At 62.9% G+C, this 111431-nt stretch carries 116 protein-coding genes, 1 tRNA gene and 3 pseudogenes (1 of these 120 running past the window's edge); 54 read left to right on the plus strand and 66 right to left on the minus strand.

The genetic code is table 11. The features are described from left to right. The first annotated feature begins 30 nt into the window (after window positions 1-30). The gene (locus M3P36_RS03105) at window positions 31-390 is read left to right on the plus strand and encodes a hypothetical protein (RefSeq protein ID WP_249700635.1); all 360 of its coding nucleotides are present in this window, start codon (window positions 31-33) and stop codon (window positions 388-390) included. A 3-nt stretch (window positions 391-393) separates the two neighbouring features. Beyond that, window positions 394-1695: a PepSY-associated TM helix domain-containing protein gene (locus tag M3P36_RS03110; RefSeq protein WP_249700637.1), complete on the plus strand. Its 1302-nt coding sequence runs from the start codon at window positions 394-396 to the stop codon at window positions 1693-1695. 61 nt (window positions 1696-1756) lie between these two features. Here the strand turns inward: M3P36_RS03110 and M3P36_RS03115 are convergent, their stop codons facing one another. Beyond that, on the minus strand, window positions 1757-2869 hold the full coding sequence (locus M3P36_RS03115; protein WP_249700639.1) for a 5-methyltetrahydropteroyltriglutamate--homocysteine S-methyltransferase: 1113 nt from the start codon (window positions 2867-2869) through the stop codon (window positions 1757-1759). 264 nt (window positions 2870-3133) lie between these two features. Here M3P36_RS03115 and M3P36_RS03120 point away from each other — a divergent pair, with 264 nt between their 5' ends. The 8 genes from M3P36_RS03120 to M3P36_RS03155 all read left to right on the plus strand — a co-directional run bounded on the left by M3P36_RS03120 (window position 3134) and on the right by M3P36_RS03155 (window position 12030). Beyond that, window positions 3134-5254 (plus strand): PQQ-dependent dehydrogenase, methanol/ethanol family, encoded by a 2121-nt coding sequence (locus tag M3P36_RS03120; RefSeq protein ID WP_249700641.1) that lies wholly within the window; start codon window positions 3134-3136, stop codon window positions 5252-5254. Between the two features lie 103 nt (window positions 5255-5357). Next, entirely contained in the window at window positions 5358-6872 is a 1515-nt protein-coding gene (locus tag M3P36_RS03125) for an aldehyde dehydrogenase family protein (protein ID WP_249700644.1), read from the plus strand. Between the two features lie 94 nt (window positions 6873-6966). Next, entirely contained in the window at window positions 6967-7839 is an 873-nt protein-coding gene (locus tag M3P36_RS03130; RefSeq protein WP_283773309.1) for an amidohydrolase family protein, read from the plus strand. Between the two features lie 64 nt (window positions 7840-7903). Further along, entirely contained in the window at window positions 7904-8422 is a 519-nt protein-coding gene (locus M3P36_RS03135; RefSeq protein WP_249700646.1) for a protein tyrosine phosphatase family protein, read from the plus strand. Further along, entirely contained in the window at window positions 8419-9165 is a 747-nt protein-coding gene (locus M3P36_RS03140; protein ID WP_249700649.1) for an SDR family NAD(P)-dependent oxidoreductase, read from the plus strand. Before M3P36_RS03135 ends, M3P36_RS03140 begins: the two co-directional genes overlap by 4 nt. Window positions 9166-9167: 2 nt before the next feature. After that, complete coding sequence (locus tag M3P36_RS03145; RefSeq protein ID WP_249700651.1) at window positions 9168-9953, plus strand: glutathione S-transferase family protein; 786 nt, start codon at window positions 9168-9170, stop codon at window positions 9951-9953. A 13-nt stretch (window positions 9954-9966) separates the two neighbouring features. Then, complete coding sequence (locus tag M3P36_RS03150; RefSeq protein WP_249700652.1) at window positions 9967-10971, plus strand: zinc-dependent alcohol dehydrogenase family protein; 1005 nt, start codon at window positions 9967-9969, stop codon at window positions 10969-10971. A gap of 159 nt (window positions 10972-11130) precedes the next feature. Next, window positions 11131-12030 (plus strand): TauD/TfdA dioxygenase family protein, encoded by a 900-nt coding sequence (locus M3P36_RS03155; RefSeq protein WP_249700654.1) that lies wholly within the window; start codon window positions 11131-11133, stop codon window positions 12028-12030. A 33-nt stretch (window positions 12031-12063) separates the two neighbouring features. Here M3P36_RS03155 and M3P36_RS03160 read toward each other — a convergent pair whose 3' ends face one another. Next, window positions 12064-14031 carry an alkyl/aryl-sulfatase gene (locus tag M3P36_RS03160; protein ID WP_249700656.1) on the minus strand — a complete coding sequence of 656 codons (1968 nt, stop codon included), beginning with the start codon at window positions 14029-14031 and terminating at the stop codon, window positions 12064-12066. Between the two features lie 11 nt (window positions 14032-14042). Continuing rightward, window positions 14043-14444: a VOC family protein gene (locus tag M3P36_RS03165; protein ID WP_249700658.1), complete on the minus strand. Its 402-nt coding sequence runs from the start codon at window positions 14442-14444 to the stop codon at window positions 14043-14045. 136 nt (window positions 14445-14580) lie between these two features. Here M3P36_RS03165 and ligM point away from each other — a divergent pair, with 136 nt between their 5' ends. The 3 genes from ligM to M3P36_RS03180 all read left to right on the plus strand — a co-directional run bounded on the left by ligM (window position 14581) and on the right by M3P36_RS03180 (window position 17737). Continuing rightward, window positions 14581-15984, plus strand: a complete 1404-nt coding sequence (gene ligM, locus M3P36_RS03170) for a vanillate/3-O-methylgallate O-demethylase (protein ID WP_249700660.1) — start codon at window positions 14581-14583, stop codon at window positions 15982-15984. 204 nt (window positions 15985-16188) lie between these two features. Then, window positions 16189-16872 (plus strand): alpha/beta hydrolase, encoded by a 684-nt coding sequence (locus M3P36_RS03175; RefSeq protein WP_249700662.1) that lies wholly within the window; start codon window positions 16189-16191, stop codon window positions 16870-16872. Between the two features lie 61 nt (window positions 16873-16933). Next, window positions 16934-17737, plus strand: a complete 804-nt coding sequence (locus tag M3P36_RS03180) for a hypothetical protein (protein WP_249700664.1) — start codon at window positions 16934-16936, stop codon at window positions 17735-17737. A 223-nt stretch (window positions 17738-17960) separates the two neighbouring features. On the opposite strand, the gene M3P36_RS03185 is transcribed toward M3P36_RS03180, so the two are convergent. Next, the gene (locus M3P36_RS03185; RefSeq protein ID WP_249700666.1) at window positions 17961-18968 is read right to left on the minus strand and encodes an NAD(P)H-dependent flavin oxidoreductase; all 1008 of its coding nucleotides are present in this window, start codon (window positions 18966-18968) and stop codon (window positions 17961-17963) included. A gap of 264 nt (window positions 18969-19232) precedes the next feature. On the opposite strand from M3P36_RS03185, the gene M3P36_RS03190 reads away from it, so the two are divergent. Next, complete coding sequence (locus tag M3P36_RS03190) at window positions 19233-19883, plus strand: hypothetical protein (RefSeq protein WP_249700668.1); 651 nt, start codon at window positions 19233-19235, stop codon at window positions 19881-19883. Window positions 19884-19890: 7 nt separating this feature from the next. On the opposite strand, the gene M3P36_RS03195 is transcribed toward M3P36_RS03190, so the two are convergent. Further along, entirely contained in the window at window positions 19891-21156 is a 1266-nt protein-coding gene (locus tag M3P36_RS03195) for an aspartate kinase (protein ID WP_502798351.1), read from the minus strand. A gap of 52 nt (window positions 21157-21208) precedes the next feature. Here M3P36_RS03195 and ubiG point away from each other — a divergent pair, with 52 nt between their 5' ends. Both ubiG and M3P36_RS03205 read left to right on the plus strand, forming a co-directional pair. Then, the gene (gene ubiG / locus M3P36_RS03200; RefSeq protein ID WP_249700670.1) at window positions 21209-21946 is read left to right on the plus strand and encodes a bifunctional 2-polyprenyl-6-hydroxyphenol methylase/3-demethylubiquinol 3-O-methyltransferase UbiG; all 738 of its coding nucleotides are present in this window, start codon (window positions 21209-21211) and stop codon (window positions 21944-21946) included. Window positions 21947-21970: 24 nt separating this feature from the next. Continuing rightward, window positions 21971-22849 carry a bestrophin family protein gene (locus M3P36_RS03205; protein WP_249700672.1) on the plus strand — a complete coding sequence of 293 codons (879 nt, stop codon included), beginning with the start codon at window positions 21971-21973 and terminating at the stop codon, window positions 22847-22849. Here the strand turns inward: M3P36_RS03205 and M3P36_RS03210 are convergent. From M3P36_RS03210 to M3P36_RS03250, 9 genes are all read right to left on the minus strand, one after another. Then, window positions 22834-23838, minus strand: a complete 1005-nt coding sequence (locus M3P36_RS03210; protein ID WP_249700674.1) for a glycerophosphodiester phosphodiesterase — start codon at window positions 23836-23838, stop codon at window positions 22834-22836. The genes M3P36_RS03205 and M3P36_RS03210 overlap by 16 nt on opposite strands. Window positions 23839-23900: 62 nt before the next feature. Continuing rightward, window positions 23901-24245, minus strand: coding sequence for an arsenate reductase (locus M3P36_RS03215; protein ID WP_249700677.1), 345 nt, complete (start codon window positions 24243-24245; stop codon window positions 23901-23903). Next, window positions 24242-24556: an antibiotic biosynthesis monooxygenase family protein gene (locus M3P36_RS03220; RefSeq protein ID WP_249700679.1), complete on the minus strand. Its 315-nt coding sequence runs from the start codon at window positions 24554-24556 to the stop codon at window positions 24242-24244. Before M3P36_RS03220 ends, M3P36_RS03215 begins: the two co-directional genes overlap by 4 nt. 1 nt (window position 24557) lies before the next feature. After that, window positions 24558-25028: a crossover junction endodeoxyribonuclease RuvC gene (ruvC, locus tag M3P36_RS03225; RefSeq protein ID WP_249700681.1), complete on the minus strand. Its 471-nt coding sequence runs from the start codon at window positions 25026-25028 to the stop codon at window positions 24558-24560. Continuing rightward, the gene (locus M3P36_RS03230) at window positions 25028-25378 is read right to left on the minus strand and encodes a DUF3147 family protein (protein ID WP_249700682.1); all 351 of its coding nucleotides are present in this window, start codon (window positions 25376-25378) and stop codon (window positions 25028-25030) included. Before M3P36_RS03230 ends, ruvC begins: the two co-directional genes overlap by 1 nt. After that, window positions 25378-26121, minus strand: coding sequence for a YebC/PmpR family DNA-binding transcriptional regulator (locus M3P36_RS03235; protein ID WP_249700685.1), 744 nt, complete (start codon window positions 26119-26121; stop codon window positions 25378-25380). Before M3P36_RS03235 ends, M3P36_RS03230 begins: the two co-directional genes overlap by 1 nt. Window positions 26122-26240: 119 nt before the next feature. After that, window positions 26241-27113 carry an SDR family oxidoreductase gene (locus M3P36_RS03240; protein ID WP_249700687.1) on the minus strand — a complete coding sequence of 291 codons (873 nt, stop codon included), beginning with the start codon at window positions 27111-27113 and terminating at the stop codon, window positions 26241-26243. 95 nt (window positions 27114-27208) lie between these two features. Beyond that, window positions 27209-27445, minus strand: a complete 237-nt coding sequence (locus tag M3P36_RS03245) for a DUF2312 domain-containing protein (RefSeq protein ID WP_249700689.1) — start codon at window positions 27443-27445, stop codon at window positions 27209-27211. 107 nt (window positions 27446-27552) lie between these two features. Next, window positions 27553-27867: a DUF1244 domain-containing protein gene (locus M3P36_RS03250; RefSeq protein WP_249700692.1), complete on the minus strand. Its 315-nt coding sequence runs from the start codon at window positions 27865-27867 to the stop codon at window positions 27553-27555. Window positions 27868-27914: 47 nt separating this feature from the next. Between M3P36_RS03250 and pyk the strand changes: the two genes are divergently transcribed. Continuing rightward, complete coding sequence (gene pyk, locus M3P36_RS03255) at window positions 27915-29393, plus strand: pyruvate kinase (RefSeq protein WP_249700694.1); 1479 nt, start codon at window positions 27915-27917, stop codon at window positions 29391-29393. 21 nt (window positions 29394-29414) lie between these two features. Here the strand turns inward: pyk and M3P36_RS03260 are convergent, their stop codons facing one another. Next, window positions 29415-30212, minus strand: coding sequence for an SDR family NAD(P)-dependent oxidoreductase (locus M3P36_RS03260; RefSeq protein WP_249700697.1), 798 nt, complete (start codon window positions 30210-30212; stop codon window positions 29415-29417). Window positions 30213-30334: 122 nt separating this feature from the next. Here M3P36_RS03260 and M3P36_RS15125 point away from each other — a divergent pair, with 122 nt between their 5' ends. From M3P36_RS15125 to egtB, 3 genes are read left to right on the plus strand one after another with little or no spacing between them, the layout of a single operon-like run. Beyond that, window positions 30335-30469 (plus strand): hypothetical protein, encoded by a 135-nt coding sequence (locus M3P36_RS15125; RefSeq protein ID WP_283773310.1) that lies wholly within the window; start codon window positions 30335-30337, stop codon window positions 30467-30469. 25 nt (window positions 30470-30494) lie between these two features. Next, the gene (egtD, locus tag M3P36_RS03265) at window positions 30495-31448 is read left to right on the plus strand and encodes an L-histidine N(alpha)-methyltransferase (protein WP_249700700.1); all 954 of its coding nucleotides are present in this window, start codon (window positions 30495-30497) and stop codon (window positions 31446-31448) included. Continuing rightward, entirely contained in the window at window positions 31445-32647 is a 1203-nt protein-coding gene (gene egtB / locus M3P36_RS03270; protein WP_249700703.1) for an ergothioneine biosynthesis protein EgtB, read from the plus strand. Before egtD ends, egtB begins: the two co-directional genes overlap by 4 nt. On the opposite strand, the gene M3P36_RS03275 is transcribed toward egtB, so the two are convergent. Further along, entirely contained in the window at window positions 32639-33328 is a 690-nt protein-coding gene (locus tag M3P36_RS03275; RefSeq protein ID WP_249700705.1) for an aspartate/glutamate racemase family protein, read from the minus strand. The genes egtB and M3P36_RS03275 overlap by 9 nt on opposite strands. Window positions 33329-33643: 315 nt before the next feature. Here M3P36_RS03275 and M3P36_RS03280 point away from each other — a divergent pair, with 315 nt between their 5' ends. From M3P36_RS03280 to M3P36_RS03300, 5 genes are all read left to right on the plus strand, one after another. After that, window positions 33644-34912 carry a tyrosine-type recombinase/integrase gene (locus M3P36_RS03280; protein WP_249700707.1) on the plus strand — a complete coding sequence of 423 codons (1269 nt, stop codon included), beginning with the start codon at window positions 33644-33646 and terminating at the stop codon, window positions 34910-34912. Window positions 34913-34997: 85 nt separating this feature from the next. Then, window positions 34998-35312 carry a type II toxin-antitoxin system MqsR family toxin gene (locus tag M3P36_RS03285; protein ID WP_249700709.1) on the plus strand — a complete coding sequence of 105 codons (315 nt, stop codon included), beginning with the start codon at window positions 34998-35000 and terminating at the stop codon, window positions 35310-35312. 2 nt (window positions 35313-35314) lie between these two features. Beyond that, complete coding sequence (locus M3P36_RS03290) at window positions 35315-35797, plus strand: type II TA system antitoxin MqsA family protein (RefSeq protein WP_249700711.1); 483 nt, start codon at window positions 35315-35317, stop codon at window positions 35795-35797. A 119-nt stretch (window positions 35798-35916) separates the two neighbouring features. Next, entirely contained in the window at window positions 35917-36912 is a 996-nt protein-coding gene (locus M3P36_RS03295; protein ID WP_249700713.1) for an AAA family ATPase, read from the plus strand. 5 nt (window positions 36913-36917) lie between these two features. Continuing rightward, window positions 36918-39419, plus strand: coding sequence for a S8 family peptidase (locus M3P36_RS03300; RefSeq protein ID WP_249700715.1), 2502 nt, complete (start codon window positions 36918-36920; stop codon window positions 39417-39419). A 181-nt stretch (window positions 39420-39600) separates the two neighbouring features. On the opposite strand, the gene M3P36_RS03305 is transcribed toward M3P36_RS03300, so the two are convergent. Then, window positions 39601-39900: a DUF736 domain-containing protein gene (locus M3P36_RS03305; protein WP_249700717.1), complete on the minus strand. Its 300-nt coding sequence runs from the start codon at window positions 39898-39900 to the stop codon at window positions 39601-39603. A 596-nt stretch (window positions 39901-40496) separates the two neighbouring features. After that, window positions 40497-41666, minus strand: coding sequence for an aminotransferase class V-fold PLP-dependent enzyme (locus tag M3P36_RS03310; protein WP_249700719.1), 1170 nt, complete (start codon window positions 41664-41666; stop codon window positions 40497-40499). A gap of 42 nt (window positions 41667-41708) precedes the next feature. On the opposite strand from M3P36_RS03310, the gene dndB reads away from it, so the two are divergent. The 6 genes from dndB (at window position 41709) to M3P36_RS03340 (ending at window position 48732) form a co-directional block, all read left to right on the plus strand. Then, entirely contained in the window at window positions 41709-42809 is a 1101-nt protein-coding gene (gene dndB / locus M3P36_RS03315; RefSeq protein WP_283773312.1) for a DNA sulfur modification protein DndB, read from the plus strand. Beyond that, window positions 42802-44271, plus strand: coding sequence for a DNA phosphorothioation system sulfurtransferase DndC (gene dndC / locus M3P36_RS03320; RefSeq protein ID WP_249700721.1), 1470 nt, complete (start codon window positions 42802-42804; stop codon window positions 44269-44271). Before dndB ends, dndC begins: the two co-directional genes overlap by 8 nt. Beyond that, window positions 44268-46274: a DNA sulfur modification protein DndD gene (dndD, locus tag M3P36_RS03325; protein WP_249700723.1), complete on the plus strand. Its 2007-nt coding sequence runs from the start codon at window positions 44268-44270 to the stop codon at window positions 46272-46274. The genes dndC and dndD overlap by 4 nt, the downstream gene beginning before the upstream one ends. Next, on the plus strand, window positions 46264-46650 hold the full coding sequence (dndE, locus tag M3P36_RS03330) for a DNA sulfur modification protein DndE (protein ID WP_249700725.1): 387 nt from the start codon (window positions 46264-46266) through the stop codon (window positions 46648-46650). The genes dndD and dndE overlap by 11 nt, the downstream gene beginning before the upstream one ends. 193 nt (window positions 46651-46843) lie before the next feature. Further along, window positions 46844-47374, plus strand: a complete 531-nt coding sequence (locus tag M3P36_RS03335) for a hypothetical protein (protein ID WP_249700727.1) — start codon at window positions 46844-46846, stop codon at window positions 47372-47374. 2 nt (window positions 47375-47376) lie between these two features. Then, entirely contained in the window at window positions 47377-48732 is a 1356-nt protein-coding gene (locus M3P36_RS03340) for a DGQHR domain-containing protein (protein ID WP_249700729.1), read from the plus strand. Between the two features lie 122 nt (window positions 48733-48854). Here the strand turns inward: M3P36_RS03340 and M3P36_RS03345 are convergent, their stop codons facing one another. From M3P36_RS03345 to M3P36_RS03370, 6 genes are read right to left on the minus strand one after another with little or no spacing between them, the layout of a single operon-like run. Next, the gene (locus M3P36_RS03345; protein ID WP_249700731.1) at window positions 48855-49331 is read right to left on the minus strand and encodes a hypothetical protein; all 477 of its coding nucleotides are present in this window, start codon (window positions 49329-49331) and stop codon (window positions 48855-48857) included. A 3-nt stretch (window positions 49332-49334) separates the two neighbouring features. After that, a complete protein-coding gene (locus tag M3P36_RS03350; RefSeq protein ID WP_249700733.1) occupies window positions 49335-51311 on the minus strand; it encodes an AAA family ATPase in 1977 nt (658 codons plus the stop codon). Next, window positions 51301-51498 (minus strand): CxC ATPase DNA modification system associated small protein, encoded by a 198-nt coding sequence (locus tag M3P36_RS03355; RefSeq protein WP_249700735.1) that lies wholly within the window; start codon window positions 51496-51498, stop codon window positions 51301-51303. Before M3P36_RS03355 ends, M3P36_RS03350 begins: the two co-directional genes overlap by 11 nt. Next, complete coding sequence (locus tag M3P36_RS03360) at window positions 51488-53434, minus strand: DEAD/DEAH box helicase family protein (RefSeq protein WP_249700737.1); 1947 nt, start codon at window positions 53432-53434, stop codon at window positions 51488-51490. Before M3P36_RS03360 ends, M3P36_RS03355 begins: the two co-directional genes overlap by 11 nt. Before the next feature lie 19 nt (window positions 53435-53453). Next, window positions 53454-56081, minus strand: coding sequence for a sigma factor-like helix-turn-helix DNA-binding protein (locus tag M3P36_RS15300; RefSeq protein WP_502798352.1), 2628 nt, complete (start codon window positions 56079-56081; stop codon window positions 53454-53456). After that, window positions 56081-57163 (minus strand): GTP pyrophosphokinase, encoded by a 1083-nt coding sequence (locus M3P36_RS03370; protein WP_249700739.1) that lies wholly within the window; start codon window positions 57161-57163, stop codon window positions 56081-56083. Before M3P36_RS03370 ends, M3P36_RS15300 begins: the two co-directional genes overlap by 1 nt. A gap of 551 nt (window positions 57164-57714) precedes the next feature. Between M3P36_RS03370 and M3P36_RS03375 the strand changes: the two genes are divergently transcribed. Next, the gene (locus M3P36_RS03375) at window positions 57715-58611 is read left to right on the plus strand and encodes a LysR family transcriptional regulator (RefSeq protein WP_249700741.1); all 897 of its coding nucleotides are present in this window, start codon (window positions 57715-57717) and stop codon (window positions 58609-58611) included. On the opposite strand, the gene M3P36_RS03380 is transcribed toward M3P36_RS03375, so the two are convergent. The 13 genes and pseudogenes from M3P36_RS03380 to M3P36_RS03440 form a co-directional block, all read right to left on the minus strand. Beyond that, the gene (locus tag M3P36_RS03380; protein WP_249700744.1) at window positions 58599-58826 is read right to left on the minus strand and encodes a DUF2274 domain-containing protein; all 228 of its coding nucleotides are present in this window, start codon (window positions 58824-58826) and stop codon (window positions 58599-58601) included. The genes M3P36_RS03375 and M3P36_RS03380 overlap by 13 nt on opposite strands. Continuing rightward, window positions 58823-59815 (minus strand): annotated as a pseudogene (locus M3P36_RS03385) (TraB/TrbI/VirB10 family type IV secretion system protein); the annotation flags it as partial. The pseudogene M3P36_RS03385 and the gene M3P36_RS03380, both read right to left, overlap by 4 nt. After that, a pseudogene (locus tag M3P36_RS03390) lies at window positions 59814-60197 on the minus strand (DUF2840 domain-containing protein); the annotation flags it as partial. The pseudogenes M3P36_RS03385 and M3P36_RS03390, both read right to left, overlap by 2 nt. Before the next feature lie 247 nt (window positions 60198-60444). Further along, window positions 60445-61311 carry a replication initiator protein A gene (locus M3P36_RS03395; RefSeq protein ID WP_249700745.1) on the minus strand — a complete coding sequence of 289 codons (867 nt, stop codon included), beginning with the start codon at window positions 61309-61311 and terminating at the stop codon, window positions 60445-60447. Continuing rightward, window positions 61311-61562, minus strand: coding sequence for a helix-turn-helix transcriptional regulator (locus M3P36_RS03400; RefSeq protein ID WP_249700747.1), 252 nt, complete (start codon window positions 61560-61562; stop codon window positions 61311-61313). The genes M3P36_RS03395 and M3P36_RS03400 overlap by 1 nt, the downstream gene beginning before the upstream one ends. A gap of 118 nt (window positions 61563-61680) precedes the next feature. After that, window positions 61681-62337 carry a DUF2285 domain-containing protein gene (locus M3P36_RS15130; protein WP_283773314.1) on the minus strand — a complete coding sequence of 219 codons (657 nt, stop codon included), beginning with the start codon at window positions 62335-62337 and terminating at the stop codon, window positions 61681-61683. After that, window positions 62255-62452, minus strand: a complete 198-nt coding sequence (locus M3P36_RS03410; RefSeq protein ID WP_249700749.1) for a transcriptional regulator domain-containing protein — start codon at window positions 62450-62452, stop codon at window positions 62255-62257. Before M3P36_RS03410 ends, M3P36_RS15130 begins: the two co-directional genes overlap by 83 nt. 138 nt (window positions 62453-62590) lie before the next feature. Next, window positions 62591-62854 carry a DNA -binding domain-containing protein gene (locus tag M3P36_RS03415; RefSeq protein ID WP_249700752.1) on the minus strand — a complete coding sequence of 88 codons (264 nt, stop codon included), beginning with the start codon at window positions 62852-62854 and terminating at the stop codon, window positions 62591-62593. Between the two features lie 227 nt (window positions 62855-63081). Then, the gene (locus M3P36_RS03420; RefSeq protein ID WP_249700754.1) at window positions 63082-63300 is read right to left on the minus strand and encodes a helix-turn-helix domain-containing protein; all 219 of its coding nucleotides are present in this window, start codon (window positions 63298-63300) and stop codon (window positions 63082-63084) included. A gap of 93 nt (window positions 63301-63393) precedes the next feature. Then, complete coding sequence (locus M3P36_RS03425) at window positions 63394-63711, minus strand: DUF736 domain-containing protein (protein ID WP_249700757.1); 318 nt, start codon at window positions 63709-63711, stop codon at window positions 63394-63396. A gap of 383 nt (window positions 63712-64094) precedes the next feature. Beyond that, entirely contained in the window at window positions 64095-64574 is a 480-nt protein-coding gene (locus M3P36_RS03430; RefSeq protein ID WP_249700760.1) for a hypothetical protein, read from the minus strand. Window positions 64575-64679: 105 nt separating this feature from the next. Further along, entirely contained in the window at window positions 64680-64844 is a 165-nt protein-coding gene (locus M3P36_RS03435) for a hypothetical protein (RefSeq protein ID WP_249700762.1), read from the minus strand. A 426-nt stretch (window positions 64845-65270) separates the two neighbouring features. Further along, window positions 65271-65345, minus strand: a tRNA-Gly gene (locus M3P36_RS03440). A 217-nt stretch (window positions 65346-65562) separates the two neighbouring features. Between M3P36_RS03440 and M3P36_RS03445 the strand changes: the two genes are divergently transcribed. Both M3P36_RS03445 and M3P36_RS03450 read left to right on the plus strand, forming a co-directional pair. Beyond that, window positions 65563-66477, plus strand: a complete 915-nt coding sequence (locus M3P36_RS03445) for a tetratricopeptide repeat protein (RefSeq protein ID WP_249701641.1) — start codon at window positions 65563-65565, stop codon at window positions 66475-66477. Then, a complete protein-coding gene (locus M3P36_RS03450; protein WP_249700764.1) occupies window positions 66474-67088 on the plus strand; it encodes an LON peptidase substrate-binding domain-containing protein in 615 nt (204 codons plus the stop codon). The genes M3P36_RS03445 and M3P36_RS03450 overlap by 4 nt, the downstream gene beginning before the upstream one ends. 128 nt (window positions 67089-67216) lie before the next feature. Here M3P36_RS03450 and M3P36_RS03455 read toward each other — a convergent pair whose 3' ends face one another. The 4 genes from M3P36_RS03455 to argB form a co-directional block, all read right to left on the minus strand. Further along, the gene (locus M3P36_RS03455) at window positions 67217-67837 is read right to left on the minus strand and encodes a MarC family protein (RefSeq protein WP_249701655.1); all 621 of its coding nucleotides are present in this window, start codon (window positions 67835-67837) and stop codon (window positions 67217-67219) included. Window positions 67838-67857: 20 nt separating this feature from the next. Next, on the minus strand, window positions 67858-68670 hold the full coding sequence (locus tag M3P36_RS03460; RefSeq protein ID WP_249700766.1) for a hypothetical protein: 813 nt from the start codon (window positions 68668-68670) through the stop codon (window positions 67858-67860). 45 nt (window positions 68671-68715) lie between these two features. Then, window positions 68716-69009, minus strand: coding sequence for a YggT family protein (locus M3P36_RS03465; protein WP_249700767.1), 294 nt, complete (start codon window positions 69007-69009; stop codon window positions 68716-68718). Window positions 69010-69108: 99 nt separating this feature from the next. Further along, entirely contained in the window at window positions 69109-70005 is an 897-nt protein-coding gene (gene argB, locus M3P36_RS03470) for an acetylglutamate kinase (RefSeq protein ID WP_249700769.1), read from the minus strand. Window positions 70006-70119: 114 nt separating this feature from the next. Here argB and M3P36_RS03475 point away from each other — a divergent pair, with 114 nt between their 5' ends. The 5 genes from M3P36_RS03475 (at window position 70120) to M3P36_RS03495 (ending at window position 73545) form a co-directional block, all read left to right on the plus strand. Next, complete coding sequence (locus M3P36_RS03475; protein WP_249700771.1) at window positions 70120-70569, plus strand: thermonuclease family protein; 450 nt, start codon at window positions 70120-70122, stop codon at window positions 70567-70569. Window positions 70570-70796: 227 nt separating this feature from the next. Beyond that, window positions 70797-70970: a DUF465 domain-containing protein gene (locus tag M3P36_RS03480; protein ID WP_249700772.1), complete on the plus strand. Its 174-nt coding sequence runs from the start codon at window positions 70797-70799 to the stop codon at window positions 70968-70970. A gap of 144 nt (window positions 70971-71114) precedes the next feature. Continuing rightward, on the plus strand, window positions 71115-72125 hold the full coding sequence (locus M3P36_RS03485; protein ID WP_249701672.1) for a TerC family protein: 1011 nt from the start codon (window positions 71115-71117) through the stop codon (window positions 72123-72125). A 143-nt stretch (window positions 72126-72268) separates the two neighbouring features. Beyond that, complete coding sequence (locus M3P36_RS03490) at window positions 72269-73237, plus strand: sodium-dependent bicarbonate transport family permease (protein WP_249700774.1); 969 nt, start codon at window positions 72269-72271, stop codon at window positions 73235-73237. Beyond that, a complete protein-coding gene (locus tag M3P36_RS03495; RefSeq protein WP_249700776.1) occupies window positions 73234-73545 on the plus strand; it encodes a P-II family nitrogen regulator in 312 nt (103 codons plus the stop codon). Before M3P36_RS03490 ends, M3P36_RS03495 begins: the two co-directional genes overlap by 4 nt. A 56-nt stretch (window positions 73546-73601) precedes the next feature. Here M3P36_RS03495 and ppk2 read toward each other — a convergent pair whose 3' ends face one another. Further along, a complete protein-coding gene (gene ppk2, locus M3P36_RS03500; protein WP_249700778.1) occupies window positions 73602-74393 on the minus strand; it encodes a polyphosphate kinase 2 in 792 nt (263 codons plus the stop codon). A gap of 214 nt (window positions 74394-74607) precedes the next feature. Beyond that, window positions 74608-74880, minus strand: coding sequence for a hypothetical protein (locus M3P36_RS03505; protein WP_249700782.1), 273 nt, complete (start codon window positions 74878-74880; stop codon window positions 74608-74610). A gap of 233 nt (window positions 74881-75113) precedes the next feature. On the opposite strand from M3P36_RS03505, the gene M3P36_RS03510 reads away from it, so the two are divergent. Further along, on the plus strand, window positions 75114-75473 hold the full coding sequence (locus M3P36_RS03510) for an endonuclease domain-containing protein (RefSeq protein ID WP_249700784.1): 360 nt from the start codon (window positions 75114-75116) through the stop codon (window positions 75471-75473). A 188-nt stretch (window positions 75474-75661) separates the two neighbouring features. Here M3P36_RS03510 and M3P36_RS03515 read toward each other — a convergent pair whose 3' ends face one another. The 6 genes from M3P36_RS03515 to M3P36_RS03540 all read right to left on the minus strand — a co-directional run bounded on the left by M3P36_RS03515 (window position 75662) and on the right by M3P36_RS03540 (window position 81971). Then, window positions 75662-76147, minus strand: a complete 486-nt coding sequence (locus M3P36_RS03515; RefSeq protein WP_249700786.1) for a hypothetical protein — start codon at window positions 76145-76147, stop codon at window positions 75662-75664. A gap of 80 nt (window positions 76148-76227) precedes the next feature. Then, window positions 76228-77136 carry a hypothetical protein gene (locus M3P36_RS03520; protein ID WP_249700788.1) on the minus strand — a complete coding sequence of 303 codons (909 nt, stop codon included), beginning with the start codon at window positions 77134-77136 and terminating at the stop codon, window positions 76228-76230. Between the two features lie 5 nt (window positions 77137-77141). After that, window positions 77142-78209 carry a ribonucleotide-diphosphate reductase subunit beta gene (locus M3P36_RS03525; RefSeq protein ID WP_249700790.1) on the minus strand — a complete coding sequence of 356 codons (1068 nt, stop codon included), beginning with the start codon at window positions 78207-78209 and terminating at the stop codon, window positions 77142-77144. 152 nt (window positions 78210-78361) lie between these two features. Next, window positions 78362-78664, minus strand: coding sequence for a hypothetical protein (locus tag M3P36_RS03530; RefSeq protein WP_249700792.1), 303 nt, complete (start codon window positions 78662-78664; stop codon window positions 78362-78364). A gap of 37 nt (window positions 78665-78701) precedes the next feature. After that, complete coding sequence (locus M3P36_RS03535; RefSeq protein ID WP_249700794.1) at window positions 78702-81578, minus strand: CHAT domain-containing tetratricopeptide repeat protein; 2877 nt, start codon at window positions 81576-81578, stop codon at window positions 78702-78704. 90 nt (window positions 81579-81668) lie between these two features. After that, a complete protein-coding gene (locus M3P36_RS03540; RefSeq protein ID WP_249700796.1) occupies window positions 81669-81971 on the minus strand; it encodes a hypothetical protein in 303 nt (100 codons plus the stop codon). A gap of 87 nt (window positions 81972-82058) precedes the next feature. Between M3P36_RS03540 and M3P36_RS03545 the strand changes: the two are divergent. After that, a pseudogene (locus M3P36_RS03545) lies at window positions 82059-82316 on the plus strand (DUF2171 domain-containing protein); the annotation flags it as partial. A 256-nt stretch (window positions 82317-82572) separates the two neighbouring features. On the opposite strand, the gene M3P36_RS03550 reads toward M3P36_RS03545, so the two are convergent. The 3 genes from M3P36_RS03550 to M3P36_RS03560 all read right to left on the minus strand — a co-directional run bounded on the left by M3P36_RS03550 (window position 82573) and on the right by M3P36_RS03560 (window position 85345). Further along, complete coding sequence (locus tag M3P36_RS03550) at window positions 82573-82854, minus strand: hypothetical protein (RefSeq protein ID WP_249700798.1); 282 nt, start codon at window positions 82852-82854, stop codon at window positions 82573-82575. A gap of 75 nt (window positions 82855-82929) precedes the next feature. Then, entirely contained in the window at window positions 82930-83274 is a 345-nt protein-coding gene (locus M3P36_RS03555) for an endonuclease domain-containing protein (protein WP_249700800.1), read from the minus strand. Between the two features lie 106 nt (window positions 83275-83380). After that, the gene (locus M3P36_RS03560) at window positions 83381-85345 is read right to left on the minus strand and encodes a ribonucleoside-diphosphate reductase subunit alpha (protein ID WP_249701683.1); all 1965 of its coding nucleotides are present in this window, start codon (window positions 85343-85345) and stop codon (window positions 83381-83383) included. Between the two features lie 645 nt (window positions 85346-85990). Here M3P36_RS03560 and M3P36_RS03565 point away from each other — a divergent pair. Then, window positions 85991-86212: a hypothetical protein gene (locus M3P36_RS03565; RefSeq protein ID WP_249700802.1), complete on the plus strand. Its 222-nt coding sequence runs from the start codon at window positions 85991-85993 to the stop codon at window positions 86210-86212. Window positions 86213-86263: 51 nt separating this feature from the next. On the opposite strand, the gene M3P36_RS03570 is transcribed toward M3P36_RS03565, so the two are convergent. The 4 genes from M3P36_RS03570 to M3P36_RS03585 form a co-directional block, all read right to left on the minus strand. Continuing rightward, window positions 86264-87196 carry a TraB/GumN family protein gene (locus M3P36_RS03570; RefSeq protein ID WP_249700804.1) on the minus strand — a complete coding sequence of 311 codons (933 nt, stop codon included), beginning with the start codon at window positions 87194-87196 and terminating at the stop codon, window positions 86264-86266. Continuing rightward, window positions 87193-88785 carry an L-aspartate oxidase gene (gene nadB, locus M3P36_RS03575; RefSeq protein WP_249700806.1) on the minus strand — a complete coding sequence of 531 codons (1593 nt, stop codon included), beginning with the start codon at window positions 88783-88785 and terminating at the stop codon, window positions 87193-87195. Before nadB ends, M3P36_RS03570 begins: the two co-directional genes overlap by 4 nt. 84 nt (window positions 88786-88869) lie before the next feature. Beyond that, window positions 88870-89739, minus strand: coding sequence for an acyltransferase family protein (locus M3P36_RS03580; RefSeq protein WP_249700808.1), 870 nt, complete (start codon window positions 89737-89739; stop codon window positions 88870-88872). Between the two features lie 36 nt (window positions 89740-89775). Further along, window positions 89776-90762 carry an ABC transporter ATP-binding protein gene (locus tag M3P36_RS03585; protein ID WP_249700810.1) on the minus strand — a complete coding sequence of 329 codons (987 nt, stop codon included), beginning with the start codon at window positions 90760-90762 and terminating at the stop codon, window positions 89776-89778. 91 nt (window positions 90763-90853) lie between these two features. Here M3P36_RS03585 and M3P36_RS03590 point away from each other — a divergent pair, with 91 nt between their 5' ends. The 5 genes from M3P36_RS03590 to M3P36_RS03610 all read left to right on the plus strand — a co-directional run bounded on the left by M3P36_RS03590 (window position 90854) and on the right by M3P36_RS03610 (window position 93387). Then, window positions 90854-91102 (plus strand): zinc-finger domain-containing protein, encoded by a 249-nt coding sequence (locus M3P36_RS03590; protein WP_249700812.1) that lies wholly within the window; start codon window positions 90854-90856, stop codon window positions 91100-91102. Between the two features lie 74 nt (window positions 91103-91176). Beyond that, on the plus strand, window positions 91177-91584 hold the full coding sequence (locus M3P36_RS03595; RefSeq protein WP_249700813.1) for a hypothetical protein: 408 nt from the start codon (window positions 91177-91179) through the stop codon (window positions 91582-91584). Between the two features lie 249 nt (window positions 91585-91833). Then, window positions 91834-92262, plus strand: coding sequence for a hypothetical protein (locus M3P36_RS03600; protein ID WP_249700815.1), 429 nt, complete (start codon window positions 91834-91836; stop codon window positions 92260-92262). Further along, window positions 92262-92885 (plus strand): hypothetical protein, encoded by a 624-nt coding sequence (locus tag M3P36_RS03605; RefSeq protein WP_249700818.1) that lies wholly within the window; start codon window positions 92262-92264, stop codon window positions 92883-92885. The genes M3P36_RS03600 and M3P36_RS03605 overlap by 1 nt, the downstream gene beginning before the upstream one ends. A gap of 10 nt (window positions 92886-92895) precedes the next feature. Beyond that, the gene (locus tag M3P36_RS03610; protein WP_249700820.1) at window positions 92896-93387 is read left to right on the plus strand and encodes an asparaginase domain-containing protein; all 492 of its coding nucleotides are present in this window, start codon (window positions 92896-92898) and stop codon (window positions 93385-93387) included. A 30-nt stretch (window positions 93388-93417) separates the two neighbouring features. Here M3P36_RS03610 and M3P36_RS03615 read toward each other — a convergent pair whose 3' ends face one another. From M3P36_RS03615 to guaA, 3 genes are all read right to left on the minus strand, one after another. Then, window positions 93418-94458, minus strand: coding sequence for a PAS domain-containing protein (locus tag M3P36_RS03615; protein ID WP_349630538.1), 1041 nt, complete (start codon window positions 94456-94458; stop codon window positions 93418-93420). Then, the gene (locus M3P36_RS03620; RefSeq protein ID WP_249700825.1) at window positions 94455-94808 is read right to left on the minus strand and encodes a response regulator; all 354 of its coding nucleotides are present in this window, start codon (window positions 94806-94808) and stop codon (window positions 94455-94457) included. Before M3P36_RS03620 ends, M3P36_RS03615 begins: the two co-directional genes overlap by 4 nt. Before the next feature lie 88 nt (window positions 94809-94896). Continuing rightward, on the minus strand, window positions 94897-96471 hold the full coding sequence (guaA, locus tag M3P36_RS03625; protein WP_249700827.1) for a glutamine-hydrolyzing GMP synthase: 1575 nt from the start codon (window positions 96469-96471) through the stop codon (window positions 94897-94899). Between the two features lie 218 nt (window positions 96472-96689). Here guaA and M3P36_RS03630 point away from each other — a divergent pair, with 218 nt between their 5' ends. The 4 genes from M3P36_RS03630 (at window position 96690) to M3P36_RS15235 (ending at window position 100715) form a co-directional block, all read left to right on the plus strand. Further along, window positions 96690-96992, plus strand: a complete 303-nt coding sequence (locus M3P36_RS03630) for a hypothetical protein (RefSeq protein WP_249700828.1) — start codon at window positions 96690-96692, stop codon at window positions 96990-96992. Window positions 96993-97096: 104 nt separating this feature from the next. After that, a complete protein-coding gene (locus M3P36_RS03635; protein WP_249700830.1) occupies window positions 97097-97291 on the plus strand; it encodes a hypothetical protein in 195 nt (64 codons plus the stop codon). Window positions 97292-97550: 259 nt separating this feature from the next. Further along, on the plus strand, window positions 97551-100133 hold the full coding sequence (gene gyrB / locus M3P36_RS03640; RefSeq protein ID WP_502798354.1) for a DNA topoisomerase (ATP-hydrolyzing) subunit B: 2583 nt from the start codon (window positions 97551-97553) through the stop codon (window positions 100131-100133). After that, window positions 100134-100715 (plus strand): HEAT repeat domain-containing protein, encoded by a 582-nt coding sequence (locus M3P36_RS15235; RefSeq protein ID WP_249700832.1) that lies wholly within the window; start codon window positions 100134-100136, stop codon window positions 100713-100715. A gap of 27 nt (window positions 100716-100742) precedes the next feature. On the opposite strand, the gene M3P36_RS03650 is transcribed toward M3P36_RS15235, so the two are convergent. The 3 genes from M3P36_RS03650 to M3P36_RS03660 are packed head-to-tail and all read right to left on the minus strand — an operon-like array spanning window position 100743 to window position 103431. Continuing rightward, window positions 100743-101366 carry a lysophospholipid acyltransferase family protein gene (locus M3P36_RS03650; protein WP_249700834.1) on the minus strand — a complete coding sequence of 208 codons (624 nt, stop codon included), beginning with the start codon at window positions 101364-101366 and terminating at the stop codon, window positions 100743-100745. Beyond that, on the minus strand, window positions 101363-102412 hold the full coding sequence (locus tag M3P36_RS03655) for an alpha/beta hydrolase (RefSeq protein ID WP_249700836.1): 1050 nt from the start codon (window positions 102410-102412) through the stop codon (window positions 101363-101365). Before M3P36_RS03655 ends, M3P36_RS03650 begins: the two co-directional genes overlap by 4 nt. Window positions 102413-102417: 5 nt before the next feature. Then, window positions 102418-103431, minus strand: a complete 1014-nt coding sequence (locus M3P36_RS03660) for an alpha/beta hydrolase (RefSeq protein WP_249700838.1) — start codon at window positions 103429-103431, stop codon at window positions 102418-102420. A gap of 185 nt (window positions 103432-103616) precedes the next feature. Here M3P36_RS03660 and M3P36_RS03665 point away from each other — a divergent pair, with 185 nt between their 5' ends. Next, window positions 103617-105140: a sensor histidine kinase gene (locus tag M3P36_RS03665; RefSeq protein WP_249700841.1), complete on the plus strand. Its 1524-nt coding sequence runs from the start codon at window positions 103617-103619 to the stop codon at window positions 105138-105140. A 6-nt stretch (window positions 105141-105146) separates the two neighbouring features. Here the strand turns inward: M3P36_RS03665 and M3P36_RS03670 are convergent, their stop codons facing one another. After that, the gene (locus M3P36_RS03670; RefSeq protein WP_249700843.1) at window positions 105147-106208 is read right to left on the minus strand and encodes a class I SAM-dependent methyltransferase; all 1062 of its coding nucleotides are present in this window, start codon (window positions 106206-106208) and stop codon (window positions 105147-105149) included. 10 nt (window positions 106209-106218) lie between these two features. Continuing rightward, window positions 106219-107079, minus strand: a complete 861-nt coding sequence (gene lgt / locus M3P36_RS03675) for a prolipoprotein diacylglyceryl transferase (RefSeq protein ID WP_249700845.1) — start codon at window positions 107077-107079, stop codon at window positions 106219-106221. A 101-nt stretch (window positions 107080-107180) separates the two neighbouring features. On the opposite strand from lgt, the gene M3P36_RS03680 reads away from it, so the two are divergent. Beyond that, window positions 107181-109949 carry a [protein-PII] uridylyltransferase gene (locus tag M3P36_RS03680; protein WP_502798355.1) on the plus strand — a complete coding sequence of 923 codons (2769 nt, stop codon included), beginning with the start codon at window positions 107181-107183 and terminating at the stop codon, window positions 109947-109949. A gap of 73 nt (window positions 109950-110022) precedes the next feature. Beyond that, entirely contained in the window at window positions 110023-110481 is a 459-nt protein-coding gene (locus tag M3P36_RS03685) for a PRC-barrel domain containing protein (protein ID WP_249700847.1), read from the plus strand. A gap of 15 nt (window positions 110482-110496) precedes the next feature. On the opposite strand, the gene M3P36_RS03690 is transcribed toward M3P36_RS03685, so the two are convergent. Continuing rightward, the gene (locus M3P36_RS03690; RefSeq protein WP_249700849.1) at window positions 110497-110811 is read right to left on the minus strand and encodes a PilZ domain-containing protein; all 315 of its coding nucleotides are present in this window, start codon (window positions 110809-110811) and stop codon (window positions 110497-110499) included. A gap of 59 nt (window positions 110812-110870) precedes the next feature. Further along, window positions 110871-111431, minus strand: the 3' portion of a protein-coding gene (locus M3P36_RS03695; RefSeq protein ID WP_249700851.1) for a YggS family pyridoxal phosphate-dependent enzyme. Its footprint extends 114 nt past the window's final position; only the last 561 of its 675 coding nucleotides appear in the window; its start codon lies beyond the right edge, outside the window; its stop codon occupies window positions 110871-110873.

The raw sequence follows: 111431 nt of genomic DNA on the forward strand, positions 1-111431 counted from the left end.
CCGGCAGCGTCGGATGTGTAAAAGAGACGGGTGAGGGCCCAGCCCCCCGCCCCCTCGCCCGCCAGCAACCGGGCCGCCGCGCCGGTGCGTCAGGCCGGGATCGCGCCGCCGGGCGAGCCGCTGCACCTGGGGCGCCGAGCCCTCACCTTCCTCATCGTGGTGCCGTTGGCGCTCGCCTCGTCGATCGCCTTTGCCGTGGGCCTGCGCGCGGCCATGGTCATCGTCGGCGCGGGCGCGGCCAATGCCAATGCCCTGGCGCTGTTCGCCGTGCCGCTGGCCTGGGGCATTCTCGCCTCTGTCGTGCTGATGCGCGAGCGCCGCAGCGCGCAGCTCGCCACCCTGTCACTCTATGCGCTGGCCATCGTGGTCGGCCTCGTTCCGGGAACCTGAGCCATGAACTGGTCAATCGCCAAGAGCACGGTGAAAACGGCCCTGTCGGCCCACGCGGCGATGGGCCTGCTCGCATCGGCGCTGCTCTACCTCGTCTGCCTGTCGGGCACCGTGCTGGTGCTCTATGACGAATGGCAGCGGCTGGAACAGCCCGCCGCGCCCGAGATGGCGAGCTTTGCGCCCGGCTCCGTCCAACGCGCAATGGAAGAGGTGCTGGCGCTGGAGGCCGATGGCCCGACCACCACCCACCTTTATGTCCATATGCCGACCGCGCAGCTGCCGCGCGCCACGGTCACCACCGATACCTCGGCCCACCACGCCAATGCCGACGGCTCGCTGGTCATGCCCGAGGAGAACGGCTGGTCCGAATTCCTCTATGACCTGCACTATACGCTGAACCTGCCGACGCTGGTGGGGATCACCATTGTCGGCGCGCTGGGGGCGATCATGCTGGCGCTGGCCTTTACCGGCGTGCTCGCCATGCCGCGCCTGTTTCGCGATGCCTTCCGCCTCAACGCCCGCAGTTCAGGCGGCATCGCGATGGCCGACTGGCACAACCGGCTGAGCGTGTGGACCCTGCCCTTCACGCTCGCCATCGCCATAACCGGCGCGGTGATCGGGCTGGCCACGGTGACAGCCTATGCCATTGCCGAGGTCAGCTATGATGGCGATGTGGAAGCCGTCTATGCCACAATTTTCGGAGCCGAGGCTGAAGGCGATCCTGCGCCCGCCCCGCTGCCAGATGTGGCCGCCGCACTCGGCTATATGGCCGCCGAACATCCGGACGTTGCGGTCACCTATGCCATCGTGCACGATCCGCTGACCGCCGGGCAGCACGTGCAGATCGTGGGCGAGCATCACCGGCGGCTGATCTTCGGCGAATACTATGCCTTCGATGCGGCGGGCAATTTCCACGGTACGGCGGGCATGGCCGATGGGGCATTAGGGCAACAGGCGGCAGCGTCGGTCTATAACCTCCACTTCGGCAACTATGGCGGGCTCCCGGTGAAGCTGGCCTATATCCTGTTCGGCCTGGCCCTGACGGCGGTCTGCGCCACGGGAACCTATATCTGGCTGGGCAAGCGGCGGCGGCGCGGCATGGCCGAACCGCGCCTCACTGCTGCCTGGCACGGCGTGGTCTGGGGCACGCCCGCCGCCCTGGTGGCGACGCTGGCGGCGCGCTTCGTGCTGGGCAATGAAGCCCCGTTCACCGCGATCTTCTGGATATTGCTGGCGCTGGCAGTCGTGCTGCCGGTCCTGCGCCTGACCTTCGGGCAGCCACACCAACCTCCCGTGACTGCCTGATAGCGAAAGGGCGGCCCTCCCCGGGGCCGCCCTTTCTTTTCGTTCAAGCGGGAAGGTCGGGTTAGCCCCAGACTTCTTCCGCCACCTCGATGCACAGGCGGATCTTGTCGGCCTGCTGCTGGGTGGAGATGTCGTTGCCGTGGACCGTGCTGGCAAAGCCGCATTGCGGCGACAGGGCGAGCTGGTCGATGTCGGCAAACTTGCTCGCCTCGTCGATCCGACGCTTGATATCGTCCTTCGTTTCAAGGTCGCCCAGCTTGGTGGTGACAAGGCCCAGGACCACGGTCTTGCCCTTGGGCAGGAAGCGCAGCGGGGCAAAGTCGCCCGAGCGGGGATCGTCGTATTCCAGGAAGAATGCGTCGATATCGAGTTCGTTGAACATGATCTCGGCCACCGGCTCGTATCCGCCTTCTGCCGCCCAGGAGGAGCGGAAGTTGCCGCGGCACAGGTGGATCGCCTTGATCATGTCGGCGGGGGCCGATGCAAAGCTGTCGTTGATCAGCTTGGCATACTGGCGCGTGGTAGCATCGGGATCCATGCCGCGCTTGGCCGCATCTGCGCGCTGTTCGTCATCGCACAGATAGGCAAGGTTGGTATCGTCCATCTGGATATAGCGGCACCCGGCCTGCGCCAGGCTATCCACTTCGGCGCGATAGGCCGCAGCCACGTCGGCATAGAACTCGTCCATCGTGGCGTAGATATCCTCGGGGATACCCGACCGCCCGGCGCGGAAGTGCAGCATGGAGGGGCTGGGGATCGCCACCTTGGCAGTGCTTCCCTCTCTCACCTTGCTGGCAAGGTACTGGTAATCGGCCAGCTGGATCGGCTTTTCGTGCGCAATCTTGCCGGTGACGACCATGACCGGCGGGGCAAAGGACACATCCTTGCCCGCATCGTTCTTGAACGCCTTCTTCAGTCCGCCCCGCTCTTCCACGCCGGAAAGCTGGAGGAGGAAGTCGGTATGGAAGAAATAACGGCGGAATTCCCCGTCGGTAATGGCCTTGAGGCCGAGCGATTCCTGCCACCCAACCAGTTCGGCAATCGCCGCGTCTTCGACCTTGCGCAGGTCGGCATAGGAAATGTTGTCTGCGGCACGATGCTGGCGGGCTTCGATAACCTCGCGCGGACGCAGGAATGAGCCGACATGGTCGGCGCGGCTTGGCAGTTTGGTCATTGCAAATTGTCCTGTCATAGCAAAGATTTAGCTAGACCAGGGTCATGACGCGGGCTCGCGCTCGACTGGACGTGTCCACATATGCGAAATCACGAGCCCAGCGCAACAGCAATTGTTGCGCCTGCGAACAGGCGCCTTCCACCACACCTATCCGCACCGGGACCAAAATGCCGCTTGATTGCGCGGCGCGCAGCTTTGTATGCACCGCTTACAAACAAGGACAAACCGCAACAATTGCGGGATCTCGGGGGAGCGAGAAACGACATGACCATCCGCAAGGCACTTCTGGCAGCGGCAGCCACGCTGCTGCTCGCATCGTGCAACAGCAGCGACGAAGGCGGGATCGACGCCGAGGCGCTGGTCAATGCCGCCGCCGACTCTGCCAACTGGATCACCTATGGTCGCGACTATGCCGAACAGCGATACAGCCCGCTCGACCAGGTGAATGCCGAAACCGTGGGCGACCTCGGCCTTGCCTGGTATGCCGACATGGACACGGCACGCGGTCAGGAAGCGACCCCGCTGGTGATCGACGGCAAGCTCTATGTCACCACGGCCTGGTCCAAGGTGAAGGCCTATAACGCCGCCACTGGTGAGCCGTTGTGGGAATACGACCCCGAAGTGCCGGGCGAGACCGCGGTGAACGCCTGCTGCGACGTGGTCAACCGCGGCCTCGCCGCCTGGGGTGACAAGCTCTATCTCGGCACGCTCGATGGCCGCCTGATCGCGCTCGACCGCGAAAGCGGCGCGGTGGAATGGTCGACCGTCACCGTGGACCAGACCAAGCCCTATACCATCACCGGTGCCCCGCGCGTGATCGACGGGCGCGTGCTGATCGGCAATGGCGGCGCGGAATACGGCGTGCGCGGCTATGTCAGCGCCTATGACGCCGAGGATGGCGAGATGCTGTGGCGGTTCTACACCGTCCCCGGCGGGCCGGACGAGGCCGAGGTGGAGCAGCAGTACCTCGCCAATGCGCGCGATACGTGGAACGGCGAATGGTGGAACCTGGGCGGTGGCGGCACGGTGTGGGATGCCATGGCCTATGATGCCGAGCTGGACCTGCTCTATATCGGCGTGGGCAACGGATCCCCGTGGAACCAGGCCTATCGCAGCCCCGGCGGCGGCGACAACCTGTACCTGTCCTCCATCGTCGCGCTGCGGCCCGAAACCGGCGAATATGTCTGGCATTACCAGACCACGCCCGGCGAAACCTGGGATTTCACCGCCACCCAGCACATCATGCTGGCCGACCTCGAAATCGAGGGCGCGCAGCGCAAGGTGCTGATGCAGGCACCCAAGAACGGCTTCTTCTATGTGATCGACCGGGCGACCGGCGAACTCATCAGCGCCAACAACTACACGCCGGTCAACTGGGCCACCGGCATCGACATGGCCACCGGCCGCCCGATCGAGGTGCCCGAGGCACGTTATGACCAGACCGGCCTGCCGTTCGTCTCCACGCCCGGTGCGGGCGGGGGCCACAACTGGCACCCGATGGCGTTCCATCCGGTCGAGGGGCTGGTCTATATCCCGGTGATCGAGGCCGGCTTCCCCTATTTCCCCGAAGCCAACTGGCTGCCCGACATGAACCGCGGCTTCAATGTCGGCATCGACCAGTCGGCAGGCGCCATGCCGCCGCTGGAAGCGGTGCGCGCAGGCGCGGCAGCGGGTACCACAGGCTCGCTGGTGGCGTGGGATCCGGTGACGCAGACCGAGCGCTGGCGGGTGCAGTACCCCGGCCCGTGGAACGGCGGCCTGCTGGCAACCGGCGGAGGCCTGGTGTTCCAGGGCACGGCTGGCGGCATGTTCAAGGCCTATGGCGCCAACGATGGCCGCGAACTGTGGTCCTTCGCCGCGCAGACCGGCGTGGTCGCGCCCGCCATCACCTATACGGTCGATGGCGAACAATACGTCGCCGTGCTGGCCGGTTGGGGCGGCATCTGGGCGCTGGCCCCCGGCGGCGTGCTGAACGAGACGTCGGGCGCCGTGCCCAACATCAGCCGCCTCTTGGTATTCAAGCTGGGCGCCACGGGAGCGCTTCCGCCCGCCCCGCCGCTGGTCCGCCGCCCGATCGATCCGCCGCCGTTCACCGGCGATCCGACCGCGCTGGTCCAGGCGACCTATGACTATGCCCGCTATTGCGGAGCCTGCCACGGCGATGCCGCCATCGGCTCCACCGTGCTGCCGGACCTGCGGCGCAGCGCCGTTCTCGACAATGCCGAGACCTGGCAGATGATCGTCCACGATGGCGCGCTGGCATCGAACGGCATGGTCGGGTTCTCGCAGTCGCTCAGCAAGGAGCGGATCGAGGGCCTGCGTCAATATGCCATCTTCCGCGCCAACCAGGACAAGGAACTGGGCGGGATAGGCTACCAGCAATAGTAACGACCGTTATCTTGAAGGACCTGCAAATGGCCGCCATAACCTGCTAGGCTGCCTGCAAGGGCTAGAGAATCGCATCTGCAGAATTTGGGAGAAAGAGGCTATGAACGAACACACCACCATCGATCGCACACAGCTGGAATATTCCGCCGCGGTCAAAAGCGCCCTGGCGCGCAAGCCGCAGCTTTTCATCAATGGCGAATGGGTCGATTCGTCCGGCGGCGCCACGATTGACGTGGAAGACCCGTCGAACGGCAAGGTTATCTCCAGCTTCGTGGAAGCGACCGACAAGGACGTGGACCGCGCCGTGGCCGCTGCCCGCACCGCCTTCGACGATGGCCGCTGGCGCAACATGCCGCCGATCGCGCGCGAACGGATCATGCACAAGATCGCCGAGCTGATCCTCGCCAATGCCGATGAGCTGGCCGAGCTGGAAGCCATCGACGTGGGCAAGCCCAAGGGCATGGCCAATGCGGTGGACGTGCCCGGTTCGGCTGCGCACTTCAGCTACATGGCCGGCTGGGCCGGCAAGATCGGCGGCGAGACGCTGCCCCCCTATGCCATGCCCGGCGGCATGATGTTCGCCTATACCGTGAAAGAGCCGGTCGGCGTCTGCGCGCAGATCGTGCCGTGGAATTTCCCGCTGCTGATGGCCTGCCTCAAGATCGCTCCGGCGCTGGCCGCAGGCTGCACCACGGTGCTGAAGCCAGCCGAACAGACCAGCCTGACCGCGCTACGCCTGGCCGACCTGATCCACGAAGCCGGCGTTCCTGCCGGCGTGGTCAACATCATCACCGGCTATGGCCACACCGCGGGTGACCGCATGGTCAAGCACCCCGATGTGGACAAGGTGGCCTTCACCGGCTCGACCGAAATCGGCAAGCTGATCAACCGCAACGCCACCGAACATCTCAAGAAGGTAACGCTGGAACTGGGCGGCAAGAGCCCCGTGGTGGTGATGCCCGATGTCGATGTGGCCGAAACCGCGCCGGGCGTGGCGGGTGCGATCTTCTTCAACTCGGGTCAGGTCTGCGTAGCCGGTTCGCGCCTCTATGCCCACAAGTCGGTGTTCGACAAGGTGATCGAAGGCATGGCCGCCACGGCCGATTTCTGGGCCCCGCGCGCCAGCCTCGATCCCGCAGGCCACATGGGCCCGCTGGTGTCGAAGGAACAGCATGACCGCGTGATGGGCTATATCGACGCGGGCAAGCGCGATGGCGCCACCGTGCTGATGGGCGGCGATACCCCCACCAGCGACGGCGGCTACTACGTCAACCCCACGATCCTCACCGACGTGAACCCGCAGATGAGCGTTGTGCGCGAGGAAATCTTCGGACCCGTAGTCGTCGCCCAGCGGTTCGAGGACCTGAACGACGTGGTCAAGGAAGCCAACGACACCCCCTATGGCCTCGCCGCCGGTGTCTGGACCAAGGACGCCAGCGCCGCCGTGCGCATCGCGGGCCAGCTCAAGGCCGGCACCGTGTGGGTCAACTGCCACGCCATGATCGATCCCGCCCTGCCCTTCGGCGGCTACAAGGAAAGCGGCCTCGGACACGAGCAGGGACGTTTGGGCCTTGAGGCTTACCTTGAGACCAAGTCGGTGCTGATGAAGCTTTGATTCCCGGCTGACGAATGACGAGGCCCGCCTGCGGTATTGCCGCGGCGGGCCTTTTCGTATTCAGTCACCGCGCAACCTAACGAGCAGGAAACCCATGCCCATCGACCTCACCAAAATCCGCGCCATCGACGTCCATGTCCACGCGGAAGTCTCGTGCCACGATCCCGAGGATCCGGTGATGGGCAAGTTCTTCGATGCGGCCAGCGCCTATTTCAAGGCCCCGCGCGAGCGGCCCAAGATGCCCGAGATCATCGAGCTCTATCGCGAGAGCCAGATCGCCTTCGTCATGTTCACTGTCGACTGCGAAAGCGCCATGGGCGCCAAGCGGGTGTCGAACTACGAGGTGGCGGAACTCGCCAACAAGAACGACGATATCTGCATCCCCTTTGCCTCGATCGATCCGCACAAGGGCAAGATGGGCGCGCGTGAGGCGATCGACCTGATCGAGAACCACGGCGTGAAGGGCTTCAAGTTCCACGGCATCGCGCAGGGCTGCCACCCGGCGGACCCGATGGGCTATCCGATCTATGAAGTGATCAACGAATACAAGCTGCCCGCCATCTTCCACACCGGCCACAGCGGCATGGGCACCGGCATGCGCGGCGGCGGCGGGATGCGGCTGAAGTATGGCCAGCCGATCCTGGTGGACGATGTGGCGGTGGACTTCCCCGACATGAAGATCATCCTCGCCCACCCGTCCTGGCCGTGGGTGGACGAGAGCCTGTCGATGGCGCTCCACAAGACCAATGTGTTCATCGACCTCAGCGGCTGGAGCCCCAAGTACTTCCCCAAGCAGGTGATCCAGCACGCCAACACCCAGCTCAAACACAAGATGCTGTTCGGCACCGATTTCCCGCTGATCCACCCCGACAAGTGGATCGCTGCGGCCAAGGAAGTCGGCTTCCGCGACGAGGTGATGCCCGGCATCATGAAGGATAACGCGGCCAAGGTGCTGGGGCTGGTTTAAGAGCGCGCAGAACCCTTGACCATAAACCTAACTCCGTTCGCATCGAGCGAAGTCGAGATGCCGCGTGGAGGGTCTCGACTACGCTCGACCCGAACGGGGGAGGTGTAGACTGACCGACCCCGCCGACATCCGCAACTTCCAGCGCCTGTCCCCCCGCATCACCACATCGGGCCGCCTTGAATCTGGCGACCCGGCGCGGCTGGCGGTGGCGGGCGCGGCCCGCGTGATCAACCTCGCCATGGCCGACCATCCCGAGGCCCTGCCCGATGCGGCAACAGAAATGGCGGCAGCTGGGCTGGAATACACCCACATCCCGGTGCCGTTCGACGCACCGACAGAGGCACACTACCGCGCGTTCGTGGCCGCGCTGGAGGTGGACGACCAGCCCGTCCACGTCCACTGCATCATGAACTGGCGCGTTTCGGCCATGATGTGCCGCTATCACATCGAACGCGGGATGACCGAAAGCGAGGCCCGTGCACTGATGCACCTTGTATGGAATCCCGATAGCAGCGACTATCCGGGCGCAGGCTCATGGGCCAAATTCGTCAGGCCAGAATTCGTCAGGGGAGAGGCGACTTGAATTTCAACGGCAAGCACATCGTGGTCACCGGCGCATCTGCCGGGATCGGGCTCGTTGCAGCGCGGATGCTGGCAGAGCGCGGCGCGCGCGTTTCCCTGATCGCGCGGCGGCAGGAGCTGCTCGACGAAGTTACGGCGGACATCGGCGCCAATGCCGCCGGATTTTCCGCCGACGTGGGCGACAAGGTGCAGCTTGAAGCGGCCATCGATGCCGCCACGGCCCATTTCGGCCCGGTCGAGGCGCTGTTCGCCAATGCCGGCCTGACCGGCGGGTTCACCCCCTTCACCGCTTTCGATCCGGCGGTGTTCGAGGAGACGATCCGCGTCAACCTCACCAGCGTATTCTGGGCCGCGCAGAAGGTGCTGCCGGCCATGATCGAAGCGCAGAAGGGCGCTATCCTCATCACCGGGTCGATGGCCAGCAAGCGCGGCATGGCGATGAACCCGGCCTATGTCGCATCCAAGCACGGCGTGCTCGGCCTGTCTCGCGCGATCGCGGTGGAGATGGCCCCGCACAACATCCGCTGCAACTGCGTGATCCCCGGCTTCATCCTGACCGAGGCTCTTGACCGTATTCCCGAAGAGCAGAAAGGCCGTATTGCTGCCCGCGTGCCGCAACGGCGCATGGGCACCTGCGAGGAACTGGCCGAAGTCGCCGCCTTCCTGCTGTCCGACGCCGCCAGCCACGTGACCGGGCAGGACTGGTCGGTCGATGGCGGCACGCTCGAAACGCTGGAGGTCTAGCAGTGGCCTTGATCTATTACCACGCCGAACCCCTGGCGAATTCGCTCAAGTCGATGATCCCGCTGAAGGAAAAGGGGCTCGACTTCGAGAGTCGCTATGTCGACCTGCACAAGTTCGAGCAGCATTCCGACTGGTTCACCGCCATCAATCCCGAAGGCCAGGTGCCGGTGCTGGACCATGGCGGGGTCATCGTCACCCATACCACGGTGATCAACGAATACCTCGAAGACGCCTTCCCCGATGCCAACCCGGCCGATGGCCCGCTGCGCCCGCGCGACCCGGCGGCGGCGGCGCGGATGCGCTACTGGAACAAGTTCGTTGACGAACAGGTGATGAACCACGTGTCGATGCACGGCTGGCACCGGTTGATCCGGGTCATCACCCGTTCGATCGAGGACGACCGGTTCGAGGAACTGATGAGCCATATCCCGCTGCCCGACCAGCAGAAGAAGTGGCGCACCGCGCGCAGCGGCTTTTCCGAAGGCGACCTTGCCAACGCGCTCGCCAAGATCGAATATGCGCTCGACAAGGTGGAGCGGCAGCTGTGCGAAACGCCCTACCTGGCGGGGCAGGCCTATGGCCTGGCCGACATCAATTTCTATTCGCACTGCGGGCTGATGGTGGACCGGATGTTCCCCGACCTGCAGGTGAACGACCGCTTTCCGGCGATGGTCCGGTGGCGCGACGCGATTTCCGACCGTCCCGCCGTGGCGGCGGCCCTGAAGAGCGAGGACCGCTCCCAGCCGGGCTTGCGCACATGGAGCGGTGACGGCCGCGAACATTCCTGAAGGAGAGAAAATAATGCGCGCATGGATGCTGCCTGCCGGGTCGGAAGGCTTCGACCAGCTCTACATGGAAGACCTGCCCGATCCGGTCGCAGGCCCGGGCGAGGTGCTGATTGCGCCACGCGCCTGGTCGATCAACTACCGCGATTTCGCCGTGGCGGCGGGCAAGTATTTCGGCGGGGCGCTGAAGGCTCCGGCCATCCCGCTAAGCGACGGAGCGGGAGAGGTGCTGACCGTGGGCGAAGGCGTGACCGAGTTCAAGCCGGGCGACCGGGTCCAGGGTTCGTTCTTCCTCGACTGGGCCAGCGGCCCGCAGGTGATGGGCCGCGCGCTGGGCGATGGCTTTGCGCCGGGCATGCTGGCCGAAAAGGTCGTGCTGCCCGCCAGCGGCGTGGTGAAAATGGCCGACAGCCTCGATTTCGCCCAAGCCGCCTGCATGCCCTGCGCCGGGGTCACCGCGTGGAACGCGCTGTTCGAAGGTGGACGGCCGATCAAGGAAGGCAGCCGGGTGCTGGTGCTGGGCAGCGGCGGGGTCTCGATGATCGCGCTCGGGCTGGCCAGGGCCGCAGGTGCCGAGGTTATCGCCACCAGTTCGAGCGACGAGAAGCTCACCCGCATCAAGGGCATGGGCGCGGCGCATCTCGTCAATTACAAGGAAGTGCCCGACTGGGGCGCGCACGTGGCGAAGGAGTTCGGCGGGGCGCACAAGGTGGTCGAAGTCGGCGGCGTAGGCACCCTGCCCCAGTCGATGGCGGCGCTCGCCTCCGAAGGCGAGATCGCGCTGATCGGCGTGCTGACCGATGGCGACCCGCCCCACCCGCGCGCCCTGATGATGACCGGTGGTTCGATCCGCGGGATCTTCGTGGGCAGCGTGGAGATGGCAGACAAGCTCAACGCCTTTGTCGATGCCCACAAGATCGAAGTTCCCATCGGCGGGCGCTTCACTTTCGACAACGCGCCTGCCGCCTATGCCCATGCATGGGGGCCTGACAGCTTCGGCAAGACAGTGATAGAGCTTTGATTGAAAACCCCTTCCTCTTCAGAGGAGGGGCAGCGAGACTTGCACTCGCGCAAGCGGGTGCTAGTCGCAGCGGGGTGGTGCGGCGGCACGCGCGGCGCTTGCGGCCACCACCCCCAACCCCCTCCTCTGAAGAGGAGGGGGCAACAAGGAGAGAGAGCCATGTGGCAGGTCCGCGTCGCGCCGTGCGGCGATTTCGATAACCATCCGTTCCAGTCGAACCATTTTGGCGTGGAGCCGCTGGCGGCCGCCATGGGGGCCGAGATCACCGGTGTGCGCCTGACAGAGCTGTCGGATGAAGGCATCGAGAGCCTCAAGCACGCACTGTGGAAGCACAAGATGGTCTATCTGGTGGACCAGAACCTGACCCACGCCGAACACGCCGCCTTCTCGCGCCGCCTCGGCCCCTTCGCCATCGATGCCTATACCCAGGGCACGCCGGAGGAGCGCGACGTCCATCCGATCATCAAGGAAGCCGACGAGGTAACGCCCAGCCTGTTCGGCGGCGGCTGGCATACCGACAGCCCGTTCCTGGAGGAACCGCCCTCCATCACCACCCTCCGCCAGATCGAAGGCCCGCCCTATGGCGGCGACACCACCTGGACCAACACGGCGCTTGCCTTCAAGCACCTGTCCCCCACCTTCCAGGCCATGCTGCGCCCGCTGAAAGTATGGATGAGCGCGCGCAACAACTTCGCCACCCAGGAATTCCTGCGCGGCGCAGCGATCAGTTTCGGCGATGTGACCAAGCAGGAACAGGGCCTGAAAGGCAGCGTCCACCCCTTCGTCCGCAAGCATCCGGTGACCGGTGAGGAGGCGCTGTATATCTGCGATACCTACGCCGCCGGTATCGATGGCATGACCACGCATGAGGCCAAGCCGCTGATCGATTTCCTGGTCCAGCACACCACCCAGCACGCCTTCACCTGCCGCCTGCGGTGGAAGCCGGGCATGTTCTGCATGTGGGACAATGCCGCGACCATGCACCTTGGCCCGAACGACTACGACGGGTTCCGGCGCGAGATGTACCGGACCACGATTGCGGGCGGGGTGCCGCGGTAACCGGCGCGAACTTCGCCTTACCGGTAGCGGTTCCTATGGCGCGACAATCTCGAAATCAGGGGTGAACTGCTCGAACAGGGTGAAGAACCGCGCAGCTTCTGCCGGATCGCCAGAAACTGCGGCGCGCGCCTCTGCCAGGACATCGCCCAGATCGGTGCGCCGCGTGATCAGCGCGTCGAAGGTGGCGCGATCCAGCGCCAGCGCCAGCGCCGGACCTCTATCCGGGCTTTCCATCCGGGCATATTGCAACAGCCCGCGCGCGACAGTCACCGCATAGCGTTCATCAAGATCGGTGAAATGCAGCGCGATGGCGATGTCCACGTCCCGGGCTCGTTCGGGGGACAGCGCGATCCCGCTGTAATCGAGCAGCATCGGCGCTGTCATGCTGGCAAGATAGTCGGCACTGCGCGCGCCCGGCGGGATCGGCACAACCCCGCCGCGCAATTCCCGCGCAGCAGTAAGATAAACGTTGCGCCACGTGGCCGAGCTTTGCTGGTAGCCAAGCTGCGTCAGCGTCTGCGCCTGCAATTCGCGGGCGGCGGCATTGGCGGGATCGGCAAACACCAGCTTGTCGAGCACTTCGGCGACCCAGCGATATTCACCCGCCCCGAAATCCTCCCGCGCCCGCGCCAGCACTGCATCGGCTCCGCCCATGTAGGCGATCGTGCGCGCTGCGCTGTCTGCCGAAGGCAGCGGGTCGAGATGGGCCGGGTTCCCGTTGTACCAGCCGAGGTAGTATTGGTAGGTCGCCTGCCCCGCCGAGCCGAAAGTGCCGTAGTGATCCTGTACCGAAAAGGTCCCCGCGAGGCCGGCGGGGCGCTCCATCGCGTCGCCGATTTCGTCGATCGTCACGCCCTGGTTGGCCAGGTGCAGGCTGCGATCGTGCACCGCCTTGTACAGTTCCCGCTGACTGACAAGGTGATCCAGGGCATCACGGTTGCCCCAGCTGGGCCAGTGATGCTGACCGATCAGCACATCGGTCCGATCGCCGAAGTTGGCGATCATCGCATCGATCGTGTGCCACCACAGCGCCGCATCGCGCGCCTTCGCGCCGCGCGGCGTAAGCACGTTGTGCATGGTGTGCACCGCCACTTCCGCGACATTGAGGATGCGCTGCTGTGGAAGGTAGAATACGAACTCGCTTGGCGCTTCGGTGCCGTTGGCAGCTAGAAACACGAATTCGACCCCGTCGATGGTGCGATTGGCGATCGGGCCGCCCACTTCCTCGGTCGGGGCGATAAAGCTTTGCGTACCGTTGGACACGCCCGGCCCAAGGCCCGCGCCAACCGAGCCGAACGGCCCCGGCGCCAGCATAAGGCCCGAATAATAGATCGTCCGGCGCAGCATGGCATTGCCCGCCGTCAGGTTCTCGCTGATCGCTTCTACGAGGAAATTGGCCGGCGCAATGACCGCCACTTCGCCCGCCGCCACCTGCTCGGGCGTGATCACGCCGCGAACTCCGCCAAAATGATCGAGGTGGCTGTGGGTATAGATCACCGCGGTCACGGGGCGGCGCGGGCGGTGGGTGAAGTAAAACTCCAGCGCGGCGCGCGCCACTTCCACCGTGGTTAGCGGATCTACGACGATGACGCCCCGCTCGCCCTCGATGATGGTCATGTTGGCAAGGTCGAAGCCGCGGACCTGGTATACTCCCTCGCCCACTTCGAACAGGCCGCTGATGGCGTTCAACTGCTGCTGTCGCCACAACAGGGGATGCACCGTTGGCGGCACGGGACTGGCCCGGAGCGCCTCTTCATCTGCAAAGCGCCAGACCGTTCGGCCATCTGCCGCGCGGATTTCGGCATCGGGAAAAACAGCAATGCGGCCCCGCAGCGCAGCGATGAAATCGCGTTCGTCCGACCAGTCAAAGCCCGCTTGTGCCTGGGCAAGCGCAGCCCGCGTGGACGGGGTTGCGTCGTCCTGCGCGATAGCCGCACCAGATGGGCAGGTGACCAGCGCGAACCCGGCCGCAAGCTCGAATATCCTTGATCGCATCGCCATGTCCCGATCACTCACTCCCCGAAGAAGTTCAGTTCCAGCAGCACGTTGTTCGGGTCCGCCGTGAAAATCTGCCGCAGCCCGATCGCCGCCACGAAGTTCTCCTGGTAATCGCTCCCCCGCGCATCGAGCCGGGCTTTCAGTTCCTCGTAGCCCGAAACCCGCAGCGCCACGTGGTGCAGGGCGCCGGTGAGGTCGCCCGGGGTAATCTCGCGGTCATAGGCGCGGACGCAATCGAGCGAGTTGATGTGGACGATGGCGCGGCCGGCATTATCGAACATCCACTGCGCGGTTTTGGGCGTCAGCGGCGGCGGGCCATCGCGCCTTTCCAGGCCCAGCAGCTCGGCATAGAAGCGCGCCGTGCCATCCAGATCGTCGGTGATGATGTTGACATGGTCGAGGGCTTCGACTTTCATTGCACACTCCCCAGCGCTTTTTCCCCGGTTGCGCCCCGTCAAGGCGCCTTACGGCTTGCACCTCTAGCGCAATATTGTATGTGCCGCATACTATTTCGCATACGTGATTCCTTCACAAACATGGAGAGGTGAGGCAATGGCTGAAAATCTTGAACAGATCCTGGCTGGCACGACCGATATCGTCGGCAAGCTGCGCAATTCGCAGATCGGTGCCTATGTGTACCCGGTCGTCGCCCCGGAATTCTCGAACTGGCGTTCGGAGCAGTGGGCCTGGCAGCACAGCGCAGTGCTGTTCGACCAGTCGCACCACATGTTCGACCTGTACATCAAGGGCCCGGACGCACTCAAGCTGCTGACCGACACCATGATCAACAGCCCCAAGGGCTGGCAGAAGAACAAGGCCAAGCAGTACGTCCCGACCACGCCCTATGGCCACGTGATCGGCGATGGCATCATCTTCTGGCTGGAAGAGGAAGAGTTCGTTTACGTGGGCCGCGCGCCTGCCGCCAACTGGCTCCGCTTCCAGGCCGAAAAGGGCAAGTACAACGTTGATATCATCAACGATCCCCGCTCGCCCGCCCGCCCGATGGGCAAGCCGGTCAACCGCATCTCGTGGCGCTTCCAGATCCAGGGCCCGCGCGCCTGGGACGTGATCGAGAAGCTGAACGGTGCTCCGCTCGACAAGCTGAAGTTCTTCAACATGAGCGAGATGCAGATCGGCAACAAGACCGTGCGCACCCTGCGCCACGGCATGGCCGGCTCGCCGGGTCTCGAAATCTGGGGCCCCTATGAAGAGCAGGACTACATCCGTGACGAGATCCTGAAGGCTGGCGAAGAATTCGGCCTGATCGCCGTCGGTTCGCGCGCCTATCCGTCGAACACCCTGGAATCCGGCTGGATCCCCAGCCCGCTGCCGCCCGTTTACACCGGCGACGAGCTGAAGGACTACCGCGAATGGCTGGGTGCCGACAGCTACGAAGCAACCGGCGCCATCGGCGGTTCGTTCGTGGGTGACTCCATCGAGGACTACTACCTCAACCCGTGGGAGCTGGGCTACGGCCCGTTCGTCAAGTTCGACCACGACTTCATCGGCGCCGACGCGCTGAAGAAGATCGATCCGGAAACCCAGCGCAAGAAGGTTACGCTGGAATGGAACGCGGACGACATGAAGAAGATTGTCGGCTCGATGTTCAACCCGGAAGGCGAGCAGTACAAGTTCTTCGACCTGCCGCTGGCGAACTATGCCAACAGCAACTACGACAAGGTCGTGGACGCTGACGGCCGCACCGTGGGCCTGTCGCTGTTCACCGGCTACTCTTACAACGAGAAGAAGGGCCTCTCGCTCGGCACTGTCGATCACGAGATCCCGCTGGGCACCGACCTCCACGTTGTGTGGGGCGAGGAAAATGGCGGCACGTCGAAGACCACGGTCGAGCCGCACAAGCAGCTCAACGTGCGCGTGCGCGTCTCGCCGGTGCCGTACTCGGCCATGGCTGGCGACACCTACGCCGCCGGCTGGCGCTCGGGCCGCCAGGGCTGAGCCATCCGCTCAAACTGACAAACGGGGGCGGTGCTGCAAAGCGCCGCCCCTTTTGTTTGTAATCCTCCCCGAAACGGGGAGGGGGACCGCGCGCAGCGGGGTGGAGGGGCGCACAGCGTTGCGCCCCAACCACCACCTTTCAGGTGGTGCCCCTCCCCATCCTGGGGAGGATCGGCTAGCACCGGCACCCAACGGAGGATTTGCATGACCGACTACGTTCTCGTCCACGGCGCATGGGGCGGACACCAGACCTGGAGCGAGGTGCCGCAGCGACTGGAGGCGGCGGGACACCGGGTGCTGGTGGCGACACTACCGGGCCTGGGCGTGCGGCAGGCGGAACTGCATCCCGGCATTACCCTGACAGACCATATCGACGCGGTGGCCGACCAGATCGCGCAAGCCGGCTTCGACCGCTTCGTCCTGGCGGGGCATTCATACGGCGGCATGGTCATCACCGGCCTTGCCGCGCGGCTGGGCCAGCGGATCGACGGTATCGCCTATGTCGATGCCTTCATGCCCGAAGATGGCGAGAGCCTGTGGCACATCACCGGCGAGTTCGAGCACCAGTGGTACATGGAAGCGCAAAAGCACACCCCCGGCCTGATCCGCCCGCTGTTCACGCCGGACGACTGGCAGCCGGTGCCAAACATGGTCGGCTATCACCCGCTGCTGACCCTGGTGGAGGCGGTCAAGCTGACCGGCCACGAAACCACGATCCCGAAGAAGGCCTATATCTTCGCCACCGGATACGACCGCACGCCCTTCCCCCGCTTTGCCGCAAAGGCGAAAGCGGCCGGTTGGGACTATCACGAAGCGGCGACCGACCACTACGTGATGCACAAGGACCCGGATTTGACGACGCGGGTGCTGCTGGGGCTGGCGGGGTAGTGAGAGAATAATCTCTGCCGCGCCCTTTCATCCTTCGTGATGGGATGGCAAGATGCCTCCTATGGACGAGAACAGCGCGACAATTCGCTTGCACACACTCAAGTTCAAAAAGTCCGATCTTGAACGCGCGCCAAAAAAAGATCGCCTATTCTTTTTAATGGCAGGAAGCCTTCAAAATGACTTGCAGGTTCTGTCGAAGTTGCTGGCTATTGTAATAGCTAGTTGCCCACCCGACGCGCACAAAATCGAGAAGCAGGCCGATAGCGCAATGGCTATGCTGATCCAGCGATTGCTTGCGGGGCGGTTGTATGAGGGCTGGAACCTGATGAAGGGGTTCGCGGGACGAATGAAAGAAGCCTACGAACCGGATCTAAGTGAGGATGCGAGAGATGCCCTTAAATCGCTTAGAGGCTATTTCGGCTCGAAGAAGAGTCATCTCGCGCAAGTGCGGAACAAGGTAGGTTTTCACGCCGATGCAGAGCTTGCTGAAGTGGCCTTCGGACGGCTGAGTGATGTTGAAGACTTAGGTAGCTACATATGTCGGACTCTCGGTAACACAATTCACATCACGCCCGAATTGATGTACTATGAGGCGATCTGTGAAATTACAGGAGAGCCCGATTTCGTGAAAGGAATGAATATCCTTTGGAGTGAAACGCAAAGCCAAGTTTCTCACCTCAATTCTCTTATGAATGGATTCACGGTGGTTTTTGCCGAACGTTATTTGCCTGATGCGCTGGCTGCGTTGGCGACAGAATACGATGACGTGCCAGCGCTTCCATTAGAACGCTTACAGCTCCGGTATTTTAGCGATCTCTCGAATTATGGTTCGTCCGATACGTCTGAGAGTGTAGCGCTTTCCTGATACTCCAAGACGGCAAAGGGCAAGGAAGAGCCATGATAAAGTGCCCTTTCCTACAGGCCACCAACCCGCCACACCACCAGCCGCTCTTTCACATCGCCGGTCTGTCGCGCAATTTCTCCCGGGCAGGTGTCACTTTGTCACCACACCTACAACCATCTGAAATTGTGACATAAACATCCGAAAACAAAGGTGACACCCTGTCACTTGTGTCACCTTTGCTGTGTCATCCGGCCAGTGCCGCTTCGCATTCGGCCATCAGGGTGGCGATGATTTCGGCGGCGGGTTCCTCGGTCTTGACCATGCCGACCGATTGCCCGGCCATCACGCTGCCGTTCTCCACGTCGCCGTCGATCACCGCCTTGCGCAGGGCGCCTGCCCAGAAGCGTTCGATCCTCAGTTGCGCCTCGCCCATGTCGATGGAGCCCTGGTCGAGCAGCAGGGCCACTTCGCGCTGCTTGGCGGCGAATTCCTCGGTGCCCTTGTTCTCCAGCGCGCGCACGGGGATCACCGGCAGGCGGGGATCGATCTGCACGCTGGCGACGGCGTTGCGGGCGCTGGCGCGGAAGAACATCTTCTTGAAGAGGGGGTGGGCGATGCTTTCGGTGGCGCAGGCGAACCGCGTGCCGAGCTGCACGCCGCAAGCGCCCATCTTGAGGTAGCTGGCGATCATGGCGCCCGTGCCGATGCCGCCTGCCACGAAGACCAGGTTTTCGGCGGCCAGCTCGGGCAGGATTTCCTGGGCGAGCACGCTGGTGGAAACGGGGCCGATATGGCCGCCCGCCTCGCTGCCCTCGATCACCAGGGCGTCCGCGCCGCTCCGCAGCAGCTTCTTGCCCAGCGCCAGGGTGGGGGCAAAGCAGATGACCTTCGCGCCGGTCGCCTTGATGGCCTCGACGCTGCCCTTAGGCGGCAGGCCGCCCGCCAGCACCACATGGCCCACCTTGTGCCGGGTGCAGACATCGATCAGTTCGAACAGGTCGGGGTGCATGGTGATGAGGTTCACGCCGAACGGCTTGTCGGTCAGCGCGCGGGTGGCGGCGATCTCGCTGTCGAGGAGGTCCGGCGTCATCGCCCCGCAGGCGATCACGCCGAAGCCGCCGCCATTACTGATCGCGGCCACGAGGTTGCGCTCCGACACCCAGCTCATTGCGCCGCACAGGATCGCGGTCTCGGTGCCGAGGAAGTGTGCCCCGCGCTGCATCAGGGCGGAAGTATGGGGATAGGTCGTCATGTGCCAGCCGTGGTTGCGGCGCACTGCGCCATAAGGAGAGGGGCGTTTAGGCGCGAATGGCGGACCGGACAAGCGGGGCCGGTAGACCGGCGCTTTGGTTCGCGATGCCATACAATTGCTGTCAAGCCCGGCGGTCAGGTGCTTCATTCAGTTGCCATGCAGCGTCGCGCTGCATAAATTGCCAATGCCTCATCGCAGGGCCGCCGGACCGCATCGTGCCCTCCCCCTGCCCGCGACCGGCATGACATCGAACAGGGGGTTCACATGAAGCACATTCGTTTGGCAGCCGCGCTGGCCGGCCTTTCCTGCGTCCTGGTGGCGGCACCGGCTGCGGCGCAGTCCAGTTCGTTCCGGGTGGAAGCGAACGACACCCACACGGTGGACATCACCATCTGCAACCCCGAAGTCTATGTCGAAGTGCGCGGCGACGGGGATACCGACCTCGATTTCTCGGTCACCGATCCGCGCGGCAACATTGTCCATTCGGACTATGACCTGACCGACATCACCTTCTTCACGCTCTATCGCCAGGCCTCGTCGGGCTGCGAGGACTACCCGATGGAAGTGATGAACCTCGGCGACGTGTGGAACCGGTTCGAAGTGACGCTGACAACGATGCGCAGCGATGCCGCCTCCCCGCGCGCCTCGGCCGATGGCAACAACCGCAACGTGTCGTTCGCCAACCAGGGCAAGGAAACGATCTTCTACATCTACTGGCGGAACATCGCCGCCAGCGGGTGGAGCGCCGACCAGCTGGGGTCGAGCATCCTGTCCGCCGGTGACAGCTGGCAGACCACGGTGGACGACGGATCGGGCGCCTGCCGGTTCGACTTCCGCGCGGTGACCGCCGGGGGCCGCGAGATGGTGGTGAACGATTTCAACGTCTGCACCAGCTACACGATCACCTTCAGGTAAGCCCCCCTCAGGCAGCGTCGGCCGCGTCCAGCCCGTAGGAGCTGTGCAGCACGCGCACGGCCAGTTCGGTCTCGTCCTCGTCGATCAGCACGCTGATCTTGATTTCGCTGGTCGAGATCGCCTGGACGTTGATCCCGCGGTCGGCCAGGGCCTTGAACATGGTAGCGGCGACGCCCGCATGGCTGCGCATGCCCACGCCGACGACCGAGATCTTGGCCACCTTGTCGTCGCTGATCAGGCGGAAGTAGCCGATGGCTTCCTTGCGCTGTTCGAGCAGGGCCTGGGTGCGCAGCAGGTCGGCCTTTGGCACAGTGAACGTGACATCGGTCTCGCCCTTGTCCTTGGCGATGTTCTGGATGATCATGTCCACGTTGATCGATGCGGCCGCCAGCGGCCCGAAGATCGAGGCGACCGCGCCCGGCCGGTCGGCCACGCGGGTGAGGGTGATCTTGGCCTCGTTCTTGTCGGCGGCGATCCCGGTGATCAGTTGGCGTTCCATATCGAGTCCTTCTACCTCTTCATCCGAGACAATCATCGTGCCCGGCAGGCTGTCCGCGCCCGGCGCATCCTCGTCCACGAAAGAGGACAAGACTTGCACGCGGACCTTTTCCTTCATCGCCAGGCTGACCGAGCGGGTCTGCAGCACTTTCGATCCCACCGAAGCGAGTTCGAGCATTTCCTCGTAGGTCACATGGCGCAGCTTGCGGGCCTTGGCCACGATGCGCGGATCGGTGGTATAGACCCCGTCCACGTCGGTATAGATGTCGCAGCGGTCAGCCTTCAGCGCGGCGGCCACAGCCACGGCGGAAGTATCGGACCCGCCGCGCCCCAGCGTGGTCACGCGGCCATGCGGCGAAACGCCCTGGAAGCCGGGGATCACCGCGATCTGGCCACCCTGCATGGCAGCGATCAGCGCGGGCGCGTCGATATTCTCGATCCGGGCAGAAGCATGGGTATCGTCGGTCTGGATCGGCACCTGCCAGCCCAGCCAGCTCCGCGCCTTGCAGCCCATCGCCTGCAGCGTCAGCGCCAGCAGGCCGCTGGTCACCTGCTCGCCCGATGCCACGACCACGTCGTATTCGGCGGGATCGTACAGCGGGTTGGCCTCGCGGCAGAAGGTCACCAGGCGGTCGGTCTCGCCCGCCATGGCCGAAACGACCACGGCGACCTCGTCACCCCGGGCCGCCTGGGCGCGCACGATATTGGCGACGCGGCGGATCCGCTCGGTCCCCGCCATCGAGGTGCCGCCGAATTTCATTACGATACGGGCCAAGGAACATTCCCCTGCTCTGGCTTCAAACGTTGCGCGCTGTTAGGAGCGAGGCATGAGCGATGCAAGCAGTTCAAGTGAAACCATCCGCCCGGCAGAGGCCGCCCATTTCGGCGCGCTGGCTGCAGACTGGTGGGACCCGGCGGGATCGTCGGCCATGTTGCACAAGCTGAACCCCGTGCGGCTGGCCTTCCTGCGCGAGGCGGTGGACCGGCACTGGGGCGGCGATCCGCGTTCGGTCAGGCCGCTGGCGGGCAAGACCGCGCTCGATGTGGGGTGCGGCGCGGGCCTGCTGTGCGAACCGCTGGCGCGGCTGGGGGCGGACGTGACCGGCGTCGATGCGGCGGAAGAGAACGTCGCAGCGGCCACGGTCCACGCCACCGGCGCGGGCCTGCCTGTCACCTATTACCACGGCGAGCTGGCATCGCTCGGTCTCGGCCAGTTCGACCTGGTCACCTCGATGGAAGTGATCGAGCACGTGGCCGACAAGGCCGTTTTCATCGCCCAGCTTGCCGCCCACCTGAAACCCGGCGGACTGCTGGTGCTGTCCACCCCCAACCGAACCGTGCGCAGCCGCACGCTGCTGGTCGGCGCGGCGGAATTGCTCGGCGCGGTGCCCAAGGGCACGCACCACTGGAGCGACTTTGCCACGCCCGAGGAGCTGAGCGAACTGCTGGCGGGCGCGGGTCTCGTGATGGGCGAACCGCGCGGGATTGCCTGGTTGCCGTCAAAGGGCCTCCACCTGTCCGACGATCTGGCGCTGAACTACATCGTCACTGCCGTGGCCGCCTGAGGCTGGCCGCGTGAGGGGCAGGCCATGATCGTCCGCGATACGCCCGGTGCGTTTGACCTGATCTTCGCGGTGCGCGGATCGATCGTGCCGCGCATCGCCCTGCGGCTGGTGGTGCTGATGCTGGTGGCGACAGCGATGGTCTGGCTGCACGATGCTTACGATCTGGTGCCCGACGTGGGCGGCCTCGGCTTCACCGTGTTCGGTATCGCCCTGTCGCTGTTCCTGGGGTTCCGCAACAACGCCGCCTATGACCGCTGGTGGGAGGCGCGCAAGCTGTGGGGCGGGCTCCTGGCCGACATGCGCAGCCTGGCGCGGGAGGCGGATATCTTCGTGGCCGATCCAGCGCGGCGGCACGATCTGCTGCGAGGCGCACTCGCCTTCCTCCATCTCCACCGGGCGAACCTGCGCGGCCTGGCCGATGATGCCACGGCCCGCCAGCTCGGCGGACCGCTGGCCGATGCCCCTCATCCGCCCGATGCCGCGCTCGACCGGCTTGCCACGCTGGTAGCCGAGGGGGAAATCGACGGCTTCGGCCAGCGCGCGCTGGCGGAGCGCCTGTCCTCGATGGCACTGCAACAGGCCGGGTGCGAACGGATCGCCACCACCCCGCTGCCCTATGTCTATTCGCTGCTGATCTACCGCACGACCTGGCTGTTCTGCCTGCTGCTGCCGCTGGCGCTGGTCGGGCCGGCGGGCTGGCTGACGCCGCTGTTCGTCGGCATCGTCGGCTATGTGTTCTTCGGTCTCGCCGAAGTGACCGAGGAGCTGAGCCATCCGTTCGGCCAGACCCCCAACGGCCTGCCATTGGACGCGATTTGCCGCGCCGCCGAAATTGCGCTGGCCCCGCATCTGGGCGAACCTGCGCCCGAACCGCTGGAGCCGAAGGACTATTTCCTCAGCTGAGTGCCCGCCACATCACACAGCAGGTTCTCCATGCCCTGCCGCCACATGGAACTGCGGCCCGGATCATCGGTGAACACGCCATCGATCCCGGCCCGCTCCAAAGCCTGCCAGACGCTCCCCTCGCAACCGATGCCTGGCGGCTCGTCGCCAAGCCGGGCCAGCGGCGGGAGGAACACGTTCTCCTTGCGCAGGGTCCAGCCGTGGACCACCAGCCCTGCCGCATGGGCCGCCTCGACCAGCCCGGTGGATGCGCCCTCGTCGTCCAACAGCAAGCGCAGCTCCGCCCCGATCCCGTCGGCATAGGCGGCAATATCGGCCAGTCCTTGCGGCGTCAGCATGGCCGCATAGGCCATGTCCGGCAGGTCCGCCGGGCCGCCCTGGGCCGACACTAACTGCACCAGCCGCAGGTCGGTCATCGTGTCGAGCCGCTGCAACGGTGCAACCTCGAAGCTCTGGATGAACACCGGGTCGTCTGCGCTGCGGTATCCGGCAGCGTGCAGTTCCTCCACCAGCAAGGCCGCGAGATCGTAGCCGATATCGAGAAAGTAGCCGGGGTGCTTGATCTCAGGGTAAAACCCGATCCGCCGCCCGGTCCCGGCCTCCTTGGCGCGGACCAGCGCGATGATCTCGGCCAGGGTCGGCACCTGCCACAGCCCGTCGAACGCGGTGTTGGCCGGGCGCAGTTCGGGCAATCGCTCGCGGGCGCGCAGGGTGCGCAGTTCGGCGAGGGTGAAGTCCTCGGTGAACCAGCCGGTGAACTCCTGCCCGTCGATCATGCGGGTGGCGGCACGGGCCGCGAATTCAGGGCGTTCGGCCCCATCGGTGGTGCCGGAAATCTCGTTCTCGTGCCGGGCGACCAGCACGCCGTCTTTCGTGGCGACAAGGTCCGGCTCGATGTAGTCCGCCCCTTGGTCGATCGCGCGTTCATAGGCGGCGAGGGTATGCTCGGGCCGTTCGCCACTGGCGCCACGATGTGCGATGATCAGCATGTCGTTCTCCTGCGCAGCTGCAGGGAGAGCAAGGCATAGCGCCAAAAAGACCGTCAGCCACTTCATCCCAGCACCGCTTCCCATTCCGCCTGGTTGAACCCCACCAGCAGGCCGTCCCCATGCTCGACCACCGGCCGCTTGATGAGGCTGGGCTGTTCGACCATCAATACAACCGCATCACTGTCTGCCCGTGCCCTGTCGGCATCGGTCAGCTTGCGGAAAGTGGTCCCGCGCCTGTTGAGCACCACGTCCGCGCCCTTGTCGGCCAGCCATGCGGAAACACGGACAGGATCGGCCCCTTCCTTCTTGTAGTCATGGAAGGTGTATTCCAGCCCGCGCTTATCCAGCCAGTCGCGTGCCTTTTTCACTGTGTCGCAGTTGGGAATGCCATGGAGGTGGATCGTCATGCTTCATCCTGTGCGGTGAAATTGTGAACGCGCGGAGACTCGCAGGCGAACAGAGTATAGCTGGCATACCATGCGGATCGGCCATCAGCCTGTGCCGCGCGATGTTCGGCCTCGCGGCCCCAGGCCCGCGCGCTCGCCTCGTCGGCCCATTCGGACAGGGCGACGACCTCGCCGTCGTCGGAGGTGTAGCTCTTGAATGTCAGGTAGCCGGGCTGTGCGCGAGCCAGTTCCTCCATCCGGTCGGCCTGTTCGCCATAGGCCGCCTGGTCGATCCCGGCACGCTTGCGGTTGCGGAATACGACAAGATACATGTCACTTTCCCCCAAGGTGGGCATCGGCAATCGCCACGGCCAGGGCATCGGCCGCATCTGGCCCGAGGACGACAGCGCCGGGCAGCAGCACCTTCAGCATGGCCTGGACCTGCGCCTTTTCGGCAGCGCCGGTGCCGACCACCGCCTTCTTTACCAGCCGCGCCGCGTGCTCGTTCACTGCCACCCCGGCCGCGCCGCAAGCTGCCAGCACCGCGCCGCGGGCCTGGGCCAGCTTCAGCGTCGATTGCGGATTCTTGTTGAGATAGACCTCTTCCGCCGCCGCCCGGTCCGGCGCATGGGCGGCGATCACTTGCGCAATGCCCGCCTGAAGGGCCGCCAGCCGCTCGGACATCGGGGCCTTGGCGTCGGTCTTTACCTGGCCGTTGGCAATGTGCCTGAGCCGCGAACCTTCTACCCGCACAATGCCCCAGCCAGTACACGACAGCGAGGGATCGAGCCCCAATATCAACATCAGAGCTTGAGGCCGAAACGCGGCCCCACTTGCATCATCAGCAGGTAGAGCCCCACGGTAAGCAGGCATCCCAGGGCCAGGGCGAGCCAGAAATTAACCCCGCTGCGCAGCATCCACGGAATTGCCAGGAACATCGGCAGGCTGGGCAGCACGTACCAGAAGGTCGCTTGCGCATGGACCGCCATGTTTTCGACATCGGGTTTTGCATGCCACAGGAAGATCATGCCAAGCACGCTCACCAGTGGCAAGCTGGCAACCAGCGCGGCCATGGCCGGCAGGCGGCGGCCAAGCTCGGCAATCGCGGCAATCATCAGGCCGGCCAACAAAGCCTTGGCGGCCAGTTGCCACATCAGCCCAGCTTTTCCATCACCTCGTCCGGGATCTCGTAATTGCCCCAGACGGTCTGCACGTCATCATCGTCGTCGAGCATGTCGACCATCTTGAGCAGCGTTCCGGCGTCTTTTTCGTCGAGCGAGACGGTGAGGGTGGGCTTCCAGGCCAGCTTGACCGTCTCTGCCTCGCCCAGCACACCTTCGAGGCCCTTGGCCACTTCGTGCAAGGCTTCCATTTCGGTCCAGATGGTGTGGCCATCATCGGAACTTTCGACATCGTCGGCGCCCGCTTCGATGGCGGCTTCCAGCACCTTTTCCTCGTCACCCGCGCTGGCGGGATATTCGATCAGGCCCTTGCGCTCGAACCCGTGCGAAACCGAGCCCATGGCGCCCATGTTGCCGCCGTTCTTGGCAAAGGCATTGCGCACGTTGGTGGCGGTGCGGTTGCGGTTGTCGGTCAGCGCTTCCACGATGATCGCACTGCCGCCGGGGCCATAGCCCTCGTACCGGACTTCCTCGTAGTCCTCGCCGCCCGCCGCGCTCGCCTTGTCGATCGCGCGTTGGATATTGTCCTTGGGCATCGACTGCGCCTTGGCCGCATTGACCGCCAGCCGCAGGCGCGGGTTCATGTCCGGATCGGGCATGCCCATCTTGGCCGCCACGGTAATTTCGCGGCTAAGCTTGGAAAAGAGGTTCGACCGCTTCTTATCCTGCGCCCCCTTGCGGTGCATGATGTTCTTGAATTTGGAATGGCCTGCCATGGGATGTCCGGTAAACTGCCTGAAATGAAGATGGCCGCGACCTAGCCCAGCCGCGCCGGTTCATCAACATTGGCCCGCATTTTCCGGCACAATCGCCTGAGTGCAATGCCTCCGGCTCTTCACCCGTTGGCCACGATCCCGCCATTGGGGTGCAGCACCTGGCCCGACATGTAGGAGCTGTCTTCACAGGCGAGGAACAGGAATGCGGGCGCGACCTCGTTGGGTTCGCCGGGGCGGCCCATCGGCGTGCCTTCGCCGAAATGTTCCATTTTCTCCGCGCTGGACCCGCCACTCGGATTGAGCGGGGTCCAGATCGGGCCGGGGGCGACGGCGTTCACACGCACGCCATCGCCCACTAGGTTCTCGCTCAGCGAGCGGGTGAAGGCGGTGATCGCGCCCTTGGTCGCGGAATAGTCGAGCAGTTCCTTGCTGCCCTTGTACATGGTCACGCTGGTGCAGTTGATGATCGCCGCGCCCTCTTTCAAATACGGTCGGGCGGCCTGGACCAAGTAGAACATCGAGAAGATGTTGGACTGGAAGGTACGTCGGAGCTGTTCGGATGTGATGTCCTCCACCTCCTTGTCGGGATGTTGCTCGCCCGCGTTGTTGACCAGCACATCAAGCTGGCCAAACCTGTCGATGGTCTGCTGCACCAGCTTGTCGCAGGTGTCCTTGTCACCCAGGTCGCCGCGGAAGATGAAGGCCTCGCTACCCTCCTCCTCGCACAGCTTGCGGGTGTGGTCGGCATCCTCGTACTCGCACAGGTAGGCGATGGCCACCTTCGCCCCTTCGCGCGCAAATAGTACGGCAGTCGCGCGCCCGATCCCGCTGTCGGCCCCGGTCACGATGGCGACCTTCCCCGCAAGCCGCCCCGATCCAGGATAGCGCGGCTGCCATCGGGGCTTGCTGTCCATCCGGTCCTCGACCCCGGGCATTCCGGGTTCTTCGGCGATGGGTTCGATGAATTCGGCTTCGGCGGTGCGGTTTGTCATGGCCAAGATCCTGCAGAATGGGATGTCTGCAGGCTCAACCAGCCCTTGGCCTTGCCAGTTCCGTAGTCAATCGCGGGCGATGAACGCCCCGCCGATCACCCCAGCCCGAGCGCTGCCTTGTAGGTGTCGAGGATCATTTCCATTTCGCTGCGATCATCGGGCTTCATTTTGCGCAGGCGGACGATCTGGCGCATGATCTTGGGATCGTAACCCACCGCCTTGGCCTCGGCATAGACATCGCGGATATCGTCGGCGATGCCCTTTTTCTCTTCCTCAAGGCGTTCGATACGCTCGATCAGCAGGCGCAGGCGGTCGTCGGTGGCATTGGCCATGAAAAGCTCCGGTCAGTATTTGAGAACGTGTTGGCGGGCGCGATAACGGGGCCGACAGATTCGGGCAAAGGGGTGGCTGTGGAAATGTTCGGCGAACGGGCAGCGGCTCAGTGCATACCCTCGTTGCGCGCCATGCTTTCCTCCATCCGCGCCAGTTGTTCGGGCGTGGCTTCAGTCTGGTGGGAAGCTTTCCATGCATCCATCGGCATGCCGTGGATCACCTCGCGCGCCGCCGCCTTGTCGCCTGGGTATCCGGCGTCGCGGATCCAGTCGGCCAGGCAGTTGCGGCAGAAGCCTGCCAGGCCCATCAGCTCGATGTTCTGGGCATCGTGGCGGTGGCGAAGGTGGCGTACCAGTCGGCGGAAGGCGGCAGCGGCAACATCGTCGGGCAGGTTGTCGAGCGGATCGGGGGCATTACTCATTTTCTCGTCCTTGTTTTGTCGCCTGTCTCTGCCATAGGCTCGGCCTCATGACAAAGATCCCGTCTCCCAAATTCAAGCGGCGCGCCCGCAAGGTCAAGATCCTCGCCACGCTGGGACCGGCCAGCAGCGATCCCGAAGTGATGCGCCGCCTGTTCCGTGCCGGCGCCGATGCCTTCCGCTTCAACATGAGCCATGGCGACCACGCCGCGCACGAGGCAAACTTTCGCACCGTTCGCGCGATCGAAAAGGAATTCGGGCGTCCCATCGCGATCCTGTGCGACCTGCAGGGTCCCAAGCTGCGGGTCGGCACCTTTGCCGAAGGCAAGGCGCTGATCGCCCACGGCGCCCGCTTCATTCTCGACAGCGACCCGACGCCGGGCGATGCGACCCGCGTCTGCCTGCCGCACCCGGAACTGTTCGCAGCACTGACCGACGGTCAGCGACTGCTGATCAACGACGGCAAGATCCGCCTGCGGGTAAAACGCCACAGCGCGGACACGATCGAATGCGTGGCCGAAGTCGGCGGGTTGATTTCGGACCGCAAGGGCGTGAACGTGCCCGATGCCGAAATCCCCATTCCCGCCCTGACCGACAAGGACCGCCGCGACCTTGAGTTCGCCATGGAGCACGGGGCCGACTGGATCGGCCTGTCGTTCGTCCAGCGGCCCGAGGACGTGGAGGAAGCCAAGGCGCTGATGCAGGGCCGCGGGTTCCTCTGCGCCAAGATCGAGAAGCCGATGGCGATCAAGCGGCTGGACGAGATCATTGCGGCATCGGACGGCGTGATGGTGGCACGCGGCGACCTTGGCGTGGAGTTGAACCCCGAGGAAGTCCCGCCGCTGCAGAAGCGCATCGTCAACGCCACGCGGCTGACGGGCAAGCCGGTGATCGTGGCAACGCAAATGCTCGAATCGATGATCGAGAGCCCGACCCCGACCCGCGCCGAAGTGTCCGACGTGGCCAACGCGGTATATGACGGGGCCGACGCCGTGATGCTGAGCGCCGAGACCGCCGCCGGAGCCTGGCCCGAAGAAGCAGTCATGATGATGGATTCCATCGCCCGCCAGGTGGAGGCCGACGAAGGCTATACCGCGCGTGTGCGCATGCTGGACACCCCGCCCGATGCCACACCGGCCGATGCGCTGGCCCATGCCTGCATGACCATCGCCGATACGATCACGCTCAACGCCATCTGCGTGTTCACCGACAGCGGCAGTTCGGCCCGCCGCGTGGCGCGCGAGCGGCCCGCCGTGCCGCTGATGGTGCTGACGCCGTCGGTCCAGGTGGCGCGCCGGGTAAGCCTGCTGTGGGGCGCCCATGCGGTGACCACGCGCGATATCGGCAGCTTCGAGGAGATGATCGCCAAGGGCAAGCGCATGGCGCTGCGCCACGGGTTCGGCGGCGCGGGTGCGCGGGTTGCCATGCTGGCAGGCGTGCCGTTCGGCAAGTCGGGGGCGACCAACCTGCTCCACCTCGTGCGCCTGACGGGCGACGAGCTGGATGATCATCCAGCCGGAACCGACTAGATTGTCGGACTGGCAGTCCGCCTAGGCGCGGCAATCTTCCAGCAACTGGTCGAGATCGTCGGGCAACTCGAAATAGCCGCCTGACAGATCATCGTAGCGCCCGCTGGCAAGATCAAGGCAGCGCTGGGCGCACCGATCAAGGTCACCGGAGGCGGCCGGATCGTCGCACCGCTCCTTCAACCGTTCGACCATGCCCCCGAGGTACTTCTGGGCAGCAGGGTCACGCATCGTGTCGCGCGCCAGTTGCGTCGGCACGAAGCCGGGATCGATGACGAAGGCGGCCACGCCGCTGCCCTCCAGCTCCGCCGCCGCTTCGGCAACCAGCCGGTTCTGCGCGATCTTGCCGGTGCAATAGGCCGACAGGTATGGCGCCACGATCCGCGCCGCCTTGGCCGAGACGCAGATCACCCGGCCCCGCCTGCGCGCAACCATGCCCGGCAACAGGCGGTGCATCAGCAGGAACGGCGCGCGGATGTGCACTTCCTGCGCGCGCCACCATTCGGCGGGGTCCACTTCCCACAAAGGCCCAAACGGCCCCGGAACACCTGCGTTGGACACCAACAGGTCCACCGGGCCGAGCAGCTTTTCCACCTGGTCCACCGCCCCAGCAATGGAGGCCGGATCGGTCACGTCGCAGACCACGGGGAATGCTGATCCGCCAGCCGCGCCGATAGCTTCTGCCACTTCCTGCAACTGTCCTGTAGACCGCGAAACCAGAGCTACAGAAGCGCCCTCGCTCGCCAGCTTCTCCGCGATGGCCCGGCCAAAGCCGCGCCCTGCGCCCGTCACCAGCGCCACCTGTCCTGCCAGAATTGCCATGCCAGCTTTCCTCTCTCACCCAGAGGCTAAGCGCGCAGCCCAGCCAAGTCGAGAGCGGAACCAAGCCGCTGCCCGCAGGTTCAATCCCTGCCGATGGCGTTTCAAACTGGGTGGGCGAAGCTATGTCCGGTACGGACTTTAAGGACCTCGACGAGGTGCCGGAAAAGGTGGCACAAACCGCCGCCATGCTGGCATGCAATTCCGCGCACCTCGCCCGGATGCTGAAAGCCGATCAGTATCCCGGCACTTCTGGCTGAACACGACGACAGGGAGGACCACCTCATGACCGAACTCGCCGCCGAAGTCTCGGGTGACTTTGCCGAAGCCGTGCTGGCGGGGCTCGCCCTGCCCCGCAAGGTAATCCCGGCGCGCTACTTCTATGACCAGCGCGGGTCAGAACTGTTCGAGCAGATCACCGGGCTGGCGGAATATTACCCCACGCGGACCGAGCGCTGGCTGCTCCAGCACCATGCCGCCGATCTCGAACGCCTGGCCGGGCGCGGTCGCCCGGTGGTGGAATTCGGCGCCGGTTCTGCCGCCAAGACGCCCCTGCTGCTCGATGCCACCCAGGCGCGCACCTATGTGCCGATCGATATTTCTGGCGATTTCCTGGCCGAGGCGATGGAGGATCTCGCCCGGCTGCGGCCGAACCTTGCCATCATGCCGGTGGCTGGTGACTTCACCCGCCCGCTAGACCTTCCACGCCTCGACGGCCCGCTGACCGGGTTCTTCCCCGGCTCCACCATCGGCAATTTCGACCATGCCTCTGCCGTGGACCTGCTGCGGTCATTCCGCACCACGCTCGGCAAGGATGCCCGGCTGGTGATCGGGATCGACACCCGCAAGAATGCCGGCCTGCTGGAAGCCGCCTATGACGATGCGGAAGGTGTGACCGCGGCATTCAACCTCAACCTCCTCACCCGCATCAACCGCGAGCTGGACGGGACAGTGCCCCTCGATGCCTTCGAGCACCGCGCCGTGTGGCACAGCGGCTTTGGCCGGATCGAGATGCACCTTGTCGCCACCCGCGCAGTCGATTTCACCGTTGCGGGCCGCCGCTTTGCCTTGCGTGAAGGCGAGACGATCCACACCGAGAACAGCTACAAATACACGCCCGAGGAAGCCCGCCTGCTGGCCCGTGCATCGGGGTGGGAGCCGCTGGCCATGTGGACCGATCCCGATGCGCTGTTCGGCCTGCATGTATGGACTGCCGGGTCAGGCGAGGCCCAGCCATGAGCTCGGCTGCCGAACTCCAGCCGGTCGGCGCTCACCCCCTGGCCGCGCAATACCGCGCCGTCCGGCTGGCAACCGAAGCCCTTGCCGCACCGCTTTCGCCCGAAGACTGCCAGGTCCAGTCGATGCCCGATGCCAGCCCGCTGAAATGGCACCTGGCTCACACCACATGGTTCTTCGAAACCTTCCTGCTCCAGCCCATGCTGCCGGATTACGAGCTGTTCGATCCTGCCTTCGCCGTGCTGTTCAATTCCTATTACGTGGGCGTGGGCGAACGGTTCACCCGGGCGCAGCGCGGCATGCTGACGCGGCCCTCGCTCGACCGGGTGCTGGCCTATCGCCGCCATGTCGATGAAGCGATGGACCGGCTGACGGGCGGAACTTCGCCTGATATGTGGCACGACCTGGTCGAACTGGGCATCAACCACGAACAGCAGCACCAGGAACTGATCCTGATGGACCTGCAGCACGCCCTGTCGCTCAATCCGCTGTGCCCCGCCTATCGCAAGTCATCGGGACCGAGCGCCAAGGCCGCTCCCGCGCAGTGGGCGCAGGTTGAGGAAGGCCTCTATCGCATCGGCCACAATGGACAGGGCTTCGCCTTCGACAACGAAGGCCCGCGCCACCGGGTCTGGCTCGACAGCTTCGCCATTGCCGACCGGCTGGTGACGGTGGGCGACTACCTCGAATTCATCGCCGATGGCGGTTACCGCAAGCCCGACCTGTGGCTGTCCGATGGCTGGGCCATGGTCGAGGCCGAGGGCTGGACCGCCCCGCTATACTGGCAGGAGCAAGGTGGCGATTGGTGTGCGTTCTCGCTCGAAGGGCAGCATCCGGTCGATCCTTCCGCGCCGCTGCTCCACGTCAGCTACTATGAGGCCGATGCCTATGCCCGCTGGGCAGGTGCCCGCCTGCCGACCGAAGCGGAATGGGAAGTGGCCGCCAGCAAGGACCTGCTGCACGACGTGGACGACGTGGCCTGGCAATGGACCGCGTCTGCCTATCTCGGCTATCCCGGCTTCGCTCCTGCGCCGGGCGCGGTGGGCGAATACAACGGCAAGTTCATGGTGGGCCAGCATGTGCTGCGCGGCGGATCGCTCGGCACGCCCGCCGGTCACTCGCGGATTACCTACCGCAACTTCTTCCCGCCCCATGCCCGCTGGGCCTTTTCGGGCATCAGGCTGGCGCGCGGTTCAGCCTAGCGCGAAATCGACACAAGCGTGGCACTGCAACTGCAAAGGATCGACCACTTCGATTGGCGAGGTTTCCTGCGCGATCACCAAGGGCAGCTCGGTGCAACCGGCGATTACCGCCTCGCATCCCTGTCCCGCATGGCGGGCAATCAGGTCGGCGAACCAGGGCGCAAAGTCCGGCTCGATCGTGCCATCTGCCAGCTGCGACTGGATTGCTCCGACACGCACCCGGTCGGACTCGTCGGGAGTGACAACCTCGATTCCGGCCGCCCGGATTGGATCGGCGTAATACCCGTGCTCCATCGTGAACCGCGTGCCCAGCAACAGCACCTTGCGATAGCCGCGTGCCACCAGGTGGTCGCGCACAAGCTCGATCGCGTGGAACAGCGGCGGATCGGCGGGCAGCTCGTGGATGATCCCGGCCAGCACGTGGTGCAGCGTGTTGTTGGCGATCATCCAGCAATCGGGCTTGAACGACAGCAGGGTACGGATCTCCGCGAGCAGCAGTGGCGGAATCCGGCCCCAATCGCCCGAGTAGTGACCGCGGATTTCGGCATAGTCGATGGAATAGAGCGCGATCCGGGCCGAGTGCGCCGCGCCCAGCCGCCGCTGCACTTCCTCGTTCAACATGCGATAGGGCAGTACGGTGGAGGGCCAGCTTGTCCCGCCCAGGATGCCGATCAGTTTCATCACCGCAGGCTAGGCAAGGTTGGGGCCACGAACAATCGCGAAAGGTGTCAGGACGCGAAAGTCACTGGGACACGAAAGTCTTGGAAAAACTGGAGCGGGCGAAGGGATTCGAACCCTCGACCCCAACCTTGGCAAGAAGGCCCACTAGCTTTTCCTGAGTACGCCAGACTTGTAATAACTACGATATTACAGTGGTATGGAAGTAGGGTGCCTTTTCCCAAGCACGATAAAGATACCCCAATTTGGCTTGCATCTGCTGACAATATGGTGACAAAGTGATCAAGCAGAGATTTTGTCACCAAATGGGGGAAATTCATGCCCACGGTCAAGCTAAACAAGCGCAGCGTTGACGGGCTGCTCCCTCCCGCCAAGGGGCAAGCCGCGCTTTGGGATACAGAAGTGCGGGGCTTTGGCGTACGCATCCTGCCTTCGGGTACGAAGACCTTTATCTTGCAGTATCGCAATCCAGAGGGCGTGCAGCGCCGGATCAACATCGGCCGGTACGGCGTGTTGACGGTCGATCAGGCCCGCGATCAGGCAAAGCTTTACCTTGCCTCTGTGATCCAGGGTGAAGATCCTGCAGATGAGACGCGTCGGGCGCGAAAAGGTATGACGGTCGCAGAAATGTGCGATTGGTATCTGGCCGAAGCGCGGACGGGTAACATCCTTGGCAGGCTGAACCGGCCAATAAAGCCGTCTTCGCTCGACATGGATGAAAGCCGGATCAAGACTCACATCATTCCGCTTCTCGGCAGGCGCGTTGTAGCGCAGTTGAGCATTGCCGATGTTGAGCAGATGCAATCTGACGTGAAGAACGGGAAGACTGCCAAAGCCAGAACCGGCGGCCGAGGAGGAAGGGCTACGGGTGGCGCTGGTGTCGCGTCTCGATGCCTTGGCACGATCCAGGCCATCATCGGCCATGCCAAACACAAAGGACTTCTGGCCGTCCATCCGACCCAAGGGGCAAAGAAGCTCGCTAGCCAGAAAAAGACTCGGCGTTTGAGTGTCTCCGAGCTCGAGATGCTCGGCAAGGCGCTCGCATTTGCCGAACAAAATCGCGAAAATCCTGTCGCGCTGAGCGTTCTCAAAACCCTCCTGCTAACGGGATACCGGCGAGAGGAGGCTCAAGCAATGCAACGGGTCTGGGTCAATGCCACCGCCGGCTTCGTCAGTTTCCCGGACACTAAAGGTGGTGCGCAAGTGCGTGCCATCGGTCCGACTGCGCTCAAAGTGCTGCAGGATCAGATCGAAATCGTTGGTAATCCCTATGTGTTCCCCTCTGAAACCGGGGCGGGGCCATACACAGCCGTCAGCTCCTGTCTGGACCGCGTTTGCAAACTTGCAGGGATATCAGGGGTGACGCCCCACACCTTGCGGCATACGTTCGGTAGCATCGCTGGCGAATTGGGTTTCTCGGAACTGACGATCCGAGCGATGCTGGGCCACGCATCGCAGAACGTAACGCAAGACTACATCCATATCGATGAGGCGCTAAAGCTTGCCGTACAGCGGACGTCGGATGAAATTGCCCGGCTGCTTGAGCTCGGTGCAGCCAGACTGCAATCAATGCAGCAAGCGGCGTGATCCCCGGTTTGCGAGATCAGGTCATGTCAGGTGGAATTCCTTCCGCATCCTGCTATTGACAATTAACCTTCAAGGTGTATATTGAATGGCGAGAAAGAGAGTGCCGCATCACGAACTTTCCTCTGTTCAGGCGAAGTTTTGTGATGTGGCAAGCTTGGAGATCACGCGGACGGCAACGCGTAGTGCCCAAGCCTTGGGCTACTCGCTCGGAGATGTGGTGGCCGTTGTACAGGCCCTTGAACCCGGGGATTTTGTGAAGTCGGAGACGGCTCACAATCCGGTAAACTCGAAGGTCTGGCACGACAGCTACCGGATCCCGTGCGACGGCCTGTATCTCTATCTGAAGTTTGCCGGCGAGACGCTGATCGATGTCGTTCTGACATCGTTCAAGGAGGTTTGAAGGTGACGCAGACACGGATTCATCCCGAGACCGGCCAGGTCCTCCGCCGCGCCGCCCGTGTGCAAACGGTCAGCGTTGGGTCGATGTCGCGCGAGGTCGAGGTGTCGGGCTGGTATCCTGAAGACGGTGGTGACTCCATTCATTCAGGTGCCGAGCTGCAAGCGCTGGATCGGGCCTATCTTGAGCTGCGCGCCGCATATGCCGCGCGCGTCAAGGCAGTGCGAAAGAAGCTTGGCCTCACCCAGGAAGAGGCTGGCCGGATTATCGGTGGCGGACGGCGCGCGTTCCAGAAGTATGAAAGCGGAGCCACGCCACCCAGCGACGCCGCGGTGGGTCTGATCGAGATTTTGGACCGTCATCCAGAGGAGCTGGAAACCCTCCGCAACCTGCGCAGGCTTGCCTCGCGTGAGGGCGCTGGTGGCCGTCTCACGCCGACCGGCAAGAAGGGGACGGCTACCAAGGGCGTTCGTAGTGTTGCGGCATGAGCCCAGCCAACGTGGTCGGATAGCCACGGGACAACAATCGCGCTTCAAATTTCAGGAAGCATAACGTATCGCTGTTTGCGTCACAGGTTTGCGACGCGAGGGGATGGAAAGTAGAATAGATGTCAAACGCCAAGCAAATACTGGCGATGTTACGCAGTCGCGCGGAAGGCGACGACGCGCAATTCTATTCTATTGCCTTGCAAGTTGCCGCATCGGAAGCCCGTCAAGGGCACCGTGACACCGCGAATGAACTTCGTTCAGCAGTCGATGCCGCCCGCGGCGCGGGCGGGGTCAAGGCATCTATTCCCGTGTCTTTTGCTGCCCCACGCGGCGATCTCGAAGGACTGCTCGACTATCGCGATCCTGTGGTTGATCTTCAAGACGTTGTTCTGAGCGCGTCGGTGTCCGAGCGGCTCAATGGGATGCTCTTGCAGCAGCGCAAACGCGATTGGCTGCGCGAACATGGCAAGGTTCCGTCAAGAAGCCTGCTGTTCGTCGGCCCCCCGGGATCCGGCAAGACCATGACGGCCGAGGCGATCGCAGGTGAGCTGAAGCTTCCGCTCTTTATCATTCGGCTCGAAACACTGATCACCCGTTATATGGGTGAGACCGCAGCAAAACTGCGTCTGGTTTTCGATGAGACCCGGCGTCGGCGCGGGGTCTATTTGTTCGATGAATTCGACGCAGTCGGCGGTCATCGCACCGCGACCAACGACGTCGCTGAAATGCGCCGGGTCCTCAACAGCTTCCTCCAGTTCATGGAAGAGAAGACCTCGACGGACAGCCCGATCCTCGCAGCCACCAATCATCCGGAGCTGCTGGACCGGGCGCTCCTCCGCAGGTTCGACGACGTGCTCGAATTTGAGATGCCGACCGCAGCGCAGATTCGCGCGGTGATCAAGGCCAACCTCAAACCCCTCAAATTTCAGCGCGCAGGATGGGCCGCGATCGAGCAGGCGGCGCGGGGGCTTAGCCAGGCCGAAGTCGCCCGCGCTACGGATGAAGTCGTCAAGACCGCGATCCTCGAGCAGAGGAAGCAGACGACCACCCAGGAGGTCGTCGCCAAGCTCACTGAGCGCCAGGCCATGCGAACGGCGTTTGCGGTGAAGCTCTGAGCCCTGTGAGCGAACACAACCGACCGCACATCGATATCACTCCGCTTGCCCAGCGACGTACCTTCAAGTCGCCGGGCAGCAACGCACGGCAGCGCGCGCTAAACAGAGTTCGTGCGGATCACGGACTCCGCCTCATCGCGGAAATTGGCAATGCCTTTGCGGAGGCTGAGGCCGGACAGCGCGGCCTGCCCGAACAGCCAGCGGACCTTGAGCCTGCTGGCGGCGTTTTCATTGAGGTTGAACTCAATCGGGGCACCGGCGCCACCAACCTTGAACGGCAAAGGGAAGGCACACGGCAAGCGGCCGAAATCGTCGACGAGAACGGCGTGCGCCGCATTGCTCTGTTTGTCCCGGATGACATGCGCGATGCCTTTTCCCAAGTCTTTGAGGACTACACAAACGGGGAACTGAGCGAAAAGGGGTCGCCGCCCAAGAAGACCCGGGTCGAACCGATCGAACACATTCGTGCGGCACGCGTGCAAAGTTTCTGGCGCGATGCTCCCGAGGCATTGCCGGAAGACCCCCAAGCGCAGATGTGGTGGGCGCTCTGGTGCTTCAACGATCGCATCGACAGAGTTCTGGGCAGCGCCGCGGTTTTGGGGCTGCATGTCGGCAACCCCGACACCTTTCTGCGCTTTCCTGAGACGACGGTGATCCCGGCATACGGACGGCGCGCATCAATCGAGATGTTACTGTTCGCAACCGCAGGCATTTCGGAGCTGCGTCGCGCGAGCGACAGCCCGCTGGTGTTTACCCGGGACCTGAAGGACGACGTTCCGGCATTTATCGATGATCTCGCAGAGCGTGTAACCTGGCCCGGCAATGACGCGCCGGCGGTCTGCCTGCTCGACACGGGGGTCAATCGGGCGCATCCCCTGATAGAACCCGCTCTGTCGACAGAAGATCTGATGGCGATCGACACGGCCTGGGGCGGGGACGATCACGAACACGGCGCTGGCCATGGGACCGGCATGGCGGGTCTTGCCTTGCATGGGGATCTTGTCGGTCCGCTCGCGAGCGATCAGCCAATCGAGCTCACCCACCGTCTGGAATCAGTCAAGATTCTGCCCCCTCCCGGTGTGCCGGACAATGATCCCTATTCCTATGGACCGATCACCCAAAGCGCCATTCTGCTCGCGGAGATCAACAACCCGGATCGTGACCGTGTTTTCTGCATGGCGGTCACCAACGAGGGGCGCAGCGGATCAGACGCGACGGCGTGGAGCGCGGCCATCGACCAGGCGGCGGCCGGAGCGGAATCGGACGATGCTGAAAATCCGTCGCCTCGGCGGCTGATACTGCTCTCTGCTGGCAATATTCCCGACAATTCCATTGCCACCGAAATCGCGGATTCTGATGCTTTCCCGGCAGAAGACCCCTCACAGGCGTGGAACGCCCTCACGATCGGCGGATATACGGACAAGACCGGGATCGGCGAGGCAGGCTACGACGGTTGGAGCACGATGGCACCGGTTGGTGCCGCCAGTCCTCACAGCCGGACATCCTACCTCTGGGACACTAGCCAATCTCCGTTCAAACCCGAACTCGTCTTCGAGGCCGGGAACAGGGCGGTCAGCCCGTGCGGTGCAGAAGCGGTAGCGGGACTTGATTCCCTTTCCCTCCTTACGGCCTCCCGCCTGGTCGCCCAGAAGCTGCTGGACGCATTCTGGGCGACAAGTGCCGCAACCGCTCAGGCGGCCCGGATGGCAGCTCAGCTGACTGCGGCCTACCCGCAGTATTGGCCGGAAACGATCCGTGCGCTGATGGTGCATAGTGCCCGTTGGACCGGGCACATGGATCAACTCGTCGCGCAGTGCGCGACAAAGCGAGAAAAGGCCGACTGCCTGAGGCGGTTCGGTTACGGTATCCCCGATCTGGGGCGTGCGATGGCGTCGGCCATCGATGATCTCGCCCTGGTCGCACAAAACACGATACGTCCGTTCCGCATGGAAGGCGGTAGCGTGCGATTCAACGAGTCGCATATCTATCAGCTTCCCTGGCCCCAGGACGTGCTTGAGGCGCTCGACAACACTCGGGTAAGGTTGAAAGTCGCCCTCTCCTATTTCGTGGAACCCAACCCCAGCTTTGCCACCAATCTGGACCCGGCACGCTACCAGTCCTTCGGCCTACGTTTCGATCTCAAGCGCTCACGTGAGACGATTGGGAACTTCAATCGCCGCAACAATGCCGAAGGATACGACAAAGACGCTCCGCGCGCGGTCAATGAAACGAACGACGGCTGGCTATTTGGCGAAAAGCAGATCTCGTCGGGTTCGCTGCATTTCGACATCTGGGAGGGGCCTGCTATCGAACTTGCCGCCCGCAATGCTCTATATGTCCATCCGATCTCGGGATGGTGGCGAGAGCGCAAATCGCTCGGAAGATATGACCAAGAGGCGCGCTACGCGCTTGTGATCAGCCTTGAGACGCCGAGCGTTGAAGTCGACCTTCACACACCAATTTCCGCGTTGGTTCCTGTGCTGGTTGATGTTCCGATCGAGATTTGAAGTGAACAGCAAGGAAGGCTCGCGCCACGGTCATTTAGGCAACGAGATGATATCTCCCATTTCTGCGCGCACCAACGTATCGAACGATTCCCGCCGAGCAAAGCGCTGCTATAAATGCCCAAAAATGGAATTGTGCTGGCCAATTGCGTGGCGCACCGTCAACAGGTGCGCCACTTAGCCGTCACCGGCTCCAGATCAGCGCATAAGTTTCCTCGTCGGCATTCAGCACGAGCGAGGCGAATATCGGCGCTGGGAAGAGCGGGTCATCGATCTTACAGCTGAGATAATCCCGCTCTGTCGCCGATGTCCTTTCCCATGCCGCGCCTATTTCGCCGTCAGCCGAAAAAATCCGATAGTCCGGTGCCTTTTCATGATCTTTGCTGCTGGGACGGATCTCGAGCTGGACCGATAAGGACAGCGTGCAAAGCGTGCCCCGATAGCTGTCCGCATCCTTGGTGAATGTTCCGATGGTCGACATCATCTTACTCCTGAAGTTCGAGCCGCGCCAATCGCGGCCTCGATGACGGGAGAGAGGGACAAGGCGGCGGGTGCCGCACGCGCTAGCGCCGCAGCGGCAAGCGAAGGACCGGACAGACGCAACAATTTGTTTCGCGATGCAAAGCCGGCAGACTGCCGGCGGCGGAAATTGTTGTGACTGGCCGGTTGCGGCCAACCCGGCGAGGCTCAGCCGTCCTAGGCCATTCCGGCAATCGAGAGGTCGCCCTCGCGACGATAGACTTAGGTTAGTGGTGGTAGCCATCGGCTCCACAGATATCGGCGTTCAAGGTCAGACGGTCAGAACTGGTCGAGCCTTTATTGAAGTTGAGGCTTCAAAGTTGTCGAACAAAGGAGGAGCCATGGCCACCCCAATTTCGATGAATCAATGACGAAATTTTGGAAAATCCACAGTGCCATGATCGTTTGAAAATTTGTAAAAACGAGGCTTTTCGTTTCGAACGGAACAGGACGGTCGGCGCGAGTGAATATCGAAGTGATGCCTATATGCCCGAAATGCTGGTTGGGTGCTTTGGCAACTTACTCACCCTTCGGTGTATCGATAACCTGCAGGATGCCATTCTAACACAACGATCTTATCGCGTCCGTGACCATGTCCCAATCAGGTTCTTCGGTCATGTGGCACCAGGAAAAGCGCAATGCGCCATCGATGCGCGCTTCGGGCAGGCCCATCGCCACCAGAACATGGCTCGGCTCATAGCTTGCCGAAGTGCAGGCTGAACCATTCGATAGGGCTACTAAATCCTTGAGGATCAGCATCACAGCTTCCGAATCGAGCCTTGGGAAACTGAGGTTCAAGGTCGACACAAGCCCTTGGTCTAGCGAACCGTTAACTATTGCGCCGAGTGGCTCGAATGCATCTAGAAGGTGCTGGCGGATTTCGCGGCAGCGCGCCGCGCGGGCATCCGCATCCCGCGACGCCGCGGCACACGCCGCGCCAAACGCTGCAATCAATGCGACCGGTAATGTCCCTGGACGGAGCCCTCTCTCTTGCCCTCCGCCGTAGGTCAACGGCGCCAGCGGCACCTTTTTTTGACCACGTCGGACGATCAATGCCCCGATGCCCTTGGGCGCATAAAGCTTGTGACCGGAGACGCTAATCAAATGAATGTTAGGATCAGTAAGCGGGAGCCGTAATTTGCCGAAACTCTGGGCGGCATCGACGTGGAAAAACGTGTTTTTGCCAACCAAGCCAGACGCGATCGCCTGAATCGGCTGGAGTGAACCAGTTTCGTTGTTTGCGTGCATGACCGATACGAGCAATGTGTCGGGTCGCACTGCAGCCAGCAGTGCCTCGGCGCGAATGCATCCGTCAACTCCGGGAGCGATAATGGTTTGTTCAAACCCTGCTCTGACCAACGCATCTATGGGCTCAAGTACTGCCTTGTGCTCGATCGCTGTGGTTACAATATGACGCTTAGCCGTCGCATCGCCGTGCGCGCGAAGCCCAAGAATTGCGAGATTATTGGCTTCGGTCGCACCGCTGGTAAAAATCACTTCATCCGCGCGAGCGGCGGCTAGCGCCGCAACTTGCGCGCGCGCCGTTTGCACGGCGCGTTTCGCCTGAGCGCCAAAGTCATGAGTGCGACTGCCCGCATTCCCATATTCAAGATCGGTGAAGCGCAGCAGCGCCTCCCTCGCCTCAGGATCGATAGGGGCTGACGCCGCGCAGTCAAAATATGATGTCATTTGCCAAACAAAGTATGTTTCCCGTTTGACAAACAATGCCACAAAAGCGAGTATGGGTCTAGAGGGAGCGCACGTCGAAATTTCATGGTAGCAGGATTCGAATACGCCTTTCCAGCGATCCGAGGCGTCCAAGCTAGCCGCGAATTCTACGTGTCGATGTGCCCGCTTCGGCTGTTGCCGAAGCTCTTCCTCTTCAATGAGGACGAAATGATACCCGAGCTGCGCGCTCAGCGCCAGTTGAACAAGGCGCGTCTTCCAGAAATGGCGCGCTATGTGCTAGAAAACCCCGATGATTATGTATTTTCGGCCATCACGGCGTCCGTCGATGCCGACGTGAAGTTCGATCCGCTTGGCGATGATCCAGATTCGCGAAAGATGGGCGTTCTGCGGATCCCGATGTCAGCGCGATTTGTGCTGAACGATGGCCAGCACCGCCGGGCGGCGATTGAGATGGCGATGCGCGAAAATCCGTCAATTGGCGATGAAAGTATCGCAGTTGTTTTCTTCCTCGACCAAGGGCTAGCGCGCTGCCAGCAGATGTTTGCCGACCTCAATCGTTATGCAATCCGGCCAGCGCGGTCGCTCGGTGTGCTTTACGATCATCGCGACGATAAGGCGCTGCTCGCCAAGCTTGTGGTTGCACGTGCGCCGGTGTTCCGCGATGTCGTGGAGATGGAGCGCACAACACTCGCTCCGCGTTCACGTCGGCTGTTCACGTTGAGCGCGATCTATACCGCGACCGCAGCGCTGCTTCAGAATGTTGAGATCGAGGAGCCAGAGGAGCGCGCCAAGCTCGCTGCCGAATTCTGGGAAGTCGTCGGTGCGCAGTTGCCGCAATGGGCGCAGGTTCAGCAGGCCAAGATTACTGCTGGCGATGTGCGCGAGGATTATCTGCACAGTCATGGCGTCGTGCTGCAAGCGCTCGCACGGGTCGGCAATTGCCTAATTCACCACCAACCCAGTGATTGGAAAAATCAGATTAAAAAGATCCGCACAATCGACTGGCGGCGCAATAACGCGGCACTATGGGAAGGCCGCGCAATGATCCTTGGCCGCGTATCGAAGGCACAGCAAAACGTCTTGCTCACCACCAATGCCATTAAGAACCATTTGGGAATTAATCTGAGTGCGGACGAAACCCGCGCCGAGGATGCCCTGCAACGAGGAGACCGCCGCGATGGCTGAACTGCCGCGGCGCAAAAGCGCCTTTGCCGAACTTGGATTCGAAGCGACAATTGAGGCACTGATTGACGAAATCCAGACGATGTACCGCGCCGACGGCATTCCTTGGGTTGTCGGTTATAGTGGCGGCAAGGATAGTTCGGCGGTGCTGCAGCTGATCTGGATGGCGCTGGTCGCGCTCCCGAAGGACGATCTCAGCAAGCCCGTCTTTGCAATTAGCACTGATACGTTGGTTGAAAACCCAATCGTCGCGACTTGGGTTCAAAACTCCCTCGACAAAATGGGCGGCGCGGCCAGGGCAGCGGGCATACCGTTAACTCCGCACCGGCTAACGCCGGAGGTGCGCAATAGCTTTTGGGTTAATCTGATCGGTCGTGGCTACCCTGCTCCCCGGCCGCGCTTTCGCTGGTGCACCGAGCGCCTCAAGATCAATCCGTCGAACAAGTTCATTGGCGATGTCGTGCGCGCCAATGGGGAAGCAATCATTGTGCTTGGCACGCGCAAGGCGGAGAGCGCGGCGCGCAACCATGTGATGACCCGGCTCGAAGGCAAGCAGGTGCGAGCGAAATTGTCTCCCAACACCACTTTGCCCAACGCCTACGTCTATAGTCCAATCGCTGACTGGTCTAACGACGATGTGTGGACGTTCCTTATGCAGCGCCGCAATCCTTGGGGGCATAACAACAAGGATCTGCTCACGCTTTATCAAGGTGCGTCTGCGGATGGGGAATGCCCGTTGGTGATCGATTCTACTACGCCGAGTTGCGGTGACAGCCGTTTTGGCTGCTGGGTCTGCACACTGGTGGACCAAGACCGTTCTATGCAAGCGATGATCCAGAACGACACTGACAAGGAATGGATGCAGCCGCTGCTGGATCTGCGCAACGCACTCGATGTGCCTGACGATCGGCCCCTTCGCGATTTTCGAAGGATGAGCGGGCATGTCCAGTTGTTCAACGACAAACTGGTGCCTGGCCCCTACACGCAATCAGCGCGCCAGAAATGGCTCGAGGACTTGCTTAGTGCGCAGCTTCATGTCCAAATTCATGGTCCGGAGGAAATGGCCGGACTTGAATTGATTACCCTGCCTGAACTCGAAGAAATTCGCCGCATATGGGTGGTCGAAAAACATGAAATCGAAGACAGCCTGCCCATGCTCTACGAGCGAATGATGGGCAAGCCTTACCCCGGCGGACGGCTCGACGATGGCATGAGTTTTAATGCCGAGGATATTGCACTGCTAAAAGAAATCAGCGGCGACACGCTGCATTTCGAGCTCACCAGACAATTGCTCTCCATCGAGCGCAAGCATCGCGTCATGGCGCGGCGCGCTGGAGTGTTCGGCGAGCTCGAACGGGCGTTCGAGCGTGGCTTCTACGAGGACGAGGCCGACGCTACGGATCGAGCAAGAGCGCGACACCAGGCCAAGCAGGATGCGGCCGAGCAGGCGGCAGACATCGCGTGATTATCGACCAACTCATTTTGCATGATTTCGGCCAGTATGGCGGTCGGGTCGTCGTCGATCTGACCCCACCGTCACCCGAGCAGCCGATCATCCTGTTTGGCGGGCTCAATGGTGCAGGCAAGACTACCCTGCTCGACGCTATTCAGCTTTGCCTGTTCGGCCCGCTCGCGCGTTCCTCGCGACGTGAAGGCGTGAGCTATGAGCAATACCTTGATGGCTCCATCCACCGCGGTACCGGCGCGAACAGTGCGACGATCGAGCTGCGCTTCCGCCACATGTCTCATGGCGAGGAGCAACTTTATCATGTAAAGCGCAGTTGGCGGCGGACACCCAAGAGCTGCAAGGACCAACTCGAGGTGGTCCGCAATCATCGCTTTGACGCCATGGCGACCGAGCATTGGGCCGAGCAGGTCGAGGAGTTCTTGCCATCGCGGATCGCGCATCTGTTCCTTTTCGATGGCGAACAGATCGAAGCCTATGCTGACCCACGTAGTTCCAGCGGGCTTATTGAGACAGCAGTCTATAACTTACTTGGCCTTGATCTTGTCGAGAAACTTGGCTCCGACCTATCGGTGATCGAGCGTCGACGCCGGATGGAAGCGCGCCCCCAGGAAGAGCAGGACCAACTCAAGGTGCTTGAGCTGCGGCGCGAGGAGCTACGTGACCGGATCGAGGTGGTCCATGCCGAGCACGCCAAGCGTGAAGCCGAACTTGGCCGCATCGCTAGTCTGAGAACGCGGCTTGAGGAGCGCTTCCGCAAGGAAGGTGGCCACCTCTACGAGCGGCGTGGAGAACTCGAGCGCACGCTTTCGATAGCAGATGCGCAATTCCGCGCGACCGAACGGGCGTTGCGTGATGCGGCCGCGGGTGCTTCGCCGCTGTTACTTGTTCTGCCGCTTCTTCAGAGGACTGCTAAGCAGGTGCGTGCAGAGTCAGCCTCGGCGCAGGCGCTCGCGACCGATAAGTTGCTGTCCCAACGCGATGCCGATATCGTCGAGACAATCGCAAAGCAGAAGCCAAGTTCAGATCTCCTCAAGTCTCTCACCGACTTTTTGCGCGACGATCGCGCCAAGCGCCGCGATTCGGTCGAGATCCCACGACTAGGCGTGAGCGATCTCGGGCGGGAACGGCTCCGCGAACTGACCGACGAAGAGCTCGATGCGGCGCGCGCTATGTTGCCTTCGCTGCTAGACGATCAGCATAGCGCATGGATCGCGCTTGAGGATGCGCGCAACCAGGTCGCAGCGGTACCGACTGCGGAAGCGCTGACTGCATTGTCGGCGGAGCGCGACGAATTGATTGCCCGTGAGGCGGTAATGCAGACTGAGCAAAAGGCCGAAGGCGAACAGCTCGATCGGCTGCGCCGGGATCTCGAGCGCGCGCAAACCGAGATTTCACGGTTCACGGCAGATGACAAAGAGGCGCAGCTCGCGCAGGATGATCGTTCCCGCGTGCTTCTGCACATAAGCAAGGTGCGCGATACGCTCGACAAATTCCGCGATGCGGTCATCCGCCGCCATCTTGTCCGGATTGAAGCGCTGGTTCTCGACAGCTTCCAGCAGCTTCTTCGCAAGAAGACACTGGTCGTCAATTTGCGGATCGACCCGGAAAGCTTCCAGCTCGCGCTGACGGGGCGCGACGGTAATCCGCTGCCGCCTGATCGTTTGTCGGCGGGCGAACGCCAATTGCTAGCGACATCGGTTCTGTGGGGCTTGGCGCGCGCATCAGGTCGACCGCTTCCGATGGTGATCGACACGCCGCTGGGTCGGCTTGATAGTTCCCATCGCCGTCGGCTGGTCACTCACTATTTCCCACTGGCTAGCCACCAAGTCATCCTGCTTTCGACCGACGAGGAGATCTCTGGCGGCTATTACGAGGCGCTCAAGCCATTTGTCGGCCGAGTCTACCACCTTCAGTTCAACGAGGAACGTGGGACTACCAGCGTCGAGCCCGGCTATTTCAGCGAGCCTGGAACTATAAGCGAGTCCGCTTATGTCGGTTAAATCTATCCGTTTTTCACAAACAGCGCGTGAGCAGCTCTCTCGGCTCAAGCGACACACCGGCATCGAGCACATGAATGTGCTGGCGCGCTGGGGCTTGTGTACTTCGCTCGCAGAGACCATTCCTCCACCGGCAGCAAAGATCCCTGCAGACAGCAATCTCGAGATGAGCTGGGAGGTTTTTGGCGGTCGCTATGCCGACATCTTACTCGCGCTGGTAAAACAGCGCTGCTTCGAAGATGGACTGGGAGACGACGACGAGCTGGTTGCGCAACAGCTGCGCCTACATGTCCATCGCGGACTGTCCTATCTCGCTGGCGACCGAAAGCTGCGCAGCATCGCAGATCTCGTTTCACGCGCTGACCGTGTTACGCGTTAACCGGGTCATTTGGAATGGCTCCCTCACTTTTCGAAGCCGCCATGTAGTGAAGTCGGCGATAGCGTTCGGCACCCTAAACGCCATGAATTTGCTTTTGAAGCAGGAAGCCGAATAAAACCTATTCATATTGCGATAAAAATTTGCGCCGCTTAGGAAATGCCATTGTTCCTTTGTGCCGGATTGAGGTGAGCAGTTGTCCAGTAACGCGTTTGATCTCGCTGCGAGTACAGCACTGCCGCGAACGGCGGAAGATTTCTACAGAGAGCACGCATTCGCGGTGTACCTCTGGCCTGACCTCTGGCGTGGGCAGGCTGGGGCCCAACCATTTGCCTGGACCGAAGTCCCGTTTGAGGAAGGGTCGGTAGACGCTGTACCATCCGAGCAAGGCATCTACGCGTTCAAGATCCGTATCAACAACACGATTATGCCTAAGCATGCCGTAATTGTTTATTTCGGGCAAAGTGGGGCCGGGAGTCAGTCGAATCTAAAAAACCGATTTCGACAATATTTGAGAGACAGGGCCCGCGGAGCAAAAAGACCTAAATTTCAGTGGCTGTTCTCAAACTGGAGCAACGATTTGCTGTTCTGTTTCTCCAGCCTAGACTGGACCGAAGCCGATTTGCGTAAACTCGAGAACGATCTCTCCGATGCAGTCATTCCAGCCTGCAGCACCCTCGATTTTTCAGCGCGTATTCGGCGCATCGTTCCCGTCTTAAGGAATTGACGATGAAATCCAACAAATCGACAAAGCCGCTGCTGATGCTGCCCGCTCTGAAGGGCAAGATCGGAAAGTGGTTTTACTATTCAACCCTTATGAAGTTTTCAGAAGTGAAGACCTATATCAGTCTCACTACCGATTTTTACGAGAACAAGAACCTTTCAGACATGATCCAACGAGCGATTGACACCAAGCGCTCGGAGAAGATTGCTGACTACATACAGCAAGTGCAGGAGCGTTTTTTTCCATCGATGGTTATTGCCGTTTACGAGGGAGCGCCAAAGTTTCACGAGTTCGACGTCAGTCCGAAAGGCAATGGCGCGATGCCGTCAGTCGATATTTCCAAATCTCAGGCGTTCGGATACCTCGAACTGAGCGGCGATGAAATATTGTTTCCCTTGGACGGCCAGCATCGGTTGAGCGGCATCAAGAAGGTTCTGCAAAGGATCAAGGATGATCCAAAAAGCGAAATTCCCGATGATGAACTCTCGGTCATCATGATTGGTCACGAGCCAACCAACGCGGGCCGGCAGAGGTCGCGACGCCTCTTTACCACTCTCAACAAGCGGGCCGTGACGGTAAAAATCAGCGAGATTATTGCGCTCGATGAAGACGATGTTATTGCTATTGCCTGTCGGCACGTGGTTGAAGACCTAAAGGGCTGGAGCCAGGATAAGTTCGTTTCACTCAAGTCGAACGCCGCCCTGACCGTCGCCGACGCGCAATCCTTTACCTCGATCATTACGCTCTACGAGTGCTTTCGCGTGATCTTCATGGCGCTGGTTGAGAATCAGCCGAATGAAAGCAACGCCGAAAAGAAGGATCGTCTGCGTTTTAATCGCCCGATGGACGCTTGGCTCGATGTCTATCTAGCAACTGCGGATGCCTTCCTGAGTCAGATTGCCAAAAGGTTTCCCGAAGTTGGGCAAGCCCTCGAAGCAGGCGATGTGACAACCATCATTAACCAGCATCGCAAGGGCGACGGCGGACATGTGCTTTTTCGGCCACGAGGTCTGTCGATGTTTGCCGAGCTCGTTGCCGCATCGATTAGCTGGGACGGAGCAATTACAATAGAAGGTAAGCAGGCCGATCCCAAAAAAATCAAACGCCTTGCAATCAAACGTGTTCGTGAAGGTGTCGATTATTTTTCTGATATTGAAACCGATATTACCAAGCGTCCCTACCGAGATTTGTTCTTTGAGCCAGTCTCCCAGCAACTCCGCCCGGGTAAGATGCCGCTTGTGCGTGACCTACTCCTCTATAATGGCGAGTTGGTCAGCGAGCGCAAAATAAAGGCGATGGAAAAGCGACTTGAAAGCCAGATGGGTGAGCACATCGCGCTAAAAGACTTTTTGGCGGGCTAGGTTGGGCCGCAATCGCAGCTTCAATCCGCTACACATAGTTGCCCAGACCCCCCTCTCCAAAATTAGGGGAGGTTTCTCGATGCTCAAATCAATTTTCGCAGCAACCTGCTGGTTGACGCCTCTCAGGCCGGGGTAAGAGCGTCGCCGATCAGGGCAACATAGTCGCGTAGAAATTCCTCGATCGAATAAGGCTTGGTGTCGCGCTTCTGTGCTAGATATTCAAACCCGCCGCTGGCATAGGCATTCATGCGCTTCATGCCGTGCTCGGTCAGTTGATTGTTGCCATTCTTTGCATCGACAATGTCCTTGAACAGCCCGCGTACCGACGTTTTCTCGGTAACGTCGATGCCCTTATATTTCATCTCTGCGATGACGAGTAAACCGATCAGTAGAGTGCTGGCCGACTTATAATCGTCGATGAAATAGTCGATGAATTCCTTCGAGCCTGCGCCAGTGATGTGCGTTTCGCTCGAGCGACCGCTTGCGAAGCCAGCCATCAGGCAGAAATAATAGAGGTCAAATTTTGAGCGCACATGCTGAGTTTTCTCGATTTCCGAGAACCAAGCCTCAGCGTCGGTGCGCAGTCGAAACATCGCCATGGATCAGGCCTCCTTCTCGTCTTTAAGGCCAAAGCTCATGAAGTAATCGCGGTCCTCCACAAGCACCGCGCTTTCAGTCTGAACGACGCCTGTGACAGGCAGGCCGGGGAGCAGGCGCGCAGTACCGTCGGTCTTTCGGAACATCGTCAAAAACTTGACCGTTCCTGCTGCCTTTTCGAGGGGAAGAACAAAGCCCGGTCGCTCGGTGTTGATCGTAAAGCCAACAAATTGCGTGCAGAGCGACGGGATCAGTGCTGCGATATTTTCGCGGACATCGCCATCAATCGGGTTAGCCGGGCTATCGACGACCAGTGGAAAATTGTTGTTGCCACGGTTGAGCACGCTCATCAAGAATGTGTAGCCAACCGACAGTGTTTGGCCGACGCTTGCGCCATCCTGGCCAGCTAGCCTGAGCGAACGGTCGATCTTGGAAATTTCGAGCGGGTCGTTGATCAGGATTTCCTTGATGCGCTGGTTCGCCTCGACCACGAGTTCGTCCCGGATCTGACCGCGCGCAATCGTAGCGGCGCGAAACAAGATATCCTTCAGGATGTCGGTCTGCTTACGCAGCGTCACGGTTTCGGTGATCTCGGCGATCTTCGCGCTCACTTCTTTAAGCTTGCGCTCAATGAGCTTCAGCGAGAAAATCGGCTTGTCGTCGGGATGGCCTTCGCCTGCAATTGAGTCGATGACCGCCCGAAATTCCGCATGCTTGCTCTTATGCTCGTCGAGCGCAGCTTCCCATGCCTTAAGCTGTTCGTCGCCCTCGTCGATGAGCTGCTGTTTCAAGGTACGCACAAGCTGTTCGGCTTTGTGCTGGGCACGGCGGGCAACACCGAGCGAGCGCAGTTGCACAGCAAGCTTCTCGTCGGGCGCATCCTCGCCCTGGCTCGCAGTGAACTTGTCGATGTCGGATTTCAGTGCGTTAATCGTCCCGGACTCGTCGGCGTCAAGATACCGCTTGGAACGAGTGGTGATTTCATGCCGGGCACCGGAGGTCATTTCGCGGCCGCAAATGCATTCGGCTTCGTTGATCAGCTCCTCGAAGAACTGCGCGGAGGTGTTCTCCGGCAGCCGCAGCAAGTCGAGATTTTCCTTGAGCTCGACGAGCGAAGCGCCGAACGCTGCATTCATTGCAAGTGGCATGCGGATCGCGGTCATCGCGGCACTGGTGGCGGCGAGCAAGTCGCGCTCGGCTTCGCCGAGCGCATTGAGCGCGGTCGCGTGTTCGGCCTGGGTAGATTTCATGCTGGCGAGGCGCTGATTGATCTTCGCCTCAAGGTCGGCAATCTCCTTGGAGTGGATGCCGATTTCGCGCGAGGCGTGAGAGTCCATCTTTTGAAGTTCGTCGCGGCGCTTGATTAAAGCAGTCTGCTCGTTGAGATACCGTTGCAAGCCGCTGTCGGTCTTTGGGCCGCTGGCTTTCGAGCGCCGTTCCCATTCCTCCTCGGCGAACTGCGATACTTCGCCGAGTAGATACAGTTGGCAAAGGGCATCGATTGCCCGGTCCGCCTCGGCCTTCTTGGGATCGAACAATTCATCCGCAAATTCGCCATCGAAGATAAACAGGCGCAGGAATTCTGGCGAGAGAAATTGATGTACTTCGGGGGACGGAGCCCAGCCCGTAACAATACCGCCACTACCGACGTTGGTGGTGCGATAGCGCGCGACGCCATTCTCAAAATCAAGCGTCAGCTCGAAGGTCAGCGGCCGACCATTGACGAGCAACTTTACGATGAACTGGCCCTCGGCTCGGGTGTCGTGCCGGCGGCGTAGTCGGCGAACCTGGTCGGGCGTCCAGCTGGCTGCTTCATTGCTGAGCGTCGCTTTGATTAGCTCAAGGGTGGTCGTTTTACCTGTGCCGTTGGGCATCTGAATGAGCGCGACCTTCGCTGGCTCGCCATTGCGATCGAGTAAATCGATCTCGATATCAGGCGTCCGAAGGCCACTGCTGGACCAGCCGGCAAGATCAATCCGCATCGTCAGCCCCCGGCAGCAAGACGGCCTGGCGCACATCGTCGTAGAATTGGCCGCGAGCATCTCGGCTCAGCTCACTGTCGCTCATATTGGTCAGCCAGGCGAGCAGGCGATTGGCGACCGCGTCAGGTTGCCCAGCCTCCTTGGCTGCAGCTTTGAGCGCGCCGGCAAGCGCAGGGTCAAGCGCCATCGTTCGGATCCCTTCTGGTCATGGCAAGGTCGGTCAGCCAGGTGCTACGCTCCTGGTCGGCATTTAGGAAGGTGTCGCCGGGCGCGGCTGGACGAACAAAGTCGATCACAAGTGCCCGCTTGCCGGGATCGGCGGGATCGGTTCGCAGCACCCGGCCGATCCGTTGGATCGTCTCAAGCTTGGCGCGGGCCGAAGCAAACAGAACCACGGTCGACAGTGAGCGGATGTCAATGCCCTGGCTGATGCGATGGCAAGTGATCAGACTGTCAATTTCGCCATTGGCGAAGCTGACCAGATGGGCACGGTCATCATCGGCATAATAGGTCCGATAGCGATGCGTATAGCGGTCGATGATTGTCAGGATCTGCGCGCCGTACTCCTTGGTCTCGACAAACAGAATCGCGCGGGTCAGCCAGTCTGAATGATCACGCAAATGATCGGCGAATACCGACGGCTTCATTTCAGCAGTTTTGTAGATCTTGGCGATTTCGGTCCACAATTCTTCATCGCGCATGGGATTGCCCTCATGCGCACGCGCAGCCTTCTTGGCATAGACGGCCGACAAGCGATCGCGGTCGCCATCGGTCAGGTCATAAGGAAGCGGCAGATAGTCGAATTCGCTCAAGACGCCGCGGCGAATTGCAGCTTCGAGCGGAAACTCAAACAGGGTCGGTCCCAACGCGGACTGGATGAATGCGTTACCTACTGAGTCGTAAGCGCGGTCTGGCGTGGCGCTCAGGCCTAGCTTCCAAGTGAATGCGTTGTGGGCGCTGTCGAGATTGCGCACGAGCGACGGTGTTCCAAGACCGTGCACTTCGTCGTGGACGATGAGCATCTTCGCCTTCGCCTTGTCGGGCAGCCGTGAGAGGATTTTGTGGAGCTGCTCGCGCGAGATGACGAGAAGCGCATGATCCGGGTCGAGCGCGAATTCACCGAGCTCATGGTGACGTTCGAAATGCTTGTACACCAGCCAGGCCGGCTTTTGCCGTAGTGCCCAGCCATCGAGCTCGGCGGCCCATTGGTCGAGCAGGTCGGTCCCATCCATGGTGATGATCGCGCTGTCGATCTGTCCCTCGGCGATGAGCCGGTCGAGGATCTTAATCGCCGTGCGGGTCTTCCCCGTGCCAGTTGCCATTTCGAGAATGCCGGCGCGCGCTTCCATGAAGGCATCCACAGCATCATCTTGGTGCCGCCAGCGCGGATCCGGCGCGCTCGGAGCTAGTGTCGACTGATTGCGAAGGCCCCGCGGTGCCCGAGCACGGAGCCGTTCCAATACCTCGCCTTTGGGCGCGAGCACGCTCAGGCCTTCCGCCAGACCGTTCCATGCTTCCTCGAATTGCTCGCATTTGACCGCGACCCGCTCGGTCTCGCCCGCGAGCCAGCTACGATAGACATCGATCGATTCATAGTTGCGGCGGTGTCCGCCTAACGTCTCATTGGCCGAACCGGTAAAGGCCACCGTTCGATTTTCAGAAAAGTCGAAAATGCCAATCTTCTCGTGGAAGATCCCTGGATCATCGACATGTTCGGCAAACGCGAAGCGCAGCTCGAGCCGTTCATTCGCGACAAGCCAAGCAAAAATCTGCGCGCGCAGGCCGATGTCCGACGGAGTCTCGATAAGAGCAACGATCGTTTCGAGCACCTTTTCGACGACTATCGCACGGTAGGCATCGCGCTGCGCTGCCGACCCAAGACCGCGCAGGGTATCGCGGTCCTGTTCGGACAGCTCGGGCGACGCGATCAGCTGGATCTTCAAGCCATCCTCGAGAGCTAGCCGTGGCAAGGCGTCAGTCCAACTGAGCAATGCCGAGGTCGAGAAATAGCCGACAGCACGTCGATAGCGGCTCGCCTCTCGCATACATGGCTGAAAGAATGCTGCGGAAAGATCGTCACGGCCACTACGATAATGGCCTTTGAGCTGGTCGATTGCGGTCATGATACGAGGTGACTCTGTCTCATTCATCGAGCAGCCATTCCGCTGTTGCGTCGCGGCGGGCCACTTCTGTCGTGCGGCGATGTTCGCGCATCAATCGTGCGAACAGATCATCCTCATCCTCATCCTCATCTTCGGCTTTGCTCACTGCATCCGCCGAATGTGCGGAGGCTTCTCCAAACAGGGAGGCGACGTGATCCGGGGTCGTCCAACCAAGTACGGACGATGCCGCGGCCATCGCCTCGGATCGCAATGCCTGGCCCAGCGCGCTCTCCCAATCGAGATTGCCGGTTTGCATGCGCGCCAGCGCAAGTTCGTCGGCTAGGGTATCGGCCCGTTCGGTCGCCGGGTGCGCCATCAGCAGCAATTCACCGTCCTGACCCTCCGGGAGCGAGACGCAGTCTAGTGCGAGCATGAGCGCCAGCAACCCTTGGCCGCCTGCCGCATCGAGCCGGCGACCCATCATTCGATTGACCGCGAGCCAGTTGAGATTGCCGCGCTCGCGGGCAATTCGGCACGCGGCCAAAACTCGGTCTAATCCTGGTCTCGGCTCGGGATCTGGAATCTTGCCTGACACAGTAATCTCGAAGCGGCCTTCGAGCGCCCGATGGCGGCGCCAGTCTGCCTGAACCGTCTCGGCCACTGGCCAGTGGTCAATCGACGCAACCGCCAGTAGCGAGTGATAGAGCTGCGGAGGCGCATCGAACCGCGCCCAGCTGCACAAGCGATATTCCGCCGCTGGTGTCCACAGGCGGTAGGTCCCCCATGGCTCGCCGGCCTTGCGGCCGAAGGCATAGGCCCGCGCCTGGGGCTCGTTGAGCAAATAGGGCAAATCCCCCGACAATAGCGCCTCTTCGTCAAGCCGATGCTCGTTGAGGGCGAACACACTGGGGAGGACGCGGAGGAACAGGTCGGGTCGGCTGACCATCACCGGGGCGACACTGTTGCGCGACCGGCCTGGCTCGAGGATGGCGTCCGCATCCCGGTAGAGCTCGACTACCGCTGTCGGCCCTCTGCTGCGAAGCGCACCCATCAAGGAGCCGGCGATCGTAAGCGGGTCGATTGGCTCTGGAGATCGCGGCTCAGCGAGCGCTTGCGGCAATGGGTTGTCTTGCGGGCCGCTACCTACCGCCAGCCACAGGCCGTCTTCAACCTCCAGAAAAAGATGCGGAGCGATGTCCATGACGATGTCGAAGTCGCGCAGCGAACACGGATCATCGTCGAACGCTGCAGTATAGGCATCTTCCAGTTCATACAACGACATTGACCCACGATGCGCGCACAGCAGTCGATGTAGGCGGGTCATCCGACGCAAGCGGGCACGGGGGCGCTGGAAGAACAGGTAGCCGTCAGCCATCGCGAGTTCAGTCTCGACGCAGACCGCGGCTGCGATCACGGCCGCTTCGTGACCAAGGGCGAGATCGTCAATCGCGATTGGCAACGAGCGTTCGTCAGCAATGCGGCGAAGTTCGGTGCCGAGGGCCATGACCGCTCCGGAATCACAAGAATTGGCAACGAAGCCGAACCGCATTGCGACGCTAGTCTGCGAAAGCCATTGGCCTAGGCTTAACCCCGCAATATCGAGCGCGAGCGACAACTGCGCCGGCAGTTCGCGACGGATCTGATAGCTGTCATGCGCTGGAAGGAACGGCACGGCACGCTCTTCCCAGAAATGTTCGGACGCCGTGGCGAGCAAGGCCCGGAGCGGCGCGCCATCCAGCTTGGCCGAGAGCTTTCGTAGCGCTTTTGCTTCGATCTGCCGGATACGCTCACGCGTGACCGCATAGGTCGCACTGATTTCCTCAAGCGTTTCGACATCACCGTCATCGAAACCATAGCGGCGACGCAGTACCGATACTTCGCGGTCATTAAGCTCCGGCATGGCCCAATCGAGCAGTCCGGCAAGATCGGCATCGCGTGGGGGGCAAGCCGCAACCACCTCAAGGATGCGATTGGCCAGTTCGCGCCGCCGTGGTTCGGGAGTTCCAAACAGGAAAGCGCAATCGTCGAGCAGGATCGCTGGGTCTGAGCAAGTCTTCACCAACGTGCGCACGATCTGAGCCTGGACGAGCGCCTCAAGTTCGACCAGCGACTTGCGTCCGAAATTTTGCTTACTCAGCAGTTCACCGCGGGTTGCTGCCCCACCGGTTAGCAGTTCAGTTAGCGGATTGTTGACCAGTGCTGTGCCTTTGAGCGCGTTGCTAAGTCGTACCGAGATGACCTGACCGCGCATTGCATCAGCATAGGTCAGCCCAGCCAGCTTTCCGAGCAACATGTCCAGGCGTATCGAATTCCTGTCGTCAGACTGAACAGTGCCAGACACTTGTCGGCAGTTCTGCGGTTCGAGCGAGGCGCCAGCGAGAAAGGCGGAGATGAGCGCTTCCAGTTCGGTGGCGGTTCCTTTGCCGAACGCCCACAGCGCCGTCATGAACTTCGCTCGGGCGCTGGGTCCGGCGTCGATATAATCGCCCACCGTTATACAAGGCATAGCCCCTTCGAGAACGCCGCGCTCTATCGTATTGCGCAGTCGTACCGAGACATCGTTTTGCGCCACCAACTGTTCGATGGGCATAGCGCGTGCCGCCGCGACCGCCTCTGCATCCGAGTCAGCTGCGTCGACATACTCAATTTCGGCTGCGCGCTGCTCCATCAGACCACTTGATCCGTCGCCGGTTGTTTCCCGGCAAACTCCTTGTAGGCGCGGGCGAGATAGAAGATGCGCGGGGGCCGACCTTTGCCACGCCCGCCGGCATGATTGGCGACGATCGCATCGACGTCCGCTTCGAGCATGGCGATCGTAAACAAATCTGCCGAGGCTGGATTGAGAGCAAGATCCGAAAGGCCTTGCTCGTCGAGATAGGCGTTGAATGCCTGAATTTTGGGTGCTGCTATGGCCGGGCTAAGCGCATCATCGCCCAGTCGCGCACGGATCTTGTCTATCGACACCAGATCGAGCGCAAGTGCTTCGTCAAATGCTAGCCCAGCGTTGACCGATAAGTCGGCATCCGGGAAATAGGGCCGCATCCGAGCAACGAAATCATGCACGTCAGCGAAATCACCGGTTTGCATTGCCATGCGGGCTATATTCGCGGCAAGCAATCTCGTGATCGCAGCATCACCGGCACGGGTCAGATGCCCAAGCGCCTCAAGCAGTCCGCGTTCAGCGTCGCTTGGTCCCTCGCCTTCTGGCTTGTAGCCAATGTCGTGTTCAATCTCGTTCCAGACATGCGCCATCATAGAGCAAATCTGTATCTCGCAGCTCGCGCCACGCAAATTCTCGTAGTTCCCGACCAGATCATTCTCAGGCAAATGCACTTGGCAGTGCGTCGCGCGGTAAAATTGTCCGGCAGCGGGCTTGAGCTTATCCTTAAGGTCGATATCGATTGCGCCACCATCAGAGCCGCAAAATAGCATCTCGACGGCCTCCGCGACGCGCGCCTCGTCCTCGGGCCGATAGGTTGCGATGCGAACCCCGGCAAAATCGCCGATTTGCGCAAATACATCATCAACGGTGGCAAAATTTTTGTCAGCCCGACGCGAGAACCGGCGAAGTTTTCCTTCGAAACTCTTGACCGTCTTTGTCCGCGAAGTGACTTGGGCGCGGACGGCGTTATCCTCGACAACCGCGCCGCGGCAAAGGTCGGCGACTCTGCTGGCGAGCTTGATATAGCGGTCGCGTTCCCGGTCGTAGCGCGCAACGGCTTCTGAGATTACGGTTTCGCTAATCGGCACGCTGCCCCCCATTAGTACAAAGTGGAGATTCCTCGCCACCCTGTCGACGGCATTTTCCTCTATACCAAGATGAATGGCGAAGCGACTTTTTCAACGAGTTAAAGCGAAAAGCGCACCTCTGCTTTCACACACTGCTCGACGCGATATGGGGATTGCGACAGTATCCTAAGCTTGACAGAGCCTGCCGAGGATTTGATGCGGGTCTCGCGTAGTCGCCATAAGTCCGGCGCACCCTGGCTTCACCGATCTTCGCGATTTCTTCAAAGGGGCGGGTGGCGATGCGGGATGGTGCGTTGTCTGCGTCAAACAGGACAGCAATGCGCGGGGCGCGTGGTTCATTGGACATAGCACTCCGATACCATGCAGGCGTTAAGGCTTTTCTCCACAATAAAGCAATTCGGTTTGCAGTTTGCCGCCCAACGCCATGCGGCCTCTACAAGTATAAACCCTAACCGTCGTCCCAATTTTGACCAAAGCAATGAAATTATATTGCGAATTTGATCGGATTGCCTCTCAATGCCCAAAACATAAAAGGCAGGGGAGAAAGCAGCGTGACGATCGAAGCTCGGCAATTGCGTTACGCAGTTCTCACAGCCGATATGAGCAGTCTGTCCCGCGCCGCTTTGGCTCTGAACATGCGGCAATCGACGCTCAGCCAGCGCGTGACACAGCTGGAAGATCAGCTCGGCATCAAGCTGTTCACACGCTCGAACCGCGGCGCAGAACCAACCGAGATGGGCAAGGTTTTCATCGAGACCGCAAGGCGTATCCTCACCGATATCGACAATTTGCAGACGACGGCGCGGGCGGTCAGCTATGGCGAACAGGGCCGTCTTGCGGTCGGCTACAGCTCATCGTTGATGGCTGGAAACCTCAAACAGACCTTCTCCGACTATCTGACCCGGTTTCCCGACGTCCAGTTCGATGGGGTCGAGGCTGGTCCGGAGAAGCTGATGCACTGCCTGCAATCGCGCACGATCGACGTTGCGGTTGCACCGACCGGGATCGAGGAAAGCGGCATTTGCTCGCGGCGGGTCTGGTCGGATCGTTTGATGGTCACCCTGCTCGATGGCCACAGGCTACTCGAGAACGAACGGATATACTGGACCGATCTTCGCCGAGAAGTTTTCGTTGTGCCAAGCAGCGGCATTGGGCCGATCGTTGCCAATCTGCTGGCGGCGCGCCTTACCGAGCAGGGCTATCGCCCGAACATTATCGTCCAGGACACGAACCTCGAAAGCGTCCTCAGCATCGTATCGGTCGGTCGCTTCATCACCGTTGCGACCGAAGCTTCGCAGGGGGTGACTTGGCCAGACCTCAACTTTCGGGAAGTCCATGATCAGAACGGCACGGCCCGACTTGAGTTCTCGGTCTACTGGCGCGGGGACAATAAAAACCCCGCGCTGCAGCGCTTCTTCACGCTGATCAATGAGCGCTACCCTGTCTGAAGCGTTCTGCGGGCTTTGGCAAAGGCCCGGTCGGTGGTGATAAACCGCTCGAGCATGGCGGGAGCGAGACGTTCGACTGTGGGTGCGCCTTTGGGATCACCGCCGTTCACCGCCACGGCGTAAGCGGCCAGATCCCGGTGCAATTTAGCCGGGATTTCCAGCGTCATCCGCACGGGCTTTTCATCGGCTATGTCGGCCAGTTTAAGGCGGGTCATCGCGGTGCTCCTGTCTGGAATGGCTCGAGGATCAGGTCGCGTGTGACAATGATCCTCAGAGCAAAACCTGGGCGCACGGTCAGGGTTGGCGGCACATTCAACTGCCGCTGCACCACCTGCCGCCCGGTCTGGTTCACCGTATCCTGCGTGCCGAAGCGCAACGCGCGGACAAGGTCGCTGTCGTCACTGGCGACCAGTTCAGTCCCCGCCCCCAGCAGCGTCGAGATGAGGGCGGCTTTGAGCATATTGCCCCAATGATAGTCGGTGCGATCTTCCAATCCGGCCATACCAGCGGCATCGGCGCCCGGCAGGCGGTCGAGCAGGATCGAATGGCCACCCGGCAAAATGAGCCGATCCCATGCCAGCAGCACCCGGTTCTGCCCGGCAGCGACGTCACTGTCATACTCGCCAATGAGCCGTGATCCTTGCGGGATCAGCAGAATGCGGCCGGTCGGGCTGTCATAGACATTCTGGGTCACCTGCGCTGTGATCTGGCCGGGAAGGTCTGAACGAATACCGGTGATCAGTGCGGCGGGGATGATGCTGCCTGATTGCACGACGTGAGGCGATACAAGACGCATGATGCGTTCCGTACTTTCTGTTCCGCGTGTTCCGCGTTGGTCAAGAAATGCACGCCGGTTCGATACTGGCGTGACCGGAGCAGGCTGAGCAGTATCTCCAGTGGCAGCAGCAACGGCAGGTAGTGGGCCAGCAGGCGCGGCGGTGCGATTGTCGCTGGCGCCGGTATTGCCTGCCAGAAACAGCTGACTGGTCCTCGCGCTGTCGCGTTCCTGCGCGGCGCGATCGCGCGCCTGCTGCGCTGCTGCAACCCTTGGATCGGGCGGCTGCGTGCCATTGGCGGGCGGACCGATCGGCGGGATCGGGACGTTCTGGCCGTCCTGCTGGGCAGCGACAATCGGTCGCCCCAGATCCCCTGGAAGCGGTGGCCCCAACTTGGGCACGTCAGCGTAGTTGGCTGGTGCGCCTGTCGACCCCGGCAGCTTCTACCGCGTCAATGGCCTGGAGCACTTGGGCGACCTTGGGCCAGCCTTCGATATGCAGCAGGATTTCACCGCCCGGGCGCACGAACGGCAGCGTCGTGTAGGACTCGCCGGGCGTCGCGGCGGTGACGATGTCGATGCTGGAGTGAACCGTTCCGAAGTCGTTCGACAGCCAGCGCACAAACGCAAAGGTTGTCCCAGGACGGAAGCCGACGATGCGCGTGCGGCGGTTGATGATCCGATCAGTCGCGATACGCCCGAAGCGGATCCATTGCTCGTAGCACTTCTCGATCCAGGTCAGTTCGACCTCGGTCAATGCGCTGCGCGGTTGCGGTCTGGCGGCAGACCGATGCAAAGCCGGGCTGCTCATGATTGCCGTCCCGGCCGCGAGTGCCGAGCGGCGATACCAAGGGCTGGAATCGCGAGCGCCGCGCCAGCTTTTTCCACAGACGGCAAAGCCGTTAGCAAGAATCCGAAGGATTCTTCTCTATTAGCATTGTTAGAGAGCAGCCGATTTGTCGCAGATTTCTGCGGGTTTCCGGCAGAATCCGGTTTCCGATAGGCCGAGGATCGGGTTTTCGATGGGCCGAATCTGGCGGTTTTCGATAGGCCGAGCATCATGGCAACTTCTCCACAGGCAAGCCAACGCGCCGGGCAGCGGCGATGAACGAGTCGACGGGGATGGGTTTGAAAATCAGCCGCTCGCGGCCGAAGCTGTGCTCGAGGCTCAGATGGTAGCCCGGAAGCGATTGCTGCCGGACGATCGTGCGCAGCTCGAACGCGAATTGTTTGAGCGGCGAGAGCGCGCCTGATTTAAGGTGAAGGTGCGGAATATCGAAGCTCCAGCCACCACGCTGATAACCGCCATGTTTGCGCACAATCCGGTAAAGCCAACGCTCGACGCCGCCGGTCAGGCTGAAATAGGCCCGGTCGATGGTCAGGATCAGCCCTCTGTCGAGCACGCCTGCATAGAACCAGTCTGGCAGGATCATCTCGATGCCGGTCGCGCGGCCACGGTCGTCCAATGTTTCGCGCCATTCGTTGATCCAGGAGAAACGGTGGCGGCGGCGTTGGTGCTGTTGCCGGATTGACGTTGCAACGGTGGTGGATTGCAGCCGGTCAAGCGCCGCGCGCAGCCGCACATAATGGTCCTTGCCGGTTCCCCGTCCGATAAAGGTCAGGATTTCATGGGGGCGAGCAGCAATCAGTCGCGAGGTTGGACGGCCTGCGTCGCGGGCCTCAACGAGCTGGCTTGCTGCCCAGATCAGGATATCGGCATCCCAGATCGTCGCCATGCCATGCTCTGGGACAGCTTCGACCGAGATCCATGTCGCCCCCATCGCGAAGTCGATCGGTGCGGAGCGCCGTGACTTGGCAAGGCTGAAGAAGGGCCACGTCATGAGATCCTGCGCGTCCCTTGCAGCAATGTCGCCAGGGATCGATCGGAACAGCTCGAGTTGTGCAGCTGTGGTTACAGGTCGCATCAGCGGCGTACCGGACGAGCGGACAGACAAATGCCTTTGCCGGGATCGGACGTGGAGTTGCGGCGACCATTTTGCGCCCATGCGTCAAGGTCGACGATGGCATACACGATCCGCCGTCCCAGCTTGTGGAAGGCTGGGCCGGTCCCATAGCAGCGGTGTTTTTCGAGAGTGCGGGCGGACAGACCGAGATGAACCGCTGCGTCCGGTGTTCTCACGTAGCGCGGCACTACGGGTACAAATTCTCCGTCCATAAGGGACCTCCTGTGAAGTGCCGGACACAAGGGGTTGCACCGGCGGACAGGAGGCGAGAGTTCGGATTTTTAGGGCATTGGGTGAACGGACATAGGACTGCGCGGCGGAATGTCCCGATTAGTGGCCGTTCAACAGACGAAGATAGCCGCCGTCGCGAACAGCAAGCGCTTGGCGCTGCCAGCGCGCAATCCGTTTGCGTTCACTTGATCCGTCCCACTCGGCTGCGGAATATCGGCGGGCATCGCGGGCGATCAGTTCAACCGCCAGGTCACGCGCGCTGACACCTTCCGGCAGCGCATCAAGCAACCTCAACCATTGGACCAGACGCCATCGTTCTGAGCGACCCGGATCAAGGCAAGCTGGTCTGGGACGCAGAAGGCTCAGATGAATATGTTCATGGAAAGCCGACATCGCCGCGCGGCGCAGTTCCCAAAAGCTATCAGCGGGCAGGATATAGGCGAGCGGTTCAGCATCCGACGGGTTGCCAATGATGGTCAGCCGGTGGCGCCGTCCGGAGGAAGCGAGAACAATGTGAAGTTGTGCACCTTCGTTGTGCTGACCGACGATTGCTGCGTCACCGACGATCGTGCGTGCGGTATAGCCACGAAAGGCGCTTGGATCTGGCCGCAGCTGGAGGATGGCTGCAGCAACAGAGGGTGCCCAGATGGCGGGGCGCCGGGTTGGAGAGTGATCAGGGTCGGCTGCGAAAGACCAACCCCCAGTGCCTGGCCAGACGCTTGCGCGCGAGCGGCGCTGCGTCAATGGTCCGAGCATATTGGTCGCGGTATTCAGGATTGCGGCGCAGGAATTCCTGCGCGAAGTCCGCTCGATCATGCGTTTCAAATGCTTTGGCGTAGCTCTCCGAACGCCAATCGGGCTTTTCCTCCATCACAGCTCTCCTGTGAGGTCTTTTTTGGGAATTTGACGATCATGTTAGAGGCATGGCCAGAGAAGTGCTGGAGTTAGTCGCGCGCTATGCTTTGGGCAGGCACTATCGATTGTGCTGGAATGGTGGAAACTCCGCAGCTTAGTGGGCACGGGGATCAAGCAAGTGCCGGTAGCCGCTTTGTGTCATCCACTTGGCTCGGGCGAGGTGGCTGTCATAGACCAGCCTGGCGCGATCCGGCTCTACCGCAGGATCGATTGCAAAGATGATTGAGACGGCTTCTTCCCATGATGCGCCGTCGTTCTCGGCGTCGAGAAGGCGCAGATAGGTGACGAGGTGGCGCTCGTCGTAGGCGCTCAGCCTGTCCATCAGCGGTGGTTGTTCATCAAAGTCAGGAGCCGGCATTGGTCCCTCCTCGGCGCGCGGCCAGTTTAATCGCTGCACCTCTGCAAGGCGAGCAGAGATGCAGTGCGAACTTCCCCCTCAAACGTGAGAGCGTTATGCACCAAACCGCATAACCTCTTATCTGCACAGCACGGGGCGACACCACCCGAAGGGGCAACATGTGTCTGCTGTAGTTCAGAAATTGTGAAATTGCGGTGCCGATTCGGCTGAGCGCAGCCGTTTTGCGTTCAAAGCCCTGCGGGATTGTCAAAGAAACGGGCGGGATCGACGGCAAGCTCTTTTGCGAGTCGCTCGATGGTGTCGAGCGTCGGCGAATTGGCTGCGCGTTCAAGAAGGCCAACATAGTTGCGGTTGATTCCGGCACGATGTGCCAATTCCTCCTGCGAAAGCCCACTGGCGTGACGCATTCGCCTTAAATTCGTCGCAAAAATCTCCCGAAGCTTCATGCCTCGTGGGTCGGCGGAAGCCTAATATACTGCCACCCAATATACTAGGGATTCGTCATCGCCCGGTATTACCCGGGCGATGACTTGGGCGGTTCAGCTTTCGCTGCGCCGGGCGGGACGGTTCCAGACCAGGTCGTGGCTGCCGTCCTCGGCTTCGAAGAGCTGGGCGAAGATCGGGGCCACAAAGCTCGGATCATCAAGTTTGACCGAAAGGTAGGGCCGGTCATCCTGAGTGCGCTTTTCCCATGCGGCGCCGATCTCGACATCGCCGACGAGGACGCGGTGGCTTGGAGCGTTGGAGCTGGTGCTTTCTTCTGCGACGATACGGACCGATTTGGCCTGCAGTGCAAGAGTGGCGATCTGGCCCCGGAGCTCTCCCGAAACCTTCTTGAAGTTGCCGATCTTTGCCATGGGTATTTCCTTTTCCGTTGGTCGGACCGCTCCAGTGCGGCCTCGATGCGCGGATGAAGGTCAGCCAGTGGCAGACGCTGCAGCGTCAGCCCGTAGCGTTAGCGAAGGACGGAGTGGTCGGTCTTTCTTGCCTCGCGAGGAACGGCGGCACGCCGGGGGAAGAAAGTCCGAAACGCACCGTTGCAGCAAGTATGCCAAGCGAAGCGTCTTGCTGACATAGGCGCGTGTCGAAAGAGGCCGTACTGGTGCGATCCTGCAGGAATTGACGTCCTTGGCGCAGATTGCAGTTTCACCGTAGTAAGGTTTCCGGTTCAGACGGCTTTGAAGCCTGCCAAACCGCTTGTCGTTGTATCGAACGCACTCAGCCAGCCCAGCTTTGCCCCCTATTCGCTGATGATCGACCGAGCCGGATCAGGATTGCTGCTAATCGACCGGTCGTTTGCTGAGTTTGCGCTGTTATGATCGCTGCCACCCATCACACTTCGCCAGGCCGAGACGGACGTGGCGATAGCTGCGATCAACCCGAGAACTGCCAACACAGAATTGCTGCTTGTTGCCAGCGCACCAAGGCTGTGCGCGGCTTGGTATCCGGCGAAAGCGGCAGGGATGGCAAATAGCAGCGCGATCCCCAACCTGAGCAAAGGGGACCGGATAAAGGCGATCAGGAATTGGCCGACGAGCAACGTGGCGATGCCGGCACCAAAGGCGGCGAGGATTGCCGCCGGATAGCTGTATTCGTGGCGGAGTAGCGCGAAGCCAGTGACGATCGCGATGTAGGCTGGCAAGGCCAGGCTGGCGAGCCGGAAGAGCAGCCATAGCATGTAAAGGCCGGCAACGGCCCCAAGGATGAGGAAAATGGTCATAAGCGTCCCTTGTCTGGACGCGCTCGCCACCACCACCTCAGCGCAATCTGCGACACAAGGATAGCATAGCGGGACTCGGTTCGAAAAGTCCGAATGAGCAGAATGTCAGCGGGCGAAGGGGTCATATTCGCGCAGGACCTGCTCAGGGTCGCCATCAAATTCGTCGGCAGGGATAACGGAGTAGCCCTGGCTGGTCTTGATGATGACGATCACTGTCATCAGTGTCCGGGAGAGGTTCCAGCCAAGCGATTGTGCGGTTGCTAGTGGCATCCTGCGGCTCCTGTCTAGGAGCGGGACCACCCCGCTCGACAGTCGCCCCACAGGCCGGGGACTGGACGCAATCACCGCAGCAAAGCTGCGGCCGCACGCGCAAGCGTAGCGGACCCTTCACGGGTTGATTGAAGGAGGACAGGCTTCGAGCCCAGGGATCAGCGGCTAATGCGAGTGGTTGGTTCTGCAGAAGAGGCGCAAGTCTGCGCTACCAGCGCCCTGTGCAGGCCGGCTCACTCGGACCGACATAATTGCGACCGGCGATCGACTAAATCGGTCCAAGCCGAGCATGGAAGAACGCCTGAGTAGCCCTGAACTGGACTTGAGCTGGTGACAATGTGGTGACAGAAGCAAGCGATTATGGCTTTGTCACCAAATCCTCGCGAGCTACGCGAGGTGCAAATCGTTGTTTTTCGGTAGGAAACTTGGAGCGGGCGAAGGGATTCGAACCCTCGACCCCAACCTTGGCAAGGTTGTGCTCTACCCCTGAGCTACGCCCGCTCTGGCGTCGCCGGATGTCCCTGTAAAAGGGGTGTTCCGGCTGGGAGGCGCGCCACTAACACCGGGCGCTATATCGTGCAAGAGGCAAAGTGGCGCGGTACAGCCTGCGCGACATGGGCAAGATCGAATAACGCCTTCGCCCTTCACAAACGGCCACAATGCGCCACATAGGTGCATCAATCGAATTAGCCGCAACAGGAGCAGCCACTTGGCAAGCATGGGCCTCAGCATCGACGAACAAAAGGCCGTCGACCGTTTCCGCCAGACCGTCGTCGAACCCAGCATGACCAAGCTGGTGGTGGTCGATTTCTGGGCCGAATGGTGCGGGCCGTGCAAGGCGCTGACGCCCGTGCTGGAAAAAGTCTGCGCCGAATATGCCGACAAGGGCGTGGTGCTGGCCAAGATCAACGTGGACGAGGAAGGCTTTATCGCCAGCCAGTTCCAGGTGCGGTCGATCCCCACGGTCTATGCCATGTTCCAGGGCCAGCCGGTGGCCGACCTGACCCCGGCGCGCACCGAAAGCCAGCTGAAGGGCGCGCTCGACCAGATCCTGTCGCAGGTACCGGTCCAGCCGGGTGCGGAAGGCGCGCCCGACGATGCCGAGATCGACATCGCCCAGCTTCTCGCCATGGCCGAAGACGTGCTGGCCCGCGGCGAGGCGGAACGTGCGGCATCGATGTTCATGCAGATCGGCCAGATGGCTCCCGACAGCGCCGAGGCTGCATCGGGCGTGGTCCGCGCGCTGATCGTGGCAGGCCAGATGGCCGATGCGCAGACGGCCTATGATACCTTGCCGATCGAGGTCCAGGCCCGTCCGGAAATGGCCCAGGCCAAGCTGGCCCTCGAACTCGCCGCCAACCAGGTCGATGACGGCGAGTTGCAGGCACTGCGCGCATCTGCCGCAGAACGCCCGGCCGACATGGAAGCCCAGATGGCCTTTGCCGAAGCCGCCTTTGCTGTTGGCGAACGTGACGAGGCGGCCGATACCCTGCTGCGCGCCATCGGCACCGATCCGGCGTGGAACGATGGCGCGGCCAAGGCAAAGCTGCTGCAGATGTTCGAGGCGGTCGGGCTGGAAGATCCCTGGGTCGCCACAACCCGTCGACGCCTTTCGCTGTTGCTGTTCGGATGAAGCCGAAACGCCTCCCCATTTTTCCGCTGACCGGCGCGATCCTGTTCCCAGGGTTGCAGCTGCCGCTCCATATCTTCGAGCCCCGCTACAAGGCGATGGTGGGCGAGGCGCTGGCGCGCGACCGGCTTATCGGCATGATCCAGCCGCAGGAACAGCGCGAGGACGCACCGCTTTACCAGGTCGGCTGCGTGGGCAAGATCGAGGATGTCGAGACCAGCGAGGACGGCCGCTACAACATCGTCCTGGCGGGCGAGGCGCGGTTCCGCGTGCTGCGCGAGATCGAGGTTTCCACTCCCTTCCGCCAGGTCGAGGTCGAGCTGATCGCCGAACTGCCCGAGGAATCGCTCAGTTTCGCCGAGCGCGCCGGGTTCGAGAGCGAGGCGATGAAGTTTGCCGATGCCCAGGGTTACAGCGTGGACTGGGAACAGCTTTCGCGCCTGGACGACGTGGCGCTGATCAACGGCCTGTCGCAGATCGCCCCGTTCGACGCCGCCGCCAAGCAGGCGCTGCTCGAAGCGCCGGACCTGAAGCAGCGGTGCGAGTTGCTGATCCAGCTGATGGAATTTTTCGGCCGGGGTGATCCCGACGAGGTCAGGGTGACATTGCAGTAGCCTGCTTATCGAAGGCGCATCCGCGCCTTCGTCCTCGGTGCTGATCCCTCCACTACGTTGCGGGGCACCCGCGGGCGGCCGGTCGGCCTATGCGATCCGCTTGTCGCGGACCGGGCCGGCGCTTGAGGCTAGAAAAAAGAATTTCTGATCCCGTCGATCACGTACTGCGCCGCCAGCGCCGCCAGCAGCACGCCGAGCAGGCGGGTGATCACCGCTTCGACCTTGGCGCCGAACAGCTTCATCAGCGGGCTGGCCGCCATCAGCGCCAGCATGGTGAGCAACAGGACGGCGGCCAGCGCGCCCAGCACTACCAGCGTACCTTCCGGCCCCTGCGCGCTGCCCGACAACAGCATGATCGAAGCGATCGCGCCCGGCCCTGCCAGCATGGGCATGGCCATGGGAAAGATCGCCACGTCCTCGTGCGCCGGATCGCTGCGAACCTTGTCGGCCCGGTCCTCGCGCCGCTGGGTGCGCTTCTCGAACACCATGTCGAGAGCGATCATGAACAGCATGATGCCGCCGGCGATGCGGAAGGCGTCGATCTCGATATGCATCGCTGTCAGCAAGTTCTCGCCCGCCAGCGCGAAGCCCAGCAGGATCAGGCCTGCAACCAGGCAGGCACGTATGGCCATCGAACGGCGCGCGGCAGGCGTGGCATTGGATGTGAGCCCGGCATAGATCGGCGCACATCCGGGCGGATCGATCACCACGAACAGGGTGACGAACGCACTGAGGAACAGTTCGATCAAACCGGCATCAAGCATGGCATTCACAGGCGCGCTCCTCCCACCGGCATGACGAAATCGAGCGCGTTTTCCCAGCGACCTTCGCGCAGATAATCGACCCGCACTACGCGGGTGCCATCGGCGCGGTGTTCCCACCGCCATTGCAGGGTGCCATCGTCGGAGCGGGCCCCGCCGGTCTGCGCCCCGTCGGATACCGCAGGCAGGGACGGTTGCGCCGTTCCGCGCGCGCATTCGGCCACCCTGCCCTCCACGAAATCGAGCGCGGGCACCACGATGACATCGCTGCTAGGCTGCACAGGCGGGGTGGGCGCCGGAGGCTGCGGGTTGTCCGGCCCGTGCATTTCATAGGTCCAGTCGTACTCGCCGTCACGGCGCAGGGTCCAGACCCGGGCATAGCTGCCCACCGTGCCGTCGTCCTGCTGGTAGCGCCCGAAGCTGACCGCCAGCGAGCCATCGCAACTGGTCCACACCGCAGTTGGCGTCCAGCCCGTTGCGCGGGCGGGGCTCGGCTGCCGGGATAGCCACGATGCGGCCTCGACCGTACCTTCTTCAAGGTGGATCAGCGCGCCCGATGCGGCCCGGCGGGCAAGTGCGGTCCACTGGCCTTCTTCACGTGCGGTGCGGGCCAGGCGGACATCGGCGGCGGCAACGCGGCCGGGCTCCCCGATGACCGGTAGGGGGCGGCGGCGCACCTCCGTCCGTTCGAGCATCTGGCTGGCGCCCTGGCGGCCGGGATCTCCCCCGCGTGATCCGCCAGGGCCGCTAGCGCAGGCGGCAAGACTGCAGGAAAGGAAGATGCCAAGGGCGATCCTGCCCGGTGCGATAAGGTTGGTCATGAAACCGAATTGCGCCCGGGGAAGCGCCTTGTCAAAGCCAGAGGGCTACATCGACGAATAGGCGAGGTTCGTCACAACGATGTTGAGCACATTGAGGCCCACGATCAGCACCAGCGGCGAAAAGTCGATCGCGCCGGTATTGGGCATGATCCGCCGCACCGGATTCAGCATCGGATCGAGCAGGGCATTGATCGCCTTCCACAGCGCGGCGACGAAATTGTTCTGCATGTTGACCACGTTGAAGCTGATCAGCAGGCTGAGCACGAACTGGCAGATCACCAGCACGATGATGATCGAGATGAGATAGCCGATGACCTGCGACAGGGTGATAAGCAGCACTGGTGAGCCTTTCGGTTTGCGTCCCTGCGCTCCTCTAGCCGAAGAGGCGCAGGTGTATCAATTGCCTAATACGGGTGGGTGCCGGAGCGGCAAGCGGCCTCAGGCCGAGACCAGCGTGCCCGCGCCGCGGCTGGTGAAGAATTCCAGCAGCATGGCATGGGGCACCCGGCCATCCAGCACCACCGCCGCCTCGCAGCCCGATTCGACCGCTTTGACGCAGGTTTCCAGCTTGGGGATCATGCCTCCCTTCACCGTGCCATCCTCGCGCAGGGCGGCGATATCGGCGGGCTTCAGGTCGGTGAGCAGCTTGCCCTGCTTATCCAGCACGCCCGCCACGTCGGTCAGCAGGAACAGCCGCGCCGCGCCCAGTGCAGCGGCAATGGCACCGGCCATGGTATCGGCGTTGATGTTGTAGGTCTGGCCGTTCTCGTCACTGGCGATGGGCGCGACGATCGGGATAAGCCCGGCATTGCTCAGCGTGGTCAGCACGCTGATGTCCACCGCCGTGGGCTCGCCCACAAAACCCAGGTCCACCGCCTGCTCGATCTGGCTGTCGGGATCCTTGACCGTGCGCGAAACCTTGGTGGCCGTAACCATCCGCGCATCCTTGCCAGACAGACCGATGGCCTTGCCGCCTGCCGCATTGACCCAGCCAACCAGCTCCTTGTTGATCGCGCCCGACAGGACCATCTCGGCCACTTCGGCGGTCGCCTTGTCGGTTACCCGCAGGCCATCGACGAACTGCGATTCCACGCCCAGCTTCTTCAGCATGGCACCGATCTGCGGGCCGCCGCCGTGGACCACCACCGGGTTGATGCCCACCGCCTTCAGCAGCACAATGTCCTCGGCAAAGTCCTTCGCCGCCTCTGGATCGCCCATGGCGTGGCCACCGTACTTCACCACGAAACTGCGCCCGGCATAGCGCTGGAAATAGGGCAGGGCCTCGATCAGCGTCTCGGCCTTGAACAGCATCTGCTTGTCGGAAACATCGGTCATGGCGCGTGGCCATAATGGCTTTGTCCGGCGCTGCATAGAGAGGGCATATGTGCTGCCCCTGACAGGTAGTCCTGCCTATGAGAAACCCAGACGCGTTTCCCTAGTCAATCGGGCATGACCCGCCTGATCCTCGCACTCGCCCTCCCCTTCCTGCTACTCACCGCTGGGACGGCAAGCGGCCAACAGGTCGACCCTGAACGGGCGCAATTCGGCATCTGCAGCGGTAGCGGCCGGGTGACCTGCGTGGTCGACGGCGACACCATCTGGTATCGCGGCGACAAGATCCGCCTGGCTGACATCAACACCCCCGAGATATCACGCCCAGCCTGCGCGGAGGAGGCACGCCTCGGCGCCGAGGCGCGCGACCGGCTGGCCGACCTGCTCAACGCCGGGGCCTTCTCGCTGGAAACCGAAGGCCGCGCAGTCGATCGCTATGGCCGTCTGCTGCGGATCGTGACGCGCAATGGCACGAGCCTGGGCGACACGCTGGTGGCAGAAGGTCTGGCCGAGCAGTGGCAGGGCCGTCGTTCCGGCTGGTGCAACAACGAAGCGATGGGCGGCTAGGATGGAGACCCGAGAATTTTTCGCCGAAGGCTCTTGAAACCAATCCGGGCATCACGCATTTAACAGGAGCGGACCGGGCCCCTCTGGCGGGTGTTGTTTGACGACACCCGTGATGTCGGACCGCATCGGACAGCCGATGCGTTCCTGACTGGGTCACGATTTCCCCACCGTGTCAGGATCCAGAAGCTGACCGATCACCCTCGCGAATCTCTTGTCGGAGACCAAGGATGACGGCCCGTTTGTTTCGACTGACCCAGATGCACCAGCGCATCGACGAGCGTTTGCGGCTGGCCGCCGCGCGTCGCAGCGTGGAGGCATGGGAACTCGCTCGCCTTGCCGCGCTGCGTGCGCGGGTCAAGGCGCTGATCCGCCAGAATGTGCCGCAGTCCTTCCTCGCCTGAGGACAGGGTTGCAGCCTGCGCGGGGAGCGGTCCGTTGCCGGGCCACCCCCACCCCCCTCCGGCCCGGAGCGGTCGTTCCCCGCGCTAAATTTCTTCCCCCCCTCTGCGCCCTTTTTGCGTCGATGACCGGATTATCCCTGCATGATGGAATTTCTTGCCGCCGACTGGCTCGGCACTCCGCTGTGGTTCTGGGGGGCATTCCTGGGAATCGTCATCGCGCTCACCGCCTTCGATCTCGGCGTCCTCAACCGCGAGGACAAGGAGATGGGCATCGCCGAAAGCCTGCGCCTGACCGCCTTCTACATCGCTGTTGCCATGCTGTTCGGCGTGTGGGTGTGGTTCGAGCGGGGGGCGACATCGGCAACCGAATTTTACACCGGGTTCTTCATCGAGAAGGCGCTGTCGATCGACAACGTCTTCGTCATCAGCCTGATCTTCGCCACCTTCGCAATCCCCGCCAAGTACCAGTACCGTGCGCTGCTGTGGGGCATCATGGCGGTGATCGTGCTGCGCGGCCTGATGATTGCCGGCGGCGCGGCGTTGCTGGAAGAGGCCTGCTGGGTGCTCTACCTGTTCGCCGCCTTCCTCGTGTTCACCGGGATCAAGATGTTCTTTGCCGGCGATGCACCGATGGACGTGGCAGGCAATCCGGCGGTCCGCTGGATCAGCCGCCACATGCGCGTGACGCCGGATCTCCACGGCCAGCGCTTCTTCGTCCGCATGCCCGATGCAAAGACCGGCAAGCTGGTGCTGGCCGCCACCCCGCTATTCCTCGCGCTGGTGGTCATCAACCTGGCCGACCTGGTCTTTGCGGTAGACAGCGTTCCGGCAATCTTCGCCATCACCACCGACACCTTCATCGTATATACCAGCAACATCTTCGCCATCCTGGGCCTGAGGGCGCTGTACTTCGCGCTGGCCGCGATGATCCACCGGTTCCACTACCTCAAATATGCCCTGGCCGCTGTGCTGGTGTTCATCGGTTCCAAGATCTTCGTGACCGACTTCCTGTTGGGCGGCGGCAAGTTGCCCGCCTGGATAAGTCTCGGAGTGACCTTCGCCCTGATCGCGGCAGGAGTTGGCTATTCACTATGGAAAACCCGCGGCACCGAGGAGCCTGACTGGCCTGCAGTGGAGACTGAAAAGATCGTCTGATCAATTGATCTTCCGCACAGGATCGTGGGATCGTGCATCGCCCTTGAAGAGGGTGCAGTCGACTTTTTCGATGTAGTCTGACAATCCGCAGGCGATCGGCCCAGCTCGACGCGGGCCGGTCGCCAGGCAGGGAGGGGCAGTGAGTGTTTGACCAGATCGCGGCATCGCTGCTCTCCCCGCCGATCCTGTTTTTTGCGCTTGGCGCGCTGGCGGCGCTGGCGCGGTCCGACCTTGCCGTTCCCGAAACCGTGGCCAAGGGCCTGTCACTTTACCTGATGGCGGCCATCGGCCTGAAGGGCGGGGTGGAAGTGTCGCGCATCGGGATCGGCGGCGACCTTGGCATCGCGCTCCTTGCCGGGTTCGTGCTGAGCTGCGCAATTCCCTTTGCCGTGGCCCCGGTCCTGCGGCGCTTCGGCCGGCTCGACAGGATCAATGCCGGTGCGATCGCCGCGCACTACGGGTCGGTCAGCGTGGTGACTTTCGTGACGGCGAACCAGATCTATGCGGGCAGCGGCTTTGCGGCAGCGGGGTTCATGGTCGCGGTGCTGGCGATCATGGAGACCCCGGCGATCCTTTCCGGCCTGCTGATTGCCCGGCGCGGGACGGGCGGCAAGCTGTTCGAGCCGCGGCTGCTGCATGAGGTGGCTTTCAACGGTTCGGTCGTGCTGCTGCTCGGCAGTTTTGCCATCGGCATGCTGATCGGCGAGCAGGGGTACCAGCCGATCTCGCCGCTGTTTACTGCCGGTTTTACCGGGGTGCTGTGCCTGTTCCTGCTCGATATGGGCCTGATCGCGGTGCGGCGCCTGATGCAGACCCGCGCGCTGAACCTGCAGCTGGCCGTGCTCGGCGTAATCTTTCCGCTGGCCAACGGGGCGATCGGCGTTGCGGCGGGCACCCTGATCGGGCTCGATGCGGCGTCGGCGGCCGTGCTCGGCGTGCTGGCGGGTAGCGCATCCTATATCGCCGTCCCCGCCGCCATGCGCATGTCGCTGCCACAGGCCGACGCAGGGCTTTACCTGGCGATGTCGCTGGGCGTTACCTTTCCGTTCAACATCATCGTCGGCATCCCGCTGTTCCGCTGGCTGGCCGAGAACCTGGGAGGCCTGACATGACCGGTATGACACGTCGCGAGCGGATCGAGGTGCTGGTCGATGCGCCATTGGTGCCCAAGCTGGCCGCGCTTGCGACCGAAGCGGGGATCACCGGCCATACGCTGTGGCGCGTGACCGGCGGCACGGGCAGCGGCGGCATCTGGACCGAGGATCTGCTGTCGGGCGCCACGGCCAAGTCGCTGTTCCTCGTCATCGCCAGTGCCGAGCGGGCCGACCGCTTCATCGCCGCGCTGGAACCGCTGCTCGACAGCCACCAGCTGATCGTCATGCGGTCGAGCGTGGAAGTGGTGCGGCCCGAACGCTTCTAGCCCCCCGGACGCAAGCAGGGTGGCCGCATCGGACCGCAGGTCTGATCGCCCTTCAGTCAATCATCGTCATCATCATCGTCCCCGCCCCCGTACGGCGGGATCGGCTGGAGCAGGCGGAAGTCTTCCTTCAGCGGGGGATGGCCGAGGTCGGGCCAGGCGATGTCCTCCACCGGAACATGGGTGTCGGGCAGGCGCGACAGCAGGTCCTGGATCAGGGTCAGCCGCCCGCGCTTCTGGTCGTTGAAATCAACCAGGGTCCACGGCGCATGGCTGGTATGGGTCACGGCCAGCATGTCCTCGCGCGCCCTGGTGTAGTCGGCATAAAGCTCGCGCGCCTTCACATCGATCGGCGACAGCTTCCAGCGCTTCAGCGGGTCTTCCAGCCGCTCGGCAAAGCGTTCCTCCTGATGCTCCTGGTCGCATGACAGCCAGTACTTGAACAGGCGGATCCCGCTATCGACCAGCAGCTTTTCGAATACCGGCACGTTGCGCAGGAATTCCCCGACCTGGGCCTCGGTCGCAAAGCCCATTACCCGTTCCACGCCCGCGCGGTTGTACCATGACCGGTCGAACAGCACGATTTCCCCGGCAGAGGGCAGGTGCGGGACATAGCGCTGGAAATACCACTGCGACTGTTCCGCCTCGCTCGGTTTGGGCAGGGCCACCACGCGGCACTGGCGCGGGTTCATCCGCTGGCGCACGGCATCGATCGCCCCGCCCTTGCCGGCAGTATCGCGCCCTTCGAAGATCACCAGGATCTTCTCGCCGCAGGCCTTGGCCCAGCGGGCCATGGCGACCAGCTCGTGCTCCAGGTCTTCCAGCGCGACTTCGTAATGCTTGGTCTTCATGGGACGGGATGATCCTGCGGCGGGAGAAGGTGACACAAGTGACACACTGTCACTTTTGTTTTCGGCCTTTTATCGTTTAATCATAGCAGCTTATACACCGGGTGACAAAGTGACACCTGCCCGGGAGAAAGTGCCCGCCCGGCTGCGGGACGGCGAGCCTTCAGCGCCCGCCGCCCGCTTTCATGCCAGCACCACTCGGCTGTAGGAAAGCGCCCTATTCGGCGGGTTCGGCCATTGCCGGTGCAGGCGTGGTGCCTGCGATGGGATTGCCCTCGGCATCGAGCGGCACGTTGGTCATCGGCGTTCTCGGCAGCTCGACCGGGATACCCTGGCCATCCTGCTCGGTCACAATCAGCTCGCCCCCGCTCAGGTCATCGACCCCGGCTTCATAGGTCACGTCCTCCTCCTCCGCGCTCCCACAGGCGGCGAGCAGCAGTACGGCGGCAAGCGGGGTAAGCAGGCGGGCGGTCTTGGTGAGTGGGCGCATTGGGGAATTCCTTTTCGTTGTTCGACTCGGGTGATCCTCAAGGCGCAGGGTGGGATGATGGGGGCGGGGTGGCAAGGGGTGTTGCGCTGTGCCGCTGCCCACCCCCAACCCCTCCCGCAGGCGGGAGGGGGGCAAGGCACAAGAAGTCCCCCTCCCGCTTGCGGGAGGGGCTAGGGGTGGGCCCTTCATTATTCCCCCTTGCCGCCACTCCAATTCCCATCCAAACCCTTGAAATGCCGGACTGGACCCCGCGCAACACCACCCGCGCGCGCGGCTTGCGCAACGCGGCCACTCCGGCCGAGCGCCTGCTGTGGCAGTACCTCGCCCGCAACCGAGTTGGCGCAAAGTTCAGCCGCCAGATGCCGGTCGGCCCCTACTATGCCGATTTCCTCTGCCGCGAACTGCAACTGGTGGTGGAGTGCGACGGCATTTCCCACGATCGCGATCCGGCGGCAGACGCGCGGCGCGATGCAGCGATGAGGGCGAACGGATACCACGTGCTGCGCTTCACCAATGCCGATGTGCTGGGGAACGTGGAAGGCGTGGTCCACATGATCGCGGCCGAGGTGGCACGGTTGCGCGCTTCCCGCTGACCTGGCTCTGTTCCGCGCCCACCCCCAACCCCTCCCGCAAGCGGGAGGGGAGCAAAGCAGCGCTACCTGATTCCCCTCCCGCCTGCGGGAGGGGCTAGGGGTGGGCCGCGCCACAGCGCCAAGCCTGCCCCTCCTTCCCCCCTCCCGCCTGCGGGAGGGGCCGGGGGTGGGCGCGCCACAAACCAACGCTAGGAATCCCCCCGCCCCATCCTCACCGAAATGTAATCATCCTCTTTCCGCAGCGCGAAAATCGACACCATCATGCCCACCACCACAAAGGCAATGAACACCGCCTCGCCGCCAAGGCCGAACCCCGAAACCGCCAGGTTGCCCGCGCGCAGGATCAGGTAGACGAGGCCGGCGGTGAAGAAGGTGCGATAGAGGCCGGCATTGGCCACGATCGTCTCCAGCTTCGGGTCCGCCTTTTCGGACGAGACATAGGACCGGTAGTTCTTGGGCTTCAGGAAATGGACCCGGCGCGACCGCAGCACCGGATCAACCATCAGCGAGCCGAGCCGGTTGGTGATCACGCCGGCCACGAAGGAGACCAGCACGAAGGCCCCCAGGCTGTCGGGCGAGGGCGAGGGAAAGCCGGAGGCGTGCAGCGCATAGGTCAGCGCCGCGCCGGGCACGAAATTGGCGACGAGGTTATAGGCGTCGAGTTTGTCGAACATGGGGGTTCTCTGCTCCGAGTCGGAGGAGAACATAGCAGGAACAATCGTTCATCTCTAGATTGTGGGTATTGCTAATTGGCTCACCTGCGGCGTGGAGGTTCCGCTGCAGGCGCAATGGGAACGAATGGTGTTAAGAGAAACGCCATTATAGATTCTTCAAAATACCTGCGGTTGAACTTTGCGAACGCCATCATTGACATAAACGTGGCCCCGGAAAGACCAAAAAATGCAATCGTCTTTCCTAAATGAAAGTCATACCCTATCTCGAAAATTTGCTTAAAATCCGATATAATTATGACCCAAAGCAGCAAAGTCATGACAAAAGCAAGCAGCCTTAAGGCTCCATATATCACCAGGTAGTTATACATGCGCACATAGCCGCCTGCGCAATTATTAGAGACGTAATGCTCTACTATCTTGTCCCATCTGGTACCCCTTTGGACCTCAACGCTTACGCCCAAGAGCTTGAAGCGCTGCCTCAAATCCGAATAAATTGCCTCAGGCAGTTTTGCCGAGTAGAAACCTACTGGCTTAAATATCAGAAATGCAACCACGAACGGAGGAAGGGGCAGAAGAAATATCAAAGAAAGAGATGCAGATATACCGAAATCCTTGCGACCCACACTTAGAGTTTTACTAAGCAGTGTCTTTTGTATTTCCTTCTCATTGGCTTGACCGCCATTTACTAACTTCTCGCGTTCAAGCCAATTATCCGACGGATACCCAAGGAAGCGGTGGACGACGCGTTCAACAGTATACGTGGAAATGAAAGCGCCAAGATGACCGAGGAGATAACTAACTGAAAGCCATGTGATGGCCTTGATGGCCAACCCAACGGCATCATCTCCCACAAGAGCGTCAAGGCCACCGACATGAAAGCCGAAGACCTCATCGAGAACGTAACGCCCGATCAGAGTTAAGAGCGCTCCGCCCGGTAGATAAACAGCTAAGTCGTAGGTCGCAAAAGGAAGCGACTTATATGACTCCACTCCACTCACTCCGCCGCCTGCACCCCGGTCGCCCCACCAAACATATCCGGCTCACCCGCCCCGTCGTCCGCCACGCCGGCCTCGTTGGCGGCCTTGGCGTTCTTGCGGTTGTCGAAGCTGGACCACACGTCCTGCCAGTTGCCGCGGGTGGCGCCCTTGGAATATTCGGTGGCGCGGGTTTCGAAGAAGTTGGCGTGCTCCACCCCGTTGAGCAGCGGGGTCAGCCAGGGTAGCGGGTGGTCTTCCACCATGTAGATCGCCGGCAGGTTGAGCTGGCTGAGCCGCCAGTCGGCGATATAGCGGATATACTTCTTGATCTCCTTCGCCGTCATGCCGGGCACGGGGCCCTGCTCGAACGCGAGGTCGATGAAGGCATCTTCCAGCCGCACCGTCTTCTGGCACATGTCGATGATGTCTTCCTTGACCGACTTGGTCAGGCACTGGCGTTCGGCCGTAAAGGCGTGGAACAGGCGGGTGATGCCTTCGCAGTGCAGGCTCTCGTCGCGGATCGACCAGGTGACGATCTGGCCCATGCCCTTCATCTTGTTGAAGCGCGGGAAGTTCATCAGCATGGCGAAGCTGGCGAACAGCTGCAGCCCTTCGGTAAAGCCGCCGAACATGGCCAGGGTGCGGGCGATATCCTCATCAGAATCGACGCCGAACTGCTGCAGGTAATCGTGCTTGTCGCGCATTTCCTGGTATTCGAGGAACATGCCGTATTCGCTTTCCGGCATGCCGATGGTGTCGAGCAGGTGCGAATAGGCGGCGATGTGGACCGTTTCCATGTTGCTGAACGCGGCCAGCATCATCTTCACCTCGGTCGGCTTGAACACGCGGCTGTAGTTTTCGTGATAGCAGTTCGCCACCTCGATATCGGCCTGGGTGAAGAAGCGGAAGATCTGGGTGAGCAGGTTGCGCTCGTGATCGGACAGGTTCTGCGCCCAGTCGCGGCAATCCTCGCCCAGCGGCACTTCTTCCGGCATCCAGTGGATCTGCTGCTGCCGCTTCCAGAACTCGTAAGCCCAGGGATATTCAAAGGGCTTGTAGGTCTTGCGGGCTTCGAGCAACGACATCTGGTATCTCCGGTGAGAATCACGATTGGCCACCATAGGGAATCATGGCGGCAAACCGAAGGCAACACGGCCTTTTCCACGGGGATAAAATGGGGATGAAACGTGGCTTTTGCGAGTCCGGCCGTTTGGGCCTCTCGCTGGGGGGTGTCGCGTCAGTCCTTGTTCTTGCCCATGCGGCGCGACACTTCGAGCGCGATCAGCAGCGGGGTGCTGAACAGCCAGACGAACAGCGCCGCCTCCTTCCAGTTGCCGCTCTCGTTCAGCCTGAGGGCGCAAGGGTACACCTCCAGCAGGGTGGACGGCGTGCAGGTGGAGGGGAAGAAGGCGATCGAATAGAGGTAGGCGCCCAGCACCAGCCAGCCCGCCTGCGCCACATACAGCGCAAGGTAGCGCGAAAAGCGCACGTCGCCGTACCCGTGATGGGTCGGAAATCGCTTGGAGCCGGGGCTGGTCATGCCACCGGTTTGTAGTGCGGTTTTGTTAAGAAATGGCTTAGTTTTCGAGAATGACGAACGGCGCCCAGACCGCCGGATGGCCCGCCTGCGGCACGTCGGCCCGCGCCATCAGCGCCAGTTGCGCCTGCCTGAGCGCGCCCGCCCGCGTCTCCCCTTGCGCGGCGCGGCGCAGGGTTTCCACGCTGAGGAAGGCGGCGGCATCGTCGCGCACGCGCCAGTGGCTCAACATCAGGCTGCGCGCGCCCGCCTGGACGAACGCGCGGGCGAGGCCGGAATAGCCGGGAGCCGAAGCGCTCTCCCCCGCCGCCGTTTCGCAGGCCGACAGGATCACCCAGTCGGCATCGAGCCGCATGGCGGCGATCTCGCTCGCCGTCAGCAGCCCGTCGCCCGCTTTCGACAGCGGATCGTCGGCAGTGAGCAGCAGCGCAGGCTCGTCCAGCCCGGCCAGTTCGCCGCCAACCAGGCCGTGGGTGGCAAAGGCGATCACGCCGTAGCTGGCAAGATCGAGCCCGGCGAGCGCGGCCTCGGTCGCCCCGGCCCCTGCCAGCACCAGCGGATCGGGCGTGCCGAGGGCTGCGGCCAGCGCATCCAGCTCCTCCCGCGCACGGGGCAGGGGCGGCAGGGCAGCAGTCCCGGCGCGAAAGGCCGATCCATCTTCTCCACCGGGCAGGGCATCGGGCGCACCCACGCCGAGGAACCCGCGCCCCGCCAGCGCCCGCGCTTCTGTCCGCCTCGCCCCTGGTTCCGCCATGATGCGGATGGCGTGGCTCCGCACCAGCCACGGCGCATCGGCCAAGTCCCCGTCCGCCGCAGGTCCGGCAAGCAGCACGGCTGGCGACAACCGCGCGAGGTATCCGCTGGCCGGGAACAGCAGGGTATCGGCCCCCTCCAGCGCGCCTCGCAACGCTTGCGGGAAAACCAGCCGGAACATGTCCTGCGCGGCCTCCACGTCGAACGCGCCCGTCGCCTGCGCACTGTCGCGCAGCCGCGTGGCGAGCGCATCGAGCGCCATCGGATCGATCGCGGTGCCGCCCCACTGCACAGCGTCGCGGCTGACCACGATGGTCACGGCGCGGGTGGGGAGCGCAACCGGCATGACCAGCAGCTCGCCCGGCGCCAGCCCCGCCTGCAGGTCGGCCAGGCTCGACACCTTGGGCCGGGCCAGCGCGGCATAGCCGGGGAAAGCGGCGAGCAGGTCCGCCTGGGCCGCTGCCGCTTCACCCCGCGCGGCGGCAAGGCTGGCGGCAATGGCCGCTGCTTCGGCCGCCCCTTCGCCCTGGGCGCGGGTGAAGGCGGCGCCCAGTTCATCCACCTGCCCCCGCGCCCGGTCCATCCGCTCCACCATTGCGCCCAGCCCTTCCTCGCGCGCTACCGAGGCGGCGGCGATGCGGGCATTGGGCACGGCGAGTTCGGACAACAGGTAAAGCTGCGCGGCATGGACCGCGTCCTCCAGCGCGCCCGCCTGCAATGCAGCGTCGATATAGTCGGCAAAGGCGGCGGGCAGCACGCGCGACAGGGCGATGCGCTCTTCCTCGCTGGCGGCAAGGTCGAACATCTGCGCCTCGAACTGGCCGGTCGCGCCGCGCGCCTCGTCCAGCGCCTCGTCGCCGCGCCCCAACCCGGCCAGGATGCGCGCGCGGATCAGCCGTGCACCCAGCACTTCACTGTGTCCGGGGTCTAGCGCGCCGGCCAGCGTGGCAAGACCGCTCTCGGCCAGCGCCAGGGCTTCATCGCGCCGCCCCAGCCGGTCGAGATGACTGGCCAGTTGCACCTCGCCGCTGCCGACATTCCAGTCACCGGGTTCGAGGTCTTCGGCCAGCATGGCAAGGCCGCGCCGCGCCATCTGCTCTGCCTCGTCCAGCCGTCCCTGATGGGCGATCACGCCGGCCAGGTTTATCTGCGCCTGCCCCCGCGTGTAGGGCTGGCTCTGGTTGCGCAGCCTGTCGGCCATGGCGGCGGCGGCGGTGAAGATTCCCTCGGCATCGGCATAGTTGCCGCGCATTTCCAGCACGCGCCCCAGCATCGACAGGGGATCATAAAGATCGTCGGCATCTCCGCTGCGCAAGGACCGTTCAAGGTCGAGGTGGCGGCGGATGAGCGGCTCTGCCTCGGCATAGCGGCCATAGCGCAGCAGCACGGCATAGGCCCCGTTCAGCACGTTGCCCATCTTGGGATGGTCCGGCGGCAAATGGGCAAAGGCATGGTCGCTCGCCAGCCGCATGGCCGCCACCGTATCGGGCCTTTCCAGGTAATATTTCACCACCCCGCAAGACGAGGCATCGTTGACGATCATCGGATGGTTCGGGGAGCTTGCGGCAAGGCCGAGGTCACGCGCGGTGCAAAAGCCCCGTTCCGCAGCGGGAATGTCGTTGCGCGCAAAGGCCAGCAGCGCCTGGGCATTGTGGGCCAGTGCCTGGCGCGCCAGCCCCGCCTGCCCCTGCTCCTGCGCCAGATCAAGCGCAGTGGCGGCCTTGATGCCCGCTTCATCCAGCCGCCCCAGTTCGATCAGGACAATCGCCTCGTAGGCGAGCAGTTCGGACTCGAAAGGCTCGTCCGTGCCCGCTTCGTCGAGCAGGCGGCGTGCAATGGAAATCTCTTGCCACGAGGCGTCATAGTCCTTGGCATAGAACAGCGCGATGGCAAGGCCGAGGTGGGTTTCCGCGCGCATCGCGGGCGGGATTGCGGGATCGGTTGCGACGCGGGTGGCAAAGGCCTGCCATGCCGCCAGTTCGCCTTCGGGTGCGGCCAGCCGGTCACGCGCGCGCATCTGGGGCAGCGTCGGTGCGCCGGCCTCCTGCGCCCCGGTTTCCTGCGCACCTGCCGCCACGGGCACCAACGCCAGCCCGGCCGCCAGCAGGGCCAGTGTCGTTGCCAGTACCCGGCGCACAGCCCCAAGCTGTCCCCGTATCCCCATGAGCCGCAGATTGGCCCAATTAACCTATGTATGCCAGTGGCAAGTTGGGGGATGTATGACGGCGGAACAGGTCCGCCGAGGGCCAGAACCCTAGCCGCCCCGCTTGCGCGATCCGAACCAGCTGCCGCCTCCCAGCACGGTGACGCCAAGGAAAAACCCGAAATCGTACCACCCGCCCCTGTTGGGCACGGCATAGACCGCGATGTCCTGGCTGATCAGCGAACCGATCCACGACCACGGGAAGATGAACCCGTGCCACAGCCCGAACCAGAAGCCCGGCACGTCGCGTCCCTGCTCCACCGCGGCGGGGATTTGCGTAGCGCAGGCGGACAGCAGCAGGGCCAGCGGAATGGCGACCAGCAGGGTGCGGGCGGGGTGGTTCGAGCGGATCATCTCGCATTCCTTTCTTCCCGACGCATCGCGCGGGGCCACCTTTGCCGCGTGGCGCGTTGACCAAGCGACGAGAGCAGGAGACTAGCCATGATCGAGACAAGTGCAATCCGCGAACACATGGAAGTAATCGGCGCCGATGGTGTCCATGTGGGCACGGTGGACAAGCTGGATGGCGACCGGATCAAGCTGACGAAGCAGGATTCCGGCGCCCAGGTGGAAGGCGCCACGGGCAGCCACGATGGCCACCACCACTACATTTCGGTGGGCCTTGTCGCCAATATCGAGGGCGAACAGGTGCGCTTGAGTGCCACGGCCGCCAATGCAGCCAACTTCACGCAGGAGGAAGGCGAAGGCCAAGCCGAAATCGAGGGCGGCAACCGCGTCCCGGTCATGGGACAGGACATCGACGAGGACGAGATGATCCGCACTGCCGGGGCCGAAAAATGGGGTGGCGGCGAACGTGCCGAAGTGGCGCCTGATGGCCAGGACAACCAGGCAGGCGAGAACCGAGGCTTCGGCCAAGAGGTCGGACACTGATCGACTGTTGACGTGACAAAGGCCCGGCAGGTTTTGCGCCTGCCGGGCCTTTTTGTCTTATGACTCAGACTTCGGCGTCGATCACCGTCTGCGCATCGTCGGTCAGCGAATAGACCCAGATCCCGGTTGCGGCGATCCAGGCAAGGTTGAACACCACCAGCATGGCAATCACCGTGCTACGACTGGCGCGGCGGCTGGCCCTGCGCGGGTCCGGGCCGGGTTCAAGCTCGGTACTTGTGCGGAACGCCCGCGCCACATCCTGGGCGTGGAGGAGCAGCCAGCCTGCGCTCGCCAGCGCCACCAGGGTGGTCAGCAAGAGAATCGACAGTGGAAACCACAGGGGCATGGCGCTTCTCCCTTCGGCGTGTTCCCGTCCACTACTTGGGCAATGGACGAGTGGCGGGGGAGGTTCCGGGGGAGATTAGCGGGTCGAAAGGAACGGTCCGATTGATTGCAGCACGCCGTTCGCATTTGTCAGAACTTCGTTGTTCCAGAAGCGCAGGACGCGGAAGCCCTGGCTTTCGATGTAGCGGGTCCGGGCCTCGTCTTCCGGCTGTTGCGTGGCGTGCTGCCCGCCATCGACTTCGATCACCAGCTTGTGCCGGAAGCTGAGGAAATCGGCAAAATAGGGGCCGATCGGACATTGGCGACGGAATTTGGCCTGCGGAAAAACGCGGCGCAATTCCCGCCACATGGCCTTCTCGGCGTCGGTGGAGTTCCTGCGCAGGGTGCGCGCGATCAACCGTGCCGGGAGGGGCCTTTTCATAGCCTCTCATACCCTCACCCTCCCATCGCTGCGCGACGGGCCCCTCCCTCTCCCTTAGGGAGAGGGAAAGAGCGCCGTAGGCGCGAAAGGGTGAGGGTATCTGGCCCTACTGGCAGGCCAAACACTCGTCATAGTCAGTGGTCGGCAGCTCGTACTTGGCCGGATCGGCGGTGTTGTCCGCTTCCACGCCGCCGGCAAAACCGGCGCGCTGCACGCTCTTCGAGCGCAGGTAATAGAGGCTCTTGATGCCCTTTTCCCATGCCTGGAAGTGCAGCATGGCAAGGTCCCACTTGTCCACGTCGGCGGGGATGAACAGGTTGAGGCTCTGCGCCTGGTCGATGAACGGCGTGCGGTCGGCGGCGAATTCGAGCAGCCAGCGCTGGTCGATCTCGAAGCTGGTCTTGAACACGGCCTTTTCCTCCGGCGTCAGGAAGTCGAGGTGCGCCACGCTGCCGCCCTTCTCCAGGATCGAATTCCACACGTTGGTGGAGTTCTTGCTCTTCTGGTCGAGCAGCTTTTCGAGGTACGGGTTCTTCACCACGAAGCTGCCCGACAGGGTTTTGTGGGTGTAGATATTGGCCGGGATCGGCTCGATGCAGGCGCTGGTGCCGCCGCAGATAATGGAGATCGACGCGGTCGGCGCGATCGCCATCTTGCAGGAGAAACGCTCCATCGCGCCCATGTCCTCGGCATCGGGGCAGGGGCCGCGTTCCTTGGCCAGCATCATGCTCGCTTCATCAGCCTTGGCGCTGATGTGCTTGAACATCTTGAGGTTCCACACCTTGGCCATCGGGCTTTCGAAGCCGATGTTCTTCATCTGCAGGAACGAGTGGAAGCCCATCACGCCCATGCCGACGCTGCGTTCGCGGCTGGCCGAATACTTGGCCCGCGCCATCTCGTCCGGCGCGCGGTCGATATAGTCCTGCAGCACGTTGTCGAGGAAGCGCATCACGTCCTCGATGAACTGCTTGTCGGTATTCCACTCGTCCCAGGTTTCGAGGTTCAAGGACGACAGGCAGCACACCGCCGTACGGTCATTGCCGAGGTGATCGACGCCGGTCGGCAGGGTGATTTCCGAGCACAGGTTGGAGGTCGAGACCTTCAGCCCCAGGTCGCGGTGATGCTTGGGCATCATGCGGTTCACCGTGTCGGAGAACACGATATAGGGCTCGCCCGTGGCAAGGCGGGTTTCCACCAGCTTCTGGAACAGGCTGCGCGCATCCACCGTGGCGCGGACCGAGCCGTCCTTCGGGCTCAAGAGGTCGAACTTGTCGCCCGAACGCACGGCTTCCATGAACTTGTCAGTCAGCAGCACGCCGTGGTGCAGGTTCAATGCCTTGCGGTTGAAGTCGCCAGACGGCTTGCGGATCTCGAGGAACTCCTCGATCTCCGGATGGTGCACGTCGATATAGCAGGCGGCCGAGCCGCGGCGCAGCGAGCCTTGCGAAATGGCCAGGGTGAGCGAATCCATCACCCGCACGAAGGGGATGATGCCGCTGGTCTTGCCGTTGAGGCCGACCGGCTCGCCAATGCCGCGCACATTGCCCCAATAGGTGCCGATGCCGCCGCCCTTGCTGGCCAGCCACACGTTCTCGTTCCAGGTGTTGACGATGCCTTCCAGGCTGTCGCTCACCGAGTTCAGATAACACGAGATCGGCAGGCCGCGGTTGGTGCCGCCGTTCGACAGCACCGGGGTTGCCGGCATGAACCACAGGCGGCTGATGTAGTCATAGAGCCGCTGGGCGTGATCCTGGTCGTCGGCATAGGAATCGGCCACCCGGGCGAACAGGTCCTGGTAGCTTTCGCCGGGCAGCAGGTAGCGGTCGGTCAGGGTTTCCTTGCCGAACACGGTGAGCAGCGCATCGCGGCTGTCATCGGTGACAATGGTGAACCGGCGCGCGTTGACGGCCTTGGAATCGGGCTTGGCAGGTTTCGCCGCCTTGGCGACCGTGGCCATGGCACCGGCGGCGGCATTAGCCACCAGTTCGGCGCTGCCTGCGTCCTGCTTGTCCATTGCCACTGCCTTTTCAGGGGCCGCCTTTTCGGGGATCTTGGGCGCTTCTGCCGTCATGCTGTCATCCAAGCCCATTGCCGCCTCGTCCGTATTCCTGAATTCCATGCCTCAGCCCGTCCCGATCTTGCCATGCGGACCCCTGGCCAATGCCCAGATTATCCGCGTTGTTTCGCCCACTTGTTCGGCATATGTTCGAATCAGGTGCACTGCTGCATCCTATCGCTTTCCATGCCGGGGCAGGGAAAAACTTATCCCCCGACTGCCCACAGGATGGCTTGCCAGCTGCCAAAACCGAGGTGGAGAATCGGCGCTGGCCATGTGCCGCGCTATCCGTCCTATATCTAGGTCTTGTATGTGCCCCCGGCAACCATGCCACAACCCATAGTGAATCGGACCCTGCCGCCATGCAAGAGGGTTAAAGCGGATTTACCTTGTCAGAAGGCGCAAGGAGCCCGGTGTATCATGCCGCCAATACAGTGCGACGCGTGGTCGATGCTCCACTCCGGCCATGCGCAAGCCCCTAAATCGATCTGCGGAAAAAAACCTGTGCGCTACTGCCCGCGCGAATCTTTCGAATCCGCGGCGGCAAGGATCGTGCGCGATAGCGCAATGCGGGTGTGTCCATGGCGCGAAATACTGGACCTCGGGCCGCACATGCAGCACATTGGCCGCCAGAGACGCCGCAGATCAGGGGGTAGTGACGTGATTGCGCTGTTCAAAGCTGTCCCGCTGGGGATTTTCCTCACCGTGATTGTCTGCCTGTTCATCGGCTCCGGCGGGTCGAGCGGGGGCTTCCTCAATATCCGCAACATGGATGTGGATCTGGCCTTTATCGGCGTGTCTTTCGACATGTACTGGTCGTGGATCATGTTCGCCATCGGCACTGGCCTTGCCTGGGCGATCATCTTCATGATGGGTGATTGAGCTACGCGATAATCGGTTGTGAGGGAGCAGCGCTGGCGGCGACGACCCCGCCTAGCGCCAGTCCGGCCCGGAGATATCCAGCCCGCGGCTCTGCAACTGGTCGAGGACGCCGTCTTCCTCGGCCAGCACGCGCAAGGGGACCACGGCCAGCGTCACCCCTTCGGCCTCGCTGGCGCTGGCGAGCGCCTCGGTCCACTGACCGCGCAGTTCGCCGCCCAGGTCGCTATCGGCCCAGGGCCAGCACTTGCCCAGCGCCAGTTCCAGCGGGTTGGCCATCACGGCAGGGACATCGAAAGCGCGCCAGGCATCGGCCCGCTGCTCGACTATGTCGCGCCCAGCCTCTGCTGCCGTCATCGCCGCTTCAAGGCAGGGAATGTGCGAGCGGGGATCGGCCTCGGCCAGATTGTCCAGCACGTCCTCGCCGCGCACCGTGCCGACCGGTTCGGCCGGAACCCTGGCGCGGCTGGCGGCGCGGCGCACCACGTCGCTGGCATCGGGGCCGGTATCGCGGTTGAAGCGCAGCCGCCGGGTGAACAGGTCGAACGAGGTCATTAGCAGGCTGCGGCGCGAATAGTCCTCGTCATAGAGCTGTTCGAGCGCGGTGAGGCGGGCCATCTGGCCTGCATCGAGATAGTCCGCCGCCACGGTGCGATCGGGCAGGCGGGTGATGCGGCTGCCGCCGAAGATCAGCCGCAGCACATCGCCCGGCGATACGCGCGAACGGGTGCCGAGGATCACCCGCTCGGCCTCGCGCGTGGCCTCTTCCAGCCGGTCGGGATACCAGGGGGTCGATTTGGGGATGGCGGTGATCTCGCCCACCAGCACCAGGGTGCCGCGCGGGCCATCGACAATCCACATCGGTGCGCCCGAACGCTGGGCCGATACGACGATGGCGTCGGTCTCCGCGCTCTCGTCCTGCGCCGCCAGCGGAGTTCCCATCAGCGCGAGCGCGGCAATTGCGATGCCCACCGCCCGCCGTATCACGGGATCAGCACCGTATCGCGCGCTTCCGCCTCGGTCGCGGGATAGTCGAGCGTATAGTGCAAGCCCCGGCTCTCGTGCCGCTCCAGCGCGGACCGCACGATCAGTTCGGCGCACTGGTGCAGGTTGCGCAATTCGATGAGGTCGGTCGTCACGCGGAACTGGCCGTAATAGTCCTCGATCTCGTTGCCCAGCAGGCGGATTCGGTTGGCCGCGCGTTCCAGCCGCTTGGTGGTGCGCACGATGCCGACATAGTTCCACATGAAGCGGCGGATCTCGGTCCAGTTCTGCTTGATGACCACTTCCTCGTCGGAATCGGTCACGCGGCTTTCGTCCCATTCGCGGATGGCGGGCACAGGGAGCAGTTCATCCCACCGGCCAAGGATATCCTGCGCCGCCGCCTCGCCGAACACGAAGCATTCGAGCAAGGAATTGCTGGCGAGGCGGTTGGCGCCGTGCAAGCCGCTTTCGGTGCATTCGCCCGCTGCCCACAGGCCCGGCAGGTCGGTCCGCGCATCGAGCCCGATCGCCACTCCGCCGCAGGTATAGTGCTGCGCGGGCACCACGGGGATCGGCTGCGTCGTCATGTCGATGCCGAGGCCGAGCAGCTTTTCGTGGATCGTGGGGAAATGGCCGCGCACGAATTCGGCGGGCATGTGGCTGATGTCGAGATGAACATAGTCGAGGCCATAGCGCTTGATCTGGTCGTCGATGGCGCGGGCGACCACGTCGCGCGGGGCCAGTTCCATCCTCTCGGGATCGTAGTCAGCCATGAAGCGGTGGCCGGTTTCGGGGTGCAGCAGGTGCCCGCCCTCGCCGCGCACGGCTTCTGTAATCAGGAAGTTCTTGACGTCGAGATTGTAGAGGCAGGTCGGGTGGAACTGCATCATCTCCATGTTGGAGACGCGCGCGCCCGCCCGCCAGGCCATGGCGATCCCGTCACCCGTCGCCCCGCGCGGCGCGGTGGAGAACTGGTAGACACGCCCTGCCCCGCCGGTGGCCAGCACCGTGGCGCGGGCGACATGGGCTTCCACGCCGCCGGTTTCCTCGTTCAGCGCATAGGCGCCCCAGACCCGGCCCGATCCCGAATAGCGCGCCTCGTTGCGTCCGGTGATAAGGTCGATGCAGCTCATGTGCGGCAGCAGGGTGATGTTCGGGCTTTCCTCCGCCGCCTTCAGCAGCGCGGCCTGCACCGCCCAGCCGGTAGCATCGTCCACGTGGACAATCCGGCGATGCGAGTGGCCGCCTTCGCGGGTGAGGTGGAGCTGGTCGCTCTCGCGGTTGAATGGCACGCCAAGGTCGGCCAGCCGGTCAATCGCGGCAGGCGCGCGTTCGATGACGAATTCAACGGTCTCGAGGTCATTGAGCCCCGCACCCGCCACCATGGTATCGCGCACGTGGTTCTCGAAGGTATCGCCGGTATCGAGCACGGCGGCGATCCCGCCCTGCGCCCAGGCAGTGGAGCCACTGTTGAGCGAGCCCTTGGCCAGCACCAGCACCTTGAGCTTGGTGGCCAGCGAAAGCGCGGCTGTCAGCCCGGCCGCGCCGGAGCCGATTACCAGGACATCATATGGCGGACCCAGATTGTTCATCCGCGCCTTTTGCCCAAGGCCATGCGACACAGCAAGCAGGCAAAAGCCGGTATGCCCGTCAGGCCGGTGCGATCGCGGCGGGCGTCAGTTGTCGCTGTGCTGCCCAGGCAGGAAGGGCGCCACGAAACGGTCGGCCAGCTGGATAACGAACAGATGCCCCAGATAGATCGCATAGGAAGCATCGCCCAGCAGCACCGGCAGCCGCCACCGCCGCAAAACCGGATCAAGCGAGCGGGCGCCCATCACGATGGCAAGGGCAGGCAGATGCACGGTCAGATAGGGACTGGCAGCGCTGTTCGAAAACAGGACAATCACCCCAAAACCGGCAGGCACGGCCAGCGCCGGCAAGCGCAGTTTGAAGCGGGCAATCGCCATACCGCCGGCAAACAGCAGCAGCAGCGGATCACTGTAATAAGCTGGCAGGCCCGAAAGTGCGCCCATTCTTCCCAGCAGCACCAGGGCAATGAGCACCACCGAAATCGCCCAGAGCCGCAAGCCCTGTCTCAGCCACAGCGCCATCGCGAACAGCGCATAGAAGAACATCTCGAAATTGAGCGTCCAGCCCGGTTCCAGCAGGGGCGATCGCAAGGCTCCAGTGGCGGGATCGGGCGTTGGCAGAAAGACCAACGATCCTGCCAGGTGCGCCGCATCCCAGCCGTCGGCCACCAAAGACCAGCCCAGCGAGACGACCCAGTATAGCGGCACGATGCGGATGATCCGGCGCAGCATGAAATCGCCCGGCGTGATCGCGCGGCCGCTGGTCGATGCCACCATGACAAAGCCCGAAATGACGAAGAACAGGGCCACGCCGTGCTTCAGCCAGGTGATGCGTGCGGCATCGTCAACCGGCACCAGTCCGTAGCTGAAGCCATGCATCGCCACCACCATCAGCGCGGCAATCGCCCGCAGATAATGGATCGAAAGCAATTGCTGCTGCTGGCCACCCTCGCTCATATGACAAGCGATAGGAAGAAGGCCTAAAGATCGCGTTTATGTATTGGCGGTTTGCGGCGCTGGCCCTTCGGGCGCCCCCGCGCTCGTCAGCTGCACGAACACGTCCTCCAGGTCCGCCTCGCGCGTGCTCACGTCCTGCACGGTGAAGCCCTGGTCCTGCAGCAGGGCGAGCACCTGGCCCGCCGTCATTTCGGCCTTGTCGTAGGTCACTTCGATCAGCCGTTCGCCCTCCTTCACGCATTTGCGGAAGCGCGGGTCGTGCGGCAGGCGGTCGACATCGTGGTCCAGCGTCACGGCCACGATCTTCTCGCCCATCATGCCGACCAGCTCGCGGGTCGGCTTGTTGGCGATGAGCTTGCCGTGGTTGATGATGGCGATCCGGTCGCACAACTGTTCGGCCTCTTCCAGGTAGTGGGTGGTGAGGACCACGGTCACCCCTTCGGCATTCAGCTCGCTGACCAGATCCCACAACTGGCGGCGCAATTCCACGTCCACGCCGGCGGTCGGCTCGTCCAGCACCAGGATCGGCGGCGAATGGACCATGGCTTTCGCAATCAGCAGCCGCCGCTTCATCCCGCCCGACAGGGTGCGGGCATAGGCGTTGCGCTTGTCCTCCAGCCGCACGGCGCGCAGCAGTTCATCGCTGCGGCGCAGGTGCTTGGCCACGCCGTACATGCCGCCGATGTTCTCCAGCACTTCATAGGGCGTGAAGAACGGATCGAAGATGATTTCCTGCGGCACGATGCCGATGTTCATCTTGGCGTTGCGGTGGTCCTCGTCGATGTCGTGGCCCCAGATGCGGATCGTGCCGCTGGTCTTGCCCACAGTGCCCGCCATGATGTTGATCAGCGTGCTCTTGCCCGCGCCATTGGGGCCGAGCAGGCCGAACACCTGGCCCTGCGGCACATCGAAGCTGAGGCCTTCCAGCGCCAGCTTCGGGGCCGCCTTCTTGCTTGCCGCATAACGCTTGACGACGTCGCGGATCTCGATTGCGTTCTCGGGTGCGTTTTCTGGTGAATCCATGCCCGCCCCTGTGCCGCCCTATGCCCCCGGCGTAAAGGGGGCGCTACGCGCCATATTGCGCGACGGGCGGGCACGCGATAGGGCGACAGCCATGACCCACGCCCACAATCTCGCTCCCGCTGAAGACCGCGCTCCGGCCCCCGAAACCACCGTGGTGGACAGCGCGCGGGTATGGTGTGACGGTTCGGGCGGCATCCGGTCCTGCACCAGCGTGCGCCCCGCTGCCCTGGGCCATCCGCGCGTATGGCTGCAGATCGACGAGAGCGGCTATGCCGACTGCGGCTATTGCGACCGGCGCTTCGTGCTGAAGGGCGGCCCGGCGGATAGTTCCGCAGCCTGACGAGACCTGGCTGCGGGTCAGCTTGCATTCAGGGCGAATCGGGTAGATCGTCTCCAACAACAGGAGATTCTCCCATGAAAAAGCTTGTCGCAATTGCCGCTGCAGCCGCCGCTCTGGCAGCAGGCGCATCCACCGCCCAGGCCGAAACCCGTGCAGAGCGCGGCGAGGCCAGCCTTGCCCGCATGCTCGATGGTTATCAGGCAACCGGCGAAACGCAGCGCTGCATTTCCGCCGTCCGGTCGAACAAGATCAGCGTGATCCCCTATGTCGGCGTTGTCTATGACGCGGGCGACACGATCTATGTGGCCCGCGCCACCCGCCCAGAATTGCTGCGCGATTCGGACGTGCCGGTGTTCGAGCGCTATTCGAGCCAGCTTTGCAGCAACGACGTGATGCGCACGGTGGACCGCCACTCGCCTAACTTTGCCGGTGTGCTGTTCCTCGAGGATTTCGAGCAGTTCACCCGCACCGATCAGGGCTGACGCACTTCCCACCTTGTTGAAATCTCGCGGCGGATGGCTGGATGCAGCCTTCCGCCGCTTTTGCGTATGGTGGACGCCGACCAGTTACCGCCCCGATGCAGTGACGCTTAGGGGTGCATAGTGCGGCTAGCGGCATTGTGCATCGGCCATCCGGCGCGCTAAGCCTTCTTAAAGGGATGATGGTTACCTGCCCGGGAATGCCCCCGAACTCGAAAAGCGAGCCGGGGCTCCAAAGGTGAAGGACGCGCGATGATCTATGCCATCTGGCTGCTGCGGCTCGGCTTTGCGGCCTGGCTGGTGCCTGCGGGCCTCAATCATTTCTATCCGCTATTCCCCCAACCGCTGGGCAACGTGCCTGAAAGCACCGCCCTTATCACCGCCCTGATCGACAGCGGCATGTTCAGCCTGGTCAAGCTGGTGGAACTGGTGGCCGGCCTGTTCCTGCTGATCGGCTGGCGGGTGCCACTGGCGCTGGTCGCCCTGCTGCCGATCAGCTTCAACGTTTGGTACTGGGACGTGGTCCTGCAGGGCTGGACATCCATTTCGGCCTATTACGGCTGGGCGATCCTGGGTGCCAATGTGCTGCTGATGCTGGCCTATCACCGCGCCTATCGCCCGCTGTTCGCCATGCGCTACGATTTCACCTGGCCGCCCTCGATGGAAGAGGATGTACGCTGATGGAGCGCAAGCTGGTCATCGCCCGCGTGGTCCTGGGAGCGCTGCTGGTTTTCTCCAGCATCAACTATTTCGTTGGCGAGCTGGTTCCGCTGCCTGCCGGGTCCACGCCGCTGGCCATGCAGCTGGTCGATGCCATGCGCCTGAGCGGGCTGCTCGACGTGGTGATGGGCATCCAGCTTTTCGCCGGGCTGCTGATCCTGGCCGGGCCGCTGATGCCGGTGGCACTGGCTGCAGTCCTGCCGATCGGCATTGCCGGGCTCTACTGGGCCCTGCTGGTCGAGTATTCGATCGTGTGGAGCCTGGTCGCCTTGATCGTAGTGGGGCTGACCCTGCTGCTGATGTTCGCCCTGTTGCCGGTCTATGCCGCGATCCTCGATTTCTATGCCTTGGCCGCTGGCGAGGATGACGAGGTCCGCTATGAGCGGCGCTTCTCCTGGCCGCTGGGTGGGGTCATGGCGCACCAGTGGATCGTGGGCATGGCGATGATCGGTGTAGTGGGCGTCTTCTACAACCAGTTCGTGCCCGAAAGCCTGGCGTTCTACTGCATCTCGGTCCTGATCTATCCGGTCATCGTGCTTACCGGCAAAGGTATCCAGGGCGTGACGACCTGGGCTTTCCGCTAGAAGTGGCGCGATGAGCGCCCCGGCCATCCTCGTCCTCACCACCGGCGGCACGGTGGACAAGGCCTATTTCGACGCGCTGAGCGAATACCACATCACGGACAGCGGCATTCCGGGCCTGCTGGAGGAAGCCCGCGTGGCCGTGCCCTTCCGCGTGGTCGAACTGATGCGCAAGGACAGCCTCGACCTGACCGAAGCCGACCGCGCCCTGATTGCCGCCACTGTCAGGGAAGCGCCGGAGACCCGCGTGGTCATCACCCACGGCACCGACACGATGACCGATACGGCGCGGGTTCTGGCCCACATTCCGGGCAAGATCATGGTGCTGACCGGCGCTCTCACCCCCGCCCGCTTCGCCGAGAGTGATGCCGCCTTCAACCTCGGCATGGCCTTCGCCGCCGCGCAGACCTGCCTGCCTGGCGTATGGATCGCCATGAGCGGACAGGTGTTCGATGGATTGAAAGTCAGGAAGGACCGCGAGGCCGGACGGTTTGTCGCGCTCTAGCCGCAAGCATAGCCCCTGACCGGTTTCGCCTCAGCCTGCCTGCAGGTAGCTGTCGTGGTGACGGTAGAGGTTGCGGACCGGAACGGTGATCGTCACCCGCAGCCCCTCGCGCAACCATTCGCGGGTCATCGTACCCGCCAGTTGCCGTTCGCCGCTAAGCGCGATGAGCTGGCTGCCGAAGCCCTGTTCGGGCGGCTCTGCAGTGATTTTTGGACCGCCGGTTTCGGTCCAGACCATGGTCACTTGCGTGCCGTCGGTCCGCGCGTCCAGCGTCACCTGCCCGCTATCGACCGAAAGCGCGCCGTATTTGGCCGCATTGGTCGCCAGTTCGTGGATGATCAGCGCGATCGGCGTGGCTCCGCGGTCGTCCAGCATGATCTCGTCGGCACTGACACGCACGCGCTCTCCGTTGTCCGACTGGTAGGGGGCGAGCAATTCCACCAGCAGGCCGTAAAGCTGGCTGTTGGGCAGCTCGGGCTGCGACATTTCCGAATGGGGGCGGGCGAAATTGTGTGCCCGGCCAAGCGCAATGACGCGCTCCACCAGTCCGCGCAGCACGGGGCGATGTTCGGGGTTGGACCTGATGGTCATTTCGACGAGGCCCGCGATCACGGCGAAGATGTTCTTGATCCGGTGGCTCAGCTCGCGGCTCAGCACCTCGTTCTGTTCGGCCACCTGCTTGGCTTCGTGGATATCGGTACAGGTGCCGATCCAGCGCACGATCCGCCCATCGCGATAGACCGGCAGGGCGCGGCCCAGCGTCCAGCGATAGACCCCGTCATGTCGGCGCAAGCGGTATTCCACTTCGTAGGGTTCGCCCGTGGCCAGCGAGTGGCGCCATTTTTCCCACGCCACCGGCTGGTCATCGGCGTGGAACATCCCGCTCCAACCCTCGCCATCGGTGCTGCCTTCTGGGACGCCGGTGAAGCGGTACCACTGGGCGTTGTAGTAATCGTGGAAGCCATCGGGCAGCGTGGACCAGACCATCTGCGGCATGGCATCGGTGAGGATGCGGAACCCCTCCTCGCTGGCGAGCAGAGCGGGGACTTCAGCGTTGACGGGAGAGATCAGCTCTCCTCCTTCTGGAAGATGGAGCGGATGGTATTGGCCAGCTTGTGCTCTTCCAGCGGCTTTTCCAGCACCGGCGAGCGCAGGGTGTTGACCCCGTCGAGCTGGCCCGGATTGGCCGTGACATAGACCACGTTGACGCCCATTGCGGCGAGCTGCGCGCCGATCAGCGGCCCGGTGAAACCATCGCGCAGGTTGAGATCGACCAATGCCAGCGTCGGCTTGTGGGCAGCCAGACCAAGGGCGCCCTGGGTATCCTCCGCCATGCCAAGCACGGCAATGCCCAGCCGCTCCAGCGCAGACTCCGCGTGGATGGCAGCCAGGAACTCATCTTCGACAATAATCGCTCGCATTGGACCTTTTCCGGTTTCGGACCCGTAACGGTGCAATGGGCGAAGGGGCGGCTGGTTCCGGGCAAAAAAGCCCGATCAGCCTAGGTAGTCATTCCCACTCGATCGTGCCCGGCGGCTTGGAGGTGTAGTCGTAAACCACGCGGTTCACGCCCTGCACCTCGTTGACGATGCGGGTGGCGCAGCCGGTGAGGAAGTGGGCGTCGAACGGGTAGATATCGGCCGTCATGCCATCGGTGCTGGTCACTGCGCGCAGGGCGCAGACGTTGTCGTAGGTGCGGTAGTCGCCCATCACGCCCACGGTCTTGACCGGCAACAGCACGGCGAAAGCCTGCCAGATCGCATCATAAAGCCCCGCCTTGCGGATTTCGTCGAGGTAGATCGCATCGGCCTTGCGCAGCACGTCGCAGCGTTCCTTGGTCACCTCACCCGGAATGCGGATGGCAAGGCCGGGGCCGGGGAAGGGGTGGCGGCCGACGAAAATGTCGGGCAGGCCCAGCTCGCGGCCCAGTGCGCGCACCTCGTCCTTGAACAGTTCGCGCAAGGGTTCTACCAGCGCCATCTTCATGCGCGCGGGCAGGCCGCCGACATTGTGGTGGCTCTTGATCGTGACGCTCGGCCCGCCAGTGAAGCTGACGCTCTCGATCACGTCGGGGTAGAGCGTGCCCTGGGCGAGGAAATCGGCGCCGCCGATCTTGTGCGCTTCCTCGTCGAACACCTCGATGAATTCGGACCCGATGAACTTGCGCTTGGCTTCGGGGTCGGTCAGCCCGGCCAGGCCCGCCATGAAGCGCGCCTCGGCATCGACCACCACCAGCGGGATGTTGTAATGGTCGCGGAACATGGTCTCCACCTGTTCGCGCTCGCCCAGCCGCAGCAGGCCGTGATCGACGAACACGCAGGTGAGCTGCTCGCCGATCGCCTCGTGAATCAGGATTGCGGCGACCGAGCTGTCCACCCCGCCCGACAGCCCGCAGATCACCCGCCCGGTCCCCACCTGGGCGCGGATTTCCTCGATCTTGGTTTTGCGGAATTCGGCCATGGTCCAGTCGCCCGCAAGGCCACAGACCTTGTGCGCGAAGTTGGCGATCAGCTTGCCGCCATCGGGTGTGTGGACCACTTCGGGGTGGAACTGGGTGCCGTAGAACTTGCGCGCTTCATCCGCGATCACGGCAAACGGCGCGCCGTCCGATACCGCCACGATCTCGAAACCGGGGGCAAAGCGGGTCACCTTGTCGCCGTGGCTCATCCACACCTGGTGCCGCTCGCCGACTTCCCACAACCCATCAAACAGGGCGCAAGGCTCGGTCACGGTGATGAAGGCGCGGCCGAATTCGCCGCCTTCGCCGGTTTCATGGCCGGGGCGGACTTCGCCGCCAAGCTGGTGGCTCATCACCTGCTGGCCATAGCAAATGCCCAGGATCGGCACGCCGGCATCGAACAGCAGTTCGGGCGCGCGCGGGCTGCCTTCGTCCGGCACGCTGGCGGGCGAACCCGACAGGATGATGCCCTTGGGCTTCATCCGGTGGAATGCCGTCTTGGCCTGGGTGAAGGGGGCAATCTCGGAATAGACCCCGGCCTCGCGCACGCGGCGGGCGATCAGCTGGGTCACCTGGCTGCCGAAATCGACGATGAGGATGGAATCGGGTGTGTGCTCTGCGTCCATGCCCCAGCGCTTGCCCGCTGTCCGCCGATCTGTCCAGCCGGTGGGCGCCTATAGACGGACGCGGATGTGACAGTTTGCGGAAATGAGCGCTTGCGAAATGCGCAACAGGCGTGGCGCTTTTCGCATTTGCACAATTTCGTGCTGCACCGCACAATCCAAATCACACAAGAAGACTTCCCTAAACGGCCTTTCCCTCTTTTCGAACCGGAGCAATCGCCATGAAGACCATTCTTTCCGCCGCCGCCCTCGCCGCCGCTGTCCTTGCCACACCAGCCGCTGCCAGCACCGTGCTGGTCATCAATTTCGCCCATGACAGGGCCCCGCGCGAACAGGTCGAACTGACGCTGGAACAGCGCGCCGAGCTCGCCGCCGAGGCCGCCTGCGCGAAGCCCTTCATCCGTAACCTGGGTGCGCAGCGGCTTTACGCCGAGTGCCTGGTCGAAGCCCGCGCCGAAGTCGCCGCCATCCTCGCCGAACGCCAGGCCGACGAACGGACCGGCACCGAACTGGCCGCACGCTGACCGGTTAGCCGGCGGATCATGCGGGGCCTCCTCTCCCACATTCCCGGGTGGTCCGCCGGTGTCATGCAGGTGTCGCAAGGTAAGTTGCAAAACACGCAACACCTGTGAATTTCTTCGCAATTGCACAATTTTCGAACAGGCCTATTTGCCCCCTCAAGCGCCGCGCCCCTCTCTCCCTCCCTCCCGGGCGCCCCGCAATTCTGGAGCAAATACAAATGCGTACGTTCGTCACCACCGTCTTCGCCTCGATCGCTTCGCTGGCCATCAGCGCCACCATGCTGAACGCGATCATCATCTGAAGCGGCGACAGCCCAAAGGAATACGGATCATGATCAAGCTGACCAAGCGCGTGCTGAACGCCTATTTCGACAGCGTTTCCCGCCTGCCCTATCCGGCAATCTGGCTGGCCTGATCGGCCACCACGGCGGGCCTTTCGAGGCACCACACGATGCGGCCGCCCCTCACCGGGCGGCCGTTTGCATTTGAGGCCCGCCAATAAGGTGTGGAACAACCACCCCGAAGCTTCCTTTAGGGCCACCGGATTCCTATATGGTGTCCATGACAGAACCAGCCGCAACCCCGCCCGAAAACGCTGCCCCGCTTGAAAACGGGGGCCGCCCCGAAAAGCGCATGGCCGAATATGGCGCCGAGAGCATCAAGGTGCTCAAGGGCCTCGACGCGGTGCGCAAGCGGCCGGGCATGTATATCGGCGATACCGACGATGGTTCGGGCCTGCACCACATGGTGTTCGAAGTATCGGACAACGCCATCGACGAGGCGCTGGCGGGCCATTGCGACCTGGTGCTGATCGAGTTGAACCCCGATGGCTCGGTCAGCGTGGAAGATAACGGCCGCGGCATCCCGGTGGACATCCACAAGGAAGAAGGGGTGTCGGCGGCAGAGGTCATCATGACCCAGCTCCACGCCGGTGGGAAGTTCGAGAACACCAGCGACGACAACGCCTACAAGGTCTCGGGCGGCCTCCACGGCGTGGGCGTGTCGGTGGTCAATGCCCTGTCGGAATGGCTGGAACTGGTCGTCTGGCGCAACGGCAAGGAACACTGGATCCGCTTCGAACACGGCGACGCCGTTGGTCCGCTCAAGATCGTGGGCGATGCGCCGAAGGTCGAAGGCAATGCCGATGACGAGGGCTTCAAGAAGGGCACCCGCGTCACTTTCAAGGCGAGCGAAGACACGTTCAAGAACGTCCTGGAATTCGATTTCGACAAGCTGGAACACCGCTACCGCGAACTGGCCTTCCTCAATTCCGGCGTGCGCGTGCTGCTGCGCGACAAGCGGCACGAGGAAGTGGCCGAGCATGACCTGTACTACGAAGGCGGCATAGCGGCTTTCGTGAAGTACCTTGATCGCAACAAGCAGCCGCTCGTGCCCGAACCGATCTCCGTCAGCGCGGAGAAGGAAGGCATCGGGATCGACGTGGCGCTGGAATGGAACGATTCGTACTACGAGAACGTCCTGTGTTTCACCAACAACATCCCCCAGCGTGACGGCGGCACCCACCTGGCCGCCTTCCGCGCAGCGCTGACCCGCACGATCAACAACTATGCCGAACGCTCGGGCCTGCTGAAGAAGGAGAAGGTCTCTCTTTCCGGCGAGGATATGCGCGAAGGCCTGACCGCCATTGTCAGCGTCAAGCTGCCCGACCCCAAGTTCTCCAGCCAGACCAAGGACAAGCTGGTTTCATCCGAAGTGCGCCAGCCGCTGGAAAGCCTGATGGGCGACAAGATGAACCAGTGGCTTGAAGAAAATCCGGCCGACGCCAAGCAGATCATCCAGAAGGTTATCGATGCTGCCGCCGCCCGCGAAGCCGCCAAGCGCGCCCGTGAGATGAGCCGCAAGGGCGCCATGTCCATCGCCAGCCTGCCCGGCAAGCTGGCAGACTGCCAGGAACGCGATCCCGCCAAGTCCGAACTGTTCCTGGTCGAGGGCGATTCTGCAGGCGGTAGCGCCAAGCAGGGCCGTGACCGCAAGACCCAGGCCATCCTGCCCCTGCGCGGCAAGATCCTGAATGTGGAACGCGCCCGGTTCGACCGGATCATTTCCAGCCGCGAGGTCGGCACGCTGATCCAGGCCATGGGCACCGGCCTGCGCGATGAGTTCAACCTCGAAAAACTGCGCTACCACAAGATCATCATCATGACCGACGCCGACGTGGACGGCGCGCATATCCGCACCCTGCTGCTCACCTTTTTTCACCGGCAGATGCCCGACATCGTCAAGGCCGGGCACCTGTTCATCGCCCAGCCGCCGCTGTTCAAGGTGGCCAAGGGCAGGAGCGAGGTTTACCTCAAGGACCAGCCCGCGCTCGATCGCTACCTGGTGGATGCCGGCCTGCAGAACCGCGTGCTGGAAACGTCTGGCGGCGCGCGCGGCGGGCAGGACCTGGCCGATATCGTCGCCCGCGCCCTGCGGCTGAAGAACACGCTGGCCTTCGTGCCACGCAAGTACGAACCGCAGGTGATCGAGGCGATGGCCCTGAAGGGCGCGCTCGCCCCCGGCCTGTCACCCGCCGACCGTACCGCCCGCATGGCCGACGCCGCCGCCCACCTGCAGGCAGGCGACGCCGATGCCACCTGGACCGGCGAAGTCACGCCAGATGGCTCGCTTCGCTTCCTGCGCCACTGGCGCGGGGTGACCGATGCGCACCTGGTCGAAGCCAAGTTCCTCGACAGCGCCGAGGCGCGCAAGGTCCACGTCCGCGCGATGGAGCAGGGCGACACCTTCCTCACGCCTGTCCGGCTGGTTCGTTCCGGCACCGAGGCGGCCGAGCCCGAGCCCGAAGCGGTGGAGGAAGAGGAGTTCGATGGCGACGCCGCCACCCCGGCGCTGATCCCGGTCTCGCCCGATGCCATCATGCTGCCGACGCACCTTGTTGAAGCCGTCATGATCGCGGGCCGCAAGGGCCTCGCCATCAGCCGCTACAAGGGCCTGGGCGAAATGAACGCGGAACAGCTGTGGGAAACCACACTGGACCCCGAAAACCGCGCCCTGCTGCAGGTAAAGGTGGAAGATGCCGACGTAACCGACGAGATCTTCACCCGCCTGATGGGCGACGTCGTCGAACCGCGCCGCGAATTCATCCAGGACAATGCGCTGAATGTGGCGAATCTGGATATCTAGGTGACCAAGTCACGCGACGGAGAGAGCAACCCGAAGGTTGACTGGGAAGCGCTTGCCGAGAAGATCGGAGCAGTGAACCGCACCGAAGACGGCTACTCTGAATATGGTGGCGGCTCTTTTTCCCGAAACGCAATTGCCGAGCTACTTGGTGACGAAGTCTTGCGCAGCGCCGTCGAACACGCGCTAGTTTGGCGGCCGGGCCGAGAGACGGCCGCACGCGTGCTTCGCCTGCTGCGCCTGCCCATGCCCACTGCATACTGTGTCGAGATTTTTCGCGCTGCGACGGATCCGGAGGAAGCGCGGATGGCAATTCTTGCGCTGAGAGATTTTGTCGAGAAGTCGGTTCTGGAAGCGCTACCGGAAATCCTGCGGCATCCGGATGAACTCGTACGCATTCACGGCGTGCGCCTGATTGACAGCCTGTGGATGAGCAAGGAGATTGAGCCGGAACAGGGATTGCCCCTACTGCTGCCGATGCTGGATGACCCATCCGATGCAGTTGTCGAACATGCCGAAGACATTCTTGGCATGCTCAGGGATGACATTGCGCGACATCGAGCATCAGACAAAAGCGTTCACTAAACATGGCGGACATCACAATGCACAGGTTCAAGCCGCGGTGCGCGGTGTTTCTTCGGCAAGGCTCGCCTCCAGCACATTGAACCTCGGGCAATCAGGCATCACGCCGCGATAGAAGGCGACGAGTTTCGCCATGTCGGCGCGGTAATCGCCCGTCGGCATCACCGGCTCGCCGATGCCGCCCAGCTTGCGTTCGTGATCGACCCATGCGGGCACGATCGGCACGCCTGCCCCGTGGGCGATGTGGTAGAATCCGGTGCGCCAACGGCCGTCAGAACTGCGCGAGCCTTCGGGTGCGATCACCAGCGCCATTTCCTCGGCCGCGGCGAAGTTGCGGATCACGCTGCGGACATAGCCGCCGGGTTTCGCGCGGTTGACCGGCATTCCGCCCATGTCGCTCATGAAGCGCCCGAGCGGCCAGCGGAACAGCGTGTGCTTGCCCATGAAGCTGGGCTTCATGCCCAGCCGTTGCACCGCCCCTGCAAAGAACACGAAGTCCCAGTTGGTGGTGTGCGGCACGCCGAGCACCACATATTTGCGCGCATCGGGCACGCGCCCCTGCAACTGCCAGCCTTTCAGGTCGTAGAGACGGTCGAGCAACCGCCACATGAGGCGTGATGACAGGCTTGGGGAGCGGGCCCGGGCTTCGCTCACTCCCCGCCCATATCCAGGTGCTCGGCCATGAAGGGCAGGACGAGGTCCTGGAAGCGGGCGCCGATCTTGTCGGTATGGGTGCCTTCGTAGACTTCCCAGAAGTGGTCGATGCCGAACTTTTCCAGTTCCTGGTGGATCAGGGTATCGTCGGTCACCAGCCCGTCGCGGTCGCCCACGTCCAGCGCAATACCGTCGAAGCTACGCAGGGCATTGATGTTGCTGGAAACCATGGCGAGCGGCGAGTTGGCAGCCCAGCGGGCCTGGACCAGTTCGTCCACCTGGCCATCTTCGGTCAGGGGCCAGTCGACGAAGAACGGCGGTTTTTGCGGATTGGGCGCCCAGGCGACGGCGCTGGCAAGGCCGGCGCGCATGCCGAAGCCGCTCTGGTCAACGCCATCGCGCGGCACGGCGGCCATGGCGGCGGCGCTTTCCGGCGTTTCGCGGCGGGCCGAGACGCAGCAGGCGCTCTGCGCCCAGAAGCTGTCGAATACTTCGGGGTGAGTCATGGCAACGACCAGCGTGCCGTATCCGCCCATCGAATGACCCACCAGCCCGCGGCCTTCGCGGGTGGCAATGGTGCGGAAGTTGGCGTCGATATAGTCCACCAGGTCGGTGGCGATGAAATCGCGGAAATTGCCGGTGGTGACGCTGTTCGAATACATCGAGCCGCCCATCGCGGTCAGCGTATCGGGCACCACGACGATGAATTCGCGGCCCGCCTCGGCATTGGTGGCAACGGCTGTGGGCACCTGCATGTAATCGTAGAAATCGCGGCCCGAGATGGCAAAGCCGTGGAGGTAATAGACCACCGGATAGCGGCGGCCGGGATTGCTGGCATAGCTGGGCGGCAGGACCACCATCGCCTCGCGCACAGTGGCATTGCCTTCAAGGTTGCCTTCAAGCGAGGCGCCGGGGACCATCACCGCTTCCACCGTGATGCCGGTCGGGATCACCGCATCGGGCGCGGTGATGTTCTGCGCCAGCACGGGGCTTGCAACCATGAGCGAAGCCAGCGCGATACCGCCGAGCGCAAATTTCCTGAGCATGCTTATTATTCCCGTTCCAAATGATTAGCGAAGAAAGGCAATACCTCGGATCCGATGCGTTCCGTAATACGGTTGCCGTGGTCGCCTTCGTACAGTTCGAAATCGTATTTCACGCCGAACCGGTCGAGCTCGGCCATGAAGGCGCGGTTGCCTTCAAGCAGGAAGTCCGCATCACCGATGTCGATGGCAAAGCCTTCCAGCGCGTTGAGTTCGGGCAGGTATTGCGGCAGTAGCACCAGCGGCGAATTGGCTGCAAGGCGCTGGTTCACCAGCGGGTCGATCGTGCCATCGTCCTGCATTCCGGTGTCGATCTTGAGGAAGTTGTCTGCGGTGGGATCGGGTGACCAGGTGGCCGCCGTGGAAACGCCCGCCAGTTGCCCGAACTGCGCCGCTTCAAGGTCCGCCGGGGTCATCGCCGCGATAGCGCGGGCCTGTTCCGGCGTCATGGTCATCGGCGGCAGGCAGCAGGCGCTCATCATATAGATCGAGGAGAACACGCCCGGGTTCTTCATCGCCACGCGGATCGTGCCGTATCCGCCCATCGAATGCCCCGCCAGCCCACGCGAGGCGGCCTGGGGGATGGTGCGGAAATTGCTGTCCACCCAGGCGACTAAATCGGTCGCCACCATGTTCTCGTAATCGCCGACGGTCGGCCCGCTGGAATAGAACCCGCCGCGCAGGCGCGAATAGCCATCGGGCATGACCATGATCACATCGTTGCCCGCCTCGTGCGCCATCTGCACCGCTTCGTGCAGGCGGAACCCGGCCTGCTGCGCCTCGAGCGGGCCCCAGTAGCCGTGGAGGTAATAGACCACCGGATAGCGGCGATCGGGGTTTTCGTCATAGCCCGGGGGGGTCACGACATAGGCATTGCGCTCGGCCGGATTGCCTTCGAGGTTGCCCTCGATCGATGGCGAATGGAACGTCAGCAGTTCGGCGCGGGCCTGGTCCTGGGCCAATGACGGTCCAGCGATCAGCAGGACTGTTGCGGCCAAGGCACCGGTCAGCGATTTCAGCATGCTTTCTCCCCCGGGATTGCGGCCGGTTCATACCCGGTCCATCTCTACCTTGCGAATTGACCGCCTTCGCCCCGCCTTGTCCAGCGCCTTTGCGTAGCACTTTGTCGCACGGGCGGCGGGTTGCTCGCGAATGGCCGCTGGCAACGCCTTGCATTGCCGCCTACAATCGCACCCGACGGATTTCCATGACCATGCAAGAAGCCATCGCCACGGCCTTGATGACTGCGCCTTCGCCCCAGTTCGCCGCCGAGGAAGCCCGGCTGCGCGTGCTGGAGGAATTCCAGGCTGAAGCCCTGGAGGACGATCCGGAGCTGCAGGCAATCGTCCAGTTTGCCGCAAGGCTGTGCGGCGTACCTGCATCCATGGTCACCCTGCTTGATGACCGGCGGCAGTACTTCCTCGCCCGCACCGGCGTGGACCAGCGCGAGACCCCGCGCGAGGTGTCCTTCTGCACCCATGCCCTGGGGCGGACGGAACTGATGGAAGTGACCGACGCGAGGCTCGACCCGCGCTTTGCCGACAACCCGCTGGTCACTGGTGCCCCCGGCGTGCGGTTCTATGCCGGCCAGCCGCTGGTGTCCGACGAAGGCGCGCCGCTTGGCACGCTGTGCGTGATCGACCTCGAACCGCACCGTGCCCCGTTGAACGACTTCCAGCGCGAAGGCATGGCCGTGCTCGCCCAGGCCGCCATGCGCCGCCTGCGCAGCCAGCGCGAGGAACTGGCCGCAACCCGCGAAATCGCCCGCAGCGAAGCGCGCCTGCGTGCCCTGGCCGATTCGATGCCCGACATTGCCTTTTCGGCCGACGAGCACGGACAGATCGACTATTTCAACCGCCGCTGGCACGAGTTCACCGGCATCGACATGGACGATACCGACAGGATCGCCGGCGAAGTCGTCCATCCGGATGATCACGGCAGGGTCCGGTCCAAGTGGCACCATGCGCTGGAAAGCGGCGAGCCTTACGAGGACGAGCACCGCCTGCGCCGCGCCGACGGGACCTATCGGTGGTGCCTGGCCCGCGCCCTGCCGGTGGAAACCGGTGGCGGCACCCGCTGGTTCGGCACGATCACCGACATCGACGACGCCCACCGGCTGTCCGAAGCGCGCGACACCCTGGCCAAGGAGCTGTCGCACCGGATCAAGAACATCTTCGCCGTGGTCAGCGGACTCGTCTCGCTCGAAGCGCGCAAATCGCCCGAACACAAGGCCTTCGCCGACCGCATCGGCGAGACCCTGCGCGCACTGGGGCGGGCGCATGAATTCGTCCGGCCGGCCAGCGGCGAAACACAGGAAAGCCTGACCGGCCTGCTCGGCGTGCTGTTCGAGCCCTATATGGAAGCGGGCGGCGCTGCGCGCGTGACGGTCAACGGGACCGACCAGCCGGTCTCGGCCAAGGCGGCCACCCCGCTGGCCCTCGTGTTCCATGAACTGGCGACCAATTCCGCCAAGTACGGCGCGCTGTCGGTGGAGGGCGGCACGGTCAGCCTCGACGTGACCGAGGAAGAGGGCCGCGTCCACCTGCACTGGAAGGAGAGCGGCGGCCCCCCCACACCAGACGATGGTGGTGACAATGCCCCGAAGGGCTTCGGCTCGCGCCTGGTGGACCTGGCCGTGACGGGCCAGTTGCAGGGCCTCTGGGAACGCCGGTTCGAGCCTGATGGCCTTGCCGTGGACCTCGACCTGCCCCTTACCGCACTGGGCACCTAGGGCACTTCAGCCCTTTGCTGTGAAACCGACCCCGTCGGGCCAGTCGGGTCCGGCCAGCGCCATCACCTTGAACAGGTCGCCCATCTGCGCCGGATCGACCAGCCGGTCGCGTGCCGACAGCAGAGATGCGCGGTGCTGCGGGGCGAATTCGGCCAGGGCATCGGCGCGTTGGTCTATCCCCAGCGCCTTCAGCCATGCACCTTGCGTGGTCGTGCCGCTCCACCGCGCCCCGCGCGACAGGGCGATCTGCTTCATCTGCTCGAAATCGACATGGGCGGTAAGGTCCGCCTCGCCCGGCGCCTTGAGCGGATCGAGCTTGCGGTGGCGGCGCACGGCCTGGAGGGTGGATCCGGTGCGCGAGGCTATGTGGCCATAGTCGATGAACAGCGCCGCGCCGCCCTGGCTCACCAGCCGTCCGGCAGCTTCGAACATGGTGGCCGCAGCGCCCGGGCAGGTTTCGATCACCGTGCCGAATTCGGCCTTGCGCCGCGCCTCGGGCACGGCGGAATCCATCGGCTGGCGGCCCCGCACCAGCTCGAAATTGCCCTCCACATCGAGGCTGACCATCACCTCACGCCAGCCATCCTGCGTCATCACCAGTTGCCGCACCGGCAGGGCATCGAGGAATTCGTTGGCCACCAGCAGCAGGGGCCCCTGCCGGGGCACGGTTGACAGGTCATGGTGAAATATCGCGTGGGGCACCTGCTCCAGTTGCGCATCGCGTAGCCGGGTCGATCCTTCCACCAGGTGCGGCCGCGGCTCAAAGCCATAGCGCTTCATCGAGCGCAGGGCATCGCGCGCCAGGTACCCCCGCCCCGGGCCGAGCTCGACATAGTGCACCGGCTCCAGCCGTCCGCCGCGGATCCATACGTCGGCCAGCCAGAGCCCGATAAGCTCGCCGAACATCTGGCTGATTTCCGGCGCGGTTATGAAATCGCCGTGGTCGCCAAACGGATCGCGCGCCGAATAATAGCGCGCGTTGCTCTCGCCCATGAACTGCATCAGGCTGATCGGCCCGGTCGCCCGGATCAGGCGGCGGAACGTATCCGAAAGTACACCTTCCTCCATCGATCGACCGTCAGTCGGCAGGAGGCACGTAGTTGCGGGCCAGCGGCGGACGGCTGAGCGACCATGCCACCAGCGCGAGCCCCGCCACGATCAGCGGGATTGTCAGCCACTGGCCCATCGAAAGGCCGGTGCGCAGCGCAAACTCGGTAAGGTGGGCGTCAGGCTCGCGGAAAAACTCGGCCACGAAGCGCCCGACTGAAATCACCGCCGTGAACATGCCGACCAGGAAGCCGGTGCGATAGCGCGCACGGGTGAGCCAGAACAGCGCCAGCATCACCACGACCACCAGCAGCCCTTCAAGCCCCGCCTGGTACAGCTGGCTGGGATGGCGCGGCTCGGGTCCGGCGCCGGGGAACACCATGGCCCAGGGCACCATGCTTTCCACCGGGCGGCCCCACAGTTCGCCATTCACGAAATTGGCCAGCCGCCCGAACAACATGCCGAAGCCCACGTTGACCGCGATATAGTCGCACACCCGCATGAAGCTGAGGCCATTGCGCCAGGCGACAAAGGCGATCGCAAGGACCACGCCGATCAGTCCGCCATGGAAGCTCATCCCCCCGCCCAGCGTGTTGAACATCTCCCAAGTGCCGAGGAAATCGGGGCGGTAGAACACGACATAGCCGAGCCTCCCGCCCACGATGATGCCGATCATGCAATAGAAGAACAGGTCGTCCGCATGGCGCCTGGCCATCGGCGCACCGGGTGCGGCGATCATCTTGCGCAGGTGCCAGTAGCCCAGCACCAGCCCCGCCAGGTAGGCCAGCGAATAAAACCGCAGGGTGAAGAACCCCAGGTCGATCCCGTCGCGCAGGCCGAGGTCGGCCCAATTGATCGCGCCGCCTGATCCTGCGGCCAGTAGTTCGAGCATCCTTGAGGCACCTCTCGTGTGGGATGCGGCAATGGCACAGCGTGCCCGAAGGTTAAAGGCAGGTTTTGCACTATCGGGCAGAGCCATCTATTGCCGCTGGCGTGCCTTTGACCAACCTATCCCGCCAGCGCGCCATCATCGATCGCCGCGCGCTTGTTGCCGCCATTGCCGAAATCGTGGAGGCCGAAGGCGCAGCTGCCGCCCGCCGCCCGATCACCACCCTGCTGAAACAGGCGCTGGACGATGGCCGCGCCGAACTGGCCCGCAGGCTCGAGGCGCGGCCCGCGGCGGGGCACGAGATCACCCACGGGCAGGCCTTCCTGGTGGATCAGATCATCCGCCTGGTCCACGACCATGTGGTCGATGACCTGTACCCCGTCGCCAACCGGTCGAGCGGCGAGCGGCTCGCCCTGTTTGCCGTGGGCGGTTACGGTCGCGGCGAGATGGCCCCCTATTCGGATGTGGATATCGCCTTCATCACCCCCGCCAAGCCGACCGCCTGGTGCGAGCAGGTGATCGAATCCATGCTCTATTTCCTGTGGGACCTGGGCCTGACCGTGGGCCATTCCAGCCGCAGCCTGGATGAAATGGTCCGTCAGGCCAGGGGCGACCTGACAATCCGCACGGCAATCCTCGAAGGGCGCTATTTGTGGGGCGACAAGGATGTTTACCGCATGGCCGAGGAGCGCTTCTGGGGCGAAGTCGTGCCCGGCTCCGAAGGCCAGTTCGTGGCCGAAAAGCTGGCCGAGCGTGACGCGCGGCACAAGCGCATGGGCGATTCGCGCTATGTCGTCGAACCCAATGTGAAGGACGGCAAGGGTGGGCTGAGAGACCTGCAGACGCTGTACTGGATCGGCAAATATGTCCACCGCGTGCGCAGCGCCGCCGAGCTGGTGGACAAGGGGCTGTTCACGCCGGAGGAATATTCCAGCTTCCGCCGGGCCGAGGGGTTCCTGCTGGCCGTGCGCTGCCACCTGCACACCCTGGCCAAGCGCGGCGAGGACCGGCTGACATTCGACCTGCAGCGGGAAGTGGCGCGGCGGATGCGCTATTCCGACCGGCCGGGCAAAAGCGCGGTCGAACGTTTCATGCAGTTCTATTTCCTCCAGGCCCAGCACGTCGGCAACCTGACCGGAGTGTTCCTTGCCCAGCTGGAGGAACAGGCCAGTGCCGGGCGCAAGAAGCCGGGGTTGCTCGATCGCTTCATGGCGCGGCGCGGCAGCAAGGAGGTCGATGGCTATCCGCTGCACGGCGGCAAGCTGTCTGCCTCCAATGACGAATGGTTCCGCGAGGATCCTGTGCGGCTGGTCGAGATCTATGCCGTGGCCGAGCGCGAGGGGCTGGAGATCCACCCCGAAACGATCCGCATGATCCGCCGCGATGCCGGGCTGATCCATGCTGCGGTACGCAAGGACGAGCGCGCCAATGCCGCCTTCCTCGACGTGCTGACCGGCAGGCGCGATCCCGAAACCGTGCTGCGGTGGATGAACGAAAGCGGTGTGTTCGGCCGTTTCGTGCCCGATTTCGGCAAGGTCGGCGGGCAGATGCAGTTCGACATGTACCACCACTATACGGTGGACGAACACACCATCCGCGCCATCGGCCTGCTCAGCCAGATCGAGCGCGGCGAACTGGCCGACGACCATCCGCTGGCGACCCGCATCATCCCCGGCCTGAAATACCGCCGCGTGCTCTATGTCGCGACCCTGCTGCACGATATCGCCAAGGGGCGCGGCGGCGACCATTCGGTGCTGGGTGCGGAAGTTGCCACCAGGCTGTGCCCGCGGTTCGGCATGACGCCGCAGGAAACCAAGCTGGTGTCATGGCTGGTGCGCTATCACCTGCTGATGAGCGCCACGGCCTTCAAGCGCGACCTTTCCGATCCCAAGACCATCGTCAGCTTTGCCGAGGAGGTGGAAGACCTGGAGAAACTCGGCCAGCTGGCCGTGCTGACCATTGTCGATATCCGTGCGGTGGGGCCGGGCATCTGGAACAGCTGGAAGCGCCAACTCCTGGCCGAACTCCACAACTATACCGAGGAATACCTGCGGGCCGACGACGATACGAGCCTGCAGGAGAAGCGGCTGGAGGCCAAGCGCACCGAAGTGGCGGAAATCCTGGGGCGCGATGCGCACCTGCTCAAGGAACTGGATGACCGGTTCGACCGCGACTACTGGCTGCAGGAACCGGCCGACATTATCGCCATCAACCTGCCGCAATATGCCATGGCGCGCGACACCAAGAACTCGCTGTCTATCCACACCGGCTATTACCCGGCGCGAGGGGCCACGCTGATCAGCGTGATGGGCGATGACCATCCAGGCCTGTTCTTCCGCATTGCAGGGGCGATTTCACTGGCCGGCGCCAACATCATCGACGCACGCATCCACACCACGCGGGTGGGCAAGGCGGTAGACAATTTCCTGGTGCAGGACCCGCTCGGCAAACCATTCCGCGAGGACGACCAGCTCGCCCGGCTGAAGACCAGCATCGAGGATGCGCTTGCGGGCAGGATCGACATGGTCCCCCGCCTCGCCGCCCGCCCCCTGCCGCGCACGCGGGCGGAGAACTTCCGCATCGCCCCGCTGATCCTGTTCGACAACGAGGCATCGGACCGCTTCACCGTGGTGGAGGTCAACGCCACCGACCGCCCAGCATTGTTGAACCGCCTGACCCGCGCGATGTTCGAGGCCAGCCTGATCATCAACTCGGCCCACATCACCCAGTACGGCGAACGCGCGGTGGATACCTTCTATGTGACCGACCTGCTGGGCCACAAGATCTACAGCAAGGACCGGCTGGCCAAGGTGGAACAGGCCCTGCTCGATGCCATCGCGGCGGGCGAGCCGCAGGAAGAGGGGGCGGCCTAGCGGGCGCGGGAACCTGTTGCGCGGCACGGGGATTGCCAAGGCATATCCCGCCAGCCTTGCCAAGGAACCTGCCATGAAGACCCTGTCCGCAATCGCCGTCCTGCCGTTTCTCGTCCTTGCTGCCTGCGGTTCCGATGCCGACCGGCAAGCGGAACTCGCCGAAGACCGGATCGAAAGCGAGGCCGAAGCCAGCGCCATGGCCTCGGGCAACGACATCGCCGCGCTGGGCCTGACCGAAATGCAACTGCTCGATGCCGATCTGGTCTCTGCCGACGGCACCGACCTTGGCGATATCGAACAGGTCCGCCGCGACGGGTCAGGCGCGGTCACCGGCCTGCTGGTCGAACTGGAGGACACCGACCCCGACCGTTATGTGGTCGTTCCGCTCGCCGGCCTCATCACGCGGGTGGACGGTGACGATACCGACCTGCAGACCGCGATGAGTGCGGCCGATCTTGCCGCCCTGCCCGATGCGCAGCTTTCGCCCGATCCCGCCGCCGCGCCGCCGATGGGCGCTGCCGCCCCGCAGTAAGCCTATCCGCCCGAACTAACTGCCCGCCTGGCGAACGAAGTGTTCGAAGACATAGGGGCTGAGCGGCTGGATGAACCTGCATCCGGCCTCGAAATTGCGTGCCCAGCACACCTCGGCCTCCATGATCGAGATGCCGGGCAGGCGGATGCGCAACACGGTGCCGATGGCGGGTGTATCGGTCAGGGCGAGCCGGAATCCTTCGGTCGTCAGATCAAGCAGGCGCGCCTGGTGCCACTGGCGCTGGCCCACGCGGACATCGCAGGTGCAGTTGACCGTCGCCCGCGGCTGTCGGCGCTGCTGTTCGTCACTTGGTTGCTGCTTATCAGGCATTGGCCACTTGCTCCCGCAGCGTATGGATCTGCCCCTAGCACGATTCGGCGGACCAGCGGTTAACGCGATCCGAAAAGCGCGGTCCCCACCCGCACATGGGTGGCCCCAAGCATGATCGCGGTTTCAAAATCTCCGCTCATGCCCATCGACCGCCCCTCCAGCCCGTGATCGCGCGCCAGCTTGTCGAGCAGGGCGAAGAACGGCGCGGGTTCGATATCGGCCGGCGGCACGCACATCAGCCCGATGACGGGCAGCCCAGCTTCGCGCGCCTGGTCGAGCAGGGCGGGAAGGTCGGCCAGAGCGCAGCCGCCCTTCTGCTCCTCGGCACCCACATTGACCTGCACGAAGCACGGCACCCGGCGCCCGCCATTGGCTACGGCCTTGTCCATCGCCTTGCCGAGTGCGGTGACGAGGCTGGGCCGGTCGACAGAATGGATGGCGTCGAACAGCGCCACCGCCTCATCCGCCTTGTTCGATTGCAACTGGCCGACAAGGTGCAGCTCCACGTCCGGATAACGCGCCTTCAGTTCGGGCCACTTGGCGGCGGCTTCCTGCACGCGGTTTTCGCCGAACACCCGCTGGCCCGCTTCGAGCAGGGGCACGATGGCATCGGCCTGGTG

It is taken from the genome of Altererythrobacter sp. KTW20L, assembly GCF_023501975.1.
In the GTDB taxonomy this organism is placed as follows: Bacteria; Pseudomonadota; Alphaproteobacteria; order Sphingomonadales; family Sphingomonadaceae; genus Alteraurantiacibacter.

Coding starts and splice junctions, on each gene's coding strand:
- M3P36_RS03670 (WP_249700843.1), bottom strand. CDS start 106,208: ATGGAGGAAGGTGTACTTTCGGATACGTTCCGCCGCCTGATCCGGGCG.
- M3P36_RS03305 (WP_249700717.1), bottom strand. CDS start 39,900: ATGATGTCGACCATCGGAACATTCACCAAGGATGCGGACAGCTATCGG.
- M3P36_RS03110 (WP_249700637.1), top strand. CDS start 394: ATGAACTGGTCAATCGCCAAGAGCACGGTGAAAACGGCCCTGTCGGCC.
- M3P36_RS03260 (WP_249700697.1), bottom strand. CDS start 30,212: ATGGCAATTCTGGCAGGACAGGTGGCGCTGGTGACGGGCGCAGGGCGC.
- M3P36_RS03425 (WP_249700757.1), bottom strand. CDS start 63,711: ATGGCAAAGATCGGCAACTTCAAGAAGGTTTCGGGAGAGCTCCGGGGC.
- M3P36_RS03185 (WP_249700666.1), bottom strand. CDS start 18,968: ATGACGACCTATCCCCATACTTCCGCCCTGATGCAGCGCGGGGCACAC.
- M3P36_RS03600 (WP_249700815.1), top strand. CDS start 91,834: ATGATCTATGCCATCTGGCTGCTGCGGCTCGGCTTTGCGGCCTGGCTG.
- M3P36_RS03180 (WP_249700664.1), top strand. CDS start 16,934: ATGGACGAGAACAGCGCGACAATTCGCTTGCACACACTCAAGTTCAAA.
- pyk (WP_249700694.1), top strand. CDS start 27,915: ATGACAAAGATCCCGTCTCCCAAATTCAAGCGGCGCGCCCGCAAGGTC.
- M3P36_RS03480 (WP_249700772.1), top strand. CDS start 70,797: ATGACGGCCCGTTTGTTTCGACTGACCCAGATGCACCAGCGCATCGAC.
- M3P36_RS03125 (WP_249700644.1), top strand. CDS start 5,358: ATGAACGAACACACCACCATCGATCGCACACAGCTGGAATATTCCGCC.
- M3P36_RS03155 (WP_249700654.1), top strand. CDS start 11,131: ATGTGGCAGGTCCGCGTCGCGCCGTGCGGCGATTTCGATAACCATCCG.
- M3P36_RS03245 (WP_249700689.1), bottom strand. CDS start 27,445: ATGGCCAATGCCACCGACGACCGCCTGCGCCTGCTGATCGAGCGTATC.
- M3P36_RS03285 (WP_249700709.1), top strand. CDS start 34,998: ATGGCGAGAAAGAGAGTGCCGCATCACGAACTTTCCTCTGTTCAGGCG.
- M3P36_RS15130 (WP_283773314.1), bottom strand. CDS start 62,337: ATGCTCGGACCATTGACGCAGCGCCGCTCGCGCGCAAGCGTCTGGCCA.
- M3P36_RS03420 (WP_249700754.1), bottom strand. CDS start 63,300: ATGAAGCTTCGGGAGATTTTTGCGACGAATTTAAGGCGAATGCGTCAC.
- M3P36_RS03280 (WP_249700707.1), top strand. CDS start 33,644: ATGCCCACGGTCAAGCTAAACAAGCGCAGCGTTGACGGGCTGCTCCCT.
- M3P36_RS03605 (WP_249700818.1), top strand. CDS start 92,262: ATGGAGCGCAAGCTGGTCATCGCCCGCGTGGTCCTGGGAGCGCTGCTG.
- M3P36_RS03460 (WP_249700766.1), bottom strand. CDS start 68,670: ATGACCAACCTTATCGCACCGGGCAGGATCGCCCTTGGCATCTTCCTT.
- M3P36_RS15125 (WP_283773310.1), top strand. CDS start 30,335: ATGTCCGGTACGGACTTTAAGGACCTCGACGAGGTGCCGGAAAAGGTG.
- M3P36_RS03175 (WP_249700662.1), top strand. CDS start 16,189: ATGACCGACTACGTTCTCGTCCACGGCGCATGGGGCGGACACCAGACC.
- M3P36_RS03495 (WP_249700776.1), top strand. CDS start 73,234: ATGACCGGTATGACACGTCGCGAGCGGATCGAGGTGCTGGTCGATGCG.
- M3P36_RS03380 (WP_249700744.1), bottom strand. CDS start 58,826: ATGACCCGCCTTAAACTGGCCGACATAGCCGATGAAAAGCCCGTGCGG.
- ruvC (WP_249700681.1), bottom strand. CDS start 25,028: ATGTTGATATTGGGGCTCGATCCCTCGCTGTCGTGTACTGGCTGGGGC.
- M3P36_RS03485 (WP_249701672.1), top strand. CDS start 71,115: ATGGAATTTCTTGCCGCCGACTGGCTCGGCACTCCGCTGTGGTTCTGG.
- M3P36_RS03120 (WP_249700641.1), top strand. CDS start 3,134: ATGACCATCCGCAAGGCACTTCTGGCAGCGGCAGCCACGCTGCTGCTC.
- M3P36_RS03475 (WP_249700771.1), top strand. CDS start 70,120: ATGACCCGCCTGATCCTCGCACTCGCCCTCCCCTTCCTGCTACTCACC.
- M3P36_RS03345 (WP_249700731.1), bottom strand. CDS start 49,331: ATGGCGATGTTTCGACTGCGCACCGACGCTGAGGCTTGGTTCTCGGAA.
- M3P36_RS03655 (WP_249700836.1), bottom strand. CDS start 102,412: ATGCTCAGGAAATTTGCGCTCGGCGGTATCGCGCTGGCTTCGCTCATG.
- M3P36_RS03250 (WP_249700692.1), bottom strand. CDS start 27,867: ATGAGTAATGCCCCCGATCCGCTCGACAACCTGCCCGACGATGTTGCC.
- M3P36_RS03580 (WP_249700808.1), bottom strand. CDS start 89,739: ATGAGCGAGGGTGGCCAGCAGCAGCAATTGCTTTCGATCCATTATCTG.
- M3P36_RS03160 (WP_249700656.1), bottom strand. CDS start 14,031: ATGGCGATGCGATCAAGGATATTCGAGCTTGCGGCCGGGTTCGCGCTG.
- M3P36_RS03275 (WP_249700705.1), bottom strand. CDS start 33,328: ATGAAACTGATCGGCATCCTGGGCGGGACAAGCTGGCCCTCCACCGTA.
- M3P36_RS03395 (WP_249700745.1), bottom strand. CDS start 61,311: ATGCGACCTGTAACCACAGCTGCACAACTCGAGCTGTTCCGATCGATC.
- M3P36_RS03215 (WP_249700677.1), bottom strand. CDS start 24,245: ATGACGATCCACCTCCATGGCATTCCCAACTGCGACACAGTGAAAAAG.
- M3P36_RS03515 (WP_249700786.1), bottom strand. CDS start 76,147: ATGTTCGACAAACTCGACGCCTATAACCTCGTCGCCAATTTCGTGCCC.
- M3P36_RS03340 (WP_249700729.1), top strand. CDS start 47,377: ATGAAATCCAACAAATCGACAAAGCCGCTGCTGATGCTGCCCGCTCTG.
- M3P36_RS03690 (WP_249700849.1), bottom strand. CDS start 110,811: ATGCCTGATAAGCAGCAACCAAGTGACGAACAGCAGCGCCGACAGCCG.
- egtD (WP_249700700.1), top strand. CDS start 30,495: ATGACCGAACTCGCCGCCGAAGTCTCGGGTGACTTTGCCGAAGCCGTG.
- ligM (WP_249700660.1), top strand. CDS start 14,581: ATGGCTGAAAATCTTGAACAGATCCTGGCTGGCACGACCGATATCGTC.
- M3P36_RS03220 (WP_249700679.1), bottom strand. CDS start 24,556: ATGTATCTTGTCGTATTCCGCAACCGCAAGCGTGCCGGGATCGACCAG.
- M3P36_RS03435 (WP_249700762.1), bottom strand. CDS start 64,844: ATGCCACTAGCAACCGCACAATCGCTTGGCTGGAACCTCTCCCGGACA.
- M3P36_RS03630 (WP_249700828.1), top strand. CDS start 96,690: ATGAAGACCATTCTTTCCGCCGCCGCCCTCGCCGCCGCTGTCCTTGCC.
- M3P36_RS03130 (WP_283773309.1), top strand. CDS start 6,967: ATGCCCATCGACCTCACCAAAATCCGCGCCATCGACGTCCATGTCCAC.
- M3P36_RS15300 (WP_502798352.1), bottom strand. CDS start 56,081: ATGGAGCAGCGCGCAGCCGAAATTGAGTATGTCGACGCAGCTGACTCG.
- M3P36_RS03430 (WP_249700760.1), bottom strand. CDS start 64,574: ATGACCATTTTCCTCATCCTTGGGGCCGTTGCCGGCCTTTACATGCTA.
- M3P36_RS03400 (WP_249700747.1), bottom strand. CDS start 61,562: ATGGACGGAGAATTTGTACCCGTAGTGCCGCGCTACGTGAGAACACCG.
- M3P36_RS03560 (WP_249701683.1), bottom strand. CDS start 85,345: ATGACGGCAGAAGCGCCCAAGATCCCCGAAAAGGCGGCCCCTGAAAAG.
- M3P36_RS03230 (WP_249700682.1), bottom strand. CDS start 25,378: ATGTGGCAACTGGCCGCCAAGGCTTTGTTGGCCGGCCTGATGATTGCC.
- M3P36_RS03660 (WP_249700838.1), bottom strand. CDS start 103,431: ATGCTGAAATCGCTGACCGGTGCCTTGGCCGCAACAGTCCTGCTGATC.
- M3P36_RS03620 (WP_249700825.1), bottom strand. CDS start 94,808: ATGCGAGCGATTATTGTCGAAGATGAGTTCCTGGCTGCCATCCACGCG.
- dndB (WP_283773312.1), top strand. CDS start 41,709: ATGGTAGCAGGATTCGAATACGCCTTTCCAGCGATCCGAGGCGTCCAA.
- dndE (WP_249700725.1), top strand. CDS start 46,264: ATGTCGGTTAAATCTATCCGTTTTTCACAAACAGCGCGTGAGCAGCTC.
- M3P36_RS03235 (WP_249700685.1), bottom strand. CDS start 26,121: ATGGCAGGCCATTCCAAATTCAAGAACATCATGCACCGCAAGGGGGCG.
- M3P36_RS03530 (WP_249700792.1), bottom strand. CDS start 78,664: ATGACCAGCCCCGGCTCCAAGCGATTTCCGACCCATCACGGGTACGGC.
- M3P36_RS03190 (WP_249700668.1), top strand. CDS start 19,233: ATGAAGCACATTCGTTTGGCAGCCGCGCTGGCCGGCCTTTCCTGCGTC.
- M3P36_RS03240 (WP_249700687.1), bottom strand. CDS start 27,113: ATGACAAACCGCACCGCCGAAGCCGAATTCATCGAACCCATCGCCGAA.
- M3P36_RS03355 (WP_249700735.1), bottom strand. CDS start 51,498: ATGGCGCTTGACCCTGCGCTTGCCGGCGCGCTCAAAGCTGCAGCCAAG.
- M3P36_RS03550 (WP_249700798.1), bottom strand. CDS start 82,854: ATGCCCCTGTGGTTTCCACTGTCGATTCTCTTGCTGACCACCCTGGTG.
- M3P36_RS03295 (WP_249700713.1), top strand. CDS start 35,917: ATGTCAAACGCCAAGCAAATACTGGCGATGTTACGCAGTCGCGCGGAA.
- M3P36_RS03585 (WP_249700810.1), bottom strand. CDS start 90,762: ATGGATTCACCAGAAAACGCACCCGAGAACGCAATCGAGATCCGCGAC.
- M3P36_RS03510 (WP_249700784.1), top strand. CDS start 75,114: ATGCCGGACTGGACCCCGCGCAACACCACCCGCGCGCGCGGCTTGCGC.
- argB (WP_249700769.1), bottom strand. CDS start 70,005: ATGACCGATGTTTCCGACAAGCAGATGCTGTTCAAGGCCGAGACGCTG.
- dndC (WP_249700721.1), top strand. CDS start 42,802: ATGGCTGAACTGCCGCGGCGCAAAAGCGCCTTTGCCGAACTTGGATTC.
- ubiG (WP_249700670.1), top strand. CDS start 21,209: ATGAGCGATGCAAGCAGTTCAAGTGAAACCATCCGCCCGGCAGAGGCC.
- M3P36_RS03165 (WP_249700658.1), bottom strand. CDS start 14,444: ATGAAAGTCGAAGCCCTCGACCATGTCAACATCATCACCGACGATCTG.
- M3P36_RS03360 (WP_249700737.1), bottom strand. CDS start 53,434: ATGACCGCAATCGACCAGCTCAAAGGCCATTATCGTAGTGGCCGTGAC.
- M3P36_RS03410 (WP_249700749.1), bottom strand. CDS start 62,452: ATGGAGGAAAAGCCCGATTGGCGTTCGGAGAGCTACGCCAAAGCATTT.
- M3P36_RS03525 (WP_249700790.1), bottom strand. CDS start 78,209: ATGTCGTTGCTCGAAGCCCGCAAGACCTACAAGCCCTTTGAATATCCC.
- M3P36_RS03415 (WP_249700752.1), bottom strand. CDS start 62,854: ATGCCGGCTCCTGACTTTGATGAACAACCACCGCTGATGGACAGGCTG.
- nadB (WP_249700806.1), bottom strand. CDS start 88,785: ATGAACAATCTGGGTCCGCCATATGATGTCCTGGTAATCGGCTCCGGC.
- M3P36_RS03535 (WP_249700794.1), bottom strand. CDS start 81,578: ATGGGGATACGGGGACAGCTTGGGGCTGTGCGCCGGGTACTGGCAACG.
- M3P36_RS03610 (WP_249700820.1), top strand. CDS start 92,896: ATGAGCGCCCCGGCCATCCTCGTCCTCACCACCGGCGGCACGGTGGAC.
- M3P36_RS03665 (WP_249700841.1), top strand. CDS start 103,617: ATGACCATGCAAGAAGCCATCGCCACGGCCTTGATGACTGCGCCTTCG.
- guaA (WP_249700827.1), bottom strand. CDS start 96,471: ATGGACGCAGAGCACACACCCGATTCCATCCTCATCGTCGATTTCGGC.
- M3P36_RS03150 (WP_249700652.1), top strand. CDS start 9,967: ATGCGCGCATGGATGCTGCCTGCCGGGTCGGAAGGCTTCGACCAGCTC.
- M3P36_RS03115 (WP_249700639.1), bottom strand. CDS start 2,869: ATGACCAAACTGCCAAGCCGCGCCGACCATGTCGGCTCATTCCTGCGT.
- M3P36_RS03350 (WP_249700733.1), bottom strand. CDS start 51,311: ATGCGGATTGATCTTGCCGGCTGGTCCAGCAGTGGCCTTCGGACGCCT.
- M3P36_RS03685 (WP_249700847.1), top strand. CDS start 110,023: ATGAAGACCCTGTCCGCAATCGCCGTCCTGCCGTTTCTCGTCCTTGCT.
- lgt (WP_249700845.1), bottom strand. CDS start 107,079: ATGCTCGAACTACTGGCCGCAGGATCAGGCGGCGCGATCAATTGGGCC.
- M3P36_RS03540 (WP_249700796.1), bottom strand. CDS start 81,971: ATGATCCGCTCGAACCACCCCGCCCGCACCCTGCTGGTCGCCATTCCG.
- egtB (WP_249700703.1), top strand. CDS start 31,445: ATGAGCTCGGCTGCCGAACTCCAGCCGGTCGGCGCTCACCCCCTGGCC.
- M3P36_RS03505 (WP_249700782.1), bottom strand. CDS start 74,880: ATGCGCCCACTCACCAAGACCGCCCGCCTGCTTACCCCGCTTGCCGCC.
- M3P36_RS03555 (WP_249700800.1), bottom strand. CDS start 83,274: ATGAAAAGGCCCCTCCCGGCACGGTTGATCGCGCGCACCCTGCGCAGG.
- M3P36_RS03450 (WP_249700764.1), top strand. CDS start 66,474: ATGAAGCCGAAACGCCTCCCCATTTTTCCGCTGACCGGCGCGATCCTG.
- M3P36_RS03590 (WP_249700812.1), top strand. CDS start 90,854: ATGACCCACGCCCACAATCTCGCTCCCGCTGAAGACCGCGCTCCGGCC.
- M3P36_RS03445 (WP_249701641.1), top strand. CDS start 65,563: ATGGGCCTCAGCATCGACGAACAAAAGGCCGTCGACCGTTTCCGCCAG.
- M3P36_RS03205 (WP_249700672.1), top strand. CDS start 21,971: ATGATCGTCCGCGATACGCCCGGTGCGTTTGACCTGATCTTCGCGGTG.
- M3P36_RS03595 (WP_249700813.1), top strand. CDS start 91,177: ATGAAAAAGCTTGTCGCAATTGCCGCTGCAGCCGCCGCTCTGGCAGCA.
- gyrB (WP_502798354.1), top strand. CDS start 97,551: ATGACAGAACCAGCCGCAACCCCGCCCGAAAACGCTGCCCCGCTTGAA.
- M3P36_RS03210 (WP_249700674.1), bottom strand. CDS start 23,838: ATGCTGATCATCGCACATCGTGGCGCCAGTGGCGAACGGCCCGAGCAT.
- ppk2 (WP_249700778.1), bottom strand. CDS start 74,393: ATGAAGACCAAGCATTACGAAGTCGCGCTGGAAGACCTGGAGCACGAG.